Origin of the sequence: Maritimibacter alkaliphilus HTCC2654 (assembly GCF_000152805.1) — a bacterium.
GTDB classification, from domain to species: Bacteria; Pseudomonadota; Alphaproteobacteria; order Rhodobacterales; family Rhodobacteraceae; genus Maritimibacter; species Maritimibacter alkaliphilus.
In genome coordinates, this window is sequence record NZ_CH902578.1 from 3,613,291 (window position 1) to 3,728,633 (window position 115,343).

General features: G+C 63.7%; 100 protein-coding genes and 2 tRNA genes (2 of these 102 only partly in view). 67 read left to right on the top strand and 35 right to left on the bottom strand.

The genetic code is table 11. The annotated features are described in order from the left end of the window. Positions 1-455: the 3' end of a cystathionine gamma-lyase gene (locus RB2654_RS18755; RefSeq protein WP_008334768.1), read on the top strand. The gene continues 652 nt to the left of window position 1, outside the view; 455 of the gene's 1,107 nt are visible here — the last part of the coding sequence; the start codon falls outside the window, past its left edge; its stop codon occupies positions 453-455. A gap of 53 nt (positions 456-508) precedes the next feature. Here the strand turns inward: RB2654_RS18755 and RB2654_RS18760 are convergent, their stop codons facing one another. Beyond that, positions 509-2,221, bottom strand: coding sequence for a serine protease (locus tag RB2654_RS18760; RefSeq protein ID WP_085986940.1), 1,713 nt, complete (start codon positions 2,219-2,221; stop codon positions 509-511). Between the two features lie 189 nt (positions 2,222-2,410). On the opposite strand from RB2654_RS18760, the gene RB2654_RS18765 reads away from it, so the two are divergent. The 10 genes from RB2654_RS18765 (at position 2,411) to glmM (ending at position 14,670) form a co-directional block, all read left to right on the top strand. Further along, positions 2,411-3,349: a glycine--tRNA ligase subunit alpha gene (locus RB2654_RS18765; RefSeq protein WP_008334770.1), complete on the top strand. Its 939-nt coding sequence runs from the start codon at positions 2,411-2,413 to the stop codon at positions 3,347-3,349. Further along, a complete protein-coding gene (locus tag RB2654_RS18770) occupies positions 3,346-3,837 on the top strand; it encodes a DUF6446 family protein (RefSeq protein WP_008334772.1) in 492 nt (163 codons plus the stop codon). Before RB2654_RS18765 ends, RB2654_RS18770 begins: the two co-directional genes overlap by 4 nt. Positions 3,838-3,894: 57 nt before the next feature. Then, positions 3,895-4,770 carry a DUF1206 domain-containing protein gene (locus RB2654_RS18775; protein ID WP_008334774.1) on the top strand — a complete coding sequence of 292 codons (876 nt, stop codon included), beginning with the start codon at positions 3,895-3,897 and terminating at the stop codon, positions 4,768-4,770. A gap of 106 nt (positions 4,771-4,876) precedes the next feature. Next, positions 4,877-7,105 carry a glycine--tRNA ligase subunit beta gene (gene glyS, locus RB2654_RS18780; RefSeq protein WP_008334775.1) on the top strand — a complete coding sequence of 743 codons (2,229 nt, stop codon included), beginning with the start codon at positions 4,877-4,879 and terminating at the stop codon, positions 7,103-7,105. Between the two features lie 84 nt (positions 7,106-7,189). Further along, positions 7,190-9,757, top strand: coding sequence for a pyruvate, phosphate dikinase (gene ppdK / locus RB2654_RS18785; RefSeq protein ID WP_008334776.1), 2,568 nt, complete (start codon positions 7,190-7,192; stop codon positions 9,755-9,757). Positions 9,758-9,935: 178 nt separating this feature from the next. Continuing rightward, entirely contained in the window at positions 9,936-10,583 is a 648-nt protein-coding gene (locus RB2654_RS18790) for a cell wall hydrolase (protein WP_138421534.1), read from the top strand. Between the two features lie 153 nt (positions 10,584-10,736). Continuing rightward, on the top strand, positions 10,737-11,381 hold the full coding sequence (locus RB2654_RS18800; RefSeq protein WP_246146605.1) for a cell wall hydrolase: 645 nt from the start codon (positions 10,737-10,739) through the stop codon (positions 11,379-11,381). Positions 11,382-11,438: 57 nt separating this feature from the next. After that, on the top strand, positions 11,439-12,359 hold the full coding sequence (locus RB2654_RS18805) for a dihydroneopterin aldolase (protein WP_008334780.1): 921 nt from the start codon (positions 11,439-11,441) through the stop codon (positions 12,357-12,359). Then, positions 12,356-13,321, top strand: coding sequence for a dihydropteroate synthase (gene folP, locus RB2654_RS18810; protein ID WP_008334781.1), 966 nt, complete (start codon positions 12,356-12,358; stop codon positions 13,319-13,321). The genes RB2654_RS18805 and folP overlap by 4 nt, the downstream gene beginning before the upstream one ends. A 2-nt stretch (positions 13,322-13,323) precedes the next feature. Next, positions 13,324-14,670, top strand: a complete 1,347-nt coding sequence (gene glmM, locus RB2654_RS18815; protein ID WP_008334783.1) for a phosphoglucosamine mutase — start codon at positions 13,324-13,326, stop codon at positions 14,668-14,670. Here the strand turns inward: glmM and RB2654_RS18820 are convergent. From RB2654_RS18820 to RB2654_RS22610, 3 genes are all read right to left on the bottom strand, one after another. Further along, entirely contained in the window at positions 14,667-15,590 is a 924-nt protein-coding gene (locus tag RB2654_RS18820; protein ID WP_008334785.1) for a DMT family transporter, read from the bottom strand. The genes glmM and RB2654_RS18820 overlap by 4 nt on opposite strands. 95 nt (positions 15,591-15,685) lie before the next feature. After that, complete coding sequence (ilvC, locus tag RB2654_RS18825; RefSeq protein WP_040885859.1) at positions 15,686-16,708, bottom strand: ketol-acid reductoisomerase; 1,023 nt, start codon at positions 16,706-16,708, stop codon at positions 15,686-15,688. Between the two features lie 153 nt (positions 16,709-16,861). Beyond that, positions 16,862-17,998: a Hint domain-containing protein gene (locus RB2654_RS22610; protein WP_008334788.1), complete on the bottom strand. Its 1,137-nt coding sequence runs from the start codon at positions 17,996-17,998 to the stop codon at positions 16,862-16,864. A 187-nt stretch (positions 17,999-18,185) separates the two neighbouring features. Here RB2654_RS22610 and RB2654_RS18835 point away from each other — a divergent pair, with 187 nt between their 5' ends. Beyond that, positions 18,186-18,644, top strand: a complete 459-nt coding sequence (locus tag RB2654_RS18835; protein WP_040885260.1) for an Lrp/AsnC family transcriptional regulator — start codon at positions 18,186-18,188, stop codon at positions 18,642-18,644. Next, positions 18,641-19,096 carry an Lrp/AsnC family transcriptional regulator gene (locus RB2654_RS18840; RefSeq protein WP_008334793.1) on the top strand — a complete coding sequence of 152 codons (456 nt, stop codon included), beginning with the start codon at positions 18,641-18,643 and terminating at the stop codon, positions 19,094-19,096. The genes RB2654_RS18835 and RB2654_RS18840 overlap by 4 nt, the downstream gene beginning before the upstream one ends. Before the next feature lie 7 nt (positions 19,097-19,103). On the opposite strand, the gene RB2654_RS18845 is transcribed toward RB2654_RS18840, so the two are convergent. Then, complete coding sequence (locus tag RB2654_RS18845) at positions 19,104-20,120, bottom strand: DUF2125 domain-containing protein (RefSeq protein ID WP_008334795.1); 1,017 nt, start codon at positions 20,118-20,120, stop codon at positions 19,104-19,106. Between the two features lie 59 nt (positions 20,121-20,179). Here RB2654_RS18845 and RB2654_RS18850 point away from each other — a divergent pair, with 59 nt between their 5' ends. The 3 genes from RB2654_RS18850 (at position 20,180) to RB2654_RS18860 (ending at position 23,815) form a co-directional block, all read left to right on the top strand. Next, entirely contained in the window at positions 20,180-20,713 is a 534-nt protein-coding gene (locus RB2654_RS18850) for a gamma-glutamylcyclotransferase (RefSeq protein WP_008334796.1), read from the top strand. An 81-nt stretch (positions 20,714-20,794) separates the two neighbouring features. Then, positions 20,795-21,961, top strand: a complete 1,167-nt coding sequence (locus RB2654_RS18855; protein WP_008334798.1) for a hypothetical protein — start codon at positions 20,795-20,797, stop codon at positions 21,959-21,961. Then, entirely contained in the window at positions 21,962-23,815 is a 1,854-nt protein-coding gene (locus RB2654_RS18860) for a peptidoglycan -binding protein (protein ID WP_008334800.1), read from the top strand. It abuts the gene before it with no gap. Between the two features lie 3 nt (positions 23,816-23,818). Here RB2654_RS18860 and RB2654_RS18865 read toward each other — a convergent pair whose 3' ends face one another. The 4 genes from RB2654_RS18865 to gloB all read right to left on the bottom strand — a co-directional run bounded on the left by RB2654_RS18865 (position 23,819) and on the right by gloB (position 28,788). Beyond that, positions 23,819-24,799, bottom strand: a complete 981-nt coding sequence (locus RB2654_RS18865) for a M23 family metallopeptidase (RefSeq protein WP_008334802.1) — start codon at positions 24,797-24,799, stop codon at positions 23,819-23,821. Positions 24,800-24,829: 30 nt separating this feature from the next. Further along, positions 24,830-25,423: a 2-hydroxychromene-2-carboxylate isomerase gene (locus tag RB2654_RS18870; protein WP_008334803.1), complete on the bottom strand. Its 594-nt coding sequence runs from the start codon at positions 25,421-25,423 to the stop codon at positions 24,830-24,832. A 119-nt stretch (positions 25,424-25,542) separates the two neighbouring features. Next, complete coding sequence (gene clpA / locus RB2654_RS18875; protein ID WP_040885264.1) at positions 25,543-27,867, bottom strand: ATP-dependent Clp protease ATP-binding subunit ClpA; 2,325 nt, start codon at positions 27,865-27,867, stop codon at positions 25,543-25,545. A gap of 153 nt (positions 27,868-28,020) precedes the next feature. Continuing rightward, on the bottom strand, positions 28,021-28,788 hold the full coding sequence (gloB, locus tag RB2654_RS18880; protein ID WP_008334807.1) for a hydroxyacylglutathione hydrolase: 768 nt from the start codon (positions 28,786-28,788) through the stop codon (positions 28,021-28,023). Between the two features lie 89 nt (positions 28,789-28,877). Here gloB and RB2654_RS18885 point away from each other — a divergent pair, with 89 nt between their 5' ends. The 6 genes from RB2654_RS18885 to RB2654_RS18910 all read left to right on the top strand — a co-directional run bounded on the left by RB2654_RS18885 (position 28,878) and on the right by RB2654_RS18910 (position 34,812). Next, entirely contained in the window at positions 28,878-29,660 is a 783-nt protein-coding gene (locus RB2654_RS18885; RefSeq protein WP_008334808.1) for a class I SAM-dependent methyltransferase, read from the top strand. 231 nt (positions 29,661-29,891) lie between these two features. After that, positions 29,892-30,452, top strand: coding sequence for a F0F1 ATP synthase subunit delta (locus RB2654_RS18890; protein WP_040885861.1), 561 nt, complete (start codon positions 29,892-29,894; stop codon positions 30,450-30,452). Between the two features lie 4 nt (positions 30,453-30,456). Beyond that, positions 30,457-31,998 (top strand): F0F1 ATP synthase subunit alpha, encoded by a 1,542-nt coding sequence (gene atpA, locus RB2654_RS18895; protein WP_008334813.1) that lies wholly within the window; start codon positions 30,457-30,459, stop codon positions 31,996-31,998. Between the two features lie 28 nt (positions 31,999-32,026). Then, positions 32,027-32,905 (top strand): F0F1 ATP synthase subunit gamma, encoded by an 879-nt coding sequence (locus RB2654_RS18900; RefSeq protein WP_008334815.1) that lies wholly within the window; start codon positions 32,027-32,029, stop codon positions 32,903-32,905. A 20-nt stretch (positions 32,906-32,925) separates the two neighbouring features. Beyond that, positions 32,926-34,350 (top strand): F0F1 ATP synthase subunit beta, encoded by a 1,425-nt coding sequence (gene atpD, locus RB2654_RS18905; protein ID WP_008334816.1) that lies wholly within the window; start codon positions 32,926-32,928, stop codon positions 34,348-34,350. Positions 34,351-34,401: 51 nt separating this feature from the next. After that, on the top strand, positions 34,402-34,812 hold the full coding sequence (locus RB2654_RS18910; RefSeq protein WP_008334817.1) for a F0F1 ATP synthase subunit epsilon: 411 nt from the start codon (positions 34,402-34,404) through the stop codon (positions 34,810-34,812). A gap of 81 nt (positions 34,813-34,893) precedes the next feature. Here the strand turns inward: RB2654_RS18910 and RB2654_RS18915 are convergent, their stop codons facing one another. Together RB2654_RS18915 and RB2654_RS18920 are read right to left on the bottom strand one after the other, a co-directional pair. After that, the gene (locus RB2654_RS18915) at positions 34,894-35,442 is read right to left on the bottom strand and encodes a hypothetical protein (protein WP_187432407.1); all 549 of its coding nucleotides are present in this window, start codon (positions 35,440-35,442) and stop codon (positions 34,894-34,896) included. 78 nt (positions 35,443-35,520) lie between these two features. After that, the gene (locus RB2654_RS18920; protein WP_008334819.1) at positions 35,521-36,228 is read right to left on the bottom strand and encodes a DUF1194 domain-containing protein; all 708 of its coding nucleotides are present in this window, start codon (positions 36,226-36,228) and stop codon (positions 35,521-35,523) included. Between the two features lie 126 nt (positions 36,229-36,354). On the opposite strand from RB2654_RS18920, the gene RB2654_RS18925 reads away from it, so the two are divergent. The 3 genes from RB2654_RS18925 (at position 36,355) to RB2654_RS18935 (ending at position 38,425) form a co-directional block, all read left to right on the top strand. Next, entirely contained in the window at positions 36,355-36,723 is a 369-nt protein-coding gene (locus RB2654_RS18925) for a hypothetical protein (protein ID WP_008334821.1), read from the top strand. 67 nt (positions 36,724-36,790) lie between these two features. After that, positions 36,791-38,011, top strand: a complete 1,221-nt coding sequence (locus tag RB2654_RS18930) for a tetracycline resistance MFS efflux pump (RefSeq protein WP_008334823.1) — start codon at positions 36,791-36,793, stop codon at positions 38,009-38,011. A gap of 63 nt (positions 38,012-38,074) precedes the next feature. Then, a complete protein-coding gene (locus RB2654_RS18935) occupies positions 38,075-38,425 on the top strand; it encodes an H-type lectin domain-containing protein (RefSeq protein ID WP_040885266.1) in 351 nt (116 codons plus the stop codon). Between the two features lie 20 nt (positions 38,426-38,445). On the opposite strand, the gene RB2654_RS18940 is transcribed toward RB2654_RS18935, so the two are convergent. Beyond that, on the bottom strand, positions 38,446-39,459 hold the full coding sequence (locus tag RB2654_RS18940) for a ribose-phosphate pyrophosphokinase (RefSeq protein ID WP_008334827.1): 1,014 nt from the start codon (positions 39,457-39,459) through the stop codon (positions 38,446-38,448). A gap of 107 nt (positions 39,460-39,566) precedes the next feature. Between RB2654_RS18940 and RB2654_RS18945 the strand changes: the two genes are divergently transcribed. Together RB2654_RS18945 and RB2654_RS18950 are read left to right on the top strand one after the other, a co-directional pair. Further along, positions 39,567-40,166, top strand: coding sequence for a 2-hydroxychromene-2-carboxylate isomerase (locus tag RB2654_RS18945; RefSeq protein ID WP_008334828.1), 600 nt, complete (start codon positions 39,567-39,569; stop codon positions 40,164-40,166). Next, on the top strand, positions 40,166-40,984 hold the full coding sequence (locus RB2654_RS18950; RefSeq protein WP_008334830.1) for an alpha/beta fold hydrolase: 819 nt from the start codon (positions 40,166-40,168) through the stop codon (positions 40,982-40,984). Before RB2654_RS18945 ends, RB2654_RS18950 begins: the two co-directional genes overlap by 1 nt. Here RB2654_RS18950 and RB2654_RS18955 read toward each other — a convergent pair. After that, positions 40,981-42,030, bottom strand: a complete 1,050-nt coding sequence (locus RB2654_RS18955) for a threonine aldolase family protein (RefSeq protein ID WP_040885269.1) — start codon at positions 42,028-42,030, stop codon at positions 40,981-40,983. The genes RB2654_RS18950 and RB2654_RS18955 overlap by 4 nt on opposite strands. Continuing rightward, a complete protein-coding gene (locus RB2654_RS18960; RefSeq protein WP_008334834.1) occupies positions 42,030-42,482 on the bottom strand; it encodes a YcgN family cysteine cluster protein in 453 nt (150 codons plus the stop codon). The genes RB2654_RS18955 and RB2654_RS18960 overlap by 1 nt, the downstream gene beginning before the upstream one ends. A gap of 142 nt (positions 42,483-42,624) precedes the next feature. Between RB2654_RS18960 and RB2654_RS22615 the strand changes: the two genes are divergently transcribed. Beyond that, positions 42,625-43,821, top strand: coding sequence for an EAL domain-containing protein (locus RB2654_RS22615; RefSeq protein WP_148912621.1), 1,197 nt, complete (start codon positions 42,625-42,627; stop codon positions 43,819-43,821). Between the two features lie 130 nt (positions 43,822-43,951). Here the strand turns inward: RB2654_RS22615 and RB2654_RS18970 are convergent, their stop codons facing one another. After that, positions 43,952-44,629, bottom strand: a complete 678-nt coding sequence (locus RB2654_RS18970) for a sugar transferase (RefSeq protein WP_083783431.1) — start codon at positions 44,627-44,629, stop codon at positions 43,952-43,954. A gap of 254 nt (positions 44,630-44,883) precedes the next feature. Further along, complete coding sequence (hpaR, locus tag RB2654_RS18975; protein ID WP_008334841.1) at positions 44,884-45,357, bottom strand: homoprotocatechuate degradation operon regulator HpaR; 474 nt, start codon at positions 45,355-45,357, stop codon at positions 44,884-44,886. A gap of 122 nt (positions 45,358-45,479) precedes the next feature. On the opposite strand from hpaR, the gene RB2654_RS18980 reads away from it, so the two are divergent. From RB2654_RS18980 to RB2654_RS19010, 7 genes are read left to right on the top strand one after another with little or no spacing between them, the layout of a single operon-like run. After that, the gene (locus RB2654_RS18980) at positions 45,480-45,866 is read left to right on the top strand and encodes a 5-carboxymethyl-2-hydroxymuconate Delta-isomerase (RefSeq protein WP_008334843.1); all 387 of its coding nucleotides are present in this window, start codon (positions 45,480-45,482) and stop codon (positions 45,864-45,866) included. A gap of 11 nt (positions 45,867-45,877) precedes the next feature. Further along, positions 45,878-47,389: a 5-carboxymethyl-2-hydroxymuconate semialdehyde dehydrogenase gene (gene hpaE / locus RB2654_RS18985; RefSeq protein WP_008334844.1), complete on the top strand. Its 1,512-nt coding sequence runs from the start codon at positions 45,878-45,880 to the stop codon at positions 47,387-47,389. A 35-nt stretch (positions 47,390-47,424) separates the two neighbouring features. Beyond that, complete coding sequence (gene hpaD / locus RB2654_RS18990) at positions 47,425-48,279, top strand: 3,4-dihydroxyphenylacetate 2,3-dioxygenase (RefSeq protein WP_008334845.1); 855 nt, start codon at positions 47,425-47,427, stop codon at positions 48,277-48,279. A gap of 9 nt (positions 48,280-48,288) precedes the next feature. Next, a complete protein-coding gene (gene hpaD / locus RB2654_RS18995; RefSeq protein WP_008334847.1) occupies positions 48,289-49,269 on the top strand; it encodes a 3,4-dihydroxyphenylacetate 2,3-dioxygenase in 981 nt (326 codons plus the stop codon). Between the two features lie 10 nt (positions 49,270-49,279). Then, a complete protein-coding gene (locus RB2654_RS19000) occupies positions 49,280-50,137 on the top strand; it encodes a fumarylacetoacetate hydrolase family protein (RefSeq protein ID WP_008334849.1) in 858 nt (285 codons plus the stop codon). Next, a complete protein-coding gene (gene hpaH, locus RB2654_RS19005) occupies positions 50,134-50,937 on the top strand; it encodes a 2-oxo-hept-4-ene-1,7-dioate hydratase (RefSeq protein ID WP_008334850.1) in 804 nt (267 codons plus the stop codon). The genes RB2654_RS19000 and hpaH overlap by 4 nt, the downstream gene beginning before the upstream one ends. 11 nt (positions 50,938-50,948) lie before the next feature. Further along, on the top strand, positions 50,949-51,707 hold the full coding sequence (locus tag RB2654_RS19010) for an aldolase/citrate lyase family protein (protein ID WP_008334851.1): 759 nt from the start codon (positions 50,949-50,951) through the stop codon (positions 51,705-51,707). Position 51,708: 1 nt separating this feature from the next. Here the strand turns inward: RB2654_RS19010 and RB2654_RS19015 are convergent, their stop codons facing one another. Then, the gene (locus tag RB2654_RS19015; protein ID WP_008334852.1) at positions 51,709-52,551 is read right to left on the bottom strand and encodes an SMP-30/gluconolactonase/LRE family protein; all 843 of its coding nucleotides are present in this window, start codon (positions 52,549-52,551) and stop codon (positions 51,709-51,711) included. Positions 52,552-52,655: 104 nt separating this feature from the next. Here RB2654_RS19015 and RB2654_RS19020 point away from each other — a divergent pair, with 104 nt between their 5' ends. After that, the gene (locus tag RB2654_RS19020; protein ID WP_040885271.1) at positions 52,656-53,141 is read left to right on the top strand and encodes an RrF2 family transcriptional regulator; all 486 of its coding nucleotides are present in this window, start codon (positions 52,656-52,658) and stop codon (positions 53,139-53,141) included. A gap of 65 nt (positions 53,142-53,206) precedes the next feature. On the opposite strand, the gene RB2654_RS19025 is transcribed toward RB2654_RS19020, so the two are convergent. After that, positions 53,207-54,352 carry a S1C family serine protease gene (locus tag RB2654_RS19025; RefSeq protein WP_008334856.1) on the bottom strand — a complete coding sequence of 382 codons (1,146 nt, stop codon included), beginning with the start codon at positions 54,350-54,352 and terminating at the stop codon, positions 53,207-53,209. Between the two features lie 206 nt (positions 54,353-54,558). On the opposite strand from RB2654_RS19025, the gene RB2654_RS19030 reads away from it, so the two are divergent. Both RB2654_RS19030 and RB2654_RS19035 read left to right on the top strand, forming a co-directional pair. After that, positions 54,559-55,230 carry a winged helix-turn-helix domain-containing protein gene (locus RB2654_RS19030; RefSeq protein ID WP_008334857.1) on the top strand — a complete coding sequence of 224 codons (672 nt, stop codon included), beginning with the start codon at positions 54,559-54,561 and terminating at the stop codon, positions 55,228-55,230. Next, positions 55,220-56,563 (top strand): sensor histidine kinase, encoded by a 1,344-nt coding sequence (locus RB2654_RS19035; protein WP_148912620.1) that lies wholly within the window; start codon positions 55,220-55,222, stop codon positions 56,561-56,563. The genes RB2654_RS19030 and RB2654_RS19035 overlap by 11 nt, the downstream gene beginning before the upstream one ends. Positions 56,564-56,724: 161 nt before the next feature. On the opposite strand, the gene RB2654_RS19040 is transcribed toward RB2654_RS19035, so the two are convergent. The 3 genes from RB2654_RS19040 to RB2654_RS19050 are packed head-to-tail and all read right to left on the bottom strand — an operon-like array spanning position 56,725 to position 61,517. Next, positions 56,725-59,853, bottom strand: a complete 3,129-nt coding sequence (locus RB2654_RS19040) for an efflux RND transporter permease subunit (RefSeq protein WP_008334862.1) — start codon at positions 59,851-59,853, stop codon at positions 56,725-56,727. Between the two features lie 6 nt (positions 59,854-59,859). Continuing rightward, positions 59,860-61,077, bottom strand: coding sequence for an efflux RND transporter periplasmic adaptor subunit (locus RB2654_RS19045; protein ID WP_008334865.1), 1,218 nt, complete (start codon positions 61,075-61,077; stop codon positions 59,860-59,862). Positions 61,078-61,088: 11 nt separating this feature from the next. After that, the gene (locus tag RB2654_RS19050; protein ID WP_254655616.1) at positions 61,089-61,517 is read right to left on the bottom strand and encodes a GbsR/MarR family transcriptional regulator; all 429 of its coding nucleotides are present in this window, start codon (positions 61,515-61,517) and stop codon (positions 61,089-61,091) included. 280 nt (positions 61,518-61,797) lie between these two features. Here RB2654_RS19050 and ilvD point away from each other — a divergent pair, with 280 nt between their 5' ends. From ilvD to RB2654_RS19065, 3 genes are all read left to right on the top strand, one after another. Further along, positions 61,798-63,639, top strand: coding sequence for a dihydroxy-acid dehydratase (ilvD, locus tag RB2654_RS19055; RefSeq protein WP_008334880.1), 1,842 nt, complete (start codon positions 61,798-61,800; stop codon positions 63,637-63,639). Between the two features lie 200 nt (positions 63,640-63,839). Next, positions 63,840-65,621: an ABC transporter transmembrane domain-containing protein gene (locus tag RB2654_RS19060; protein ID WP_008334881.1), complete on the top strand. Its 1,782-nt coding sequence runs from the start codon at positions 63,840-63,842 to the stop codon at positions 65,619-65,621. A gap of 110 nt (positions 65,622-65,731) precedes the next feature. Then, on the top strand, positions 65,732-67,630 hold the full coding sequence (locus RB2654_RS19065; RefSeq protein WP_008334882.1) for an acyl-CoA synthetase: 1,899 nt from the start codon (positions 65,732-65,734) through the stop codon (positions 67,628-67,630). A 62-nt stretch (positions 67,631-67,692) separates the two neighbouring features. Here RB2654_RS19065 and RB2654_RS19070 read toward each other — a convergent pair whose 3' ends face one another. From RB2654_RS19070 to RB2654_RS19080, 3 genes are all read right to left on the bottom strand, one after another. Next, the gene (locus RB2654_RS19070) at positions 67,693-68,343 is read right to left on the bottom strand and encodes a HupA family protein (protein ID WP_008334883.1); all 651 of its coding nucleotides are present in this window, start codon (positions 68,341-68,343) and stop codon (positions 67,693-67,695) included. A 255-nt stretch (positions 68,344-68,598) separates the two neighbouring features. Continuing rightward, complete coding sequence (locus tag RB2654_RS19075) at positions 68,599-69,186, bottom strand: acyl-homoserine-lactone synthase (protein WP_008334885.1); 588 nt, start codon at positions 69,184-69,186, stop codon at positions 68,599-68,601. Between the two features lie 82 nt (positions 69,187-69,268). After that, positions 69,269-69,880 carry an autoinducer binding domain-containing protein gene (locus tag RB2654_RS19080; RefSeq protein WP_008334892.1) on the bottom strand — a complete coding sequence of 204 codons (612 nt, stop codon included), beginning with the start codon at positions 69,878-69,880 and terminating at the stop codon, positions 69,269-69,271. 271 nt (positions 69,881-70,151) lie between these two features. Here RB2654_RS19080 and RB2654_RS19085 point away from each other — a divergent pair, with 271 nt between their 5' ends. Next, complete coding sequence (locus RB2654_RS19085) at positions 70,152-75,317, top strand: hypothetical protein (RefSeq protein ID WP_008334893.1); 5,166 nt, start codon at positions 70,152-70,154, stop codon at positions 75,315-75,317. A 48-nt stretch (positions 75,318-75,365) separates the two neighbouring features. On the opposite strand, the gene RB2654_RS19090 is transcribed toward RB2654_RS19085, so the two are convergent. Then, positions 75,366-75,440, bottom strand: a tRNA-Thr gene (locus tag RB2654_RS19090). 86 nt (positions 75,441-75,526) lie between these two features. Between RB2654_RS19090 and RB2654_RS23735 the strand changes: the two genes are divergently transcribed. The 15 genes from RB2654_RS23735 to RB2654_RS19160 all read left to right on the top strand — a co-directional run bounded on the left by RB2654_RS23735 (position 75,527) and on the right by RB2654_RS19160 (position 84,605). Further along, positions 75,527-75,676 carry a hypothetical protein gene (locus RB2654_RS23735; RefSeq protein WP_008334894.1) on the top strand — a complete coding sequence of 50 codons (150 nt, stop codon included), beginning with the start codon at positions 75,527-75,529 and terminating at the stop codon, positions 75,674-75,676. 9 nt (positions 75,677-75,685) lie between these two features. After that, the gene (murA, locus tag RB2654_RS19095) at positions 75,686-76,951 is read left to right on the top strand and encodes a UDP-N-acetylglucosamine 1-carboxyvinyltransferase (protein ID WP_008334895.1); all 1,266 of its coding nucleotides are present in this window, start codon (positions 75,686-75,688) and stop codon (positions 76,949-76,951) included. After that, the gene (locus tag RB2654_RS19100; protein ID WP_008334896.1) at positions 76,948-77,427 is read left to right on the top strand and encodes a DUF2948 family protein; all 480 of its coding nucleotides are present in this window, start codon (positions 76,948-76,950) and stop codon (positions 77,425-77,427) included. Before murA ends, RB2654_RS19100 begins: the two co-directional genes overlap by 4 nt. Positions 77,428-77,431: 4 nt before the next feature. After that, complete coding sequence (gene hisD / locus RB2654_RS19105; protein WP_008334897.1) at positions 77,432-78,736, top strand: histidinol dehydrogenase; 1,305 nt, start codon at positions 77,432-77,434, stop codon at positions 78,734-78,736. Positions 78,737-78,808: 72 nt separating this feature from the next. Continuing rightward, a complete protein-coding gene (locus RB2654_RS19110; RefSeq protein WP_040885274.1) occupies positions 78,809-79,285 on the top strand; it encodes a UPF0262 family protein in 477 nt (158 codons plus the stop codon). Between the two features lie 30 nt (positions 79,286-79,315). Next, positions 79,316-79,750, top strand: a complete 435-nt coding sequence (locus RB2654_RS19115) for an arsenate-mycothiol transferase ArsC (RefSeq protein WP_437435904.1) — start codon at positions 79,316-79,318, stop codon at positions 79,748-79,750. Position 79,751: 1 nt separating this feature from the next. Continuing rightward, positions 79,752-80,195, top strand: coding sequence for a nuclear transport factor 2 family protein (locus RB2654_RS22620; protein WP_008334904.1), 444 nt, complete (start codon positions 79,752-79,754; stop codon positions 80,193-80,195). Further along, the gene (locus RB2654_RS19125; protein ID WP_008334905.1) at positions 80,192-80,590 is read left to right on the top strand and encodes a nuclear transport factor 2 family protein; all 399 of its coding nucleotides are present in this window, start codon (positions 80,192-80,194) and stop codon (positions 80,588-80,590) included. The genes RB2654_RS22620 and RB2654_RS19125 overlap by 4 nt, the downstream gene beginning before the upstream one ends. After that, positions 80,590-81,177: a GNAT family N-acetyltransferase gene (locus RB2654_RS19130; protein WP_008334906.1), complete on the top strand. Its 588-nt coding sequence runs from the start codon at positions 80,590-80,592 to the stop codon at positions 81,175-81,177. The genes RB2654_RS19125 and RB2654_RS19130 overlap by 1 nt, the downstream gene beginning before the upstream one ends. A gap of 24 nt (positions 81,178-81,201) precedes the next feature. Continuing rightward, complete coding sequence (locus RB2654_RS19135; protein WP_008334907.1) at positions 81,202-82,080, top strand: carbon-nitrogen hydrolase family protein; 879 nt, start codon at positions 81,202-81,204, stop codon at positions 82,078-82,080. 78 nt (positions 82,081-82,158) lie between these two features. After that, a complete protein-coding gene (infA, locus tag RB2654_RS19140) occupies positions 82,159-82,377 on the top strand; it encodes a translation initiation factor IF-1 (RefSeq protein WP_007205486.1) in 219 nt (72 codons plus the stop codon). Further along, positions 82,361-82,957, top strand: a complete 597-nt coding sequence (locus RB2654_RS19145) for a Maf family protein (protein WP_040885283.1) — start codon at positions 82,361-82,363, stop codon at positions 82,955-82,957. Before infA ends, RB2654_RS19145 begins: the two co-directional genes overlap by 17 nt. Beyond that, positions 82,954-83,979, top strand: a complete 1,026-nt coding sequence (locus RB2654_RS19150; RefSeq protein WP_008334913.1) for a ribonuclease E/G — start codon at positions 82,954-82,956, stop codon at positions 83,977-83,979. Before RB2654_RS19145 ends, RB2654_RS19150 begins: the two co-directional genes overlap by 4 nt. 83 nt (positions 83,980-84,062) lie before the next feature. Next, the gene (locus tag RB2654_RS19155; RefSeq protein WP_008334914.1) at positions 84,063-84,257 is read left to right on the top strand and encodes a DNA gyrase inhibitor YacG; all 195 of its coding nucleotides are present in this window, start codon (positions 84,063-84,065) and stop codon (positions 84,255-84,257) included. A gap of 273 nt (positions 84,258-84,530) precedes the next feature. Then, a tRNA-Phe gene (locus RB2654_RS19160) sits at positions 84,531-84,605 on the top strand. A 115-nt stretch (positions 84,606-84,720) separates the two neighbouring features. Here the strand turns inward: RB2654_RS19160 and RB2654_RS19165 are convergent. Together RB2654_RS19165 and RB2654_RS19170 are read right to left on the bottom strand one after the other, a co-directional pair. Beyond that, positions 84,721-88,764 (bottom strand): hypothetical protein, encoded by a 4,044-nt coding sequence (locus tag RB2654_RS19165; protein WP_148912619.1) that lies wholly within the window; start codon positions 88,762-88,764, stop codon positions 84,721-84,723. Between the two features lie 83 nt (positions 88,765-88,847). After that, complete coding sequence (locus RB2654_RS19170) at positions 88,848-89,048, bottom strand: hypothetical protein (RefSeq protein WP_008334916.1); 201 nt, start codon at positions 89,046-89,048, stop codon at positions 88,848-88,850. Positions 89,049-89,341: 293 nt separating this feature from the next. Here RB2654_RS19170 and RB2654_RS19175 point away from each other — a divergent pair, with 293 nt between their 5' ends. Beyond that, on the top strand, positions 89,342-89,572 hold the full coding sequence (locus RB2654_RS19175) for a hypothetical protein (RefSeq protein WP_008334917.1): 231 nt from the start codon (positions 89,342-89,344) through the stop codon (positions 89,570-89,572). Positions 89,573-89,989: 417 nt separating this feature from the next. Here the strand turns inward: RB2654_RS19175 and RB2654_RS19180 are convergent, their stop codons facing one another. The 5 genes from RB2654_RS19180 to RB2654_RS19195 all read right to left on the bottom strand — a co-directional run bounded on the left by RB2654_RS19180 (position 89,990) and on the right by RB2654_RS19195 (position 94,351). Next, a complete protein-coding gene (locus RB2654_RS19180) occupies positions 89,990-90,973 on the bottom strand; it encodes an AAA family ATPase (protein WP_008334919.1) in 984 nt (327 codons plus the stop codon). Next, positions 90,970-91,929, bottom strand: coding sequence for a DNA-primase RepB domain-containing protein (locus RB2654_RS19185; protein ID WP_008334920.1), 960 nt, complete (start codon positions 91,927-91,929; stop codon positions 90,970-90,972). The genes RB2654_RS19180 and RB2654_RS19185 overlap by 4 nt, the downstream gene beginning before the upstream one ends. A gap of 324 nt (positions 91,930-92,253) precedes the next feature. After that, positions 92,254-92,487 (bottom strand): helix-turn-helix transcriptional regulator, encoded by a 234-nt coding sequence (locus RB2654_RS22995; protein WP_083783433.1) that lies wholly within the window; start codon positions 92,485-92,487, stop codon positions 92,254-92,256. A 105-nt stretch (positions 92,488-92,592) separates the two neighbouring features. Continuing rightward, positions 92,593-93,186 carry a hypothetical protein gene (locus RB2654_RS19190; RefSeq protein ID WP_008334921.1) on the bottom strand — a complete coding sequence of 198 codons (594 nt, stop codon included), beginning with the start codon at positions 93,184-93,186 and terminating at the stop codon, positions 92,593-92,595. Positions 93,187-93,190: 4 nt separating this feature from the next. Next, complete coding sequence (locus tag RB2654_RS19195) at positions 93,191-94,351, bottom strand: tyrosine-type recombinase/integrase (RefSeq protein ID WP_040885285.1); 1,161 nt, start codon at positions 94,349-94,351, stop codon at positions 93,191-93,193. A 294-nt stretch (positions 94,352-94,645) separates the two neighbouring features. On the opposite strand from RB2654_RS19195, the gene RB2654_RS23475 reads away from it, so the two are divergent. The 9 genes from RB2654_RS23475 to metH all read left to right on the top strand — a co-directional run bounded on the left by RB2654_RS23475 (position 94,646) and on the right by metH (position 108,989). Then, entirely contained in the window at positions 94,646-99,028 is a 4,383-nt protein-coding gene (locus RB2654_RS23475; RefSeq protein WP_148912618.1) for a hypothetical protein, read from the top strand. Positions 99,029-99,430: 402 nt separating this feature from the next. Then, complete coding sequence (locus tag RB2654_RS19210) at positions 99,431-99,715, top strand: acyl carrier protein (protein ID WP_040885291.1); 285 nt, start codon at positions 99,431-99,433, stop codon at positions 99,713-99,715. 34 nt (positions 99,716-99,749) lie between these two features. Continuing rightward, positions 99,750-100,859: a beta-ketoacyl synthase N-terminal-like domain-containing protein gene (locus RB2654_RS19215; protein WP_008334926.1), complete on the top strand. Its 1,110-nt coding sequence runs from the start codon at positions 99,750-99,752 to the stop codon at positions 100,857-100,859. After that, a complete protein-coding gene (locus RB2654_RS19220; RefSeq protein WP_008334927.1) occupies positions 100,856-102,112 on the top strand; it encodes a beta-ketoacyl-ACP synthase II in 1,257 nt (418 codons plus the stop codon). The genes RB2654_RS19215 and RB2654_RS19220 overlap by 4 nt, the downstream gene beginning before the upstream one ends. A gap of 70 nt (positions 102,113-102,182) precedes the next feature. Then, positions 102,183-103,265 (top strand): type III polyketide synthase, encoded by a 1,083-nt coding sequence (locus RB2654_RS19225; RefSeq protein ID WP_008334928.1) that lies wholly within the window; start codon positions 102,183-102,185, stop codon positions 103,263-103,265. Beyond that, positions 103,262-103,993, top strand: coding sequence for a methyltransferase domain-containing protein (locus tag RB2654_RS19230; protein WP_008334929.1), 732 nt, complete (start codon positions 103,262-103,264; stop codon positions 103,991-103,993). The genes RB2654_RS19225 and RB2654_RS19230 overlap by 4 nt, the downstream gene beginning before the upstream one ends. A 5-nt stretch (positions 103,994-103,998) precedes the next feature. Further along, the gene (locus RB2654_RS19235; protein ID WP_008334930.1) at positions 103,999-105,081 is read left to right on the top strand and encodes an NAD(P)/FAD-dependent oxidoreductase; all 1,083 of its coding nucleotides are present in this window, start codon (positions 103,999-104,001) and stop codon (positions 105,079-105,081) included. Positions 105,082-105,229: 148 nt separating this feature from the next. Then, entirely contained in the window at positions 105,230-106,279 is a 1,050-nt protein-coding gene (locus RB2654_RS19240) for a homocysteine S-methyltransferase family protein (RefSeq protein WP_008334931.1), read from the top strand. After that, positions 106,272-108,989: a methionine synthase gene (gene metH, locus RB2654_RS19245; RefSeq protein ID WP_008334932.1), complete on the top strand. Its 2,718-nt coding sequence runs from the start codon at positions 106,272-106,274 to the stop codon at positions 108,987-108,989. Before RB2654_RS19240 ends, metH begins: the two co-directional genes overlap by 8 nt. Positions 108,990-109,005: 16 nt before the next feature. On the opposite strand, the gene RB2654_RS19250 is transcribed toward metH, so the two are convergent. The 3 genes from RB2654_RS19250 to RB2654_RS19260 all read right to left on the bottom strand — a co-directional run. Then, the gene (locus RB2654_RS19250; protein ID WP_040885293.1) at positions 109,006-110,499 is read right to left on the bottom strand and encodes a glycosyltransferase family protein; all 1,494 of its coding nucleotides are present in this window, start codon (positions 110,497-110,499) and stop codon (positions 109,006-109,008) included. Positions 110,500-110,601: 102 nt separating this feature from the next. Then, positions 110,602-111,666 carry a capsular polysaccharide export protein, LipB/KpsS family gene (locus RB2654_RS19255; protein ID WP_008334934.1) on the bottom strand — a complete coding sequence of 355 codons (1,065 nt, stop codon included), beginning with the start codon at positions 111,664-111,666 and terminating at the stop codon, positions 110,602-110,604. 8 nt (positions 111,667-111,674) lie between these two features. Then, positions 111,675-115,343: the 3' portion of a capsular polysaccharide export protein, LipB/KpsS family gene (locus tag RB2654_RS19260; protein WP_008334935.1), read on the bottom strand. It continues 99 nt past the right edge of the window; 3,669 of the gene's 3,768 nt are visible here — the last part of the coding sequence; the start codon falls outside the window, past its right edge; its stop codon occupies positions 111,675-111,677.

The window sequence follows — 115,343 nt, forward strand, 5'->3', positions numbered from 1 at the left end:
AGGTGACGCAGTGGCGCAAGCTGTCGGGCGCGATCCCCGGCCCGTTCGAGGCATGGCTTCTGCATCGGTCGCTGGAGACCCTGGAAGTCCGGTTCGACAGGATGTGCGCGAATGCTCAGGTGATCGCCGAACGGCTGGCGGATCATCCGGCGGTCGGGCAGGTTCGGTTTCCGGGCTTTGCAGGCGACCCCGCCCATGCCGTCGCGGCGAAACAGATGACACGGTTCGGGTTTCTGATCGGTCTGACGCTCAAAGACGAGGCGGCGGCGGAAGCGTTTATCAACGGCTGTGCGATGCTCGCGCCGACTACGTCGTTCGGGGGCACCCATTCGACGGCCGAACGGCGCGCGCGTTGGGGGGATGACGTGGCGCCGGGGTTCGTGCGCCTGTCGGTCGGGATCGAACCCGTGGACCCGCTCTGGCAGGCCCTCGACACCGCGCTTTCGGCGCTCTGATACGAAAAACGCGCCCCGGAGGGCGCGTTTTCCTGTTCAAACGGCGGCGCGCCTCACTCCCAGCAGCTGACCAGCACCGACATATCGGCGGCCTTCACCGCAAGCGCGTGGGGCGACAGGGACGAAGCCGGGGTCACGGGTTCCGTGACCACGCCGTTCGCCTCGAGGAATGCGGCCAGCGCCGGGGCCTTGGTGGCGAAGGACACTTCGTCGGGGAACTGGCGGCTCCCGTCGCTGTCGGATTTCAGCATACCCAGCACCATCCCGGCATTGTCCACGATCGGACCGCCCGCATCGCCATCCTGCGCTTCGAGGTCGAGCCGATAGACATTGTCTTCGCCGTCCAGCCCCTTGATGTCCGCCAACTGCCCGAAGGTGAGCGTGGCCGAGGACAGCCGCCCGCCGAACGAATAGCCCGCGACCGCGAGGTCCGACTTGATGCGCGGCTCGCCCGAGGACAGGGAAGCGACCGCAAGCGGGGCAAGCGCCTGTTCCGGCTTCACGATGGCGGCGCCGAGCGCCTCGTCCGTGGCGACGACGCTGGCCGGGTAGCTTTCGTCCAGCGTAATCTGGGAACATCCGGCGACCGCTTCGGTGGTGGTCAGCACGGTGCCGTCGCCCGCCACGTAGAACCCGGTGCGCGCCCGGTCGGCCCGGCGGATCTCCAGACCGGACACAAGGTCCACGCTCTGCATGGCCTCGTCCAGCCCGGCGTTGTCGTCGAGCACGGTCGGCCCGGTGGACGTGAACCCGTCCTTCATCGCCGACAGCGCGATGTTGCGGCGCTTTTCGTCGCCGGTGGGCCAGATCAGCATGTAGCCCTTCACCGCCCCGTCCACGACCTCGGCATAGGTGTAGCTGACGATGTCACGGTTCGATCCGGTGATCTCGAAGCTGTTCTCGCCGCGCGAGCGTTCGCCCTGTGTCGGCACGACTTCGAGCGATTGGAGGATGTCGTAAAGCCCGTAAAGCGTCGACTGTCCGCCGGATTGCGAAATCAGCACGACGCGCACGCCCTGATCGCCCTCGTAATGGGCGAAGGGGGCCTCGTAACGGTCGAAGTCGGCCATGGCCGTCGGCATGATAAGTTCGATGCCCGCGTCCTGATCCATGACCGAGGCGAGCGCGAGGCTGTCGAACACGGCGTTGTAGTCGCCGATCAGCTCGTCGCGCTGTCGGGTCGTCAGAATGCCGGTCGCCTCGTATCCCTTGGCTTCCTGCCAGGCCGCCATCGCGCCGCGCGTACCGGGGCCGAAGGCGCCGTCGATGCCGGAAGTGTAGAAGCCCTCGAACTGAAGGGCGATCTGAAGCGCCTCGCGCGCCTCCCGGTCAAGCTGGGCTTCCGACTGGCGCGCTTCCTGCGGGGTCTCTTCGGGGACGATCGGCTCGGGTTCTGGCTCCGGCTCGGCCACAATCACCGGCGCTTCCGCCTGCGTTTCCGTGACCGCGGGCGTTTCGTCCGCCTCGGTCCGGCTGTTCGCGCCGACGGGCCAGAACTGCTGACCGAAGGCCGCGCCGTCCGACACATAGGCATCACCCGGCACCGCGCCGCTGCGGATCAGATCGACGAGCACGGCGGCAGCCTCGGTCTCGGAATAGGGGCCGAGCGCGGTGGCATACCAACCGGAGGCACCGAGGCGGAAACCCACCACGTCGTCGAGCTCCGAATCATAAAGCCGCGTGGCATTCTGCGCTTCGGTGAGGGTCGTGTTCGCCTCCACCTGAACCCAGAAGGTATCCTGAGCGAAAGCAGACGTGCTTCCCATGAGTCCCGCAAATAGTGTGATCGCCCCGGTGAGCCGCTTCATATGTCCTCTTTGCCCCTTCGGGGCCCCTGCAAATTTCATTCGGATCAGTAACACATGACCCATCCGGCGAGGTCAATATCGGCCCGGTCGATTGACCCTGACCTGTGGCAGTCCTATTGAGACGCGGACATCGCGCGAGGTGACGAAATGGCCGAATTCACGAAACCGAAGAGCTTTCAGGAAATCATCCTGCGGCTTCAGACCTATTGGGCGTCCAAGGGCTGCGCGATCCTGCAACCTTACGACATGGAGGTCGGCGCGGGCACGTTCCACCCGGCCACGACGCTGCGCGCGCTGGGGTCGAACGCATGGGCCGCGGCCTATGTCCAGCCGTCGCGCCGCCCCACCGACGGGCGTTATGGCGAGAACCCGAACCGGCTTCAGCATTACTATCAATATCAGGTGCTTATCAAACCGTCGCCGCCGGATTTGCAGGCGCTTTACCTCGGCTCGCTCGAGGCCATCGGGATCGACATGGCGCTCCATGACATCCGCTTCGTCGAGGACGACTGGGAAAGCCCGACGCTGGGCGCCTGGGGTCTGGGGTGGGAGGTCTGGTGCGACGGCATGGAAGTCAGCCAGTTCACCTATTTCCAGCAGGTCGGCGGGCATGACTGCCGCCCGGTCTCGGGCGAGCTGACCTATGGCCTTGAGCGCCTCGCGATGTACGTGCTTGGCATCGATCACGTTATGGAGATGCCGTTCAACGACCCGCAGTCGCCCATCCCCCTGAGCTACGGCGACGTGTTCCGGCAGACGGAGGAGGAATACTCCCGCCACAACTTCGACGCGGCGGATACCGAAAAACTGCTGCGCCATTTCGAGGATGCGGAACGCGAGTGCCAGTCGATCCTGTCGCACGAAGCCGAAGACCCCAAGACCGGCAAGCGCATCGTCATGGCGCATCCGGCCTATGACCAGTGCATCAAGGCCTCCCACATCTTCAACCTGCTCGACGCGCGCGGCGTGATCTCAGTCACAGAACGTCAGGCCTATATCGGCCGCGTCCGCGCGCTCGCCAAGCTTTGCGCCGACGCCTTCGTGCAGACCGAGGCGGGCGGGTTCAGCGCGGAGAGCGCGGCGTGAGCGGAAAACTTGTTGCGGGGTTCATCGTCGTGGTCACACTCATCTTCGGGATCGTCCTCTACTACACGCAGGTCTATGCCTATTACGACCGGGTGAACGCGGAAGAGGTGAGCTTCACGATGGTCAACATCTCGACCGGTCTGGCCGAGCCGATCATCGCGGATGACATCGAGGCCATCGACGGCACGTCCAGCCCGATCCGGTTCCGCGCCTGTTTTACCGCCGGCATGTCCAGCCCGACGATGCAGGAGACCTACGTGGCCTATCCCGAGCCGACGCCGCTCAACGCGCCCGGCTGGTTCGATTGCTTCGACGCGCAGGAAATCGGCACCGATCTGGAGGACGGTCAGGCGGTGGCGTTTCTCAGCGAAAAGAACATCCACGACGGCGTGGATCGCGTGATCGCGGTCTACCCCGACGGGCGCGCTTTCGCGTGGCATCAGCTCAACGAGAAATTCAACGACGAGGGCAGCGAGCCGATCCAGTGATCGGAACTTAACGCCGGGGCAGGGGATTGGGGTAGCATCCTCAATCGGAGCTGCCCCATGTCCACCACCCTCGATCTCGACCAACCGCCCGGCTGGGTCGTGCCGCTGATGCGGTTCGGTTATGCCGCGCGCGGCGTCACCTATGTCATCCTCGGTGTCCTCACGTTCCTCGCAGCCTGGACGGGCGGCGAAGCCGAAGGCACCTCCTCCGCTCTCGCGAGCCTGCGCGACCAGCCGTGGGGCGTGCCGCTCCTCTGGGTCGTGGCGGCGGGTCTGCTGGGCTATGCCATCTGGCGCTTCGTCGCCGCGTGGTGGGATCTCGAACTTCACGGCACCGGGGCCAAGGGCCTGATCGCGCGTGCTGGTCTGTGCATCACCGGCGCGATCCACGCGGGCCTCGCCGTGTCGGCGGCCCGTCAGGCCATCGGGTCGAGCGGCGGGGAAAGCGACAGCGTGAAAACCCTCGCCTCGTGGGTGCTGCAACAGGAGCCGTGGGGCAAATGGGTGCTCATCGCGATCGGCGCGGCCACGGTCGGGGCCGGGATCTACTACGGCTACAAGGGGTTCAACGAGAAATACAAACGCCACATGCGCCAGTCGCCGCGCTCGCAGGCATTGGACCCGGCGATCAAGTTCGGTCTTGTGGCGCACGGCGTCGTCATCGCGATCATCGGCTTTTTCCTGATCGGCGCGGGCTGGACGGCGGACCCGTCGCAGGCCGGGGGGCTGGGTCAGGCGTTCGAAGCCGTGCGCGCGCAACCCTTCGGGCGCATCCTGCTGGGCGCGCTGGCCATCGGCCTTGTCGGCTTCGCGATCTACTGCTTTGCCGAAGCCCGCTACCGGATCGTGCCGCGCTGCGCGAGCCCGGACACCAAGACGCTCGCCGGCCGCTTCGACACCACGTTCGAACGTGCCATCGCGCGGGTAAGCTGACCCAACGGGACGTCCCGGGGCCCGCTGCCTCTGGACGTCCCATCCCCCCTTCGGTAACACGGCCCGGACCCCGCCTGATGGCGCCAACAGACCGTGGAAGACCGATATGGCCGATCTCCTGATCGAACTCTTTTCCGAGGAAATCCCAGCACGGATGCAAGGCCGCGCTGCCGAGGATCTCAAGAAACTCGTGACCGACGGTCTGGTCGAGGCGGGTCTGACCTATGGCGGGGCGGCGGCTTTTGCCACGCCGCGCCGTCTGTGCCTGACGCTCACCGACCTGCCCGCCATGTCGCCCGACACGCGGGAAGAGCGCAAAGGGCCGCGCACCGACGCGCCCGAAACGGCGCTGGAGGGGTTTTTGCGTTCGACCGGGCTGACCAAGGATCAGCTTGAAGCGCGCGACGAGAAGAAGGGGCAGGCCTGGTACGCCGTGATCGCGAAAAAGGGCCGCCCGGCAGCCGACATCGTGGCCGAGGTTCTGGAAAGGACCATCCGCAACTTCCCGTGGCCCAAGTCGATGCGCTGGGGGGCGGGGAGCCTGAAATGGGTGCGTCCGCTGCATTCGATCCTGTGCATCCTGTCGGACGAGGGCGGGGCCGAGGTCGTGCCGCTCGACATCGACGGGATCGCGGCGGGCGACACCACGCAGGGCCACCGCTTCATGGCGCCGGGGCCGTTCAAGGTGTCGTCCTTCGACGACTATCAGGCCAAGCTGAAAAAGGCCTGCGTCGTGCTCGACCCGGCCGAGCGGGCCGAGACGATCTGGCATGACGCCGAACAGGCCGCCTTTGCCGCCGGGTTCGAGCTTGTCGAGGACAAGGGGCTTCTGTCCGAGGTGGCCGGGCTGGTGGAATGGCCCGTTGTCCTCATGGGGGACATCGGCGCCGACTTCATCGACCTGCCGCCCGAGGTGCTTCAGACCTCGATGAAAGAGCACCAGAAATTCTTTTCGGTGAAGAACCCCAAGACGGGCCGGATCGAGAAATTCGTGACCGTCGCCAACCGCGAGACGGCGGATGATGGCGCGACGATCCTTGCGGGCAACCAAAAGGTGCTGGCCGCGCGTCTGTCGGACGCCAAGTTCTTTTGGGAAAACGACCTGCGCACGGTGGCGCAACACGGCATGACCTCGATGTCCGAAAGCCTGACCAACGTGACCTTCCACCGCGAGTTGGGCAGCCAGTCCGAGCGGATCGACCGGATCGCCGCTTTGGCCCGGCGGATCGCGCCGATGGTGGGCGCGGAACCGGACGAGGCGGTGCTGGCGGCCAAGGTGGCGAAAGCCGACCTCGCATCGGAAATGGTCTACGAATTCCCCGAATTGCAGGGGATCATGGGGCGGTATTACGCGAAACGTGCGGGTCTGTCCGATGCCGTGGCCGATGCCTGCCGCGACCACTATTCGCCCCTCGGCCCGTCCGACGATGTGCCGACCGCCCCCGTTTCGGTCGCTGTGGCGCTGGCCGACAAGTTGGACACGCTCACGGGCTTCTGGGCCATCGACGAAAAGCCCACCGGGTCGAAAGACCCCTATGCGCTGCGGCGCGCGGCCCTTGGCGTGATCCGGCTGGTGCTGGCGAACGACCTGCGCCTGAATCTGGACCCCGTGTTCGACATGCAGCTTCTGCGCCTCAAGGGCGCGCGGGAAGCGGCCCTGCCGAATGATGGCGTCGCTATGATGATCGACGAGATCGCCGACCACGGTGTGTTCGCCGCCGCGCTGGAAACCGTTCTGGATGCGTTCAAGGATCGCGACGGGGCCGAAGCTCTGGCCGGGCTCAAGACGGCCGTGCCGGACCTGTCCGACGACCTTCTGGCTTTCTTCCACGACCGGCTCAAGGTCCACCTGCGCGACGAAGGTATCCGCCACGACGTGATCGACGCCTGCCTGAACATGCCGGGCAACGATGACCTGACGCTGCTGGTCAAACGCGCCCGCGCGCTCGCCGCCTTCCTTGCGACCGAGGACGGGGCGAACCTGACACAGGGCTTCAAACGTGCTAACAACATCCTCACGCAGGCCGAGGAAAAGGACGGGGTGGAGTATTCGTTCGGGGCCGATGTGAAATTCGCGGAAGCGGCCGAGGAAAAGGCGCTGTTCGCCGCGCTCGACTCAGCCGCCGCACCGCTCAAGACGGCGATGGAGGCCGAGGATTTCGCAGGTGCAATGTCGGTCATGGCGGACCTGCGCGCCCCGATCGACGCATTTTTCGAGGCCGTTCAGATCAACACGGAAAACCAGATCGTTCGGCGCAACCGTTTGAATTTGCTGGCACGTATTCGCGATATATGCATGAGTGTTGCAGATTTGACGCGGATCGAGGGTACGTAAAAACCCGTAGGTCATTAGGACGATATTGTAAGTGGACGTGCTAGGACTATGTTGGAGCCATCAGGAGATGCTGCAGTGCAGAATATGGTGCTCAACAAGGGCTTTGTCGAAATCACGCCGACCGCTTCGATCGACGTGAACCGGCATGGCGGCCGTGCCAAATGCCTGCAACGCCTGATCCGCCTTGAAATGCCGGTGCCGACGACCGTCGCGCTGGATTTCGCCACCGTCCACGACATATCGCAGGGCACGCTGCCCGACATCGGCATGATGCTCGCCTCGTTCGGTGACGCACCGCTTCTGTCCGTGCGCCCCTCGTCCGAAGACCCGGATTGGGGCGGACCGTCCGCGATCCTGAACATCGGGATGAACGACGCGACCTACGAGCGGCTGATCGGCACGCATGGAGAGGTTGCAGCGACCGCGCTTTACCTGCGCTTCATCCGTTCCTACGCCATCCACGTCGCCCGTCTCGACCCCGACGAGTTCGAGATCAAGGCACCGATGGACCCGGCCGCGATCAAGCGCGCGCAGGCGATCTACGAAGAAGAAACCGACGAACCGTTTCCGCAGGACACGGCGACGCAGCTGTCCAACGTCCTGCGCTCGATGGCCCGGGCGTGGGAGGGGACGACGGCCCGCCTGTTGCGTGAGGCGCGCGGCGCGCCGGCGGATGCGGGGCTCGGTCTGGTGGTGCAGGCCATGGCCATCGGGTTCGGGCGCAATATGTCCGGCTCCGGCGTGATCCAGTTCGTCAACGGCCAGACTGGCGAGCGGCAGTTGCGCGGGCGCTATCTGTGCCAGAGCCAGGGGCGCGACGCGCTTGGCGACCCGGATGCGCGGGCGATCATGTATCTGGCCCGCGACGACCGGGGGCGGTCGATCGAGGATGAGTTGCCGCAGGTGTTCGAAGACCTCAAGCGGTATGGCGACCTGTGCCGCAACCGCCTGCGCGAAGAAATGCAGATCGAGTTCACGCTGGAAAACGAGCGTCTCTATATCCTCGACGCGGTCCGCGTGCAGCGCACGTCGCGCGCCAACCTGCACATCGCCGTGCAACTCGCACAGGACGCGATCATCTCGGAGAACGAGGCGGTGATGCGCGTGCCCCCGCGTTCGCTGACCGAGCTTCTGCACAGCCAGGTCGACCCGGACGGCCCGCGTGACGCGTTTGCCTCCGGCATCGCGGCCAGTCCCGGTGCCGCCACCGGCAAGGTCGTGTTCTCGTCGCGGGCGGCGCAAGCCAGCGCGGCGCAGGACGAACCATGCATCCTCGTCCGGCGCGAAACCACGCCGGAGGACATTCGCGGGATGCACGCTGCCGAGGCGGTGCTGACCGAACGGGGCGGCATCACCTCGCACGCGGCCGTGATCGCCCGTGGTCTCGGCCTACCTTGCGTCGTGGGCGCATCGAACATGAAGCTCGACGCCAAGAAGCGTGAGATCGTGGCCGCCGATGGCCGGGTGATCCGCGAAGGCGACATCATCACCATCGACGGCTCGGCGGGCGAGGCGCTTATCGGCACCGCCCGGATGCTCGAACCCGAACTGGGCGAGGCGTTTCAGACCCTTCTCGCCTGGGCCGACAATGCGCGCGACATCGGCGTGCGCGCCAATGCCGACACGCCGGCGGATGCCGCCAAGGCGCGGATGTTCGAGGCCGAGGGGATAGGGCTTGCCCGGACCGAACATATGTTCTTCGACCACGACCGTCTGCTCGCCATGCGCGAGATGATCTTCGCCGACACGGCCGAGGATCGGCGCACCGCGCTGGAACGGATCGAGCCAATGCAGCGCGCCGACTTCCGCGAGTTGTTCAAGATCATGTCCGGCCTTCCGGTCACCATCCGGTTGTTCGACCCGCCGCTGCACGAATTCCTGCCGCAGGGCCGCGAGGGTATGCGCGAACTGGCCGATGCATTGGACATTCCGGTGTCCGACGTCACGCGCCGGGTCGAGGCGTTGAGCGAATTCAACCCGATGCTCGGGATGCGGGGCGTGCGCCTTGGCATCACCGTGCCGGAAATCTACGACATGCAGGCCCGCGCGATCTTCGAGGCAACGATCGAGGCCACCGACGAAGGCGGCGCACCCGTGGTGCCGGAAATCATGATCCCGCTGGTCTCGGCAAAGCGCGAAGTGGAACTGGTCAAGGCCCGCGTCGATGCCGTGGCCGCCGCCGTGCGGATCGAGCGGGGGGTGGATTTCACCTATCGTCTCGGCGTCATGGTGGAAACGCCGCGCGCCGCCCTCAGGGCGAGCGAGATTGCCCAGCACGCCGCGTTCCTGTCCTTCGGCACCAACGACCTGACACAGATGACCTATGGCCTGTCGCGCGACGATGCGGGCCGGTTCATGGGCCGCTACGTGCAGCAACAGGTCTATCCCGAAGACCCGTTCCACATGCTCGACGTGGAAGGGGTGGGCGAACTGCTTCAGATGGGGGCCGAGCGTGGCCGGTCGGCCAACCCCGATGTGACGCTCGCGATCTGCGGCGAACATGGCGGCAACCCGGAATCCATCGCGTTCTGTCGCAAGGCCGGGTTCGATTACGTCTCATGCTCGCCCTTCCGGGTGCCCGTCGCGCGACTGGCTGCCGCGCATCTCGCCATCCTCGACCGTGGGGTGGGGCGCGCGCGCGTGACCCGCTGATTTCGCTTGGCAATCCCGAACTTGTCCACACCTTGTGGATAAATAACGCGCATTGCCAATATGTTGCGTGACGAAGCGAATGTTTCCAAAAACTGGACCGACGGCGGAATTTGGCGTATGACCACCCCCGATAATGAGCGGAAACAAACTCCGCCGAATGGGGGAAGGGGGACGTCTGATGTTACGCAATCTGATTTTCGCCATGTGCGCCGCACTGGCCTGTGCACCGACCGCGCGGGCCGAGGCCGTGTTCAACCCGGCCGAAGCCCTGAACGCTCTGGTCGGTCAGGAACGTGCGAGTTTCGAAACCCTCTCGCCCTCCCGCATCGAGGAAATCACGCGCCTTGCGCCGCAGCGGTCGCTGTTTCCGCGCCGCAAGCCCGCCGCACCCGCCGCGCAGCCCGATGAGGTGTGGCTTTCCAAACAGCCCGTCGCGACCGGCGGCGAACAATGGCGTTGCTTCACCGAGGCGCTCTATTTCGAAGCGCGCGGCGAAACGCACAAGGGGCTTTTCGCCGTGGCCGAGGTCATCCTCAATCGTGTCGACAGCGCGGCCTTTCCCAACGACCTGTGTGGGGTCATCTCGCAGGGAACCGGGCGCAAGCACGCCTGTCAGTTCTCGTTCACCTGTGACGGCTATCCCGAAACGATCACCAACCGCGCCGCGTGGGACCGGGTCGGCAAGGTCGCGCGGGTGATGATGGACGGCGCGCCGCGCACGTTGACCAACGGCGCCACCTATTACCACACCATCCGCGTGTCGCCCGGATGGGCCCGGCGGCTCGCGCACACGGCGCAGATCGGCGTGCACAAGTTCTACCGCTAGGCGAAAAAGCCGATCCGTGCGGTGCTCGATCGGCGGAGATATGACGCTTCCGGCCTGATCTTTCCCTCAAAGTGGACTCGAGGCCGCTTCTTTTTTACGGCGTCCCGGATTTGACAACCCGCCGATTCGGCAGGGACAACCTGGGACTGACACATGAGGACTATCATCTGCGCCGCCTTCGCGGTGTTCTGTGCTGCGTCTTCGGCCAACGCCGGGATGGACATGCAATCGCTTTCGCCGCTTATGCAAACCGAACGCACGGGGGGCCTGTCGCGGGTCGCGTTGGAACCCGGCGAGCCTGCCGACCACTCTCTGCTCGCGCCCTCCCGGTCGATCCGCCCCAAGGACCGGCCCAAGGCGCTCAAACAACTCGATGTGATCTTCTCGTCCAAAGGCGGCGCGCCGGAGGAGGAAGACCCCGAGTGGTATTGCCTGACCGAGGCGATCTACTTCGAGGCCCGCGGCGAGTCCTTTCAGGGTCAGGTGGCCGTGGCCGAGGTCATCCTGAATCGTGTCGACAATGATCGCTGGCCGGATACGATCTGTGGCGTGGTCAATCAGGGCACCGGCGAACGCTATCGGTGCCAGTTCTCCTATACCTGCGATGGCCTACCCGACACGGTGACCGATCAGCGGGCGTGGGATCGGGCCGGGCATTATGCGGCGGCGATGATGAAGGACGGGCCGCGCATCCTGACCAATGGCGCGACCTTTTATCACGCGACCTACGTCAACCCCTACTGGGCGCAGGAATTCGCCATCACGGCGAACATCGGGACGCATCGGTTCTACCGCTGAGTTTCGGCTTTCCATTCGGACCCCCTTGGGGCATTTTCCGCCGCCAAGGAGACGTGCATGAGTTCTGAAACCCGTCTTGCCTTCGAGCACCCCGAGGCCCGCTCCGAAGCGCACGGTCAACCGGCCGCGCCGCCGGACCGGATTTCCCTGCGCGATCACGTGGTCGAGGCCGAAATCGGTGCGTTTCAGCAGGAACGTGGCACGACCCAACGCCTGCGCTTCAACATCGTGGTCGAGGTCGCGGCGCCCGAAGGGCCGGTGGCGGACGATGTGGACAAGATCCTGTCCTATGACACGATCACGGAATCCATCGCCTTCGAGCTGGCTGCCGAACGCCTGAACCTGCTGGAAACGCTGGCCGAGCGCGTGGCGGACCGCATCCTTGCGGCCCCACAGGCGCAGCGCACCTTCGTGAGGATCGAGAAACTCGACCGTGGCCCCGGCGCCCTTGGGGTCGAGATCGTCAGGACGCGCGGGCAAAGTGCGCCGGTCGCCATGTCCGGCGCCGAGATGCCGCATCCCGTCGTGGTTCACCTGTCCAATGCGGCCATCGCCGCCCCCGAACTGATCGGCCTGCTCGACACGCTCGAGGCGTGGAAGGCTCCGGCGATCCTGACCGTGGGCTATGCGGACCAGCCCGTGCCGGTTGCCAATCGCGACCTGCCGCAACGGCGGATCGACCTTCTGTCGCTCGAAATCAACGCGTGGCTCCTTGCCGCGCGCGACCGCCGCTGTGTCGTCGTGGGCACGCGCACCGAACTCGACTGGGCGATGAAACACGGCCAGATCTGCGTCTGGGCACCGTCCAAGATCGTGCTGGATGCGGTCGATGGACACGACGCAGACGTGACCGACCCGCTGGCCCTGACCGCGTGGTTCGCACACCAGATGCAGGCCCAGGAAATCCTCTCGGTCGGGGGCGCTTTGCCCGAGACCGACATTCCCGCCCGCGCGCTCGGCATCGGTGAGGCGCCTTGAGCCGTTCGGAGCCCATCGCGCGCCGGGGTTCGCGCCGCGACACCGCGCTTCCCCTCGCCGGGCTTCGGGGGGCTTGGTTCGATGAGGTTCTGGGGCCTGACGATGCCGACGTTCGTGCCCGGCTGTCGGCGCCGCGCCCCGATCTTTGCGGCCTGACGCTCGACCGGCCCCGCGTCATGGGCATTCTGAACGTCACCCCCGACAGCTTCTCGGACGGCGGCGACCATGCCGGGTTCGACGCGGCGGTCAAACGCGGGATCGCGATGGCGGGCGAGGCCGACATCATCGACATCGGCGGAGAATCCACGCGCCCCGGCGCGGAAGAGGTGGCGGTGGACGAAGAGATCCGCCGCACCGTCCCGGTGATCGAAGCCCTGCGCGGGGCGGGGGTGACCACGCCCATCTCGATCGACACGCGCAAGGCGCGGGTGGCCGAGGCCGCGCTGGACGCAGGCGCGAACATCGTCAACGACGTGTCGGCCTTCGAATTCGATCCCGAACTCGCCGATCTGACCGCCGAACACGACGTGCCGGTCTGCCTCATGCATGCCAAGGGCCTGCCCGACACGATGCAGGACAACCCGAGCTACGAGGATGTCGTGGGCGAGGTGATGGATCACCTCGAACGGCGTATCGGCTTTGCGGTGGACCGGGGTGTGAAGCGTGACCGGATCATCACCGATCCCGGCATCGGCTTTGGCAAGACGCTCGAGCACAACCTCGAACTTCTGCGCCACCTGACGCTTCTGCACGACTTCGGCCTGCCGGTGCTGCTGGGCGTGTCGCGTAAGCGGTTCATCGGCACCATCGGCCATGCGCCCGAGGCGAAGGATCGGCTGGGCGGCTCGCTTGCCATCGCGCTTCACGGTGCGGCGCAGGGGATGCATATCATCCGGGTGCATGACACGCGGGAAACGACACAGGCGCTGGCCCTCATGGCCGCGCTGGATGGAGAGGTCTGAGCATGGCGGAAAAACTCTTCGGCACCGACGGGGTGCGGGGGCTGGCCAACAGCCACCCCATGACCGCCGAAATGGCGCTGAAACTCGGCGCTGCGGCGGGGCGGTTCTTTCGCTCGGACGGCAAGAACGACCACCGGGTCGTGATCGGGAAGGACACGCGCCTGTCGGGTTACATGCTGGAAAACGCGCTGACCGCGGGCCTGACCTCGACGGGGATGAACGTGCTCCTCCTCGGCCCGGTGCCGACCCCCGCCGTGGGGCACCTGACCCATTCCATGCGCGCCGATCTGGGCATCATGATCTCGGCCAGCCACAACCATTTCACCGATAACGGGATCAAGTTCTTCGGCCCGGACGGCTTCAAATTGTCAGACGAGGCCGAGGCCGATATCGAACGGATGGTCGACGAAGGGGTGGAACTGGCGCATCCCGAAAACATCGGTCGGGCCCGGCGGATCGACGAAGGGCGGCATCGCTACGTCGAATTCATCAAGACCACTTTCCCGTCGGATCACCGTCTGGACGGGCTGAAGGTGGTGATCGACTGCGCCAACGGGGCCGCCTACCGCGCCGCGCCCGAGGCATTGTGGGAGCTTGGGGCCGAGGTGATCGAGGTCGGGGTGAAGCCGAACGGCACCAACATCAACCTCGAATGCGGCTCGACCGACACCCGCACCGCCGTGAAGGCCGTGCTGGATCATGGCGCGGACGTGGGCATCTGCCTCGACGGGGATGCGGATCGCGTGATGATCATCGACGAAACCGGGCGCGTGGCCGACGGCGATCAGATCATGGCGCTGATGGCGGGGCGCTTTGCGGAAAAAGGTGCGCTGCGGGGCGGGGCTCTGGTCGCGACCGTGATGTCGAACCTCGGACTTGAGCGGTATCTTGGCGGCAAGGGCCTGCGGCTCGAGCGCACCAAGGTCGGCGACCGTTACGTGGTCGAGCGGATGCGCGAAGGCGGCTTCAATCTGGGCGGCGAGCAGTCGGGTCATATCGTGATGACCGACTACGCGACGACGGGCGACGGCCTGCTGGCCGGGCTTCAGTTTCTCGCCGCTATGGTCGAGACGGGGCAGCGCGCCTCGGACCTCACGCAGGTCTTCGACACCGTGCCGCAATTGTTGAAAAACGTGCGGTATCATGCAGGTCAGACGCCGCTGGACGATGAAAATGTTCGCAAAGTGATCGCGGCGAGCGAGCAGGATCTGACCGGCAAGGGCCGCCTGCTGATCCGCAAATCGGGAACCGAGCCCCTGATCCGCGTCATGGCGGAATGCGAGGACGAGACGTTCCTCACACAGGTCGTGGACCGGATCGTGGCCGAAGTCGAACGCGCGACCGCCTAGGCCCGCAGGCGCTGGGCCACGCGCACCAACCCCTCCCACTGGCTGATCGCCATGCCGCTGAGGATCGCGACGAGGGCGAGCAGCATGGTCGGCGGCAGCGCCTCGTTCAACAGCGCCGCCCCGAGCGCGACCGAGACGAGCGGGACGATGTAGTTCACGAGGCTGAGGAACGTCGGGCCAGCCGACCGGATCAGGACCGTGCGCAGAAAGTTCGCCGCCGCCGTCGGGATCAGACCCAGCACCGCCAGCGCAATGAAAGTCGTGCGGTCCGGCATCGGGGGCGGGCCGTCCAGTGCGAAGGCGACCGGCACCGTGCCGACCGCGCCGACGATCATGATCATCGCGGACAGGCCCAGCGGGTCGATCGGCGGCAGACGTCGCATGTAGATCGAGCCGACGCCGTAACACACCGCCGTTCCGAACACCGCAAGACCGCCCCAGAGTGCCATGGGGTCGCTTTGCGCGGTCAGTGTCTCGCCCCCGATCAGGATGACGACCCCGGCGAACCCGATCAGGAACCCGATGGTCGAGCGCAGCCGCATCCGCTCGCCGGGGACCATGAAATGCGCCATCGGCAGCACGATGAAGATCATCGACGCCATGGTGACGCCCGCGAAGGCCGATGTGACGTATTGCTGGCCCCATGGCAGAAGCAGGAACGGAAAGGTCGCGGAGAGAAGGCAGACGAAGATCAGCAGGCCCCAGTCACCGCGGGTCGGTTTGCTTTCGAACAGGCGAAAACCGTTTGCGGCCCAGACCGCGAGCATCAAGATCGCGGCGAAGACCACGCGCGCGGCCGAGACCCAGCCGGGACCGACGCCTCGAAGCGCGATCTCGACGATCAGGAAGGTCGATCCCCAGACGACCGCAAGCGTGGTGAACATGGCCCAGCTGGCCGGTGTGATGCGCGGTGTCGTCATGCGGTCCTCCGAAAGACGAAAAGACCCCGGCGCAGGGCCGGGGTCAATCAATCCATCGCATTGGCAATACGGCGAAATTCGCCGTTGCCGCCGGATCAGTTTTTCTCTTTGTCGACCATCTTGCCGGCCGAAATCCACGGCATCATGCCGCGCAGCTTGGCGCCGGTTTCTTCGATCTGGTGCTCGTCGTTCAGACGACGGGTGCCTTTGAAGAACGGCTGGCCGACGGCGTTTTCCTGCATGAAGTCACGCACGAACTTTCCGGTCTGAATGTCGGTCAGGATCTCTTTCATCGCCTTCTTGGTCTGCTCGTAGGGCAGAACGCGCGGGCCGGAGACATACTCGCCGTATTCGGCGGTGTTCGAGATCGAGTAGTTCATGTTGGCGATGCCGCCTTCGTAGATCAGGTCCACGATCAGCTTCACTTCGTGCAGACACTCGAAATAGGCCATCTCGGGCGCGTAACCGGCTTCGGTCAGCGTCTCGAAGCCCATACGGATCAGCTCGACGAGACCGCCGCAAAGCACGGCCTGTTCGCCGAAGAGGTCGGTTTCGCACTCTTCGCGGAAGTTCGTCTCGATGATGCCCGAGCGGCCGCCACCGATGGCCGAGCAATAGGACAGGCCGATTTCCAGCGCCTTGCCGGTCGCGTCCTGGTGAACCGCGACGAGGCAGGGCACGCCGCCGCCCTTGACGTATTCACCGCGCACGGTGTGGCCCGGACCCTTGGGGGCCATCATGATGACGTCGACGCCCGGCTTCGGCTCGATCAGGCCGAAGTGCACGTTCAAACCGTGAGCAAAGGCAATGGCAGCGCCTTCTTTCAGGTTGTCGTGGACGTATTTCTTGTAGGTCTCGGCCTGAAGTTCGTCGGGCATGGTGAACATGATGACGTCGCACCAGGCGGCGGCTTCGGCGATGCCCATGACCTTGAGCCCTTCGCCTTCGGCTTTCTTGGCGGAGGGCGAGCCTTCGCGCAGGGCGACGACCACGTTCTTGGCGCCGCTGTCGCGCAGGTTCAGCGCATGGGCGTGACCTTGCGAGCCGTAGCCGAGGATCGCGACCTTCTTGTCTTTGATGATGTTCACGTCGCAGTCGCGATCGTAGTAAACGCGCAGGCTCATGGCATGCTCCTTCAGTTATCGTTCGGCGGGCATACTAGAAGCAGATGTGTGTTTGTTCGTGCGAAATCGCGACATTTGAAGTCAAATGTCGATAGATCATTCGCATTTCAGCGATGATGTGAAAGATCAATGCGTCGGAGCTGTGGCTCAGGCAGCGGCGCTCTGGGTGCGACTCGCCGATTGGCCGTTGCGCGCCAGATGCAGCAGCGCCCGCGCTTCCGAGACCGACAGGGCGGGGCGGTTGAGGCGCATTCGGGCCAGTTCCGTCTCGCTGACCAGCCCGCGAAGCTCCGCGCGCGCCTCGTCGCCAAGGGCCTCCAGCGCCATGGTTCCGGTGAACAGGCTCTCGCTGGCCAGTCCTTCCGAGAACACCATTTCATGCCGGGCAAACAGCAGGTGAACGTAATGCGCCGTTCGGGTCGGGGCCAGAACGATGGAGCGGTCGTCGACCAGCGACTTCGCGGGCACCAGCACGTCGGTGTGTCCGTAGTAGAACTCCGCCACGGCGGCGCGGATCAGGATGCGGTGGTTCGGTGACACGCAAAGCGCGCGCCGATTGCCCAACGCCCCGGCTTTCAATCGGACGGGTGCAAGCGGCCCGTCGCCCGGCACGGTGCTGTGCCCGACCCAACGCAAGGGTTGAAGCCCGTGGTCGAGCGTATGGACAAGATCGCCGGGGCGCAGCCGTTCCACCGGCTTCGTGCCCGAGGCGACGTCGATCCGGGTGCCTGCCAGAAAGCAGGGCACGGCGATGTCCAGAATTTCGACCGGATCGACCCCGCCCGATGCGTCGAACGTCGACTCGCCCCGCACATAGGAAAGCGTCGTTCCGGCGGGCGGCGGGCTTCCCAAGAACGCCACGCCGACCACGGTGGTGGTGTAGCCAACGGTGACCGACACGCCGATCATGTTGTAGGCGTTGCCCTGATCGTCAAAAAGCGAGACCTGAAACTCGTTCTCGACAAAGGTCGCGCCCTGCCAGCGGACATCGGTCGCCGAAGGGGTAAAGGTCGTGCCTCCGATGGTGACGGGCTGGGTCAGCAACTGGTCCGTCACGGTGTTGCCGGAATAGGGATTGTCTTCGATGATACCGTCGGAATCCTCGAACGTCACCGCGACCGGGCTGCCCGAGAACGTGAACGCCAGATCGTTCGGGTTTTCCCAACTGAAGGAATTGCCGTGTTGCGCGGAATTCAGAAGGTCTGAATTCCGGGTCGGACTTCCATCGGCGTGCGTGATGGACACGTCCGCCGTCGCATAGACGTAAATCGTCTGCTCTGCCATGCTCTGCCTGCAATGTTCGCGGTCTGCGCCGCTTCTGCTCAACTAACCAGAACGTTAACAGGTTTTCGGGCGCACGGCTAGCATGGAGCGGCTCTCAGTTTCCGCCTTTGGACCGCCATACACGTTGACCTGATTTGCTTAGAATGCGATGGGGTCATGCGCGAAATCTGCGCTTTGCGAGGAATCCATGCGTATCGACGATACGGACCGCCGCCTGCTGCGTCGTCTGCTGGCCGATCCCGAGCTGAGTTCGGGTGCGTTGGCCGATCTTGCCGGCGTCACCCCGGCGACGGCATCCCGGCGGATCGACAAGATGACGCGCGAGGGTGTGATCCGTGGACAGTTCGCCGTGATCGACTGGTCGGCGCTTGGCTATGACGTGCAGGTCTCGCTCCGCTTCACCATCGACAAGACAAATCCGCGCGCCTTCGACGAGTTTCTGGCGGCGGCGCGCGAGGTGCCGGAGGTGACTGAGATCCAGACCTTCCTCGGCAAGGTCGACGTGCGCCTGCACGTCATCGCGCGTGATATGGGCCACTATCAGCAGATCTACCGGGACCGCATCCTGACCCTTCCGCATATTGCCGAGATTGAGGCGCTGATGCAGGTGGCCTCGATCGCCGAACGCGGGGCATTGCCGCTATGACCGAGATCGACGACACCGACCGTGCCTTTCTGCGTGCGCTCAGCGCCGACGCCACCTTGTCGGCGGGCGAGTTGGGGCGGCGGTTCGGGCTGTCGCAACCTGCGGCGTGGCGGCGGGTCAAGCGGCTTTCCGACGCCGGCATTCTGGCCGGGCGCCGCGTCGAGATCGACCACGAGGCGCTGGGGTTCGGCGTGACGGTCTTTCTGGGCGTGAAACTCGCCGCGAAAGGCCGCGTGAGCCTTGAAGATTTCGAGCGTGCGGTGGCCGCGATCCCCGAGGTGCAACTCGTCCATCACGTCCTTGGGCTATACGACTACCGCTTGCGGATCGTGGCCCGCGACCTGTCGGATTTCGAACGTATCCTGCGCCGCCGCATCATGACGCTGCCGGGCGTGGGCGAGGTCGAGGCGAACGTGCTGTTGTCCGAAGAACGCCGTCCGGGTCCGATCTGACGCCAGATCAGGGCAATCGGATCACCGGGGCCGCGCCGATGGGGATCGGCCCGAGAAACGCGCGACCGTTTTCGAACTTGAGGGTGGCATCCAGCGTTTCCGGGTCGCCCGACATCCGCGCCAGCATTTCGCCCGCGCGGGTCAGCGCGCCCACCAGCATGTCCGGGATCGCGCCTGCCGACTGGGCAATGGTGACCATGTCGCGCCAGTTCTCGGCCCTCACGTCCACCTCGCCATCCGCCACGCCATTGGCCCCTACGACCAAAACCCCGGTGGCGTCCAACGTCAGCGCGCCCCAGTCCACGGTGACCCGCGTCAGTTCGATCTCGCGCGGCTGGGGGCGGGCGCGTTCGATGGCGAAGCGGTCCCATGCGTTGTCGAACCGGATGGTCGCACGCAGATGCGCCCGTTCGATCGTGTCCGACACCGCGCCGGAATCGCGAGCCGCCGCGATCAGCGACGGGTCCAGGCGGATGCCCGAGGCGGTGACGTCGACATCGTAGACATGGCCCTGCCGCCCCGGCGTTTCCCGCATCGAAAGCTGCGCGGCGTCGATTTCCGTCGTCCCGCGCTGGGCCGACACGATATCCGCCGCAGCCAGTTCCAGAACGCTTTCGGTGATCGGCAGTTCGACCGAGGGGGTCAGGCTGGCCGAGGCGCGAAACGTCTCTGCGGTGATGCTGATGCGGTCGTCGCGCGTCGCGAACACCTGCTCGCCGGGAAAAACCGCGATCACGCGGGTCGGGGCATAGCTCAGGGACAGCGACTGGAACATCGGCGCCGACCACGCGATGCCCGTCTCGGGATCGGCAAGGTTCAGGTCGGTGATCGTCGTGTCGAAACGGCTGGGAAACCCGGCGGTGTCGAGCGAGGCATAATCGGCCGTCCACCCCTCGGCCCGGCGATCCTCGAACCAGCCTGCCAACACGCGCTCCGTGGCGCGCGAGCCGATGACCCAATAACCGCCCCATCCCACGAAGACGAGCACGATCAGGCTGATGATGATCTGGGGTGCCTTGCGCATGACGACCTCTCTGATACCGTCCCCCCTTCTAGCCAGCGCATGTGACAAGGGGAAGCGGGATGGAGGACGACCTGTGGGTCTTCGGCTACGGATCGCTGTTGTGGAATCAGGGGTTTGTGCATGTGGAGCAGGTGCTTGCGACGCTGTCGGGCTACCACCGTTCGTTCTGTATGCGCTCGATCCACCATCGCGGCACGGATGAGAACCCGGGGCTGGTGCTGGCGCTCGACGCGCAAGAGGGGGCAAGCTGCCGGGGCGTCGCCTACCGTGTCGACCCCGAGCACCACGAACCCACCATGGCCTATCTGCGCGAGCGCGAATTGATCTCGTCGGCTTATCTGGAGCGTGTCCTGCCGCTCGACCTTGCCGACGGGCGGCGGGTTCAGGCGGTCGCCTACATCATCGACCCGGAGCACGTGCAGTATTGCCATCTCGACCTCGACGAACAGGCCCGGATCATCGCGCAGGCAGTCGGGGGCAGGGGGCCGAACACGGAATACCTGTACAACACCGCAGGCCATCTGACCGAAGTGGGGATCGAAGACCCGGACCTGACGTGGCTCGCCCGCGAAGTGCGCCGGATCACGGCCTGACCCCCCATTCGTTCCTTGGCATGACGCCCAGCAAAGACTAACCTTTCCGCAAAACAACACATCCGGAAGGAGCTTGTCCGCATGGACCAGCCGGATCACGGGGCCGAGCCGAAGTTTACCCGCCCGTTGCGTCAGATCCTGACGATGCTCATCGTTCTGGGCCTCGTCGGCGTCGGCGTGTTTTTCGCCCTGCCGCAGGTGCTGCCGGTCTTTCTGGCGAACCTTTACCTGAACGCCTTCATCGGGCTGGTGTTCGTGATCGGTCTGGTCGCCTGTTTCTGGCAGGTGGTTCAGATCGCCAATTCGGTCGGCTGGATCAAACGCTTCGCGTCGGGCGAGCAGGACGGCAAGGGGGCGCCCCGGCTGCTCGCGCCGCTGGCGGCCCTGCTGCGCACGCGGCGCGACCGGATGCAGATCGGCGCCTCGTCGGCGCGCTCGATCCTCGACAGTGTCGCGACCCGGATCGACGAAGAACGCGACATCACGCGCTACATCACCAACCTCTTGATCTTCCTCGGCCTGTTGGGGACGTTCTTCGGCCTCGCCACCACGGTTCCCGCGGTCGTCGAAACCATCCGTTCGCTCGCCCCCGCCGATGGCGAAGCGGGGGTCGAGGTGTTCGACCGGCTCATGACCGGGCTCGAGGCGCAGCTTGGCGGCATGGGCACCGCGTTCTCGTCCTCGCTTCTGGGGCTCGCCGGTTCGCTGGTCGTCGGCCTGCTGGAACTCTTCGCGAGCCATGGTCAGAACCGCTTTTACCGCGAGCTCGAGGAATGGATGTCGTCGATCACCAAGGTCGGGTTCAGCCCCGGTGACGACGGGCAGGGCGAGGCGGGGATGGCCGCATACCTCACCTATATGGCCGAGCAGATCGAAGCCTTGCGTCAGGCCGTCGCCACCGCCGAGGACGGGCGCGCCACCACGGATGCGCGGCTATGGCAACTGGTCGACGGGGTCGATCGGCTTGCCCGCAACATGGGCGAACAGCCCGATCTCGTGCCCTATTTCGAAAGCATCGCGGATGGTCAGGCCCGGATGGTGGACGCGATCGAAACGCAGAGCATGGCTTCGCCCACGCAAACCGCCGAGACCGAGGATGCCGAGGCCCGGATGCGCCTGCGCTCCATCGACGTGCAACTTCTGCGCATCCTCGAAGAGATGTCGGCCGGACGGCAGGAGACGATGGCCGAACTGCGCTCCGACATCAATGCTCTCACCAAGGCGATCCGCGCGTTAGGGGGGCAGTAAATGGCCCTCGCCCGACGCTCTGTCCGCAACGTCTCAGGCACCATCTGGCCGGGGTTCGTCGATGCGATGACGGCGCTTTTGCTGGTGCTCATGTTCGTGCTGACGATCTTCATGGTCGTGCAATACGTGCTGCGCGAGCAGATTTCCGGGCAGGCGACGGAACTGGACGAATTGTCCATGCAGGTCGCGGGGCTGGCCGACGCGCTGGGGCTGGAGCGTCAGCGGACCGCGCAACTGGGCGAAGAGGTGGGAAGCCTGACCGCCACGCTGGGCGACATGCGCACGCAGAGCGCGGCGCAGCAGGCGATGATCTCGGAACTGACGGAAGAGACCGAGGCGCAGGCGGAACGCATCGCCGGATACCAGAGCCAGATCGCCAGCTTCGAGGAACAGGTGGCGAGCCTGTTGTCGCAACGCGATGCCATCATCCTCGAACGCGATACGGCGCAGGCCGACCTCGCCGAGACCGAAGGCGAACTGGACGAAGCGCAGTCGCAGGCGGTTCAACTGCGCGCCAGCATCGACGAACTGGAAGACGCACAGTCGCGCCTGATCTCCGAGAAAGAGGCTTTGCAGATCGCCCTCGCTCAGGCGCGGGACGAGGTCGATGCCGAGGCCGAAGCGGCCCGCCTCGCCGCCGCGCGTCGCGAAGCGGTCGAAGCGTTGTTGGCCGATCTCAGGGCGTCGGCGGCTGAAACCGATGCGGCGCTTGCCACGGCACAGGCGACCATCGACGAGCGCACCGCCGCGCTGGACGAGGCGCAATCCACGATCGAAAGCCAGCAGGCCGACCTCGACGCCGCGCAAGCCGCCGCGCAACAGGCGCGCGAAGAGCTGTCGGACGAGGAAGCCGCCCGTCTGGCCGATGCCGCCGCCCTTCAGGCCCTGCGAGAGCGTCTGGCGAATGCGGATGACGAGATCACCGCGATGACCCTTGCGCTGGAAGAACAGCGCCGGAAGGCCGAGGAAACGCTGACCCTGCTGGCCGCCGCCCGCGCCTCGCAGGACGATCTCGAGGCCGCGCGCGATCAGGCCCTGAGCGAGGCCGACCGTCAGGCCGCCCTGCTGGCCACGGCGCAATCCGCGCTGGAAACCGAAGAGGCGGCGAGCGCCGAGGCGCAACGCCGCGTCGCGCTCCTCAACGAACAGATGGCTGCCTTGCGTGAGCAGTTGGGCAACCTCGAAAACGTGCTGGACGAGGCCGAGGCGCGCGAGGAAGAGGCGCAGGTTCAGGTCGAGGCGCTGGGATCGCGGCTCAATTCCGCGCTCGCGCAGGTCGCCGCCGAACAGCGGGCGCTCGCCGCAAGTCAGGCGGCCCTGGCCGAAGAGGAACGTGCCCGGGCCGAACTGGAACGGGCCGAGGCAGAACGTCTGCGCGCCGAAGCCGCCGATCTGGAAAATTATCGTTCGGAATTCTTCGGCCGTCTGCGTCAGGTTCTGGGCGACCGGGATGGTATCCGGATCGAGGGCGATCGGTTCGTGTTCTCCTCGGAAGTGCTCTTCCCGGTGGGCGGGGCCGACCTGTCCGCCGCCGGGCGCCAGCAGATTGCGCGCGTCGCCGGCACGCTGCGCGATGTCGCCTCGGAAATCCCGCCCGAGATCAACTGGATCCTGCGCGTCGACGGCCACACCGACAGCCAGCCGTTTCGGGGCAACGCGGAATATGCCGACAACTGGGAACTCAGTCAGGCCCGCGCCCTGTCGGTCGTGCGCTATATGCAGGATCAGCTCGGCTTCCCGCCTGACCGGCTTGTCGCGGCGGGCTTTGGCGAATGGCAACCCATTGCCGAGGGCGACAGTGACGAGGCGCTGGCGGCGAACCGGCGCATCGAGTTGAAACTGACCGAGAAATAGGGGCTAGCGACCGACCCAAACTTCGGTCTCGATCCGGTCGAGCACCTCGCCGCCCCGTTCCAGCGTCACCTCGACGGCGTATACCCCGTCAGGCCAGCCAGCCTCCGGCAACCGTTTCCCGGCGGCCCGGAAGTAAAGCACCTGTTTCTTGGCGATCAATGCGCGGGACCGGACCAGTTCGCTGCCGTCAGGCCGTAAGATCGCGATTTCCATGACATCGGCCTGTTGTCCGCCGTAGGCGAAGCCCCAGGCCACCAGCGCGGGGGCCTCCGCCGAAAACTGCTTGCCGCCCACGCCCCCGCGTTTCACGTCCTCATACTCCGGCACCTCGGTTCCGACCCCGACCGAGATCAGGCCGCCGCCGGTATAGGCCGGGCTCGCGGCCCAGAGGTCGTCCTCGTCGCCGTCATCCTCGCCGCAGGCCGTGATCTCGTCGGTGTTGAACGGGTCCACGACGCGCCCGTCCTGACGGATGCTGACGTGAACGTGCGGGTATTGCGTTCGGCCGGAGTAACCGACCTGACCCAGCACGGTTCCCATACCGACGCGCTGGCCGTTCGTCACCGCGACCGACCCCTGCTTCATGTGGCACATCTGGGTCTCCCAGCCGCCGCCGTGGTCGATCAAGACACCATTGCCGCAATCCTTGCCCTCGAGGATTTCCGGCGGCGTGTCGTCGAACCCGGTGTCGGGCATTCCGTCGCGCACGCCCCGCACCACGCCCGGGGCGGGGGCGAGGACATCCACGCCCGCCTCCATCGCGTCGAAAGTGTAAAGCGCGAAATCGGTGCCGCGATGCCCGTCATAGGCCATGGGACCGCAGGTGTAATCGGCGGCACCCGGACCGGGATCGGCATCGGTGTATTGCAGGATGAAACAGTCCTCGCCCAAGGTGCAGTCGATGGGCAGGTTCAGGATCGGGTCGCGGGCAAGGGCTGGCGTGGCGATCAGGACGGCGGAAATGCTCAACTTCAGGGCGTGCATGATGCGAGATTACGCGACCTGCCGGTGTGTTCAAGCGGTTCGCCGCGCCCAGTCGATCGCGTCGTCGAGCCGGTCGTCACCCCAGAAGATTTCATCCCCCACGGCGAAGGTCGGCGAGCCGAATATGCCCAGACGCATGGCGTTCTCGGTCTCCCGTTGCAGCTTGTCCTCGATCCGTGGCCCGCGCGCCTCGCTCAGAACCCGCGCGGGGTCGGCCCCGGCGTGGGTGATGGCGAGCGTGAGGTTTGGTTCCTGTCCTGCGGGTTCGTCCATTTCGAACCAGAGGCGATAGGCCTCGCGCGTATAGGTCTCGCACCATCCTTCCTCCACGCCGAGCGTCGCCACCTGATTGGCGAGCACGAGGCCGGGCAAGGGGTAGGGCGCGGGCAGGCGGGGTGTCAGGCCGAAGCGTTCGGCGCGGCGCGCGATGTCGCGCCACATGTAAGCGGTCTTCACCGGCTTGTCCTTGAACGGGATGTTGTTCTGCAAGGTCATGACATGGCGCACGTTGAACGGGCGCCAGTTGAACGTGGCCCCGGTGCGTTTCGCGACATCGGCAAGACGCATCACCGTCAGGTAGCTGTAGGTCGATCCGATGGAATACCAGAAGTCGATCGGTGCCATGCAAGCCTCCCTCTCATCTTTCGGAAAGGGTACCATCGGCATGCCTGCGAGTCATTTGGCTTGAGGCCAAAGAAAAGGGCCGACCAAAAGGCCGGCCCGATCCGTTGTGGTTCAGGGGCTCAGTCCGCCGTCAGAAGCGGGGGCTTCTTGCGCGAGGTAATGCGCGGCGACCCCGGCTCTTCGATGCGAAGGTCGATCTCGCCGTCCTTGACGCCGACCTGCACCAGTCCGCCTTTTGCGAGCTTGCCGAAGAGCAGTTCCTCCGCGAGCGGCTTCTTGATGTGCTCCTGAATGACGCGGCCCAGCGGGCGGGCGCCCATCTTGTCGTCATACCCCTTGTCGGCCAGCCATTCCGCCGCCGCCGGGGTCAGTTCGATGGACACGTTGCGATCCATGAGCTGCGCTTCGAGTTGCAGCACGAACTTTTCGACGACCTGCGTGATGACGTCCTTGCTGAGGGGCGCGAAGCTGATGACGGCGTCCAGACGGTTGCGGAATTCCGGCGTGAACGTGCGTTCGATGGCCGCCGTATCCTCGCCCTCGCGCCGCGCACGACCGAAGCCGATCGCCTCTTTCGCCTGTTCGGTGGCGCCCGCGTTCGAGGTCATGATGAGCACCACGTTGCGGAAGTTCACCGTGCGACCGTTGTGGTCGGTCAATTGCCCGTGGTCCATCACCTGAAGCAGGATGTTGTAGACGTCCGGGTGCGCCTTTTCCATTTCGTCGAGCAGCAGAACGCAATGCGGGTGCTGATCCACGCCATCGGTCAGAAGCCCGCCCTGATCGAAGCCGACATAGCCCGGAGGCGCGCCGATCAAGCGGCTGACCGCGTGCTTCTCCATATACTCCGACATATCGAAGCGCAGGAGCTCCACGCCAAGCTGGCTGGCAAGCTGGCGCGCCACCTCGGTCTTGCCGACGCCCGTGGGCCCGGCGAACAGGTAGTTGCCGATGGGCTTTTCGGGGTCGCGCAGACCGGCGCGGGACAGTTTGATCGCCGACGACAGTGCCGTGATCGCATCGTCCTGACCGAAGACCACGCGCTTGAGCGAGCCTTCCAGATCGCGCAGCACCTCTTGGTCGTCCTTCGAGACGGACTTCGGGGGGATGCGGGCGATCTTGGCGATGATCGCCTCGATCTCTTTCGTGCCGATGGACTTGCGGCGTTTCGAGGCGGCGACGAGGTGCTGGGCCGCGCCCGCCTCGTCGATCACGTCGATGGCCTTGTCGGGCAGCTTGCGGTCGTTGATGTAACGGTCCGAAAGCTCGACGGCGGTCTTGATCGCGTCGTTTGTGTATTTGATCGCGTGATGCTCCTCGAAGTAGGGCTTGAGGCCCTTGAGGATTTTCACGGTGTCGTCGACCGTCGGCTCGTTCACGTCGATCTTCTGGAACCGGCGGGACAGCGCGCGGTCCTTTTCGAAGTGCTGGCGGAATTCCTTGTAGGTCGTCGAGCCCATGCAGCGCAGCTTGCCGCCCTGAAGCGCGGGCTTCAGCAGGTTCGAGGCATCCATCGCCCCGCCCGAGGTGGCACCGGCACCGATCACGGTGTGGATTTCGTCGATGAACAGCACCGCGTCCGGGTGGTTTTCAAGTTCCGACACGACAGCCTTCAGACGTTCTTCGAAGTCGCCGCGATAGCGCGTGCCCGCAAGCAGCGCACCCATGTCGAGCGAGAAGATGGTGGTTTCCGAAAGCACTTCCGGCGTTTCACCCGCTTCGATCTTCTTGGCGAGGCCCTCGGCGATGGCGGTCTTGCCCACGCCGGGATCGCCCACCAGAAGCGGGTTGTTCTTGCGGCGGCGGCAGAGCACCTGAATGCAACGCTCGACCTCTTGATCGCGGCCGATCAGCGGGTCGATGTCGCCTTTGCGCGCCTTGGCGTTCAGATCGACACAGTATTTCCCGAGCGCGGAATCCTTGGCCTCTTCTTCCGGGGCCTCGTTGGTCGCTTCCTCGAAATCCGGGGTACCGGAAACGGGGCGGGTTTCGCCATAGGACGGGTCTTTGGCCACGCCATGCGCGATGTAGTTCACCGCGTCGTAGCGCGTCATGTCCTGCTCTTGCAGGAAATAGGCCGCGTTGCTTTCGCGTTCCGCGAAGATCGCGACCAGCACGTTGGCCCCGGTCACTTCGGTCCGGCCCGAGGACTGGACGTGGATCGCGGCCCGCTGGATCACGCGCTGGAATGCGGCGGTCGGAACGGCTTCCGACCCTTCGATGTTCGTCTCGAAGGCCGACAATTCCTCGTCGATGTATTTCAGCAGCGTCCCCCGAAGGTCTTCCAGATCCACGCTACAGGCTTTCATCACACGGGCCGCGTCGGGCTCGTCGATGAGTGCCAGGAGCAGGTGTTCCAGCGTGGCCAGCTCATGCTGTCGTTCATTGGCATGAGCGAGTGCGGCATGGATGGCCTGTTCAAGCGTGTTGGAAAAGGATGGCAAGTGGTTCACTCCTCGTTTCCGGGGTCGCTGGACGGAGTGTGGCCCGTCCATTCGACCGTGGCCTCATAGTATTAAGGATCGGTTTTCCCAGCGGTTCTTCAAGTGTTTTCTGGCAGGAAAACGCTCACAGCCGGGTGATCGTTGCACGAAGGCCTAGAAATTATCCTTGGCCCGGCGAATTGCGGCGAAAACCTCGGCATCGCCGTCATGTTCCATATCCACGGCCTTCTTCATCTCCGGCAGCCCGGCGCGAAGGAACGGATTGGTCGCTTTTTCGAGCGACAGCAGCGACGGAACGGTGAATTCGCCGTTCTCGCGCAGTTTCGTCGTCTGTTCGGCGCGGTGGATCAGGTCGGCATTCTGCGGCTCGACCGACAGCGCGAAGCGGGCGTTGGCCGCCGTGTATTCGTGGCCCGAACAGATCAGCGTGTCGTCAGGCAACGCCATCAGGCGCGACAGGGTGCCCCACATCTGTTCCGGCGTGCCCTCGAACAACCGGCCGCAGCCAAGCGCCATCAGGCTGTCGCCGGTGAAGGCGGCTTTCGCGTCGGGCATGTAGAACGCGATGTGGCCGATGGTGTGACCGTCGGCGGCGAACACCTGAACCTCGTGACCTGCGAAACTCAGCACGTCGCCGGGTTCGACCGCCTTGTCGAGCGCGGGCAGGCGCCCCGCATCGTGTTTGCCGCCGACCACCCGGCAGCCGTAAGCCGCGCGCAGATCGTCCACGCCTTCGATGTGGTCGCCGTGATGGTGCGTGATGAACAGATCGGTGAGGGTCCAGCCCCGCGCGTCGAGTTCGGCCTTGATCGGCGCGGTTTCGGGCGCGTCGAACAGCGCCGTCTCGCCCGTCGCCGCGTCATGGACGAGGAAGGCGTAGTTGTCGGAGCGGCAGGGGATGGTGATGAGTTCGAGCGTCATGTCGAGATGAATATGGGGGTCGGGGGGCGCTGGCTCAAGAGGGGATTTGCCCCCTGTTCACGGGGCGAGGATCGTCTAACCTGCGCCATATGCATCTGGACGCACAGGATCTTCGCGCTTTCTACTACCGTTCGGCCCTTGGCCGCGTGGCGCAGAAGAACATCCGTGACGAGGTTTGCCGGCTCTGGTCCGGTTCCGCCAAGGGGCAGACCGTGCTGGGCTATGGCTTCGCCGCGCCGCTGTTGCGCCCGTTTCTGGCCGATGCCCGCCGCGTGATCGCGCTGATGCCCGCGCCGCAGGGGGTCATGGCATGGCCTGCCGGAATGCCCAACGTGTCGGTTCTGTGCGAAGAGGTGCTCTGGCCCATCGACACCGGCGTGGCCGACAAGCTCATCATGCTTCATGGGCTCGAGACCTCGACGAACGCGCCGACGCTCTTGGACGAGGCCTACCGTGTGCTCGGCCCCGGTGGGCGCGCGCTGTTCATCGTGCCGAACCGCGCCGGGCTGTGGTCGCGGTCGGACAACACGCCCTTCGGCTATGGTCGCCCCTATTCGACCGGGCAACTCGAACATCAGCTTCGCGACCACGGGTTCGCGATCGAGCGGCATTCTGCCGCACTCTATCAGCCGCCCACCCATCGCCGCTTCTGGCTCAAGACCGGACCGATGTGGGAAAAGGTCGGGGCAGGGGCCCCGCGCATGGCGGGGGGCGTTCTGCTTGTCGAGGCCTCGAAACAGGTGAAGGCGCAGCACCGGCCGGGGCTGCCGGAGGCGGTAAAGCGCCCACTCAGCGTGCTGGAGGGGCTTGGCGCGCCCGAGCCGGGGCGGCAAGCTGGCCGGACGGCCAAGGGATTCGGTCCCTGTCCGTGAACATCCGGTCCGAAGGCCTGACAATCACAAGCCGGACGCCCTATTTCGCACGCACCCACGCCTACTTTCTATATGTTGGCGCAAAACCCCGTCATGCGTATTGCGGGCTTGGGATTGCTCTGCTAGACCCCCGCTGAATTTCAGATCGCTCGCAAAAATGCGGCATCGAGAGGCCGCCCCTGACTGCGCTCGCAGCCAAAGGATGGGGCTAAAGACATCGGAAGGGTGGACGTGTCCGAACCAGCTTCGATCACTTCTGGGATTGCCCAGCGTTACGCGACGGCCGTTTTTGAACTGGCCAAGGAAGAGAACTCCCTCAAGGCGGTGGAAGGCGACCTCGACCAGCTCGACGGCGCCCTCGCCGACAGCGCCGACTTCGCGCGCCTGATCCACTCGCCGGTCTATGGCCGCGACGCTCAGGCCGCCGCGATCAAGGCGCTTGCCGACAAGATGGGGCTTTCCAAGCAGATGACCGGCGTGCTCGCCGTCATGGCGCAGAAACGCCGCCTGTTCATCCTGCCGCAACTCATCGCCAAGCTTCGCGAGATGATCTCGGAAGACAAAGGCGAAGTCGTGGCCGACGTGACCGCCGCCAAGGCGCTCACCAAAGCCCAGCAGGACAAACTTGCCAAGGCGCTCAAGGCGTCGGTCGGCAAGGACGTGAAAATCAACATGGCCGTGGATGAAAGCCTCATCGGCGGCCTTATCGTGAAAGTCGGGTCCAAGATGATCGATAGCTCGATCGCTTCGCGCCTGAACGCACTCCAGAATTCCATGAAAGAGGTCGGATAAGAGAATGGGTATCCAAGCTTCCGAGATTTCTGCGATCCTCAAGGACCAGATCAAGAACTTTGGCCAGGAGGCCGAGGTGGCCGAAGTCGGTCACGTGCTCTCCGTCGGTGACGGTATCGCCCGTGTCTATGGCCTCGACAACGTGCAGGCCGGTGAAATGGTCGAATTCCCCGGTGGCATCCGGGGCATGGCGCTGAACCTCGAAGCCGACAACGTCGGTGTCGTTATCTTCGGTTCGGACCGTGACATTAAAGAAGGCGACACCGTCAAGCGCACGAACTCGATCGTGGACGTGCCGGTCGGTGACGCGCTGCTCGGCCGCGTGGTCGACGGTCTCGGCAACCCGATCGACGGCAAAGGCCCGATCGAAGCGAAAGAGCGTGCCGTGGCCGACGTGAAGGCCCCGGGCATCATCCCGCGTAAGTCGGTGCACGAGCCGATGGCGACCGGCCTCAAGTCGGTGGACGCGATGATCCCGATTGGCCGTGGCCAGCGTGAGCTTATCATCGGCGACCGTCAGACCGGCAAGACCGCCGTGGCGCTCGACACCATCCTGAACCAGAAGTCGTACAACGACGCCGCCGGCGACGACGAGTCGAAGAAGCTCTACTGCGTCTACGTCGCCGTCGGTCAGAAGCGTTCGACCGTCGCCCAGCTCGTCAAGAAACTGGAAGAGACCGGCGCCATCGAATACTCGATCATCGTCGCCGCGACCGCGTCGGACCCCGCGCCGATGCAGTACCTCGCCCCCTACACCGCGACCGCGATGGGCGAATACTTCCGCGACAACGGCCGTCACGCGCTGATGATCTACGACGATCTGTCGAAACAGGCCGTCGCCTACCGTCAGATGTCGCTGCTTCTGCGTCGTCCGCCGGGGCGTGAAGCCTATCCGGGTGACGTGTTCTACCTTCACTCCCGCCTGCTGGAGCGTTCGGCGAAGCTGAACGAAGACTTCGGTGCAGGTTCGCTGACGGCTCTGCCGATCATCGAAACGCAAGGCGGCGACGTGTCGGCGTTCATTCCGACCAACGTGATCTCGATCACCGACGGCCAGATCTTCCTTGAAACCGAACTGTTCTATCAGGGCATCCGCCCGGCCGTGAACACCGGTCTGTCGGTGTCGCGCGTGGGTTCGTCGGCTCAGACGAAAGCCATGTCCTCGGTCGCGGGTCCGGTGAAACTGTCGCTCGCCCAGTACCGCGAAATGGCCGCGTTCGCCCAGTTCGGCTCCGACCTCGACGCCGCCACCCAGCAGCTGCTGGCCCGTGGTGCCCGTCTGACCGAGCTGATGAAGCAGCCGCAGTATTCGCCGCTGACCAACGCCGAAATCGTCTGCGTGATCTACGCCGGCACCAACGGCTTCCTCGACAAGCTGCCGGTCTCGGCCGTGGCGAAGTTCGAAAGCGGTCTTCTGAACCACCTGCGTTCGAAACATGCTGACCTGCTCAAGGACATCACCGAGAACGACCGCAAGGTGAAAGACGATCTGGCGGACAAGATCAAAGCCGCCATCGAAGAATTCGCAGCGGGCTTCACGGCCTGATCCCGGTTAACTTCCTGAGGAGGCAGTCATGCCAAGTCTTAAGGACCTGAAAAACCGGATCGACACCGTCAAGTCGACGCGGAAGATCACCAAGGCCATGCAGATGGTCGCGGCGGCCAAGCTCCGCCGCGCCCAGGAAGCGGCCGAGGCGTCGCGCCCGTACACGGAACGGTTCAACGCCGTTCTGGGCGGGCTCGCCAAGGCGTCGGCAGGGTCCGACGCCGCGCCGATCCTTCTGCGGGGCACGGGATCCGATCAGGTGCAGCTTCTCGTCGTCATGACCGCCGAGCGCGGTCTGTGCGGCGGCTTCAACTCGTCGATCGTGAAACTGGCCAAGCAAAAGGCGGAAACGCTGAAGGGCGAAGGCAAGACGGTCAAGATCCTGACGGTCGGCAAGAAAGGCCGCGAACAGCTCAAGCGTGATTACGGCGATCTGCTGATCGGTCACGTCGATCTGTCCGAGGTCAAGAACATCGGCTACGCGAACGCGCAGGAGATCGCGAACGATCTGCTCGCACGTTTCGATGCGGGTGACTTCGACGTCGCGACGATCTTCTACAACCGTTTCGAAAACGTGGTGTCGCAGATTCCGACCGCCGTTCAGGTGATCCCGGCCAAGTTCGACACCCCGTCGGAGAGCGACGAGACCGGCTACGTCTACGATTACGAGCCGTCCGAGGAAGAGGTGCTCGCCACGCTGCTGCCCAAGGGCGTGGCAACGGCGATCTTCTCGGCGCTGCTCGAGAACGGCGCGTCCGAACAGGGCGCACGCATGTCGGCGATGGACAACGCCACGCGCAACGCGGGCGAGATGATCGACAAGCTGACGATCGAGTACAACCGCTCGCGTCAGGCCGTTATCACCAACGAGCTGATTGAAATCATTTCGGGCGCCGAGGCGCTCTAAGGGAACCGGAGAAACACAAGATGGCAAATGCAAAAGGCAAAGTGACCCAGGTCATCGGCGCCGTCGTCGACGTGCAGTTCGAGGATCACCTTCCGGCGATCCTTAACGCGCTTGAAACTGATAACAACGGCAACCGTCTCGTCCTCGAAGTGGCGCAGCACCTTGGTGAGAACACCGTGCGCACCATCGCGATGGACGCGACCGAAGGTCTCGTGCGCGGTCACGAAGTGGCCGACACCGGCAAGCCGATCTCGGTTCCGGTGGGCACCGCCACGCTGGGCCGCATCCTGAACGTCACCGGCGACCCGGTGGACGAAAAGGGCCCGATCGAAGCCGACGAATACCGCCCGATCCACGCGGACGCGCCCGACTTCGACGAGCAGGCGACCGAGGCCGAAATCCTCGTCACCGGCATCAAGGTCATCGACCTGCTGGCCCCCTACTCGAAGGGCGGCAAGATCGGCCTCTTCGGCGGCGCCGGCGTGGGCAAGACCGTTCTCATTCAGGAACTCATCAACAACATCGCCAAGGTGCACTCGGGTCTGTCCGTGTTCGCCGGTGTGGGTGAGCGGACCCGTGAAGGGAACGACCTCTACCACGAGATGATCGAATCCGGCGTTCTGACCCCGGACAACCTGCCGGACTCGAAGATCGCTCTGGTCTACGGCCAGATGAACGAGCCGCCGGGTGCCCGTGCCCGTATCGCGCTGACCGGCCTGACGCTGGCCGAGCAGTTCCGCGACGCGACCGGGACCGACGTTCTGTTCTTCGTCGACAACATCTTCCGCTTCACGCAGGCGGGTTCCGAGATGTCGGCGCTTCTGGGTCGTATCCCGTCCGCCGTGGGTTACCAGCCGACGCTGGCCACCGACATGGGCGCAATGCAGGAACGCATCACCTCGACCAAGAACGGCTCGATCACCTCGATCCAGGCCGTGTACGTGCCCGCGGACGACCTTACCGACCCGGCACCGGCCACGACCTTCGCCCACCTCGACGCGACGACCGTGCTTAACCGCGCGATCTCGGAACTCGGCATCTACCCCGCCGTGGACCCGCTCGACTCCACCTCGCGTCTCATGGACCCGCTGGTGATCGGCGACGAACACTACAAGGTTGCCCGTGACGTTCAGGGTATCCTTCAGCGCTACAAGTCGCTGCAGGACATCATTGCCATTCTCGGCATGGACGAACTGTCGGAAGAGGACAAACTCACCGTGGCCCGCGCCCGTAAGATCCAGCGTTTCCTCTCGCAGCCGTTCGACGTTGCGAAAGTGTTCACCGGCTCGGACGGCGTTCAGGTTCCGCTCGAGGACACGATCAAATCGTTCCGCGCGGTTGTGGACGGCGAATACGATCACCTGCCCGAAGGCGCCTTCTACATGGTCGGCGGCATCGACGAGGTGATCGCCAAAGCCGAGAAGATGGCCGCGGACGCTGCGTAATCAGTCCTCCCCCGGCCCGCGCCGGGGGGCGGCTCCTATCAGGAGACATACATGGCTGACATGATGCAATTCGACCTGGTGTCGCCGGAGCGCCGCCTGACCTCGACCGAGGCCAGCGCCGTGCAAATCCCCGGCGCCGATGGCGACTTCACGGCGATGGCGCAACACGCGCCGACCATCGCGACGCTTCGTCCCGGCATCGTCACGGTGCAGGGTGCTGGTGGTGAAGAGAGATACGTCGTGACCGGCGGCTTCGCCGAAGTTACGCCGGACGGCACCACGGTTCTGGCCGAGCGTGCCATGCCCGCGGGCGAAGTGACGCAGGACATCATCGACGACTTCGTCGCCACCGCCGTTGCCGCGCGCGACAACGCGACGCCCGAGATGCTGGACCAACTGTCCAAGCAGGTCGGCGACATCGCCCTCGTCGCGTCCGAGCTGGGCCTGCAAAGCAAAGCATAAGAAGAACCCGAACGACCGGGGGACAGTAAAGGCCCTGCATCTTCGGATGCGGGGCCTTTTCTTTGCGAAACCGTCGCCCGGTTAGTGCGGCTGTCCCATCATCCGCTCATGCACCGCCATCATGCCCCGCTCGGCCATGTCCGAGACTTCGGCGGCATGGGTGTGGAGCGCGGCCACCAGTTCGGGATCGTCCGAGGTCTGCACGACGACGATCCCCGCGTCGGTCACCTCGATCTCGGTCTCCAGCGCCTCGGCCCGTTCGAAGAAGATGTCGAGCGTCGGGCTCTGGATGATGATGCGTGGATCGTCCTTGGCATCGACCCGGCCGATCATCCCGACCACATGGCTGACCAAAACTTCCATCACTTCGGGGTCTGACGACCGCGTGACGCTGCGGATGCCGTTCGGCAGGTTCTCAACCTCCCGCGTGATCGTCTGGAAGTTCCGAAACATGACCGCAAGCTCGGCGCTTTCCTCGGGCGTCGCGTTTTCGCCGAAAAGGCCCGGCATGTTCACTTCGTCATGCCCGGTCCCGTCGGCACCGTGCATGTGGGACATGCCGCCCATATGCCCCTGCTGGGCCAGCGCGGGCGTAGACAGGCAAAGGGCTAGGGCTAGGGCAGTGGACATTCGGAACATGGTGATCTCTCCCAAGACTGGTTGAAAGAGTTATATGCAAGAAAACGAATGCAGGAAATGACGTTTGCGCTACCCGCCCTGCGGACCCGTGGGGAGGCCAACGTAGCTGAACGCCCCCAGTTCGCGCAGCAGCTTCCGGCGCATCGCCTCTTCGTAGTCGTTGTAGCTGTTCGTCGGTTGCACGAAGGCTCCGGGGCCTTGGATCACCGATTGCAGATAGTATCGGACCACGGTCGGATCGCCGTCGGTGATGACCAGACCGTTCACCGTGACCAAGGACATATCGTGGGCGACGTAGGCGCTGGCCGGGGGGAAGCCATCGTTGTTCACACCGTCGCCCGAAACGTCGATGACCTGACGATCGCAGGTTTCCGGCGCGGCCTTCAACAGGTTCAGTGCATGTCCCAGCGCATAGCCGAGCGACGTCGGGAACTCCGCCACCTGCCGTGGCGTGGCCCGCAGCTCCCCCGCGACGGCGGCAAGCGCCGCGCCACCGGCGACGAATGTCCACGGGAGTTGTTCATACTGATGGCGCGCACCGCTCCACTCGAAAATCGACAGCCAGATGCCGCCCTGCGCCTCGACCGCCCCCACGACCTCGGGATCGGTGAGGGCCCGCGCCAGACCTTCCTGCTGCAAGTCGTATTCCCGCGCGTCGACCGAGGCCGACACATCGAGAGCGAGGACCAGCGACAATTTGCAAGCCGCCGCCGGGGCGGCGGCAAGGGCCAGCCCGGCCGTCAGTGCCATGCGGCGCAGGAAAGGTCGCGGTGTCATGGCGCGATAGTAGCACGACCTGCGAAGCGCACCAAAAATTTGCCGATGGGCGTCGTGCGCGGGTCAAGAAATGGCCCATTTCGCATGGCAGGATCTGGCGTGTTAAATGGTTTTCGGAGACTCGCCATGACGGTCAAGGCCCTCACGTTCTTCGCACTTTTCGCGACTCCCCTGCCGGTTCAGGCGCAACCCTATTCGACCTCGATGGCCCAATGCGCGGGGCTTTACGACGCGCTGACCCGCCTGATGACCAGCGTCGACAAGCAGGAATCGCTTGCGGTGGCGGCGTCCAGATACCTCGGTTCCGCGCGCGCTCAGGCGATGCGCGAAGGGCGCAGTGACGCGGAAAAGGCGGTCGAGGCGACGTATTTCTCGACCCGCGACGAATGGATCGCCAAGGGCGCCCGCATCGTCTTTTCGCAGGAGTTCCATGACTGGGCCGCCTATTGCCGGTCCTTCGCGCAGGATCAAGGCATCGACCTTGGGTTGTCCTGAGCGGCAAAGTCGCGGCGGTTCGCGCCAAAATCGTTGATCCGGCCCGGGCATGGCCCTAGCAAAAGCCATGTCGGACGACCGCGCCCTCTGGTTCATCCTCGCCACCATCCTGATCGACGCGATCGGGGTGGGGCTGATCTTTCCGCTCATGCCGGACCTGATGGACCGCGTGGGCGCCGGGGGCGCGTCTAACGGTGCGGTGCTGGGCGGTATCCTGATGGCGGCCTATGCGGCGACGCAGTTCTTGTGCGCGCCGGCCGTGGGGGGATTGTCCGATGCCGTCGGTCGCAAGCCCGTGCTGCTCGTCGCCCTCGCCACGCTGGCCGTCGACTATGTCATCATGGCGCTCGCGACGAGCTTTTGGCTGCTGCTCGCGGGCCGGCTCCTCGCCGGTGTCGCGGGTGCGACCTACATCACGGCGACCGCCTATCTCGCCGACATCTCGACGCCCGAGAAGCGGGCCGCGAATTTCGGGCTGATCGGCGCGACCTTCGGCATCGGCTTCGTCCTTGGCCCCGCACTCGGCGGTCTGCTCGCCGGTATCGACGTGACCGCTCCGTTCTGGGTCGCCGCCGCGCTGTCGGCCGCGAATGTCGCCTTCGGCCTCGCCGTCCTGCCCGAAAGCCTCGCCCCCGCCAAACGCCGGGCCTTCCGCGCCAGCGACCTCAACCCGTTCGGCGCGATCCGCGATGCGTTCCGAATGCCCGCGCTCGCGCTGCCGCTCGCCTGCATGTTCGTCTTCGAATTCGCCAACATGGTCTACCCGACCCTTTGGGCTTTCTGGGGGCGCGAGGCGTTCGGCTGGTCCGCGACCATGATCGGCGGCACGCTTGCGGCCTACGGGGTCGGGGTCGCGCTCACGCAGGGTCTTGTCCTGCCCGCCCTCCTGAAACGGATGAGCGAGCACGGCGTCCTCACCTTCGCGCTGTTGACCGGCACCGTTGCCGCCTTCGCCTTCGGTTTCACGACCGCGCCCTGGCTGGTCGCGGTGATCCTTCCCATCGCCTGCCTCTCCGACATGGCCCCTCCGACGCTGACCGCGATCATGGCCAACGCTACGGACGAGGATCGGCAGGGCGTGCTGCAAGGTGTCATCGCCTCGCTCGGTTCGCTCGCCGCGATCTTCGCGCCGCTTCTGATGACCCCGCTCTTTCGCCATTACACCGGCCCCGACACGCCGTTCCACATGCCGGGTGCCCCGTTCCTGTTCGCGGGCTTCCTGATGCTTCTCATCTTCCCCGTTGTGAACCGGATACGCCTGCGCACGGAAACCGCCTCAGGGGCTTGAACGATTTGCACTTTTCGGGGCACCCTGCGCCCGGGCGGGCGAAAAAAGAAGCAGGTTTCGCACATGTGGCGTATCAGAACCCATCGTATGGGCATCGACAGCGGATCGAAGGTGTTGTTCTCGGACTTCGTGACCGATGGCGCCATGTGGACGGGTGAGGGGGATCGCGAGATCCGGATGCTGATCCCGTTCTCGGAAAAATTCGTGACCGCGCCTGCGGTGATGGTCGGCATGTCGATGTGGGACATCGACGCCGAAACCAACTCCCGCATCGACATTTCGTCGGACAACGTGACGCCCGAGAATTTCGAGATCGTGTTTCATACGTGGGGCGACACCAAAGTCGCCCGCATCCGCGCAGACTGGATCGCCTTCGGCGAAGTCGGTGACGAAGACGACTGGGACGTGCCCTAGGTCGTCTCCGACCTTGAAACTCAGCTATAGAGCGTTTCGTACAGCGGCTGGAGCGTTTCGTGCTCGAACAGCGACGAGACCGACGTGCCGCCCCAGATGTTCAGGATCGCCTGCGCGAAGATCGGGGCCAGCGGCACGATACGGATGTTCGGCGCGGCGGCCACTTCCGGCGTCGCGGCAATCGAGTCGGTCAGAACGAGGCTTTTCAGCTTCGACGCGGTCACCCGTTCGACCGCCGGGCCGGACATGACGCCGTGGGTGATATAGGCATGCACCTCGGCCGCGCCGCTGTCCATCAGCACATCGGCGGCCTTGCACAGCGTTCCGGCGGTGTCGCAGATGTCGTCGACGATGATGCAGCGTTTGCCGGTCACGTCGCCGATCACGTTCATCTCGGCCACTTCACCCGCCTTCTCGCGGCGCTTGTCCACGATGGCCAGCGGCGCCTCGATACGCTTGGCGAGTTCACGGGCACGGGCCACGCCGCCAACGTCGGGCGAGATCACCATGACATCGTCAAGGCAGTCCTTGAAGTGGTGGCGCACATCCAGCGCGAAGACCGGGCTGGCGTAAAGGTTGTCGACGGGAATGTCGAAGAACCCCTGAATCTGCGTCGCGTGCAGGTCCATGGTCAGAACCCGCTCGATCCCGGCCTGCGTTATCATGTTGGCGACCAGCTTGGCGCTGATCGGCGTGCGCGCCTTGGTCCGGCGATCCTGACGGGCATAGCCGAAATACGGAATAACGGCCGTGATCCGGCCCGCCGACGAGCGGCGCAGCGTGTCCGAGATGATGAGCAGTTCCATCAGGTTGTCGTTCGCAGGGCGCGAGGTCGACTGGATGATGAACATATCCTCGCCGCGCACGTTCTCGTGCACCTCGACGAAAACTTCGGCGTCGTTGAACCGTTCGACGCGGGCATCGACCAGCTTGACGGCCGACCCGCGATGGATCGACATCCGCCGCGCGACCGCCTCGGCCAGTTTCAGGTTGGCATTGCCCGAAATGAGCTTGGGTTCGGTGAGTGCTGGCATGGAGGTATCCCCGGCTGTCCATGTAACAGAATCGCGACCGCTCGCGTTGACTTCGCTTAACACCGGGCTAGGTTCATGGCCACAGGCGGCACGGGCGAGGGGGCGATATGCCGAAAATAGACTACTATTTCAGCACGATTTCACCCTACACCTACCTCGCCGGCCCGCGATTTCGCGCGATTTGCGAGGCGCACGGGGCCGAGGTGAACGTCAAACCCTTCGATATCGTCGGGATGTTTCCGCGCACGGGCGGCAAGCCGCTGGCCGAACGGCACCCGTCGCGGCAGGCCTACCGCCTCGTCGATCTGGAGCGACAGGGCAAGAAGGCGGGCCTTCCGATCCACGTCCAGCCCGCGCATTTCCCGACCAATGCCGCGCCAAGTTCCTACGCGATCATCGCGGCGGCACAGGCCGGGGGTGGCGACATCCTGTCGCTGGTGCAAGGCATCCTCGCCGCTTGCTGGGCCGAGGAAAAGAACATCGCCGAAGACGACGTCATCAAGGCCTGCCTTGCCGACGCGGGCTTCGACTCTTCGCTTGCCGACACCGGGCTTTTCACCGGGGCCGAGGTCTATGGCCGCAACCTTGAAGACGCGATCAATGCCGGGGTCTTCGGCGCGCCGTTCTTCATCGTGGACGACACCGAGAAATTCTGGGGACAGGACCGATTGGAGGATCTGGACCTGTTCCTCAAAGGTGACTTGTGATGGAGGGCGGGCCACCGCTCACCACCGTCGCGGGGCATCCGACCCATGTCGTGCGCGTCGGGTCCGGGGTGCGGCGCGCGCTGTTCATCCATTGCTCGCTCGCCCATTCCGGTGCCTGGACCGGGGTCGAGGCCGCGCTTCTGGACAAACTTCAGATGACCGCGTTCGACCGGCCCGGGCATGGCCGCTCGGCTCCGTGGCTGGGGGGCGAGGATGGGGCGGCGCTTCATACCCTCGTCACCAATATGGCGGGAAAGCTGATCGACAAGCGGGCCGATGTCATCGGCCACAGCTACGGCGCGACGGTCGCCCTGCGGCTCGCGATGGAATGGCCCGAGCATGTGCGCAGCCTCGTTATGATCGAACCGGTGTTCTTCGCCGCGATCCGGGGCACGCCGGAGTATGACGCGGCCAAGGGGATGATCGACACCCTGCGCGGCCTGATCGCCAAGGGCGACCGGATGCAGGCGGCGCAGATCTTTCACGACGCGACCAACCCGGATCTTCCGTTCACAAGACTGTCCGACGACCGTCAGAAGCGCCTCGCCTCGCGCATCGACATCGTGGTCGAGGAAAGCCCCGCCACCTTCGACGACACCGCCGGGATGCTCGATCCGGGGCGGCTGGAGAAAATCAAACAGCCCGTTCTGCTTCTGGAAAGTGCGAACCCACCCGTCGGCGTGCGCGCGGTGCACGAAGCCCTCTGCGCCCGTATCCCGCAGACGCAGCGGGTCATTATCGCGGGCGCCGGTCACATGGCGCCACTCACGCACCCCGAAAACGTGGCGGGCGAGATCGCGGCCTTTCTGAAAATCTAGCCGCGCAGAACGGTCAGGAACTTGTCGAGCGCCGCATCGCTCATGGACCAGTCGCAGACGAGCCGCGCGGTCAGCCTGTCGTCCTCCGCCGCCCCGTCGAGGTCGCCGTCCCACATATAGTAATAGGCGCCCGCATCGAAGAGCCGCCGATGGTCCGCCACCCGCATCGTCGGAAACATCATGTTGCCCGACGGCGCATAGGCGAAGGTGATGTCGTTCATCCCCTCCATCGCGTCCTGCAACCGCTGGCGCGATGCATTGGCGGCCCGTGCGAGGTCAAGCCAGCGCCCGCCTTCGAGATAGGGCAGGAACTGCGCCGCGAGATAGCGTTGCTTGGAAAACAGGTGCCCGCCCCGCTTGCGCCGAAGCTCGAATTCCCATGCCTTCTCGGGGTCGAAAAAGACCACGGCCTCGGCTCCCATCAGCCCGTTCTTGGTGCCGCCGAAGCTGACGACATCGACGCCCGCCTTCCACGTCATCTCCGCCGAGCTGCATCCCAGCTCGACCAGCGCATTGGCGAAACGGGCCCCGTCCAGATGCACGGGCAGGTCGTATTCCTTCGCCACGGCGCAAAGGCCGCGCAGATCGTCGAGGGCGTAGATCGTTCCACGCTCGGTGATCTGGGTGATCGACACAGGCCCGCGCTGCGGCCCGTGAACACCGCGCGTTTCCTCGCCCGCGATCACCCGGCGCAGATCCTCCGCCGTCATGCGCCCGTCGGTCGTCGGCACCAGCGTCAGCTTGGCCCCGCCCGTGTAGAATTCAGGCGCATTGCACTCGTCCTCATGGATATGGGCGGTATCCGTGCAGAAAACGGTGTGGAACGGTTGCGCATAGGTGGCGAGCGCAAGAGCGTTGGCCGCCGTCCCCGTCGCGACGAAATAGACGGCGGCTTCGGGGGCCTCGAACACCTCCCGCACGGCCGCGACGGCCCGCGCGGTCACGTCGTCGGCACCATATCCGCCGGTATAGCCTTCGTTGGCTTCCGTCAGGGCCTCGATCACGCTCGGATGCACCGGGCCACCGTTGTCGGACGCGAAAAACATCACAGCTCCTCTTCGATCACGTAGTCTTCCCAGTCCTCTTCCGGGACTTCGAATTCGGGCACGGTCCAGCCGCGCACCGATTGACCGGCTTCGTGCGTGCTGTCCGGGGTGCCGGTCAGCAGCGGGTGCCAGTCGGGCAGGGGCTTGCCTTCGTGCCGCAGGCGATAAGCGCAGGTGCGGGGCATGAAGTAGCCGACCTTGTCCATGTTGTCGGGCCGCAGCACGATGCATTCGGGCACGAACTGCAACCGGATGTCGTATTGCGCGCAGCGGCAGGTGTCGTTGTCCAAAAGGCGACAGGCCACGCTGGTGAACACGACCTCGCCCGTCTCGTCGTCTTCCAGCTTGTTCAGGCAGCACTTGCCGCAGCCATCGCACAGCGCCTCCCACTCTGTCGGGGTGAGGCTGTCGAGCGGCAGGGTCCAGAAGTTCTTGCGCAGGCGAGTCGTCATCCGGCGACAGTCGCGCAGCGGTGCGGGAATGGAAAGGGGCGGAACCGCCTGCGGCGGGCGACCGCCTTGTTAGGGGCGTCGCAAGATTTCGGAAGAACAACTTAAGGTAGAAATTTGCCTTGCGCCCTACCGGGAGTTGAATATGCTTTCTGGCACACAAGGGAGGCGCGAATTGATCCTGAGCCACATGCGAAACGCGCAGGTTGCTGAAGGGGTCCGCGCCCAGATCGACCTGCATCTCGACCGTGTGCGGCGAAGGCTTGGCTTCGACGTGGTTTTCGTGGCCCGCGTGGCCGGTGGCGAACGGCGGATCGAGGCGATGTCGGCGGCTCCGGGGTTCCCAACGGATCACAGGGTCGGAGAGGTGCGTGCGCTGCGCGATTGTCCGGTGGTTCTGGCCGCGGCACTCCGCGACCCGGCGGCCTTCGCGGGCCAGATCTCGGAGGCGGATGCGGGGCCGGACGCGCCAGACGCGGTGGTGGGTGTGGCGCTTCATGCCTCCAACGGCAGCCTCTTCGGCGCGCTCGGGGGGATCGTTTCGGCACCCGTGGACATGGCCGCCATCACAACGGCAGCCGCCGCGATGGCGGTCAGCCTCGACCTGTTGCATGACCACGCCGTCGCCGCGCAACGCGTTCGCGGCTTGCTGCACGAGGTCATTCGCGAGCGGCGGTTCTACCCCGTGTTCCAGCCAGTCATCGATGTCGCGACCGGAGACGTGATCTACCGCGAGGGCCTGACACGGCTCGACACCACCGACGACACGAGCGTGCCGCAACTGCTTGCCGCCGCGCATTCCGTCGGCATGGGTCCGGCGCTGGAGCTTGCCTTCGCGCGCGCCATCATCGACGCGGACGAGGGCTGGGGGGACAATGCCGGGATCGCCGTCAACCTGTCCGAGACGACTTTGCACTCCGCCGAATTCGACAGGTTCCTGACACAGGTCGAACCGGGCCTGACCGTCGAACTGACCGAGTATGAGCCTGTCAGGGACTACCGCGCACTTGCCGGTGTGGTCGCGCGGATGCGGGCAGCGGGCCTCAGCCTCGCCATCGACGATGCGGGGGCCGGCTATACTTCGCTGCGCCATATCCTCGACCTGAAGCCCGACGTGCTCAAGATGGACGCGCAGCTCTCGACGCGGGTCGACACGGACCCCGAAGCGATCGCGCTGTTCCGTGCGCTTCAGACCTACTGCGACGAAACCGGCACGGTTCTGGTGATCGAAGGCGTCGAGCGGCACGAACAACTGGTGGCGTTGCAATCGGTGGGGGTGCGTTATGTGCAGGGATTTCACTTGGGCGAACCCGAGCCGCGCCTTGGCGCCCAGAGGGGCTAGGCAACGCATGTCGGGTGGTCTGAACCTTGGGAAACACAGGGCCGTTCCGAACGGCCGGAGCGCCTTGAAAATAGGCGACCCGACCGCGGAAAAGCTGCGTAATTTTTGGGCTTTAGGTCCGGTTCGGACCTTACATGCCGTGGCGACCGAAGATGGTGCGGAAGGTCATGGCGATGATCCGCAATTCCATCCCGAAGCCCGCGTTGCGGATGTAGTTCAGGTCGCGCAACGTCTTGGCCCGCGTGGCGTCGATGCCGACCGCGTATCCCAGCGTGACCTGAGCCAGACCGCTGATCCCCGGACGCACCGAGTGGCGTTCGGAATAGCGCGGGATTTCAGCCGCGAATTCGCAGGCGTGGTCGAAGGTGTCCGGGCGCGGCCCGATGACGCTCATTTCGCCCATCAGCACATTCAGGGCCTGAGGAAGCTCGTCGGTCCGGGTCTTGCGGAGGATCTTGCCGAGCTTCGTGATCCGGTTGACTTCCAGAGGGTCCTTGGCGCTGCGCGTCGGCGCGGCCGCCTTGGTCATCGTCCTGAATTTCAACACTTTAAACGGCTTGCAGTCCTGGCCCATACGCTCCTGCCGGAAGAACAGGGGGCCAGGGTTCAGGAAAGGATTAACGATGAGCAACAGAAGCGCGACAACCGCGCCGATGCTCAACAGAACAAGACTAAACAAAATGTCGAAAATCCGTTTTGCCGCCCAGAATACGGGCGATCCACCGCGAAACCCTTCGCGCTTTAATTGCGCAGGTCTCGACTCATGAAAAGGCTCAAAACGAAACCCGACGTTCGGATCCGCTGACATGGTTACCCCCAGTGCTCAATCCGCCGCAATCAATCAATTTTTGGGATTTTGGCAGCCCACGTCGTCAATTTACTGCGCTGCGGCAATTTGTATAGGGTCTATTAAGCTATTTCTCCAAAACCGCTTTGGGTCGGCAAGAAATGGCGAGTCGGCGCTTAGAAATTGGGCGTTGGTGGGGGGAATCCGTGCGTAAAATCCAAGCTTATGGTTAACGCTATCGGAATTCGGGTGCAGGATTCGGCGCGCGGAGAGACTCAGTCGGCCGTGTCCGGGCCGGATTCGCCAAGCACTTCGGTCAGGGCGTCGAGTTCGCGCAAGAGCGCCTGCGTGCGTTCCGTTCCGAATTCCGCGTGGATCGCCGCGAACACCGCCGCACTGTCGTCGGCCGCCGATGCGATCAGCGTCGCACCCGCCGGGGTGAGCGAGGCGAGGCTCCGCCGCCGGTCGTCCCGGTCGCGGCGCACGTCGATGTAACCGACTTCACGCAAAGTCTTGAGGATGCGCGTCAAGGACGGGCCGAGGATCGCGGCGCGTTCGGCCAGGGTCGAGACGTCGAGCTCGCCCGACTCCTCCAGCACGCGAAGCACGCGCCATTGCTGCTCCGTCACACCGATCTGCCGCAACATCGGCCTGATCCGGAACATCACCGCTTCCCGTGCGCGCAAGAGCATGATGGGCAGCGACTTCCGCGTCGGGCTGAATGTCTGGCGGTCGGCGTCTTCTGACATCCACAGGGCTCCTAATCCGGTCCGACACACATTAGGCGAGAGTTTCTGCCTGTAAAAGACGATCCCTTGCGCCCATAAAGTTAACGTGTTAAATAAATGCGCAAGAGAGGAGAATCGCACCCATGCCGCACCTGATCGTCGAGTATTCGCCGGGTCTGGAAGACATCGTCGACATGCCCGCCGTTCTGGCGTCGCTGCATGACACGCTCCTGTCGCTCGACCCGTTCCCGACCGCTGGCATCCGCGTGCGCGCCTACCGCGCCGATCACGCCATCGTGGCGGACGGGCATTCCGACAACCACTTCTGCGCGCTGACGATGAACGTCGGCCACGGGCGCGAGACCGAAGTGCTCAAGGCGGCGGGCGACGCCGTGTTCGCCAACGCGCAGGCCGCGTTCGCCGTCCCCCTCGGTCAGCCGCACTTCGCCCTATCCCTCGAAATCCGGGTCATCGACCCCGTCCTCACATGGAAAGACACGCCGATCCACGGCCGTCTCTCCAAGACCTGACAGGAGCCGACATGAGCGTTCTCGACGACAATATCGCCAAGGCACAGGGGTTCATGGCGCGGTTCCGCAAGGACGGCGTGATGAACCATATCGACGGGCAGAACGCCCCCGCCATGTCCGGTGAGACCTTCACCACGATCTCGCCTGTCGATCTGAGCGAGCTTGCCCCGGTCGCCCGTGGCGGCGCCGCCGACATCGATAACGCGGTCGCGGCGGCAAAGGCGGCGTTCCCCGCATGGTCGAAGACTCCGGGGGCCGAGCGGCGCAAGATCCTCATCAAGGTCGCCGAAGCCATCGAGGCGCGGGCCGAGGAAATCGCTTTCACCGAATGCATGGACACCGGGCAGGCGCTCAGGTTCATGTCCAAGGCCGCCATTCGCGGTGCTGCCAACTTCCGGTTCTTCGCCGATCAGGCCCCGACCGCCGAAGACGGGCAGGCGTTGCGCAATCCGACCCAGATGAACGTGACCTCGCGCCGCGCCATCGGCCCGGTCGGTGTCATCACCCCGTGGAACACGCCCTTCATGCTGTCGACGTGGAAGATCGCCCCGGCGCTCGCCGCCGGATGCACGGTCGTCCACAAGCCCGCCGAGTTCTCGCCGATGACCGCCAAGCTTCTGGCCGAGATCGCCGAAGAGGCGGGGTTGCCCAAGGGCGTGCTGAACGTGGTGAACGGGTTCGGTGAGGATGCGGGCAAGCGCCTGACCGAGCACCCCGGCATCAAGGCCATCGCTTTCGTCGGTGAAAGCCGCACTGGGTCGATGATTATGGCGCAGGGTGCGGCGACGCTGAAGCGCGTGCATTTCGAGCTGGGCGGCAAGAACCCGGTCATCATCTTCGACGATGCCGATATCGACCGCGCCGTGGATGCGGCGGTCTTCATGATCTACTCGCTCAACGGCGAACGCTGCACCTCGTCCTCTCGGCTTCTGGTGCAGGACACGATCTATGACGAGGTGACGCGCCGCGTGGCCGAGGCCGCGGGGCGCATCAAGGTGGGCCACCCCCTCGACCCCGACACCGTGGTCGGCCCGGTGATCCACCCGGAGCACGAAGAAAAGGTCATGTCCTACTTCGCCAAGGCGCAGGAAGAGGGCGCGACCATCGCCGTGGGCGGGGCCAAGGTGGGCGAGCAGGGGTGCTACATCGCGCCGACGCTGTTCACGCAGGCCACGAACGACATGGCCATCGCGCAGGAAGAGATTTTCGGCCCGGTCCTGACGGCCATTCCGTTCAAAGACGACGCGGATGCGCTCGAAATCGCGAACGGCGTGCAATACGGCCTCGCGGCCTATCTGTGGACCCGCGACCTCGACCGGGCGATGCGCATGACCGATGCGCTCGACGCGGGTATGATGTGGGTGAATTCGGAAAACATCCGTCACCTGCCATCGCCCTTCGGCGGCACCAAAGCCTCCGGCATCGGGCGGGACGGCGGCGATTGGTCCTTTGACTTCTACATGGAGACGGTGAACGTATCGTTCCCACGCGCGGACCATAAAATCCCGAAACTCGGCGGGTGAGGCGCCATTTCGCATGACCGGAGGAGATATGCGTCATGGGTGAAATCGTTCTGGCGGCCAAGATGACCCACGTTCCGACGATGCAGATGTCGGAGCAGGACGGGCCGATCAAGGGCAAACGTCAGGCCGCGATCGACGGCCACTATGAAATCGCGCGCCGGGCCAAGGCGTTGGGCGCGGAGACTGTGGTGATCTGCGACACGCACTGGCTGGTGAACGCGGGGTTCCATATCAATGCCAACGACAGGTTCGAGGGGCTTCTGACCTCGTCCGAGTTTCCGCAGTTCATCCGCGACATGCCCTATAGCCACGCGGGCAACCCGGCGCTTGGCGATGCCATTGCCGAGGCCGCGTGCGAGATGGGCGTCTACACGCTCGCCCATCATCTCGACAGTCTCGACCTCGAATACGGCTCGCTCGTCCCGCTGTCGTTCATGAGCCGCGAACATGAGATGAAGGTGGTTTCCATCGCGGCCTTCTGCACGGTCCACGACCATGACGAGAGCCGTGTGCTGGGGGAGGCGATCCGCAAGGCGGTCGACGCCTCGGACGACAAGGTTCTGCTCGTCGCCTCCGGCAGCCTCAGCCACAAGATCTGGTCGAACAAGGATTATGCCCCGAACAACGGCACCTTCACGATCAGTTCGGAGTTCAACCGTCAGGTCGATCTCATGGTGCTCGAGATGTGGAAGCGCGGCGATCACGCGACCTTCCTCAAGATGCTCGGCGACTATGCCCTGCACTGCTCGGGCGAGGGCTCGATGCACGACACCGCCATGCTTTATGGTGCCCTCGGCTGGGATGCCTACACGGGCGAATGCGAGGTCGTCACCGACTATTTCCCATCCTCTGGCACAGGCCAGGCCAATGTCATCTTCCCGGTGCAGTAAGGAGCCCAGATGCCCATTCCCGCCCCGAACCTTTACCCGCCGTTCAACATCATCCGGCTGTCCCATGTCGATTTCGGCGTGCGCGATCTGGCGGCGTCCAAGGCGTTCTACGTCGATACGCTCGGCCTTCAGATCACGGACGAGGACGACAGCACCGTCTATCTGCGCGCGATGGAAGAGCGGGGGCATCACTGCATGGTGCTTCACAAATCCACCGAGCCGCACGTCAAGGCGCTGTCGTTCAAGGTCTTCGACGAGAGCGAATTGGACAAGGCGCACGACTGGTTCAAGTCACAGGGGCACGGGGTCGACTGGGTCGAGCGCCCCTATCAGGGTCGCACGCTCGCGACGCACGATCACCTCAGTATGCCCATCGAATTCTACTTCAAGATGGAGCGGTTGCCGCCGATCCACCAGAAATATGCGCTCTACAAGGGTGTGAAGCCGCTGCGCATCGACCACTTCAACTGCTTCGTGCCGAACGTGGACGAGGCGGTGGGCTTTTACAACGAGATCGGCTTTCGGGTGACCGAATACACCGAGGATGAGGAAAGCAAGCGGCTTTGGGCGGCCTGGACCCATCGCAAGGGCGGGGTCCACGACATCGCCTTCACCAACGGGACCGGCCCGCGCCTGCACCACACGGCGTTCTGGGTGCCGACACCTCTCAACATCATCGACCTGCTCGATCTGATGTCCACCACCGGCTATGTATCGAATATCGAACGCGGACCGGGGCGCCACGGCATTTCCAACGCGTTCTTCCTGTACATTCTCGACCCCGACGGGCACCGGATCGAGATTTACTGTTCCGACTATCAGACCGTGGACCCGGACCTCGAAGCGATCCGGTGGGATCTGAAAGACCCGCAGCGTCAAACGCTCTGGGGCGCGCCTGCGCCGAAGTCGTGGTTCGAACATGGCTCGGTCTTCGACGGGCTCGACGTCAGCGAGTCGAACCTCGGCGCATCGCCGATCATCGCACCGTGAGGAGGGCATCATGAGCAATCGCATCGCGGCCTTCCGGGCCGATGGCACCACCCGCTACGGCGTCGTCACCGACGAGGGCCTCATCGACCTGACCGATGTGGCGGGCTACGCGGACCTTCAGGCGGTCGTCGTGGACGGCGCTCTGGAAAAGGTGATCGCGCTGGCCGAGGGGCGCGCGCCCACCTTCGCCTCGGATGAGGTCGAGTTCCTGATCCCCATCGCACGGCCTGAGAAAATCCTCTGCGTCGGCGTGAACTTCCCCGACCGCAACGCCGAATACAAGGACGGTTCGGCTCAGCCCAAGCATATGTCGCTGTTCCCGCGCTTTCCCCGCAGCTTCACGGGCCATGGCCAGCCGCTCATCCGTCCGCCGGAAAACCACACGCTCGACTACGAGGGCGAAGTGGTCGTCGTGATTGGCAAGGGCGGTCGCCGGATCGCGGCAGGGGATGCCTATGACCACATCGCCGCGCTCACCATCGCGAACGAAGGCACGATCCGCGACTGGGTGCGCCATGCGAAATTCAACGTCACGCAAGGCAAGAACTGGGACAACTCCGGCGCCATCGGCCCGTGGCTCGTGCCCTTCACCGATCCGGCGCAACTCGACGATGCCCGCATCGTCACGCGCGTGAACGGCGAGGTGCGGCAGGACGACGTGCTGGCCAACATGATGTTCCCCATCCGTGAAGAGATCGCCTATATCTCGACCTTCACCACGCTCGTGCCCGGCGACGTCATCATCACCGGCACGCCCACCGGCGCGGGCGCACGGTTCGATCCGCCGAAATACCTCGTCCCCGGCGATGTGGTCGAAGTCGAGGTGAACGGCATCGGCACCCTCACCAACACCGTGGCCGACGAATGACCTTGACGGACGCCCAAGTCGAAGAGGCGGCTGCCGACCTTTTGACCGCCGAAGACACCCGGACCCAGATCGGCCTCCTGTCGCTCCGCCACCCCGGCATGACGCTGGACGACGCCTATCGCATTCAGTCGGCCCAGATGGCGCAGAAACTGGCGGGGGGCCGGCGGATCGTCGGGTGGAAAATCGGCCTGACCTCCAAGGTCATGCAGGAGGCGCTGAAGATCGACACGCCGGACAGCGGCGTGCTTTTCGACGACATGATCTTTCCGAACGGCGGGACGGTGCCGGCAGGCCGGTTCATCCAGCCGCGGATCGAGGCCGAGATCGCATTCGTGATGAAAGCGCCTTTGTCGGGTGAGGTCAGCCGCGACGACGTGATTGCGGCGACGGATTACGTCACCCCCTCGCTCGAAATCCTCGACACCCGCATCCTGCGCGCCGATCCCGACACGGGGACGCCCCGGATCATCACCGACACCGTGTCGGACAACGCGGCCAACGCGGGCATCGTGACTGGGAAAGAACAAAACCCGCCCGAGGCCTTCGACCTGCGCTGGACCGGCGCGATCCTCACCAAGAACGACGAAGTGGTCGCGACCGGCCTTGGCGCCGCCGTGCTGAACGACCCGGTGACGGGCATCGTCTGGCTCGCGCGGCGCATGGGGCAATACGGGCAGCGGATCGAGGCGGGGCAGGTGGTCTTGTCCGGCTCGTTCATCGCGCCTATCGAATGTCCATCCGGCACCCGCATCTCCGCCGACTTCGGCGCGTTCGGGTCCGTGGCGATCAACTTCGACTAGGGGAGGGGCCGATGCCCGCACCGACCAACCACTTCAAGGCGCGGCTCAAGTCCGGCGAAACGCAGATCGGCCTCTGGGTCTCGATGGGCGATGCGTCGGTTGCCGAACTCTGTGCGCAAGCGGGGTTCGATTGGCTGGTGATCGATGGCGAACACGGCCCGAACGACCTTCTGTCGATCCGCGATCAGCTGCGCGCGGTCGGCACGACGACCTCCGCCGTGGTGCGCGCCCGCGACGACGACCGCTCGTTCATCAAGCAACTCCTCGACGTCGGTGCGCAAACCATCCTCATCCCGATGATCGAAAGCGGCGCGCAGGCGCGCGAGGCGGTGCGTTCGATGCTCTACCCCCCGCACGGCGTGCGCGGCATCGGGGCGGCCTTGGCGCGTGCGTCCGCCTATAACGCGATCCCCGATTACCTGCACACCGCGAATGACGAGGTCTGCCTGCTGCTTCAGGTCGAGAACCGGGCAGGCGTCGCGGCGCTGGACGATATTCTCGCGGTCGAGGGCGTCGATGGCGTGTTCGTCGGCCCCGCCGATCTGGCCGCCGACATGGGGTTCATCGGCAATCCCGGCGCGCCCGAGGTTCAGGCGGTTGTAGTCGACGTGCTCACCCGTATCCGGGCGGCGGGCAAGGCGGCAGGCATCCTGACCTCGGACCGGGCGCTCGCGCAGAGCTATGCCGACATGGGTGTCGAATTCCTCGCCGTCGGCACGGATGTCGGCACGCTGGTCGGCGGGCTCAAGACCCTGCGCGGTGCGTTCTGACCTACAGAACCACGCGGTATTCCGGCAGACCCGGCACCTCGACCCCCTGTGCGAAAAGCACGCCGTCATCGGGCGACGGGTCGTCCAGACCCATCCGCGCTGTTCCCACGAACAGGGTTTTCAGATCCGGCCCGCCCAGAGCCGGACAGGTCGCGCGCCGCGCCGGAACCTCGACGGCATAATCGAACCGCCCGTCCGGCAGATACCGGGCCACGCGGCCCATGTTCCACTGGGCGTTCCAGATCGCACCTTCGCCGTCCACGATGGAGCCATCGGGCAGGGGGCGTTCGCCGCTCAGATCGATATGCACGCGTGCCGTGCCTGTGGGCCAGCCGTCGGCGTCCAGCGGCAGCGCCATGATCTGCCGGGTGGGCGTGTCGGTGTAGTAGGCCGTGCGTCCGTCCGGCGCGAAGCAGATGGAATTGGATACAGTCACCCCATCCACGATCCTGCGCAACTCGCCACGGTAATAGCGGAAGATCGCGGCCACGCCCGGCTCGAATTTCTTGCCCATCGTGCCGATCCAGAACCCGCCGTGCGGATCGGCGCGCCCGTCGTTCGAGCGGGTCGCGGGGTTGTCGGCATCCAGTTGGACGACTGTGTTCACCTTCGCCGTCTCGACATCGAAGGTGAAAAGCTGTGTCTCGGACGCTACAAACAGCAGATTTCGCGACACCCAGCCCGCCGCCGAGACCGCCTCGTCGAACGACCACTCGCGCGGGCCGTCCGGGCCCCGCGTCAGCAGCTTCCGGCTCAAAATATCGAACCAGTACAATTGTTTGGACAGCGGGTGCCACAGCAGGCCCTCGCCAAGCGCACAGGCCCGAGTATCGAATTGGTACATTTCGCGGCGTTCCTCCCCGCTAGACGAAAAACATTTATCTGATCTATGTCAAATCGCCGTGTGAACCGGGTGGTTACATTACGAAAACGCTAGGGGAGAGCAGAATGCGTCTGACACTGAGAACGAACCTTGCCGCACGGGTCCTCATGTTCTGCGGTGTGAACACGGATCAGACCGTTCGCTCGTCTGAGATCGCCGAGGCGACCAACGCCTCGGGCAATCACCTGAGCCAGGTGATCCACAAGCTTCAGCAATTCGGATATGTCGAAACCCGGCGCGGGCGCGGTGGCGGCCTCATGCTGGCGCGCAAGCCCGAAGCCATTTCGATCGGTGCCCTGTTTCGCGATTTCGAGGCGGAGGTGCCGTTCACCGAGTGCTTCGACGCCGCCAACAACAACTGCCCACTGATCGAGACCTGCCGCCTCAACACCTATATCAAGAAGGCGCTCGACGCGTTCTATTCCGAACTGGATGAGGTCACACTGGCCGATCTGGTCAAGGACAACTGCGGCCTGATCGAGCTTCTCGACCTGAACCCCGCCAACGGGGTGTCCTGCGACCGCAGCCGTCAGGCCTCGGCCGCCGAGTAGATACGAAAAGGCCGCCGGGAGGGGACAGTCCCGACGGCCTCCTCAGAAGCGAAGTACCAGGGAGATCAAGCCGGCTCGTCTTCGCTCCGTTCGCCAAGGGTCACGTTGAACGTCTGTTCCTGCCCTTTGCGCAGCACCTTCAGTTCGACATCCGACCCCGGCATGTCGCCGGCGATGGCACGGGTCAGGTCGCGGGGGCCGTCGATGGCCTTGCCGTTCACCTCGGTGACGATATCGCCCGCTTCCAGCCCGGCCTCTTCGGCGGGCGTGCCCGACATGACGCTTTGCACCATCGTGCCGTTCGCCTCTTCCAGACCGAGCGCGGCGACCACGTCTTCGCTGACCGGCGCGATCTGAACGCCCAGCCAGCCGCGGCTGACTTCGCCGTCGTCCGACAGGTCCGCCACGATCTCTTTGACCATGTCCGCAGGCACGGCGAAGCCGAGGCCGATCGAACCGCCGGTGGGCGAGATGATCGCGGTGTTCATCCCGATCACCTGACCGTTGGGGTTCAGAAGCGGACCGCCCGAGTTGCCCCGGTTGATCGCGGCGTCGGTCTGGATGAAGTTGTCGAACGGACCCGCGCGCAGATCACGACCGATGGCCGAGACGATACCCGTGGTCACGGTGTTGCCGAGGCCGAACGGATTGCCCATCGCGATCACGTTCTCACCGACCTGAAGATCGGCCGAGGTGCCGAATTCAAGCGCGGGCAGGCCGGTCGCATCGACCTTGAGAACGGCGATGTCCGTGGCGGCATCGACGCCGACGACCTCGGCGGTCATCTCGCGCCCGTCCTCGAGCGTCACCTTGACCTCATCCGCGCCTCGCACGACGTGGGCGTTGGTCACGATCTGACCGTCCTCGGACACGATGAACCCGGTGCCCGCGCCGCGCATCTGGCGGTCCGGCATCTGGCCGCGCGGGTCGCCCTCGGGCATCGGCATGCCGAAGCGCTTGGAAAACTCCTCGAACGGCGTGCCTTCGAATGGGTCGCCCTGTGCGGGCTGGGCCGATGCGTTGCGCGAGGTTTCGATGGTCACGACGGCGGGCGCCACCTGTTTGACCAGATCGACATAGCCACCCTCGACCGGGGCGGCGGCGAAAGCGGGTTGGGTGGTGTTGGTGATCGCGGCGACACCGCCACCGGCGAGAAGCGCGCTGACCGCCAGTGCAGGGGCCACGCGGTTCATGATGGTGTTCTTGGGCATGAAGCATCCTCTTTTGACTGCGAGGGGCTTGGTCGCCCCCTTCGGATGACACGAAGATGAACGTGGCGAATTGCAGCGCCACATCGGCAGGATTGCATCTGCGTAATCTTCGTCACGGCGGCGTGAAAAGGGGTGTTTCGACCGGGTGAAACCTGCAAAACAAGGGGCAACCGCCTATGTTGTGGGCGAGTAACCGGTAGCGACCCATGAAAATTCTTGTCGTAGAAGACGACCCGACCACAGCAGATTTCATCGCCCGCGGCTTTTCCGAAGAGGGGCATTCCGTCGACCGGCTGGCCGATGGGCGCTCGGCGCTCGGGCAGGCGATGCAGGGCAGTTACGACGTGCTGGTCGTCGACCGCATGCTGCCGGAACTCGACGGCCTGTCGCTGGTCAAGGCGTTGCGCGCGGCCCGTGTCGCGACGCCCGCGATCTTCCTGACCTCGGTCGGCGGGGTCGAGGATCGGATCGCGGGGCTGGAAGCCGGGGGCGACGACTACCTCGTCAAACCCTTCGCCTTCGGGGAACTCTCCGCGCGCGTCGCCGCGCTGACCCGCCGCCCGCCCTTGCAGGCCGAGGAAACGACGCTGAAGGCGGGCGATCTGGAGATGGACCTCGTGCGGCGCGAGGTGCGCCGCGCCGGGCGGCCCATCGACCTCCTGCCGCGCGAATTCGCGCTGCTCGAACACCTGTTGCGGCGCAAAGGCCGGGTGCAGACCCGGACCATGCTTCTGGAAAACGTGTGGGACATCCATTTCGACCCCGGCACCAACGTGGTCGAAACCCATATCAGCCGCCTGCGGGCCAAGGTGGACAAGCCCTTCGACCACGAGTTGATCCGCACCGTGCGCGGCGCGGGGTATCGCATTGACGACTAGGGCCCGCCGCTCGACCCGGATCATGCGCTCGACGCCGGTGCGTCAGGCGGTGTTGCTGGTGGCGGTCGTGGCTCTGGTCAATCTGGCCTCGCTGGGCGTGGCGTGGCTGACCCAGCGCGCCAACACGCTTCAGGACCTGCGTGCCGATCTGGACCGCGAGATGGCGAGTTTCGAGATTTCGGCAAGCCCGTCGGCCCTGCGCACGCTGGTCGAGGCGCGCGCCCGGGTGACCGACCCGCGCGACACGGTGTTCGTGTTTCTGGGGGACGACCGCCGCAGCACCGGAAATGCGCGTGCCGTGCTGAACGGGGTCGACGTGGGCTTCACCGCTTTGGAGGACACGCGGCCCCTGTCGGACGAAGGCTATATCGACGATGTGCGGCGGCTGTCGGGCGGGGTGCTGATCGTCGCCAAGAGCCTCGAACCGCTGGCGCGTCTGGGCGAGACCTTTCTCGTGCTGCTGCTGGTGTCGACGCTGCCCACGGTTCTGATCGCTCTGGGCACCGGCGCGGTGATCGCCCGCGCCTCGGCCCGCCGCGTGGAGCGGATCGAAGGCGTGCTCGACCGGATCGCCTCCGGCGACCTCGCGGCCCGGTCGCATGAGACCGGCGACGGCGACGACCTGTCGCGCATCGGGGCGCGGGTGAACCGGATGGCGGTGAAGCAGGAGGCCGCGACCGAGGCGCTGAGGCAGGTCACCACCGACATCGCCCATGACCTGCGCACGCCGTTGCAGCGGATCGGCGTCACGCTTCAGGATCTCGAAGACCGTCTGCCGGAGGGCGAGGCGCGCGACCTCGCCCAAGCGGCAGGGGAGGAGGCCGAACGCGCGGTGTCGGTCTTTCGCGCCCTGCTCCAGATCGCGCAGATCGAAGGGGGAAGCGCCAAGGACCGGTTCCGTCCCGTCGATCTGGGCGCGGTGGCGCTGCGGATCGCGGAGCTCTACGAGCCCTCGGCGGAGGACCGCGAGGACCGTTTCACCGTGGACGTGCCCGACACGCCCGTGATGGTGCGCGGCGATGGCGACCTGATCGGTCAGGCGCTCGCCAACCTGATCGAGAACGCCCTTCGTCACACGCCGCCCGGCGGCGAGGTGCGGGTGCGGGTCGGGCCGGACGGCACCCTGAGCGTGGCCGACAGCGGCCCCGGTATCCCCGAGACCGAGCGTGACAAGGTCCTGCGCCGTCTCTACCGTCTCGAACGCTCGCGCACGACGCCGGGCAACGGCCTCGGCCTCGCCCTCGTCGCGGCCATCGCGGAGAGCCACGGCGCGGCACTGGACCTTGGCGACGCCGACCCGGGCCTGATCGTCACGTTGCGCTTTCAGGGGTAGGGTTTCCAAGCGGCGCGCGGGCAAGCCCGCGCACAGGGTTTGCGCCGTCCCGCCTGCGGCGGGTCGTCGCGGTGGGGGGAGGCCAGCCTCCCCCCCCGGATTTGCAGGCAAATCCGTCCCCCTCCGAGGTTTTTCGAAACAGAGAAGGGGGACGGGTGTGGTTACTCCGCCGGGGCGTGGACGTCGTCGGGGGCCTTTGGCGTGAAGCGCGAGGCGAAGCGGCCGATGGCGTCGGTGTAGGTGAGGATCACCGGCACGACGACCAGCGTCAGCAGCGAGGACGAGATCAGGCCGCCGATCACGGCATGGGCCATCGACGCGTTCTGCCCGGTGCCGCCGTGGATGTTGAGCGCCAGCGGCAGCATGCCGAAGATCATCGCGAGCGTCGTCATCACGATGGGCCGGAACCGCGTGCGCCCGGCGATGACCAGCGCATCGTAGAGGTTCAGCCCCTCGTCACGGACATGCTGGTTGGCGTTGTCCACGAGCAGGATCGCGTTCTTGGTGACCAGACCCATCAGCATGATGAACCCGATGATCGACATGACGTTCAGCGTCGAGTCGAATACCAGCAGACCGCCCAGCACGCCGATCAGGGCCAGCGGCAGGGACGACATGATCGCCAGAGGTTGCAGGAACGAGCCGAACTGCGAGGCGAGCACGAGGTAGATGAAGATGATCGCCAGAGCCAGCGCGGCGGCGGCGGCGAACCCCAGATCCTGCATGTCCTCGACTTCGCCCCCGGTGCCCTGACTGTAGCCCAGCGGGTAGTCGAGCGCGGCGGCGGCCTCCTGCACCGCGGCGGTCACGTCGCCGGGGCGCACGCCGCTTTCGAGGTTCGCGGTGACACGGACCGAGCGTTCCCGGTCTTCGCGGTTGATCTCGCCCGGTCCTTCGGACTGGGTGATCGTCGCCACCTGATCGAGCCGGATGACATCCGTCGACCCGGTCGCGCCCGATTGCGCGATGGGCAGCGCGCCCAGATAGGCCGCGTCGTTTCGCGCGCTGTCGGGCAGGCGCACCACCACGTCGAGGCTTTCGCCGCGCGGGCTTGTCCATTCCGACACGGTCTGGCCTTCGAGCATCGAGGACAGGGTGTCGCCGACGGAGGCGAGCGAAACGCCGAGGTCGAAGGCCGCATCGCGGTCGACTTCGATCCCGATGGTGGGCTGGGGATCGTCGAGCGTGGTGTTGATGTCGACCAGCCCCTCGATCCCGGCCATGTCGTCGGCCAGTTCGCGGGCCAGCTTTTCCAGGACGCGCAGATCGGGGCCGAAGATCTTGATCTCGATCGGCGGTTCCACCGGACCCATGCCGCCCGATGCGCCCACCGAGAATTCGGCGCCGGGGATGGCTTTCAGCGCGTCGCGCACGGGGCTCGTCAGATCCTGCGGGGACCGGCTGCGTTGATCCGAGGGCACGAGGATGCCGATGATCGTGGCGTTGTTATCGCCCGACGAGGTGCCGGAGTTCACCGTCGCGTAGGTGCTTTCGATTTCCGGGAACCTGTCGTGCAGGAGCGCGTCGACCTGCGCGATCTTGTCGGCCGTCCGGTCGAGCGAGGTGCCCACCGGCGCCTTGAGGTCGACCTGGATTTCCCCTGTGTCGGACGGCGGAATGAACTCGCCCCCGATCAGGGGGAACAGGGCGAAGGCGCCGACGAAGGCGGCGAAGGCCACGCTCAGCGTCGTCTTGCGGAACTTGAGCGCCTTTTTCAGGAGCTTGCCGTATTGCTCGCCGATCCAGTCGAACAGGCGGTCGAACTGGCCCACGGCGCGGCCCACGATGCCGCGTTTGCGGTTCGGGTCGGCGGCCGGGTCGTACCACACCGACGACATCATCGGGTCAAGCGTGAAGGACACGAAGAGCGAGATCAGGACGGCCACCGACACGGTGATCCCGAACTGGAAGAAGAAGCGCCCGATGATCCCTTCCATGAACGCCACCGGCAGGAACACCGAGACGATGGAAAGCGTGGTGGCAAGCACGGCGAGGCCGATTTCCTTGGTCCCGTCCAGCGCGGCCTGAATGTGGGATTTGCCCATGTGCAGGTGTCGCACGATGTTTTCGCGCACGACGATGGCGTCGTCGATCAGGATGCCGACCGACAGCGACAGCGCCATGAGCGTCATCATGTTGAGCGTGAAGCCCATCGCGTAGATCGCCGTCATCGTCGCGATGATCGAGATCGGCAGGGTCAGGCCGGTGATGACCGTCGAACGCCATGAGTTGAGGAACAGGAACACGATGATCGTGGCGAGGATCGCGCCCTCGACGATCATCGACTGGACCGAGTGGAAGCTTTCGATCACGGGTTCCGAGTTGTCGCGCAGCACCGAGATTTCGATGCCCTCGAACTGAGGGTCTTCGTTCATCTTGTGCACTTCTTCGACGACGCGTTCGGCCACGTCCACGGTGTTCGCGCCCTGCGTCTTGAGCACGTCGATGGCCAGTGCATCCTGCCCGTTCAGCATGGCGAGGCTGTCGCGCTCGGCCAGACCCGTGGTCACGTTCGCCACGTCGCCCAGACGGATCGGCTGACCGCCGCGCCGGGCCACTATGATGTCCTCGAAGGCGCGCAGGGTTTCGATGCGGCCTTCGACCTGAACCGACTGGCTCTGGCCGCCGGAGGTTACGGCGCCTGCGGGCACATCCTGATTTTCCTGTGCGACGGCGTTCGACACCTCGGCGATGCCCACGTTCAGGGCGGTCTGCCGGTCCGGGTCGATCTCGATCAGCACTTCGCGCGGGCGTCCGCCCACCACGTCGGCATTGCCGACACCGCGCAGGTTCGAAATGCGCTTGGCGATGTAATCCTCGGTCACCTGCGTCAGCGTGCCGATGTCGAGCTCGTCCGAGCTGACCCCGATCGACAGGATCGGCAGATCGGACGGGTCGAAGCGCAGGATGCGCGGGTCGTCGGCATTGTCGGGCAGAAGCGGTCCGATCTGGCTCACCCGGTCGCGCACGTCCTGCACGGCGGTGGCGCTGTCCACTTCCAGATCGAACTGGATGATGACCAGCGACGAGCCGGTGAGCGCGGTCGACTGGATGTTGTCGATGCCGGCAAGCGTCGAGACGCTGTCCTCGATCGGCTCGATGATGTCGCTTTCCACCGCTTCCGGCGTCGCGCCGGGGTAGGAGGTGACGACGGCGACGACCGGGAAATCCACGTCCGGGAACTGTTCGACCGGAAGGCGGGAGTAGGAGAACGCGCCCACGACCATGAGCGCGATCATCACCATCGTGGCAAAGACCGGCTGGCCGACGCTGATGCGGGTCAGGAACATCTGGGCTTACTCCGTGATCGCGAATTTCTGACCGGCGCGAAGCTCGGGCAGGGGGGCCGACACGACGGTGTCGCCGGGCTCAAGACCCGAAGCGATTTCGACCTTGGCCCCGTTGTCCCAGTCGCGCGCGACCTCGACCGCGCGCCGTTCCAGCGCCTCGCCGTTCGCGGTCAGGACGAATGTGCCCTGCGCATCCTCGCGGATGGCTTCGACGGGCACCCAGAGCGCATCGGATTTCTCTTCCAGCGTGATGCGGCCCGTGGCGAACATGCCGCCGCGCAGGGCGCCATTGGTGTTTTCGAGCGCGATATAGACCGGAAGCATCCGCGAGCCGGAGATGGCCATGGGATTCAGACGCTCGACCTCGCCGGTGAAGGTCTGGTCTCCGAAGCCCTCGACGCGCAGGGTGACGATCTGGCCTTCGGTGATCTGGTTCGAGATCGACACGGGCGCGGTCGCCTCGACTTCCAGCGAGGTCAAATCGACGATGGTGAACAGCGGCGACCCGGTGGCGACGAACGCGCCCGGATCGACCTGACGCTCGGCGATGACGCCATCGAAGGGCGCGGTCACGCGGGCCTTTTCCAGCGCGGTTTGCGCATTCTGGACCGAGGTTTCCTGAGCGGCGACCTGAGCGCGAAGCTGATCCAGCCCCGACTGCGCGTTCTCGAGCGCCGTGGGCGCGGCAAGGTCACGCTCCACAAGCGTTTGGGTGCGCTCGAAATCGCTTTGGGCCTGCGCGAACTGAACGCGCGTCGCTTCGGCATTGGATTGCGCCTGAGCGAGCTGGTTTTCCAGCGATACGACGTCGAACTGGGCCAGAAGCGCGCCTTCCTTGACCGAGTCGCCTTCGCGCACGGTCACGTCGAGCAACCGGGCCGATACTTCGGCCGACAGATGCACCTGACGCGACGGGGTGAGAGAGCCGGTCACGCGCAGGGTTTCGGATAGATCGCCGGGCGCCACTTCGGTGACTTCGAACGGGGCGAGGCGCACGATCAGTTCGGCGGGGGCTTCCGGCTCGACCGGGGCGGCCTGCTCCGGCGGTTCCGGGATCAGGCCGTTCTGGTCGGCATAGTAATACCCGCCGCCAGCGGTCACGGCGAGAACCAGAAGAACCAGCCACGGCCATTTGCGCCGCTTCGGTTTCTCGCCCTTGGCGATGGCCTCGGCGCGCGCTTTCTCGCGCTTGTTCATCGCCCAGTCGGGCTTGGGGTTATGCATATTCACGTCTCTCACTCCGTGTCTGCCATCTGGCGTTGGGCGCGTTCGGTCCATTCGTCGAGGAAGTCGGCGGAGGTCCGGAAAAATTGTGCGAAGGTTGTGACCCGTGCGCGGGCTTCGGCACGGCTGTCGGGAAAACTGGCGGCGGCATCTTCGATGCTGCGGGCGCGGGTGCGAAAGCGCGCGGCCATGCCGGCGAGCATGTCCTCGGCCGGGTTGGTCACGGCCATATAACTGTCGGCGCGCGACCCACGCGTCGCCACGCGGGTCAGGATGCCCTTGTCGGCAAGCTGGCGGCAATTGGTCGAGGCCGAGGCTTTCGAAATCGAAAGCGCCTCGGTAATCTCGGCCAGCGTTCGCGGCTCGCCTTCGACCAGAAGGTAGCCGAGGACTTGCCCGGCAATGCGCGGCAGGCCGTCTTCCTGGGTCATGAAACCCATCTGTTCGATGAAATGGTCAATCGGGTCACGGTTCATGGGTGGCCATATAGGTCTGTCCGGTTCATCGTTCAATTCAAATTGAACGTATTGAACGCAATAATTCCGCACTGCGGCGAGATTTGGGCGCGCAGGGCAAGAATTCGGGGCGGCAGGGCCGGAGTGTGCACAGACGCGTGCATGGGGCGTGGGGGTGCAATGCGTAGCCGGTCACGCGCCTTTGTCATTGCCCATCCGGCCTTTGGGGCTTAGGTAACGCACGTCCCGCGCGAAGGAGAGAGACATGGCATTTTACCGTTCCCGCCGCTCCACCCATGGCCGCAACATGGCCGGTGCCCGTGGCCTCTGGCGTGCCACCGGCATGACCGACGAGGATTTCGGCAAGCCGATCATCGCCGTGGTGAATAGCTTCACGCAGTTCGTGCCGGGCCACGTCCACCTCAAGGATCTGGGCCAGCTCGTCGCGGGCGAGATCGAAAAGGCGGGCGGTGTCGCCAAGGAATTCAACACCATCGCCGTCGACGACGGCATCGCGATGGGCCACGACGGGATGCTCTATTCGCTGCCGTCGCGTGAAATCATCGCGGATTCGGTCGAATACATGGTGAACGCGCATTGCGCCGACGCGATGGTCTGTATCTCGAACTGCGACAAGATCACCCCCGGCATGATGATGGCCGCGATGCGCCTGAACATCCCGGTGATCTTCGTCTCCGGCGGCCCGATGGAGGCCGGGAAGGTCAAGGTCGGCGATCTGGAAAAGGCGGTCGATCTGGTCGACGCGATGGTCGCCGCCGCCGACGATCAATACACCGACGAGCAGGTTCAGGCCTTCGAGGAAAACGCCTGTCCGACCTGCGGCTCGTGCTCGGGCATGTTCACCGCGAACTCGATGAACTGTCTGGCCGAGGCGCTGGGCCTCGCGCTGCCGGGCAACGGCTCGGTGCTGGCCACCCATGCCGACCGCGAGCGTCTGTTCCGCGAAGCGGGACGCCGGATCGTCGAGATCACAAAGCTGCATTACGAGGTCGAGGACGAGGGCTACCTGCCCCGCGAAATCGCCACGTTCGAGGCGTTCGAGAATGCCATGTCGCTCGACATCGCGATGGGCGGCTCGACCAACACTGTGTTGCACCTTCTGGCCATCGCCTATGAGGGCAAGGTCGACTTTACGATGGACGACATCGACCGGCTGAGCCGCAAGGTGCCGGTCCTGTGCAAGGTCGCGCCCGCCAAGGACGACGTGCATATGGAAGACGTGCACCGCGCGGGCGGCATCATGGGCATTCTGGGCGAAATGCTGCGCGGCGGGCTGATCCACGGCGACGTGCGCACCGTTCATTCGCAGAGCATGGCCGAGGCGATCGCGAAATGGGACGTCATGGTCGCCAACGACCCGGACACCGAGGCGTTCTACCGTGCGGCCCCGGGCGGTGTGCGCACGACGCAGGCGTTTTCGACCGAAAACCGCTACAAGGAACTCGACCGCGACCGCGAAGGTGGCGTGATCCGAACCGTCGAACACGCCTTTTCGCAGGACGGGGGCCTTGCGGTCCTGTTCGGCAACATCGCCGAGAACGGCTGTATCGTAAAAACCGCGGGCGTGGACGACTCGATCCTGAAATTCACCGGCACCGCGCGGGTTTTCGAAAGCCAGGACGCCGCCGTGAACGGCATCCTCAAGGGCGAAGTGACTGCGGGCGAGGTCGTGGTGATCCGCTACGAAGGGCCGCAGGGCGGGCCGGGGATGCAGGAAATGCTGTATCCGACGAGCTACCTGAAATCAAAAGGGCTCGGCAAAGCCTGCGCGCTGCTCACCGACGGTCGGTTCTCGGGTGGCACGAGCGGTTTGTCCATCGGCCACGTCAGCCCCGAAGCCGCCGAGGGCGGTCTGATCGGGCTGGTCGAGACCGGCGACACGATCGAGATCGACATTCCGGGCCGCACCATCAACCTCGCCGTGCCGGACAACGAACTGGCCGCACGGCGCGAAACCAAGGGCGCGCTGCCGTGGAAACCGGCCGAGCACCGGACCCGCGCGGTGTCGACCGCGCTCAAGGCCTATGCGCTGCTGGCGTCCTCGGCCAACCGGGGCGGCGTGCGGATCCTGCCGGGCGAAGAGTAAGCGGAGCGGGCGTGCGCCCGCGCTTTGGGAGCCGTGAAATCCGGTCCCCGGATTGCACGGCGGCGGGGGGCCAGCCCCCCGTGGACCCATTCGCGGGCGAATGTGTCCGGCCCCCCGAGGTTTCCCGGAAACGAAGAAGAGACAGGTTGCCCGGAGGTCGCGAGGGGCTTATCTGACCTGCGGGACGAAGGGGAGCCGACATGGCGGAAAACTCGGAAGACAGGGCCAAGTCGAAACAGGTCGGTGCGCTGCGCGGTCTGTGGCCGTTCATGCTGCCCTATAAGGGTCTGCTGATCGCCGCATTGCTGGCGCTGGTCTTTACCGCCGGAATTTCGCTCGTCATGCCGCTTGCGGTGCGACGGGTCATCGACGGGTTTTCGAGTTCGGCCGACGCGCTTCTGGACAAGTATTTCCTTGCCGCGATGGGTGTCGCGGTGCTGCTCGCCCTTGGCACGGGCCTGCGCTATTTCCTCGTCACCCGGCTGGGCGAACGGGTGGTGGCCGATATCCGCGAGGCGGTGTTCGACCGAGTGATCGGCATGAGCCCGGCGTTTTACGAAAAGATCATGACGGGCGAGGTGTTGAGCCGCATCACCACCGACACGACGCTGATCCTGTCGGTCATCGGGTCGTCAGTCTCGGTCGCGCTGCGCAACGCGCTCATCCTGATCGGCGGCACGATCATGCTCTTGTTCACATCGGCCAAGCTGACCGGCCTCGTGCTGCTCATCGTGCCGGTCGTGATGATCCCGATCATCGTGCTGGGCCGAAGGATGCGGGTTCTGAGCCGCGAGAACCAGGATTGGATCGCCAAATCCTCCGGCAAGGCGTCGGAGGCGCTGCTGTCGGTCCAGACCGTGCAGGCGTTTACCCATGAAGACCCGTCGCGAGAGACATTCCGCGAGGTGACCGAGGAAAGCTTCCGGTCGGCCCAGAAGCGGATCACGACCCGTGCGCTCATGACGATGATCGTCATCACGCTGATTTTCTCGGGTGTCGTCGGCGTGCTTTGGATCGGGGCGCGCGACGTGCGGGCCGACGAAATGTCGATCGGCGCATTGGTGCAGTTCGTGATCTACGCGATCATGACGGCGGGCGCGGTGGGCGCGCTGTCCGAGATTTGGTCGGAGCTTCAGCGCGCCGCCGGGGCGACCGAACGGCTGGTGGAGCTTTTGCGTGCCGAGGATGCGGTGAACGACCCCGAGGCGCCGAAAACGCTGGCCAAGCCGGTGCGCGGGGCGATCCGTTTCGATGACGTGACCTTCCGCTATCCGGCCCGGCCCGAGCATATCGCGCTGGATGGCGTGACGCTCGACGTGCAGCCCGGTGAGACTGTGGCGCTGGTCGGCCCATCGGGGGCGGGCAAATCGACGATCATCCAGCTTCTCCAGCGGTTTTACGATCCGAATGCGGGATCGGTGAGCATCGACGGCATGGACTTGCGTGACCTTGCGCGGGACGATTTCCGGCGTCACGTCGCCCTCGTCCCACAGGACGCGGTGATCTTTGCCGACACGGCGCGCGAGAACATCCGTTTCGGTCGGCTCGATGCCACCGATGCCGAGGTCGAGGCGGCGGCCAAGGCCGCAGCGGCGCATGAGTTCCTGACGAAGCTGCCCGAAGGGTACGACAGCTATGTCGGCGAGCGCGGCGTCATGTTGTCGGGCGGGCAGAAGCAACGCATCGCCATCGCGCGGGCCATTCTGCGCGACGCGCCGATTCTGCTCTTGGACGAGGCGACGAGTGCGCTGGACGCGGAGAGCGAGCGGGCGGTGCAATCGGCGGTCGATACCATGGCGCACGGGCGCACGACCATCATCATCGCGCACCGGCTTTCGACGGTGAAGAAGGCCGACCGCATCGTGGTCTTCGAGGATGGTCGGATCGTGGCCCAGGGCACCCATGACGAACTGGTGGCCGAGGGTGGGCTTTACGCGCGTCTCGCCCGGCTTCAGTTCACCGACGGGATCGCGGCGGAGTAACGCTGCGACGCGCTTTTTGGTTGACCCCCACGTCAATCTTGCGACCTGCCGGGAAAACCCCCATTTTTGATGGAAACATCGCCGGGAATCCGGCTCTCAGGGGAGGAACCATGGGACGCTACGAATTCAGCTCGCTTGCTGCACGCAACGACATCGAGGCCGAAAAGCCGTGGAGCGAGCGGCGCGTGCCAACGACGCTTTACGAGTTGCTCTCGGATACCGTCAGCAAGTTCGCCACGCGCGACGCGCTGTCGTTCCAGATCGAAAGCGGCCCGACCGACAAGAAGGAAACGCTGACCTGGCAGGAGTTGCACGACAAGAGCGTGCAGACCGCGAACCTGTTTCGCTCGCTGGGTGTGGGGCAGGGGGACGTGGTCGCCTATGTCCTGCCGAACTCCAACGAGACCGTGATGACGCTGCTGGGCGGTGCGATCAACGGGATCGTGGCGCCGATCAACCCGCTGCTCGAGCCCGAGCAGATCGCGTCGATCCTGCGCGAAACCGGGGCCAAGGTGGTCGTGACGCTTCAGGGCTTCCCCAAGACCGACGTGGCCCAGAAGGTGCACACCGCGCTGGAAGATGCGCCCGACGTGAAGCACGTGCTCGAAATCGATCTCAACCGTTATCTCACGCCGCCGAAGAAGTGGATCGTGCCGCTGATCCGGCCCAAGGTGCAGCCCAAGCATTCGGCCAAGGTGCAGAACTTCAACAAGGCCATCGCGAGCCAGCCCAAGACGCTGACCTTCGAGGATGAAAAGATCGACCGGGTGGCCGCCTATTTCCACACCGGCGGCACCACCGGGATGCCCAAGGTCGCGCAGCACAAGTATTCCGGCATCATCTACAACGGCTGGCTCGGCGCGAACCTTCTGTTCGACGAGACCGACGTTCTGATCTGCCCCTTGCCGCTGTTCCACGTCTTCGCGGTGCATGTTGTGTTCATGGCCGTCATGACCTCGGGCGCGCATGTGGTGTTCCCGACCCCTGCGGGCTATCGCGGCGACGGGGTGTTCGACAATTTCTGGAAGCTGATCGAACGCTACGGCGTGACCTTTGTCATCACCGTGCCCACCGCGATCTCGGCGCTGATGCAGCGCAAGGTGGATGCGGATGTCTCGACGCTGAAAGTGGCCTTCTCCGGCTCCTCTCCGCTGCCGCGTGAGCTGTTCAACCGGTTCGAAAAGGCCACAGACGTCAAGATCGTCGAGGGCTACGGTCTGACCGAGGCGACCTGCCTTGTCTCCTGCAACCCCACCGACGGGGTGAAGAAGATCGGGTCGGTCGGCATCCCGTTCCCCTACACGGACGTCAAGATCTACGACTGCGGCGCGGACGGCACGATCAACAAGGAATGCGGCGTCGACGAGGTGGGCGAGATCTGCGTGTCGAACCCCGGTGTCTATGTCGGCAAGACCTATACCGAAGAGGCCAAGAACAAGGGTCTCGTCGCGGGGGACAAGTACCTGCGCACGGGCGATCTGGGCCGGATCGACGAAGACGGGTATCTGTGGATCACGGGCCGCGCCAAGGACATCATCATCCGGGGCGGCCACAACATCGATCCGGCTGAGATCGAAGAGGTTCTGGCGGGCCATGATGCGGTCGCCTTCGTCGGTGCTATCGGCCAGCCGGATGCGGTCGCGGGCGAATTGCCTTGCGTCTTCGTCGAACTGGTCGCCGGGGCGAGCGTGACCGAGGACGAGTTGATGGCCTATGCCAAGGAGCGGATCACGGAACGTGCGGCGGTCCCGAAATACATCGAGATCGTCGATGAACTGCCGAAGACCGCCGTGGGCAAGGTGTTCAAACCCGACCTGCGAAAAAGCTCGATCATCCGGGTGTACAACGCAGCCCTTTCGGAGGCCGGCCACAAGGCCGAAGTCGTCGAAGTGGTCGAGGACAAGAAACGCGGTCTCGTGGCCAAGATCGAGGCCAAAGGCGATGTGGATCGCGCGGCCGTCGATAAGACGCTGGGCGAGTTCACCCGGCCGTTCGACTGGATCAACTGATCGGCGACCTGTCTGAGCGAGGAAAAAAGGGGCCGCCCGCTGCGATGCGGGCGGCCCTTTTTTCAGTCGGTCGCCTGCACGGCGCCGTCGAGGGTGGCGGATGCGGTGGCGCCATTCAGCGTCACCACCATGGCGTCGAACGCCCGTGCGGTATCCCCTTGCAGCCGGACCGCTTCCGCATCCGGGCCTTTGAACGTGCCGGTGATCGACCCTTCGGTGCGGATCGTGTCGCCGCTGCTGGTGACCGTGCCGGCGATGTCGGCGACAAGATCGTTGCCGACGAAGAACCCTCCCGTAATGTCGATATCACCCGTCGCGTCGCTGAAAGTGTCCAGCACGGCCTGATACTGGGCCGGGCTGCCGACGCCGGGGTGGTTCAATGTCATCCAGTCCGAGCCGGATGCGTCCCGCTTGCCCTGAATGTCGCTGATCCGCCCGGTCAGGGAACCTGCCGCGAAATCGGCGTCCAGCGTCGTGCGGCCGACTAGCATGTGGTCGGGGTCGTCCGGCCTGCCGACCGTCACGATCGATCCGCCTTCGTAGCTCGCGGTTCCTGTCGTGGGCATGGTCGCCGTATCCGCCAATTGCCCGACCTCGTCGAAGGACTGATAGACCAGTTCGCCCAGCGTCAGGCCGGGGGTCGTGCCCAGACACCCACTGAGCGCCGATGCACCGATGAGTGCCGCAACTGTCTGAATTGCATGATGTTTCATACTGGTCTCCTCGTCTTTAAGTTGTATGGAATCGTCGCATGGGCGGCAAGTGATTCAAATATGACTTAATGCCGCACGAAATGGGACACGGCGGATCATTCCGACGGAACGTGGGTCCGTCGTCGTGGTCTGATTCCGAGTTTTCAGGAAGGTCTTCGCATCCGCAGCGTGTGCGAATGTGGTGGCAAATGGTCCCCGCTCCCCGTGACGCCTTGGCGTCGCGACACCCCCAGTGTCAGGCGGGACCTGTGCCGGTCAGTGCAGCTTGGTCGTCAGGTCGATCGAGACGACCTGGTTGTCGATCCTGTCGATCTCCATCACCCGCCCCGCCGCGACGATGGACAGGCCGCAGCGTCTGGCCCACCGGGGCCAGTTGGCGGGGATCAGGCCCAGCACATGCGCCGCGCCGAGGTCGCGCGCGGTCTTGGTCATCTCGGTGATGAGATGGGCATGAACCAGACGGCGAATGCGCTGCGGCGTGTCGTGCGCCACGAAGACCCGGCTGCTTTCCCAGATGTGCTCGTCCACCGGAGCGGTGTCATACAACAGGTCCTGCGGGATCGAGGCGAGCAGCCCGCGCTGGGCGTCGCGGATCATGTAGGAATAGACCCCGCACCGTGCCGTCGTGGGTGTCAGCCTGATCCCGGCGAGAATCCGGCCAAGCTGGTGGACGGCGACCCAGCGGCTCGCCGGGGTGTCGTACTGGTCGTATTCCATGCCCATCGCTTCGGGCAGATCCCACTTGTTCTGCACGATGAACGACTGCCGTCTAGCGCGAAAAAGGTTCGCCATTAACTCGCCATGGTTGTGCATGTTGGCGAAAGAGAGCGTGGTGGTCTGCATAAGGAGCCTCCTTGTCAGGTGTTGATTGCAGATATCCGCCAGCCCAGGGCAGGCCCCGTTCTCGACGCAGCGATGTGGCCCTTCAGATCAGCCGGTAATCCTTAGCACGCTGAAGGGCTTCTGCCGTGGTTCTGGCGAATAGCTTGCGCCGCGCCGCCGAGAGGCGCGCCTTGAAGGCGCTCTCGGATATGCCGAGCCGTGCGGCCCCGGCGGCGTAGCGATCCCCGGAGGCAATGACCAGAAGCGCCTGTTTCTCGGCCTTCGTCAGGTGGTCTGGGGGTTGGGTTTCGTGGTGCAATCGCAGGACACAGCCCGTGACCGCCGACATCTCTTCTTCGTTGAATTCCCGATCGCCCCGCGCGACGCCTGCGACGGTGCGCGATGTCATCGGCCCGCAGGACACGCAAACGCCGTAGACAAGGCCGAAGCTCGCGGCCTCGGCCATGATCCCGAACGGGTCGGGCAGGTCGATGTCGCTCCACCGCGTCGCGCCGCTGCGCGAGATGCCCCATGCCACCATCGGGTCGCGCAGGGCATAGGCGTTGCGGGTGTAATGATCGGTCCAGGCCGGGTTATAGGTCTGGAACATCATGAGGGGGGCGGCGAACCGAATGTGCAGCGCCAGAAAGTATCCGGCGGGCGCCACGCCCCCCAGTTCGCTCAGCAAATCGTCTATGATCTGATTCCGCCCCATGACTGAAGTTAGAAACGAGTGAGCGGGACGCACAACTCATAATTGATCTTGCTACACAGTTTTGGCGAATTGACCGGGTGTGGACACGCCTAGCGGGAAAAGCATTCCGGCCTTGTGCGAAATGCGAAGATTTGGGCCGGTCTCGGCCCGCGGGTGAGTGAAGACTCCCATCGAATCGGTAGACGCCGTTATGATTGACGTAACGAAAGGACGTCGATCGTGGGATGATCGTAGGACATAGGCGCAGCCCCAAGCGGACGCGGGGCGAGGCATGATCCGGACTGTCGGGAAACTGGTCGTCGTCTTCGCGTTGTGGCTCTTCGTCGTCGCCTTGTCGCCCGCGACCGCGCAAACCGACGCCGGGCTGGCCGGCGCTCCGATCCGCGCCGATACGTTCCGCACCATCGACAAATACGGGACCATCTGCCCCAAGTGCAGAGCCGAACAGACCGCGTTCCATGCCGCCGTCGACCGATACGACGCGCAGCGCGCTGAATACGACCGGCTGGCCGAAGAGGTGCGGCAGGCCGCCGACCGGTTCGTCCGACAACGGGATGAGGTGAAGCGGCTGGAACAGGCGCTGGCCGATGCCGATGCCTTCTGGGACGAGATGCGGGCGGAGGACGCCTATCTGCGTGACGACTACGTCCCGACCGAAGAAGCGGCGCGGCGCGCCATCGCAGCCATCGACCCTTATTACGATGCCAAGGATGCGCTGCCCGGCGTGCGGGCCGAGCTTCAGGCCGCTTTCGACGCGCTGGAGGCCCAACGCCTCGTCACCGTCGAAGCGATGGGCGCGGCATTGGCCGCCGAGCGGGCCATGTTCCGGTGCGAGACCCAGTGCGAGATATCCGAACTTGATCTGGACGAGCGCGATCCGCCACCGCCGCCACCCGAAGACCCGGCCCTGATCGACGCGAGCCAGGTGCCGCAGCCCGAGAATTTCGTGGGCATCGTCGCGGCCTGTGCCGAATGCCTGCCCCTGTCCGAGCGCGTGAACCAGATCCGTTCGCACCGGCGCAGCTTCGCGGTCGACGCCTCGACCACCTATGACAGCATGGTCAACAACCAGCGCACGCTGGAGCGTGTGACACGGGAACTCGCGGCGCTGGATGCGCAGGAGCGCACGCTCTATCGCAACATGGCCGAATGGTTCAAAGGGGCGGAGCCGCCCGAGGGCTCGGACCCCATCGACTTCATCCTCGACGAAGTGGACCAGCGCGAAACGGCCGACATGCTGCGACAGATCGCGGCGCGGCGGGCCCAGTTGCAGGGTGACATGGCAGGGCTGGCCCAGACGATCCAGACCCAGTTTCGCGGTCTTCTGGAGGCGATCGCGAATTACCACGCGCATACGGCGCTGCTCGAAGCGGCGCAAAAGGCGTTGGAGGACTGCGAAAAGAACTGCCCGCCGCCGCCGCCCGACCCGGCGGACGACCCGTTCACCGACCCGAATTACCCGATGCAGGACAATATCGACCCGCTCGTCGCGAAGTGCTGGGAGTGTCAGCCGCTTGCGGATGCGCTGATAAAGTCGCTGGTGGAGCGGCGAAGCGTGGCCGGGGATATTCAGTCGGTGGTCTGGCTCATCAAGTCCCGACGCGCCGAGATCGAACGCAAGGACGCGCGGCTGGATGAGCTTCGGGCCGAAGAGCGCCAGATGGGCGAGGCGCTCAGGATCGGGCTGGACGCGAATGCGGATGTCTCACGCGTGTTGTCCGAGCTTTGGGATATCGAGAACGAACAGACGCAGCTTCTGCAAGACGTGCTCGCCGCCGAACAGGAAATACCACAGTACGAAGCCGACCTCGCGGTGCTCATGGCCCGGCACGAGGCGCTTTCGCGGTTGATCGAGGAACAGCAGGCCGCGCTCGACATCTGCGAATACAACAAGTGTCAGCCTGAGAACGGCGAGCCGCGCATCAGCCTGACACCGCCCCTGACCGACCCGGCCTATCCGATCCCGCAGCCCTTCACCTATGTGGCGACCGACTGCCTGTCCTGTCAGCCCATCGTCGACCAGATCAACGCCAAGCTCTTGGACCGCTACGTGCTGGCGGGGCGCATACAGGCGACGGCGGCGGAACTGACCCGCCTTGGCGAAACCCTGACCGCGAAGCAGGCCGAACTGGAAGCCGCGGGCCGTGAACTTGGCGAACGCGGTATGGAATATCACGGCGCCGAGGGCGACGCGGCACGGGCCGCCGCGCTCGTCGCTCTGGATGCGGTCATCGACCGGGAACGGGCGCTTCAGGACGAGATCACGGGGCTCGAAGACCTGATCCGGGGCAAGCGGCAGGTGCTCGCGCGAATGCAGACGCGTTACAGCGAGATCGAGGGTGAAATCCTGACCCTGTCGAACCGTCTGGCCGATTGCGAACGCAACTGCGCCGACCCGGACGAACCGGAAGAGGATATTTTCCTTGCGGGTCAGGACCCCTTCGTCACGACGGATTGCGAGCCCTGCCTCGTCCTCGCCTCGCGCGTCAACGATGCGGTCGGTTCGCTGATCGGGGCGCAGCGCGACCTCGCGGCGGCGAAAAAGGCCGAGGCCGATCTGGTCGAGCAGGCCAAGGCGCGGCGCGACCGGCTGGCCGAAATCGACGAGGCCCTGAACGGCCTGTCCGAGATTTGGCTCACCACCTACGAGAAGCCGGGGCGCGAGGCGGAGTTCCGCGAAGCCGACGACGCGATGACCGCGCTCGACCGCGAAAAATCGGACCTCGAGACCGAACAGGGGGGCGAGGACGAGGCGGCGCAGGCGGCGCGTGATGCGGTCGATGCGGCGCAAAGGCGCGTGGACGATCTGCATGTCCTCATCACGAACCTCAAGGCCGAACTGGCCGAATGCGAAAAGCAGTGCCAGCCCCCGGACGAAGACATCGCCTTGGACGAGTCGCCCTTCGTGGCGACCGACTGCCCGCCGTGTCAGACCCTTGCCAGTATGCTCAACGACGTGATCGGCAGCCAGATCTCGCTCAAGCGGCAGGTGGCCGAGGGCGAGGCCGAGCTTGAACGGCTCAGGGGGCAGACGGCCACGCTGGAAAGCGCCGTGGGCGACGCGCGTGAGGCGCTCGACGCGATCAACGACGCCCTGATCGACCCGGCCAATGCGGATCAGGCCCGTGATCTTGCCTTCGACAGTCTCGACGCGGAAGGCGATGTCATGGATGCACGCAACGCGGTGCGCGACAACGCCTTCGCCATCGAGGCGCTGGTCCAGAAGATCGCGGGGCTGAAGGCGCAGATCGCGATGTACGAGGCGCAGGAACCGGGGCTTCGCGCGCAACTGGCCGAGTGTGAGCAACAGTGCCAGCCGCCCGAAGAGGGGACCGAGACGGCCTTGCCCGAGACACCGTTCGTCAACACGGATTGCGAAAAGTGCCTTGTCCTCGCCTCGATGGTGAACGACGCGGTCGGGTCGCGCATCGGGGCCGAGCGGCGGCTGGAGGACGCGCGCGCGGCGCGCGCGGCGGAAGCTGCGGCATCGGAGGAGCGTCAGGCCAAGATCGCCGAGCTTCGCGCCAAGCTGCACGACAACCGTCAGGCACGCCTGAACGCGTCCGACATGGAGGAATATGAACCGCTCTTCGACGAGGGCGAGGCGCTGGGCGACGAACTGCTCCCGCTGTTGTTCGAGGAAGAGGATACACCCGGCAAGTTGGAACAGATGGACGCCGACATCGCCGCGCTCGAGGCCGAGATCGCCCGGCTCGTTCAGCAGGAGGCCGACCTCAAGGCGCAATTGGCGGAATGTGAGCGGACCTGCAACGACCCTGACGAAACGGCCATGGGGGATGAAGCGCCCAATCCCTTCGTCACCACCGACTGCGAACGGTGCCTGACGCTGGCCTCGATGGTGAACGACGCCGTCGGCACGCATATCGGGGCCGAGCGCGCGGCGCAGGAAATCCGCGATCGCATGGCCGGGATTCGCGACGAGATCGCCGAGAAAGAAGCCGTGCGCGACGGGGATGGCGATGAAGCGGACAAGCTTTTCATCGACGACGAAATCTCGATCCTCGAAACCGATCTGGAATTCGCCGGTTTCGATCTGGAGAAGGCCGAAGACCGCGTCGCCGATCTGGCGCGGCAGGTCGCGGCGCTGAAGGCGCAACTGGCGGAATGTGAGCAAAATTGCGATCCGGGCGCGACCCCGGAGGAAACCGCCACTGCGCCTGAACCCGATCCGCGGTTCGCGCGCACCGACTGCGAGCCCTGTGCACAGATCGTGGCGACCCTGAACGACGTGATCGGGTCGCGCATCGGGGCAGAAGAACGTCTGGAGCGCGCGCAATCGGAATACGACCGGATCAAGGCCGCCGACGACCGTGTTCAGGCGGCCATCGACGCGGCGGAGGAGGCGTTCACGCAGGCCGCTGTCGAAAAGGCGCGACTTGAAAGGTCGGGTCAGGATGCCTCGGCCCAGCAGGCCGCGGTGGATGCGAACCTAGACCGGGCGGCGGACCTGTCGTTCGAGGCGGATGACCTGTTCATGGCGTTGCAGGAGGCCGAGGATGCGTTGAACGAGGCCAAGGCCGCGCTTGAACGCCTTCAGGCCGACGAAGCCCGTCTGCGCGCGGCACTGGCCGAATGCGAACGTCAATGTGGCGGCAGCGAAACCGCTGGCATGGTGCCCGACGTGCTGCTCGACAAATTGCAGGATGCCGGATGCCGCGCCGGAGGGTCTTGCACCTTTACGCTCGGCGTCACCAACCAGTCGGACGGCCCCTACCGCGGGCCCCTGTTCCTGTCTGAAACCGGGCGTGTCGATGCGGGCGCCAACGGGGCCCTGTTCGACGGCTGGCATTGTTCGCCTGCGGCCGGGGCCAATTCCATCTGCCTGCACGAGGGCGAAATCGGTGCGGGCGAAAAGGTCGGTCTGTCGATCCCGGTGCGCTTGCCCGGCTACGTGGCGCCGGGGTCCGAAAACTGCATCCGGGTCGAATTCGCCGTCGATCCCCGCAAACTTCTGCAACTCATTCAGGTCGGCCTCGCCGCCCGTGGGCTGAACCCCGGTGTCGCCGACGGCCTGATGGGGCCGCGCACCCGCGCCGCGATGGTCGCGCTGGGCGAGGCGTCGGGGCAGGAGGTCGATCCCGGCGATCTGGAGGCGGTCTATCGCCTGATGTTTGGCACGAACCCATCCCCGGCGAGCGCGACGGAACAGTCCGCCTGCATCGAGATGGAGGTCGAGAACCCGCCGCGCACGGCCACACCGCGCCCGCCTGCCCAGAACGTCACCTCGTCGACCCCCGGCCAGTCGACGCCGCAGGGCACACCACAGGGCACGCCGCGACCGCAGGTCCAGATCGGGATCGGGCTGGGCTTCGAACAGCCGCGCGCGCCCACCGAGCAGGAACTCGAGACGGGCGGGGCCCGCCCCGGCGGGCTGTCCATCGGCGGAATCGGTCTGGGCCTGTCCTTCGGAGACTAGGCCATACGGCAACCCGAAGGTTTCCTGAAAATCACGCTGTCGGAGAGATGGTGCCGCAGGGGAGGATTGAACTCCCGACCTCACCCTTACCAAGGGTGCGCTCTACCACTGAGCTACTGCGGCGAACCGTGGCGGGTGATTAGACGCAATTCGCCATTGGTGCAAGCGCAATCTGGACGGTTTTTTCCGGCTGCGTTAAGGAGGGCGGCATGAGCAGGAAACCCGACCTTTCGCCCAAGGAGAAGGCCGCGCAGGAGCGCGAAGATCGCCTCAAGGCCGCGCTCAAGGCGAACATGGCGCGGCGCAAGGCACAGGCCCGCGCGCGCGACGCCGGGTCAGATGAAAACACGGACGAATAGAGGACAGGCATGGACAGCATCGTAGTTACGGGCGGCGGGCCGCTCTCGGGTGAAATCCCGATCGCCGGGGCCAAGAACGCCTGCCTCGCGCTGATGCCCGCGACACTTCTGTCCGAGGACCCGCTGACGCTGACCAATGCGCCGCGGCTGTCGGACATCAAGACGATGACCACGCTCCTGCAATCGCTGGGGGCCGAGGCGACCGGGCTTCAGGATGGTCAGGTGCTGGCGATGTCGTCGCATGACCTGACCTCGTCCCGCGCCGATTACGACATCGTGCGCAAGATGCGGGCCTCGAACCTCGTGCTCGGACCACTCATCGCGCGGTTCGGTCATGCCGAGGTGTCGCTGCCCGGCGGCTGCGCCATCGGGGCGCGGCCCATGGACCTGCACACCTTCGGGCTGGAAAAGCTGGGGGCCGAGATCGACCTGCGTGACGGTTACCTTTTCGCAAAGGCCCCGAACGGGCTGAAGGGCGCCGAGATCCCGCTGAAATTCGCAAGCGTCGGCGCGACCGAGAACATCGTCATGGCGGCCACGCTGGCCAAGGGCACCACGGTTCTGACCAACGCCGCGCGCGAGCCCGAGATCGTGGACCTCGTGAAATGTCTGCGTGCCATGGGGGCGCAGATCGAGGGCGAGGGGACGAGCCGGATCGAAATTCAAGGCGTCGATCGCCTGCACGGCGCGACGCACCAGGTGGTCGCGGACCGGATCGAACTGGGCACCTATATGCTCGCCCCGGCGATTGCGGGTGGCGAGGTGGAATGCCTTGGCGGCAAACTGGACCTCGTCGCGGCATTCGTCGAGAAGCTGGACGAAGCAGGCGTGGCCGTCGAGGAAACCGAACGCGGGCTCAAGGTCAGCCGCAAGAACGGGCGGCTCAAGGCGGTCGATGTGACGACCGAACCGTTCCCCGGTTTCCCGACCGACCTTCAGGCGCAGTTCATGGCGATGCTGTGCACGGCCGACGGCACCAGCGAGTTGAACGAAACGATTTTCGAGAACCGCTTCATGCACGCGCCGGAGCTGACGCGCATGGGGGCCGAGATCGAGGTGCACGGGGGCCGCGCCCGCGTGACGGGCGTGGACAAGCTGCGCGGCGCGCCGGTGATGGCGACCGATCTGCGCGCGAGCGTGTCCTTGATCCTCGCGGGTCTTGCCGCCGAGGGGGAAACGGTGGTGAGCCGCGTCTATCACCTCGACCGGGGCTATGAGCATGTGGTGCGCAAGCTGCGCGGCGTGGGCGCACAGATAGAGCGGGTGAAGGCATGAGCGAAGACGCACGGTTCGAGGACGGGGGCGAAAAACCGCTTCGCCTGATGGCACTGGACGCGGACGATCTTCAGATCGTCTCGGCGCTGACGCAGGACGCTGTCTTTCCCGCCAACGAAATGGCGTGGCGGGTGCGGGCGCGGGAATTCGCGCTGCTTCTCAACCGGTTCCGCTGGGAAGATGCCGAAGCCGCAGCGAAACGCGGGCGGGCGGTCGAACGGGTCCAATCGGTGCTTGTCTTCGGCGATGTTCTGAAAGTGCAATCTCAGGGCGTGGAAAAGGGCGATCCGGATACGGTAATGTCGCTTTTGTCCATCTCGTTCGAGCCGGGCGAGGATGGCACAGGGCGCATCGTCCTGACCCTCGCGGGTGACGGGGCCATCGCGCTCGACGTCGAAACCATCGACGCGAAGCTTCAGGATGTGACCCGTCCCTACGTCGCCCCCAGCCGCAAGACGCCTGACCACCCGGAGTGACCCGATGCCGGTTTTCCTGAACACCTCCGACGCGGATTTCGAGACCGCTTTCACCGCGCTGCTCTCGGCCAAGCGCGAGGATAGCCCGGATGTGGACGACACGGTGGCAGGCATCATCGCCGACGTGCGCGCGCGCGGCGATGCGGCGGTGCTGGACCTCACCTCGAAATTCGACCGTCTCGACCTGACCGCCACGACCATGCGTGTCTCCGAGGACGAGATCGAGGCGGAATGCGCCAAGGTGTCCGAGGCCGAACGGCAGGCGCTGGAAACCGCCGCCGAACGCATCCGCGCCTACCACGCGCGGCAGGTGCCCGAGGATGCGCAGTGGACCGACCCGGAGGGCGCCACGCTGGGCTGGCGCTGGACCGCCGTGTCCGCCGCCGGTCTTTACGTGCCCGGTGGCCTCGCCTCCTATCCGTCGAGCGTTCTGATGAATGCCGTGCCCGCCAAGGTGGCCGGGGTCGGGCGGCTCGTCGTCACGGTGCCGACGCCCGACGGGGTCATCAATCCGCTGGTCATGATGGCCTGCAAGGTCGCGGGCGTGGACGAGGTCTATCGCATCGGCGGGGCGCAGGCGATTGCCGCGCTGGCTTACGGGACCGAGACCATCGCGCCGGTCGACAAGATCACCGGGCCGGGCAACGCCTTCGTCGCCGCCGCCAAACGCCGGGTCTTCGGCAAGGTGGGCATCGACATGATCGCGGGGCCGTCGGAAATTCTCGTGATCGCGGACAAAGACAACGACCCCGACTTCCTCGCCCTCGACCTGATGAGCCAGGCCGAACACGACGAAAGCGCGCAGTCGATCCTCATCACCGACGACGCCGGTTTCGGTCGGGCCGTGGCGGAGGCCGTGGACAAGCGGCTCGAAACGCTCGAACGCCGTGCCATCGCAGGTGCGAGCTGGCGCGACTTCGGCGCGGTCATCACCGTGCGCGACATGGACGAGGCGGCGACACTGAGCGACCGGATCGCGCCTGAGCACCTCGAACTTTGCGTGGCCGACCCCGAGGCGCTGTCGGACAAGATCACCCATGCGGGCGCGATCTTCCTTGGCCAGTACACGCCCGAGGCCATCGGGGATTATGTCGGCGGTCCGAACCACGTTCTGCCGACAGCCCGTTCCGCACGGTTTTCGTCCGGTCTGTCGGTGCTCGATTTCATGAAGCGCACGACCCTGTCCAGAATGACGCCCGCCGCGCTCAAAGCCATCGGGCCGGCGGCCGAGACGCTGGCGAAATCGGAAAGCCTCGAAGCGCATGGGCTGTCGGTGCGCGCGCGGCTCGACCGGCTGAACCAAGGCTAGACTCCCAGTCCCATCGCGATTGTGCGGTCCACCCGGTTCCGCTATCCCTGACCCAAAGACGGGATGGGACGGATGAACCGCATCAGCAAGATCGACATCGACGACACCGGGTTGGCCGCGCCGACCCCGGCAATCGAACAGGAACGCAAGGTCGCGGTGTTCGACCTGTTGGAAGACAACAGCTTCACCCCGCTGGGGCGCGAGGGGCAGACGGTGCCCGAAGGCCCCTATGAACTCGGCCTCGCGATCAAGGAAAAGCGCCTTGTCGTGTCGGTCGCGACCGAGGGCGGGGAAGAGGCGGGTGAGATCCACCTGTCCCTCGGCCCGTTCCGGCAGGTGGTGAAGGATTACTTCCAGATCTGCGAAAGCTATTTCGATGCGGTCAAGAAGCTGCCCCCCGGACAGATCGAAGCCATCGACATGGCGCGGCGCGGCATCCACAACGAAGGTGCGCGGGTGTTGATGGAACGGCTGGAGGGTAAGGCCGAACTCGACATCGATACCGCGCGCCGGCTTTTCACCCTCATCTGCGTCCTGCACTGGGGCTGAGGGACCGTGCCGGCCAGCCTTCCTCAATCCGTGCTTTTCTGCTGCGACCACAACGCGGTCCGCTCCCCGATGGCCGAGGGGATGATGAAGAAATACTACGGAGACCACGTCTATGTGCAGTCCGCCGGGGTGAAGAGCGGACTGGATGTCGACGGGTTTTCCGTCGCCGTCTGCGAAGAGATCGGGGTGCCGTTGTCGAACCACCGGTCGCGGAGTTTCGACGAGATGCAGGAGTGGGGCGACGACCTGTCGTCCTATGACCTCATCATTGCGCTCAGTCCGGCGAGCCAGCGCAAGGTGCTGGACCTGACCCGGTTCCACCATCTCGACGTCGAATACTGGCCGGTCATGGACCCCACGGGATTAGGAACGATGCGGGACGAAAAACTGGTTGCCTACCGGCAGGCACGCGACCAGATTCGGGATCGTATGATTTCGCGGTTCGGCCCGCCGCAGGAAGGTTGAGATGGACCCGCAAGCAGCACGAGACGTTATCGCGAAGGCCTGGCATGCGATCGACGTGGCCGACTGGGACACGCTGCGCGCGCTCGGGCACAAGGACTCCGCGATCCGGTCCGGCGCGACCGAGTGGCACTACGGCCCCGATGGCATCGCGGCGCTGTTCGCCCATTACCGCGAGAACTACGACCTCGACATGCGCGACTATCGCACCATCGTCATGGGCGACAAGGCGGCGGTCGAAACGCGCCTGAAACTGACCTATCGCACGACCAAGGCGGGCTTTCCCGAAGCGCGCGGCCAAAGCACGATCGTGCCGGTCGGTTCGTTCATAACGTTTCGCGACGGGCTGTTCTTCCGCACCCAGATGATCCTGTCGATCGACGATTGGATGCGGGTGTTCACGGCCGATCCCGACCCGGATTTCGCAGGGCAGGAGGGCGCGGGATGACCGAAGACGACATCCTCGCCATCGACGACATCATGTTCACCGCGGTCAACTACCGCGACTGGGAGAACGTGCTGCGATATATCGGCCACGACACGCTGATCCAGATCGGCCCGTTGGGGGAGCTGCGCGGCAAGACCGGGGCCGATGCGGTCATCGCCTATTTCGACAAGCACTACGACTACAGGTTCCTAAGCTGGCAGCACGTCGTCGAAGGCAACGAAAGCTCGACGCTCGCCGTGGCGCGGCTGACCTATCTCGAAACCATCCACGGGCTTCCCGAAGCCACCGGGCAGGTGGCCGAGGTTCCCGTCGCCGTGTTCGGGACATGGGACAACGGGAAACTGACCCGGCTTCGCTTCATCATCTCTTTCGTCGATTTCATGAGCGCGGTCTGATGCCCCTGCGGTTCGCGCCGCTGACCGGGCCGGATCTGATCGCGCGGCTCGACGATGTGGCACGGCTCAGGATTGATGTGTTTCGGGAGTGGCCATACCTCTATGACGGTGATCTGGGGTATGAACGCGGCTACCTCGCAGCCTATCGCGACAGCGCCGAGCCGATTGTCGTCGGGGCCTTCGACGGCGACCTGTTGGTCGGTGCCGCGACGGGGTCGCCCCTGTCGGACCATGCCGAGGAATTCGCGGACGCGTTCCAAGGTCACGACATCGACATCGACGAGGTGTTCTATTGCGCCGAGTCGGTTCTGCGCCCGGCGTATCGGGGGCAGGGGGCCGGGCACGCGTTCTTCGACCTGCGCGAGGCACATGCACGCGCCTTGGGTGCGCGTTACTGCGCGTTCTGCGCAGTGGTGCGACCGGACGATCACCCGGCCCGCCCGGCGGCGTACCGACCGCTCGACGGTTTCTGGCGAAAGCGGGGATACGATAAGTTGGAGGGCGCTTTTGCCCGATATTCGTGGCGTGATGTTGGAAAAGGAGAAGTGGATGAGAAGCCGCTTCAGGTCTGGCTCCGTGAACTCTGAGCCGGGACAGGCGAGGGCGCGGGCATGGTGAGGGTGGCCGCCGCGACCTATCCCGCAGGCGCGCCCGAAAGTTGGTCCGCGTGGGAGGATGCGGTCGAAGGCTGGGTCGCCGATGCGCAGGCCGATCTGCTTGTCTTTCCCGAATACGGCGCGATGGAGCTTGCGCATCTGACGCGGGCCGAAGGACTTTCGGACCAGATGACCGCGGTGTCGGATGCGCTGCCGCGAGCCTGGGACCATTGGGCCCGCCTTGCGGCGAAATACGGCGCCCATATCCTCGCCCCGTCCGGGCCGGTGCGTGAGCCGCAGGGCTTCGTCAACCGCGCGATGTTTTTCGCACCGAACGGCGAACGGCAGGCGCATGACAAGCAGGTCATGACGCCGTGGGAGCGCGACCCGATGGACATGCGGCCGGGGGCCGCGCCGGTGTTGATGGAGACGTCTCTGGGCCGGATCGGCGTCCAGATCTGTTATGACGCCGAATTCCCCTTTGCCACCCGCGCCATGGCCGAAGCCGGGCTCGACATCCTTCTGGTGCCGTCGCAAACCGAAACACCGGCCGGGTTCCACCGCGTGCGCATCGGCGCGCAGGCCCGTGCGCTCGAGGCGCAGTGCTTCGCCGTGCAATCGCCCACCCAAGGCGTGTCGGACTGGTCCAGCGTTCTCGACGAAAACGCAGGCACCGCAGGGGTTTACGCGCCGCCCGACCTTGGCTTTCCCGATGATGGCGTGGTCGCGCAGGGCGTGATGAACCAGCCCGGATGGACCCGCGCGACGCTCGATCTTGCGCATCTGAGGCGTATCCGCGAAGGTGGCGGGGTTCAGGGCCGTGCACATTGGCCGGAACAGTTCGGCGGCGACAGCGTTGCCCTACCGCGCATATCCGTTGTGGATATGCGCTGAATCGCTCTTGATAATTTGGGCGTTTGGGACCATTTAAGGGCACCCGCGACATGGCGGGTGACCAAATACGGAGTGAACATGGCCAAGGAAGAACTGCTCGAATTTCCCGGTGTCGTGAAGGAGCTCCTGCCGAATGCGACGTTTCGGGTCGAGCTGGAGAACGGCCATGAGATCATCGCGCATACGGCAGGCAAGATGCGCAAGAACCGCATCCGCGTCCTCGCAGGCGACAAGGTTCAGGTCGAGATGACCCCCTATGATCTGACGAAGGGTCGGATCAATTACCGCTTCAAGTAAGCCCCGCCTCATCCTCGGGTCCGGATCGCCACGGCGTGCTGAACTGATCGGCACGCTGGGCATCAAAGCGGACGAGGTGCGGCCCCCCGACATCGACGAAACGCCCTTGAAGGGCGAGGAACCGCGCGCCTACTGCCGCCGCGTCACGCGGGCCAAAGCCGAAGCGATGGTCGTGGCCGAGGGCGAGATCGCGCTTTGCGCCGACACCACCGTCGCGCTGGGCCGCCGCATCATGGGCAAGCCGGAAGATGCGGGGGAGGCGGCGCAATTCCTGCACCTGCTGTCCGGGCGTCGTCATACCGTCATCACCTGCGTCGCGGTGCGCACGCCCGCGCGCGTGCTGGAGCGCGAGGTGGTCACGGTCGTCAAGATGAAGCGGCTGTCGAACGAAGAGGTGAACGCCTACCTCGCGTCGGGCGACTGGCAGGGCAAGGCGGGTGCCTATGCCATCCAAGGCCCGGCCGGCGCTTTCGTGCCGTGGATTCAGGGCAGTTATACGGGTGTCATGGGCCTCCCGGTCGCTGAAACCGCCGCGCTTCTCAATGCCGCGGGCTATCCCGTCTATGGAGGCTGGGCATGAAGGGATCGGTGATCGCGCTGGACGAGATCGGCGGGCGCAAGGCCGCCGCGCATGTGGTCGACGGCGTGCTCGAAGATTTTCTGATCGACCCGGCCGAAGACACCGGCCCCGCGCCGGGTGCGATCTATCGTGGCATCTGCGAACGGCCGATGAAGGGGCAGGGGGGCATGTTCCTCGACCTCGGCGGCGCGCGCGGGTTCCTGCGGCAGGCCAAGGGCCTGGCGCCCGGCACGCCGCTGCTCGTGCAGGTCTCCGGCTGGGCCGAAGCGGGCAAGGCGCCCCCGGTCGCCACCAAGGTTCTGTTCAAGTCACGCTATGCCATCGTCACGCCGGATGCGCCCGGTCTCAACCTGTCGCGGCAGGTCCGCGACGAGGATGAGCGCGTTCGCCTGCTCGACATCGCCGACGCGGTGATGGAGGGCTCGCCCCATGGCCTGATCGTGCGCTCGAGCGCCGAAGGGGCCGATGACGGCGCGGTGGCCGAGGACATCGCGGAAATGCGCACGCTGGCCGAGGCGGTGCTTGGCGATGCGCAGGGCAAACAGCCCGAACTGCTGGTCGACGGCCCCGACGCGCATCTGACGGCCTGGCGCGACTGGCCGGAGCCCGACGTTTTCGCCGAGGCGCCCGGCGCGTTCGAAGAACACGGGATCCACGATCTGCTCGACCGGGCGCTCGCCGCCCGTCAGCCCCTGTCCGGCGGCGCCTATGCGTTCATCGAACCGACCCGCGCCCTCGTCGCCGTGGACGTAAACACGGGCGGCGACACGTCGCTTGCCGCCGGGCTCAAGGCCAACATCGCGCTCGCCCGCGACCTGCCGCGCCTGTTGCGGGTGCGCGGTCTTGGCGGCCAGATCACCCTCGACCTCGCCCCGATGCCGAAAAAGGACCGCGCGGCCTTTGAACAGGTCCTGCGCGCGGCCTTCAAACGTGACGGGACCGAGACGGTTCTTGCCGGGTGGACGCCGCTTGGGCACTTCGAGCTGCAACGCAAACGGGATCGCCTGCCGGTCACGATCTGAGGATCGGGTGGCGGGCACCTTGCGACGGTCGCCAGCGTTCTGCATGTTGGATGCCGACCTCGACCCAACCCCGTGGAGACCTGATGTCCTGCCCGATCTGCGCAAAAGACACCGACCCAGCCTACCGCCCGTTCTGTTCCAAACGCTGCGCCGATGTCGATCTGGGGAAGTGGCTGAACGGATCGTACCGCATCCCTTCCGAAGACCCCGAGGATCTGGACGAACTCGTGGACGAGATCGAAAGGGAAATCTCGGACCGCCCGGATCGCCCGCATTGAGCGCGGGTGGAAGCGTGCGGAAGCTTGCGGTGTGACACAGGCCGCGGTCGGGCGGTGGACCCCGTTTCGGCTCGGACGTCAGGGTGCTTGACCCGGCGTAGTGCGAAGACGCCAAACGCGACGAGGAAACCGTGCGAAGAGCGCCCGACCGACGCCGACAGCACATGCAGGATGCCCTGCGCAAAAACCCCGAAAATTTTGCCCCTAACCCTCTGGACACGCCGCCGGACCGCGACTAGAACACGCCGACCTGAACGCAAGACGTTCACCCGTGCCCGGGTAGCTCAGGGGTAGAGCAGTGGATTGAAAATCCTCGTGTCGGTGGTTCGATTCCGCCCCCGGGCACCATTTTTACTCAGCATAAACAGTTATGTAGCGCGGTTAGCCGCTGGTGACCGGACTCTTTGCTGGGGTTGGGTGCCGTATGGGTGTCAATTGACTTCGCACCCAACTAACGCCGAAGCTACCTCGGCAAAGCGGCAAGGATGCCTTCTATTTCGCTTTGGTTTCCAATCCCAAGTGTCGGAAGGACGGCCATCAGAATTTTGACAACCCTATTTTCGTTTGAGGCCTCATCGTCTTTCATCGCATCCAAGATACTGACCTCGTGAAGCGCAGGCCGGCTTAGCAGAAAGCGTTGCCGTTCCCAGATGAATGCCCACCTTTCCATGAGCCAGGGTCTCACTGCTTCAGCTACCAAGCTGTATTTCCCGGTCTGTTGAGCAATTTGAAGAGACTTGAACGCCACCTCGAACACTTGTCGCGGGGAGCCACTCGGTACCTCAGACGTTCCTTGGGTGCAGGCGAGTAATAGGGCAGCAAAGTCTGTGTAGAAATCTTCGACCGGCCCTTCGCTTTGCAGGCGATCAAACAATTGCGGTCGAATAGAGAGGCCGCTCGCACCGTTCAGCTCAGTGAGCACTGCGGCAACAGACTCACAATCACCCTTGAAATGGCTGACTGCGACAAACGTCAGAACAAACTGCTCAGTCAGGTCCCTTAAATCGGTTTGTTGCTCTTTGTTAGGCGTCGGAAAGTTGCCATAAGTCACGTTCTTTATATCCAACCCACCGGTCGAACCGCCGCTAGCTTTTGCAAACGCAAAACACGCTATTGTTTCTCGCAAGGCGGTTACAAAAAGCTTTGCATCAGACCGAGACAGGGCTTTGTGCATCTTGGCCGAACCGAGCAGAAGCTGCCCCTCAAGAACAGGACCATTCGGTAGGAAGCGATCCAAATTTTCAGTAATTCCAGCATCAACAACCAAATGGTTCTCGACTGTCGCCAGCATGTACCATGCCATATCAATGGGGGTGATGTTACGCTCGCCAATCTCGGAATGAGGTTCAGGATTACTTACGCAGCCGGGATAAATTTTGGTCTCTTCGCCGTCTTCAAGAAGACGCTTCTCACCGGTCGCTTCTTGATCAAGCCAGAGTAGAACGTGTCGAACCACTGCATGGCAATGGGCTGTACGCAGTGTTTCATCGGGCTTGAATTGGTTTAGCTCACCCAGAACTGCAACGAAGTCCTGCAAGCAAGTAACCCTATCGCCACCGTGCCAACTTGCGAGCGCAGCGTCAGCCAACAGCCCAACCCTCATGGCAGCCATATCGGGCACATTGGATTTCTCGGCAGCATCGCTACCATAGAGGTAATACCGGCGGGCCAACTCGAAATCGCCTTGCTTTTCGGCGCTGATCGCTGCGTCCCGTCCCAAAAACGCCTTCTCGACCTCGCTCAGGGGTGCGTCGCCTTCTATCAATTCCTTGGAAAGTTCAAGGCTCCCCTTGTGGTCATCTGAACGGTAGAGAACTTTTGCTTTTGCACGTACAAGTTCAGAGTTCGTCTGGCCAAATTTCGAAAGACCATCGTCGAGAACCGCGAGCGCTCCCTCTTTGTCGCTTCCGTACTCGTCTAGAATGATGGCCTGATACTTCCGGCAACAAACAGCAAGGTCAGTTTCGCCCCACCTAGTGGCCAGATCTTCCAACCGTGCAAAGGTCCTACTATGAGCCACTGGATCGATGGTTTCGCGCTCGTGCTCACGCAGCCAGGCACCTGAGACAAGCATGTCCACGTCAAAATCGTCGTGGCTGAAGGGCGCAAGTAGTCTTGCGCGAAACTCGGGTGAAGCGTTGTCAAGAAAACCGAAAACAGCCCCCAAATCTTCGATTTTGCCAAGTTGCCTTGCTTGGTTCATGAACATGAAGCCAATTGCTGTGACACCTTCCTCCTCGATTTTGCGTGTCCCTTCTAAAACATCGGGCGGAAGTAGCTCACCTTCTAGCAGGTTATCCAGTTCACGGACGACCTCGGTGAAGTTCACTCCCAGTCCAGCTTTGGACGTCTGAAGAAGCAGCTTAGAATAGATGAGCAAGTTCATAGACGCGCGCATCTCGACGTGCTCCACGTTCGAGGCTTCGCTGGCGAAACAGCGCAACGCCTCCTGAATCTTTGTAGGCGACTCGTTATCTTGGTTAATGAGGAGAAGTTGAGCGCCTCTGAACATATGGCTGAGCGCCGTGTTCGCTGGGTATGCTGTCTTGTCAGTCCTGAACAGAGTGAACATCGAGAGGTGAGGCGCGAGCATCTCAAGTTCCGAAAAATCAGAACCAATTACGGCAAGACAAAGCCTCAGTAAGACCTCTTCATTTTCGCTCGCCCAAGCAGCTAGGAGAGCCGAGTTCATATCGAGTACATCCAGAGACCGGCTTTTCGTCAATGACTCGGCGATTGCGCTTTGCAGTCGCTTCTTGTCGTCGGCGCTTAGTGTTTTGGCTGCGAAACCCGATAGCAATGGCGAAAGACTGAACCGATTGCCTTCTTGCTGATCCACCCACGAGCCGATCAGCGTCTCTAGGACAATACCCGCATCAGAAATCTCAGGCTCTACTTTTCCAAGATCGACGGCTAGCTCTCTGGAGAAGCCACCTGCCTTAAGTGAAAGGCGCTCAAGCAGCTGACGGCTCGGCTGAGGTAGATCATTCAGCAACCGTTCGCGAGTTCGCTTTTTGACATCCTCAACGGCTGGTGAACCTTGAAGCAAGGCATCCAGAGTTTGAAACTCTGAAGGGTTCCAGCCCGAGGCAGTCATACTCTGTATGAAGGCCATCGCAAGCTGAGGATGCCCACCGCCAGACACCAAGTGGGCATACTTTGCCCAATTGACGTCGGTCACTCCACATTTAGCAAGGATCTCTTGAATATCTTCTTCCGAGAATTCGCCCAAGGTATGCGCAATGCCAACTGGCAGGTTGTTGTGAAATAGGAGTTCGTTGCTTGGTAAGTCAGATGAGTTCACAACTAGAAGTGCGTCTGAGCGCCGCGACGCGAAAATTAGGTAAGACAGTCCGTCGAGCACATCCGGGTCCGTAACCCAAGCGACATCATCAACGATCAAGCCGTTAAGCTCAAGGTCCCTCAAAGAGTCTGCTATTTGGAAAAAGATCTGTGCAACTTGATCACGAGACTTGCCTCTCAAATTAATGCTGGCCCATTCACCTCTATTGCTGCGCGCAAGGATGCGGGATGCGACCGTCTTGCCCATACCGGCAGCACCGGAAATCCAGCAAACTCCAAAGGCTTCTAAACTTTCTTGAAGCTGCCCAAGGATCTCGGTTCTATTTGCAAGCGCCTTTGGTAGAGGGGTTTCCGACACTGGGCTAGGTCGGATAAGCTGTGCGCTTGTGAGGTTGGCCTCTACTGGAACGGAAGCAGACAGGGCTCTGCTCAAAAGTTGATTCTGCACCTCAAATTGGGCCCTATTGAGGGTCACTTGAGTGGCCGACTCTAAGAGTTGCTCTATACCGTTTCGGTCGACGCAGCGCTCATCCCGATTGGGGTTTGTAGAAAGCTTCAGAACAGTTAATATTATGCTGGCTGTGCATGCTTGAGCTTGTGAATGTACGCCACCTCTATCCAACAGAAGCTTCGAAACTCTCGAATTTAACTGCCGCGCCAGAAAACGAGACTCAGTAGCACCGCAATCAAAATGAATTCTTCTCAGGAAATTTTCTCGAAGATCACTGTCGTCAAGACTTTCAACATAGTCCTTTGTCTTCTTAGATAGCTTGGATTTGTTAAGTACGCTGCGAAGCTCGGTCAAATCTCCCGATCTTGCCAAGTTCCGCCAAGCGTCCAGAGTAGGCACATCGCCTACTCGACCCTCAAGTTTCTTTTCTTTTCCAATTGCTGAGGTCGTAAGGTGACGCAGTGTGACTTTCAGGTTTGGATTGCTTTGCTTCAACTCTACAAAGCTATCAATGCTGGCAACGATGTCGTCCGAGTTTATTGTAACGCGCCCCGCGGTTTCCTTCACTTGAACGGCTTGCAGCGCGTCTTTTGCCGCGACGGCGTAGTCCTCGGCCACTTCTAGAAAAAGAAACTCATCATCGTTCAGTTCGGTCCAAGCAAGGGCCGACTGGTAGACCTGATAAACATAACCTCGAAGGGAATCGATGGCTTCTCTAGCCGTATCCCCGATGGGAGTTTGTACCGGAGGCATTTTCTGCTCAACTCAAAGGATTTATGCCCGAGTGTCGCCTCCCATTGGGGCGAGTGCAAGTGCTACGGTTTCGGTTTGCGCAACTAGTTCCTCAACAAGGCCAAGGCCTCCTTATGGCCCGTTGACCCTTTCACCCACTGCCACGGCGTGCGCGGTTTGCGTGCCTTCGCCAGTTCCGGGTTGGCCTTGGCGTCGCTGGCGGCTGCGCGCAGGCGTTCGCGTGCCTCACGCGGGTCGATCTTGAGTTCTTCGCATAGGGTTTTCAGCGTGATGATGTCGGACATGTCGATCTCCTAGGTTTCTGATGCAGATCGATAAGACGAGGTCGAGGGGTCTGTCAGGGACAACCCCAACCAAGCTCCGGCATATGCAGCGATAGGCGCGCGTGGCCGCGTTGTATTGAGCCAGCAGGACGCTTGACCGGCATTCGCGACGTATCCAGCCCGTCGCCATACTGAGTCTGACGCTGGCTTCTGTGCGCCGCGCAGTCGTGTTCTTCACTGGGAAATACCCTGACCAAAGGTGGTGCCCGATCTTATTGCGCTGTTGCGACTGCAATCAGTGAAAGGAGACCGCAATGGTCATTTGTGCAACTTGGAGCTTCAACGGGCAGGAGAAGGTCATCCTTGGCAATTGGCATCGCCTGTGGTGCCTGTTGTTCGGCCCATTCTACTATGCCTTCAAAGGTATGTGGTGGTGGGCGCTCTTGTCGCTGATCACGGCCAACGGCCTATGGGTCGGCTTCCCCCTGTTCAACCGCGCCATCGTGCTGCGCCATTACCATCGCAAGTGCTGGGTTCAAAACTGATGTCTAGGAAGCTCCAGCCAATGAGTAAACCCACCCACCTGGCACCCAATTCAGCGATTGAAGATTGCCAGCATCGCGGGCCACTTGAAAAGATTCACATAATTGGTTCCACGTCGCTCCCAACAGCCTGATCAATAGTCCGCGTGTCGCTCTCGGGCGCTTCCGGGCACACCAAAGGAGCCGAAGACAGCAGGTGACCACAGGAGGATGGGGGGAGGCGTTTTTTAAACGGCGTTCGCTCTTCGGGCAGACAAGGCGTTATGCATACTGCCGAGATTTTCGGCCCCTAGCCGATTTCAAGATCGTCAAGATCGCCAAGGGCGTCATGCATGATCGTGGCGATCTTGGGGGCAAAGTGCACCAAAATCATCGATGGCGATGTTGGCGTTCTTGGCGCACTTCACATCCTAGCTGTGGTCATTCTTCGTCAGGCAAAGATAGGAACCAGCCTTTCCCCTTCTTTTTTGATCTGACGCCTAGAGCGCGCCTTGCGCGTTCCAATGTCTTGGGGGCGATGTCGCGTGCCGCAGCCTCTTTCTCCACCTTGGCTGACGGTTCCGGCCCGCTCTTGAGAAACACGCGCAGAAACTGGGTTGCTTCGTCCAGCGCCGACATTCGCGGAGCGCCTTCGAAAGAGATCAAGTCGTCAATCGTGATGTCTGACGGCCCCAGCCAATTGAGGGATGCCCTGCCGCAATCTTCTCCGACGATTTCATAACTCTGCGTTTGCCCGCGAACGGCAATGTTGTGCTTGATGTGCACAATCAGCTTGGTCGAACTGTCGTTGGGGTGTTCGCACACCAGAAACGCCGATCTCGCCGCGCCGATCACATCCATGGAACCACCCCCCTGATATATGGCCTTGCTGTGCTTGGCCTTCGTCAGGTGCCGAATGATCACCACGGCCGTTTCACCAGCCTCCGCTATGTCCTTTAGGAAAGACAAAAGCTGCCGAATGACGTTTGGCTTGTAGATGTCCTGCCCCGCCGGAATGTAGGCGTACAAGGGGTCGAGGATGAGAAGGTCCGGTGGCTTGCGCTTGACCTCGCGCATGAGCGCCTTGAGACCCTCATCGTCAAGCGAGAGGAAGTCGCCCTGCACCCGGATGCGCGTTGGATCACCTCCCATCGCATCGATGCGCGGCCTAATCGTGTAGGCCGCGTCATCCTCGGCGCTGAGGTATAGCACGCGACCACGCCCGACCTTTTGTCCGTCTGGAAGTTCGCCGCCGATGCTGACCTGAACCGCGAGTTGCATGGCGAGGAAGGATTTGCCCACGCCGGGGTCCCCCTCCATGATGGTGATCATGCTGAACGGGATGAACGGCTCCCAGAGCCAGTCCACCTCCTTTGGGTCAATGGTGTCCAGATCGATGAAGAGTTCTTTTTTCTTAGAAGTCATTCGGCGTCCTCCACCTTCGCGATGATCGTGAAAATCTCGCGCTCTAGGCGCTTCACGTTGTCGCCGTGCTTCTCACGAAAATATGGACTGGTCCAAATGACGCTGGCAATTTCGTCCAGCGATGCACCGGCCTCGAAGAGGCCAGTCACCATCGCGAAAACTCGACCAGACCGATCAGAAGCACGAACTGAGTTGTGCCTGATCAACGAGCTTGCCGACGCATCCAGTTTTCGACGGTATCGTCTCCAAACACCCATTCTGTCATGGGCATACGGGTTTAGCGCGCGCTCCTCGACTTTGGCTATTTTCTTGATTTTTTGACCACGAAGAAGTCTTGGCCGCGCCTCTATCGGCGTGAGGTCGCATTTCAAAAGCGGAATGAATGGCTTGGCATATTTGGGCTTGTGGTTGAAAGAACCGGGCAACCTAAGAAGTTTGTTGGCCGCACTACCGCCGCTGTCTCCCCCGTGCCGCTTCGTGAGGGCCATCGAAAACGCTGCGGCCTCATCTGGTGTGTGGGGGTTATCCCAGAACCATAGGGCCTGCGTGTGCCCCGGCGATGTCTGCCAAACGACTGAGGGCGCTGGCCTGAATGATAAGGGATCAGCAGCATCAACGTCACACCACCCCCACCAACACGTTTGAGACACGCTGCTGAGTAGCCGGTTTTCCTCGGTGAAGGTGTTGGGACCAAAAAATTGATCCCACTTGTGCCGGTCGTATTTTCGCAAGATGCCGATAACGCTCATGTCATCGGCGAGTTGAACGAACTCTTGAACCATTCTGGACGACCCCTTCTTGCGAAAGCAAAGAGAGCCAAAGGTCTCAGTGTGATCCTGTACCTGTGGTCCCCAGATCGCGAAAAGGAACTCATCCTGATCCTTGATGGTCGAGCGGTCCGGCCACCCGTCTTGCCATAGCGTGGGCGTCACATAGTCATCTATGGGAGTTGTCATATTCTTCTCTTTCGTTGCGCGCAGATCTATGGGGCGCGCAAAATGCGCGTTAGGTTCGTCTGCGTTGTGTTCGGGGGTGGAGGGGCGACTACCGCCCCACCGTCGCTGGTGTCAGCTTCTGCAAATGAGGATGGGAGGATGCACGCCTGTAGTGAGCAAATACCACCTGTCGACTGCGTCAGCGTCCCATGTTGACGGGCCGATCCGAGGGGGGAATATGCCTTTAGCCTCAAGGCGCTTCAGGTGCTCTGGGCTATTCTTGATGCCCAAAACTCTCAGGCAACGTGGGCAATACGTTCGCGTGTAGGTAGGTTCCATCTGGGCTTACCTCGCATCCGCATAAGTCCACGAGGCGCGTTCAGCCTTGCGAGCTTCAATCCAAGACAAAACCTCTTCGCGATCCCAGCATACGCAAGCACCCGAAAGGCGAATGCGCACGGGAAAACGGCCAGCTTGTTCAAGTCGGATCAGTGTGGAATTCGACTGCCAAATTCCTAGTTCTTTCAGATCATCTCTCGACAAGAGGATCTTGTTGGTGCTTGTGACGGACTCTGCCATTGGTGGCTCCTTCTCAGTTGGGGGAAGGAGAATGCGCATTCTCTAGGTGACGTCTGCGAATGACATAGCAGCGGCGCAGGTCCCGAAATAGATAGCGAAAACCAGTTAGGTCATCGGTTTATTTTTGGCGCGTCCCGAGCGGAAAATATCGTGCTTCCCGGTCTGCCTGACGGCAGCAAGGCGCGCGCGCTTTATGCCAGCGCCTGAGACGTTCTGAAACTTTTCTCTGGCCACCTTTTCGGTTTCGTTGACACTCAGCCGCGCTTGTTCAGTCTTGGAAATCAAATCGACGAACCACTCATGGCATTTTTGCTCAGCGGCAGATGTGAAACTTGGCTGAGAGTCATCCAGATCAAGCAAGCAGCTTTGGAGTTGTTTAACGTGGACTCTGCATAGCACAGGCTCGTTGACGCCAGCATGGAACATGGTGTCTTCATGCAGACGGATCGAAAAGTATTCGTGATCGACATCGACGGGCTGAAGTTGGCCAGACACCTCGTGGTCAGACGTGTGCCAATGCGCGGCGACATCGCCAGACCTGAGAATGTTGCGTAAGCGTGTGAGCACGACCTTGTGATTTGGGGCATCCTTCTCAAAAACGCTTTTGTGCCAAGCGTCTCCCAGCGAAGCCTTTCCCACGATTTCAAAAGCTTCACGGAGGCCGACGAATGGGCTCTTGTCGAAATCGTTTACTGGCAAGTCGTCACCCTCTCAAAATTTCGTCGATATGCGCTGCCCACTGTGCCAGCGCCTCACGCTTCTCGTTGAAATACGTGTAGCGATTGTAGGTTGCGCCGACGCCTGAGACGACTCCTGATTTGTGGTTGGTCACGGCGTCGATCACATGGGGCATCACGCCAAGCTTCGCCATGCCTGTCGAGGCCGTGCGACGGAAGTCGTGGAAGCGCCAGTCAGGCGTTCCCTCTGGCAGAGCGGTATCGACGCGTTCCTTCAGGCGTCCGAACCCAGATATCGCAGAACGCCCAGTCGTCGTGAACACGAAGTCGCTGTCGAGGAACCTGTGCAGCCCACGGAGGATGTCCACGGCCTGAACGGGCAACGGTACTATGTGTAGGCGAGCGTTTTTCACACGGTTGGCTGGGAGTTCCCAGATACCCTCATCGAGGTTGAGTTCGGACCACCGCATCCCCGCGACTTCGCTCCGGCGCTGCCCGGAGATCAGTAGGAGCTTGAGGAAGGGGCCGAATGGGTAGTCCTCGGCATCGCTGTGCTGCCATATCGCGCGAATTTCAGCATCGCTCAGTACGCGATCACGCTGAACCTCACGCGTAGGCGGCCTGAGGAGAGCCACAGGCGATGTTTCGATGTCACCACGCATAACGCACCAGTTCATTAGCTTTTTGATCGCTGAGAGCGCCCGGTTTGCCCGCGTCGGCGTACCGTTGGCGATGATGCCGTCTAGCACCTTGCTAACATCCTGCCGTCTGATCTGGTCGATAGGCCGATCTTTCAATCCATCGAACTTATGCAGAACGCTTTCGGTGCGCTTCCAGTCCTTGGTATTGGGCTTGGCGTGAAGCTCGATGAACTTGGGGATCATCTCACCCAATGTGTCAGCCGATGCCTCGGGAACCTCGGGGGTCTTCTCGAATTCGCCCAACTCGACATCACGGGCGATTTCCATGGCACGGCGTCTGGCATCGGCAAGGGAGACCACAGGGTAAGGGCCGATTTTGATGCGTCTGCGTGAGCCGTTCGGACGGACCAACGTGTAGAACACCTTGGCACCTGTGGTCGACACACGCACATGCAGGCCATTTACCTTCTGGTCGCGCACTTCGTACCGTTTGGTGGTCGCCGGAGGCATGGCGTCGAGTGATTTGGTTGTCAGCATCTGTTTCATGCAGATATCGTAAGACACCCAGAATCCGCGTGTCAGGGTATGGTTTGGGGCAGGTTGAGCGAAATCCTACAAGCTGGAACGTTTTGGGTTTGTTGCGTTGCACAGCAAGAGGAAGAAAAATGTTTCAAAAGAGCCAAGCGCGAAGTTGCGCTATTTCTTGAAGGTTGGCGCAATCAGTGTGAGAAAAAGAAGGCAGCCCCTCTCTCGGTTGTGCCCTTTTCTGTGTCTCTACCTTGATCTGGTTCAGCGTCATATGAGGCAGCGTGTGACCTATTGGTAGATCGAGAAAAACTAATGCCTAAGACAAAAAAAGCCCCAGAAAGCTTGCCGAAGTGGAGAGAAGCAACTGACTTGTTGTTGGAGCGGTTGGTTGACCTAGACGCCGCTGGAGCAGATGGATTTGAAGGACTGATGCGCGACATGCTGGTAGAGCTTACCGGCCTACCATTCAGTCTTGCAAAATCCGGGCACCAAGGCGGATCAGATGTCAGGTCAGAGCCTTCGAATTTCTTCAATATTGGTTTGGAAGCGAAACGGTACAAGAAGGAAACTTCGCTCCCTGTGGATCAGTTGAAAGCGAAAATCGTTGAAGCGGCTCACTCAGGCCAGCCAATCGACCTCTGGATACTCGCTGCGTCCCGCCCAATTTTTGTGACCGACAAAGAAGCGTTGAGCCAGTTGGCTGATGATGAAGGAATTAAAGTAGTTGTCCTTGATTGGGATGATGTAGGGACCAATCCTCCCGTGTTCGCAATGGCTTTAGCCTCGACCCCCAAATCTGTCGAAGCACATTTGGGAAAAGATGCCGCGCTAACCAAAGCCTTTTCTGACTTAAAAGGCTTGCCTGAATTCGATACGTTAGTAGCCCAATTTCGTGGCGATCTTTGTGCGGCAGATGCCGGTTATGCATCAGCGTCGCGAGCGGTCAAGAAATGGCTTTTGGATTCGCAAGAATCGAACCGTACTGCGTTGGCTAGGCTGAAAGGCCACCATGATTTGCTAAGTTCGTCCACAAGACTGGTGGAGCGTTCAGAACTGCATTCCTCGATCAATGGCTGGTGGACGAGCGATGATCCCTCGCTTGTTCTACTAGGTGATGAAGGAACAGGGAAAAGTTGGGCTGCTTTGTCATGGTGGCAAAAGATTGCTCAAGGCGAAAGCACTCCGTTGACGATTTATCTACCTGCCAAGGACGTGGTGGGAAGCGACCCAATCGAGAGTATCGCGGTCTACTTAGCTAAAGTAACGGGTTTAAGGGATGCCGCCTTTTGGAGGCGGCGGCTTGCCCTATGGGATAGGACCGCAAAGCCGCTTCCAATATTGCTCATTTTAGATGGTCTGAACCAGAACTGGGGCAAGCGGGACTGGTCTGAGTTCATTCAGCCGATGTTAGATGACAGCTTTCGTGGCCGTTTTCGAGTGCTGATGACGTGTTGGCCCGATTGGTGGGCATCCATTGGCGCACTCAAGAACCTAAGACCAGAAGTGAAATCACAAAAAGTCGTTAATTTCACCGACCCAGAGCTAAACCAAATCCTAGAGCTGCACAGCCTTGCCAGAAGCGATTTCAGTGCTGAGCTGATCAACCTAATGAGGGTGCCCCGGCTGTTCACTCTTGCTCTGAAGCATAGAGCGGAGCTTACAAAAAGCGGCGATATCACCGCCGAACGACTTGCGTATGAAGATTGGAAACACCGTTTGAGCCTCGGGTCGGCCCGCATTGATTGGTCTGACGAAGAGTTTCGAAGCTTCATAGCGGAACTAGGGAGCGAGTTCGGGGCAAACTTTGAAACGACCTCTTTGTCGACCAAAGAACTGGTCGATCGACTTGGTCGGGAGAGCGGTGCTGAAGCTGCCGATCTGAGGGCGACCATCCAAGACCTGGTGGCGGGTCGTTGGTTGGAGCCTTCAGGCACTCCTCATCGGTATCGCGTAAACAAGGAAATGGCTCCGTTTGTCCTCGGCATAGCGCTCGCGTCTCAACTCAGAGCTGTGGATGGGTTTGAAAACGCGAATGCTCATCTAGCAGAATTCGTTGATCCTTATCGTGGTCAAAGCCTTGGGGCTGCAGTTATTCGCGCGGCAGCAACGGCAGCTTTGCTTGACCCAAGTGTTGGAGCTGATGCGCGAAAAGCGCTTCTCCTTCGATGGCTTCACGAGCAGAACTTCGGGCTAAGCGACTTTAACGCTTGGTGGAGACTCATCGGCACTGACACTGAATTATTTTGCTCTTTGGTCGAAGATCAATGGCTCCACCCTGACAGGCGAGGGAGTGTTTCTGAGGACGAGGTGTTTATTAAAGGGTTTGCGAACGCTTACGAATTCCAAGCTGTGGCCCCTAGCATTCAAAATGCGATCACGAAGTGGCTAGGTTGGGTTTGGCCCGACCCAGATGAAGGACAGTTCATCGGCCGCATCGACCCAAATTCGGCTCGCTCCAAGGGAAACAGGGCCAAGGTTTTACAGGGCATTGAGCACTGGGCAGGTCAGACTGACAAGTCAGATTGGCCCCAAGTAACCTACTTTGCAGAGGGGAATGTGAGTTGGCTGAGCCATCGTGTCTTTGGCATCTTGTCTTTTATCCCTCGGGCACCTCTTGTCAGGGCTTTTGAGGCTTGGGCCATTAGTCGCTCCATTCTCGGCAGGCAGCGTCACTTTGAGGAATTGGCTTGGGTTCTGCGCTTGAACCCCCAAGATGAAGTCGAAGCGCGAAGTATGCTCTTGGATGTAGTTGATCGCCTTCTGGCCCGGTCAAACGAAGGCACAGATAGGGCGGCAGTATGGTTGCTGGAAGCCTTGGGGGATCGAGGCTGCTTGGAGCGTGCAGCGAGAATCGAGGGTCGTCTTTCGGGTGTAGACCATCCAGCGGCGATCAGTCTCCAAGCAGAAAACAGTATCTCACCATTGGACCCTACCTCGGCTCCTGATGCACCACGTGAAGGCGTCCCCAAGGGAAATGAGCTGTGGCAATTCTCCAAATCTCACAGTTCCGCAGATCACAAGTTTGAACGTGCAGAACCTATCTTGTGTCGGGTAGACCCTAAGAGAATTCGTGAAACCTTCGTAGATGCGGTCAAGAGCGCCGAGACGAGAACAGACGAACAACTGAGTGGATTGGTAGCACGTGTTCGCAAGGTCGTCATCCTGCTCAGCAAGGAAGAAAGACTGGAGCTGGCGGGCGTTCTTAGAAATCGAGCAGAAAATACGACTGAGGCCTCAGCTATATCTTCGGAATGTAAACGTGCCGCTGGGATACTAGAGATGTGGGGCGAAACCGCGCTGCAGCAGTTCGCGCACTTGAAATCGGTTGGTTTCGAACCGGAAACACTGGAGGGCATACTAGAAGCACTGACGCCGATGCTGCCCGACGAGGCTTCGGACATCAGAGCCCTACTGCCAGAGGCTGGCGGTGAAGGAGCCAAACATGTCGTCTGTTGTTACTTGACTGAAGCTGATGCCGAGGTGGCGGCACGCGACTGGTCAGCGTTGTCCGAGTTAGTCACAAATTCAAACGAGAACATCCAAAACCGCGCGCTTCGGGTGGCTGCGCAAGGAAAATCGGAACAAGCATTAAAGCGCTTTGCTGATAGTGGTTGGACGGTAGCAGGTGAGCAGTCACGTGAAAACCGTGCTTATGGGTCGCTGGCTCTCAGTAGTGCCGCTGACGTGCTAAATGATCCATCCCTGTTGGATCGCGCCGATCCTGAGATTTGGGGGTGGAGGCTAAAACACGCCGAAGGAAAGGAGCTAAGTGCCAACAAGTTTCACGCATACCTACGCGAACAGGTGCTGGATATAGATAGAAAGGGGTCGCGAACTTACCCAAGCCACGCTTGGACTCACAAAGCAGCTGTGAAACTGTTAGTCGAGATGCAAGAGAAAAAGCTCTTGGATTGGTTTACACCATGGCTTGACGAACACGAAAAACTTCCCAGTTTCGCCGTGTTCGAGCCCTTTCCATTCAACGACCTTGCATGGGCACTCATTGAAGCAGGTCTCCCAGAAGGTGAGCGCCTTTGGAAGAAGCTTGTAGAAGCAGAACGTCACGGTATCCATAAACGCTCCGATTTGGATTTCATGCCACTGTATTCACCATCGCACACCGACTTTGGCGAGTATGAGGATGCGATGGTAGAGGGGCTGATCTCGGACGGGAAAATTCGAGACTTCGCATGGCATGCGCTGAAGGCGAAGCGCTCACGATGGCTCGCCGAGTTTATAGAGGCCGATGTAAAATCAGAGTCTGCCTTTAGGCAGGCTCGTGGTTGGAAACTCCTTGGATGCACGGACAACGAGCCTGTTTTCTCCGAGCTTTGGAGGAAATTGAAGGAGCATCGCCCTCAGCTTGGCTGGCTCAAAGACGTCGCAGACACGGCAGAAGAGGAATTCAATCGAAACTGTTGGGCGAGGCATTGGTACGATACGCACATCGCTTCAAGTGATGTGCTTGGCTCGTACACGAGTTTTCAGCTGATGCGTCTTTGCATTGATGGTCGAGCACGGTTTTGGATAAAGCGATCAAAAATGGAATCTGCGCCATTGAAGAAAATTGCTTCTCCTTACTGGCAACTGAACCATGAATATTTGAACCAAATTCTCAAACAGCGAAACAAAGACGAGAAGGATAAGCTGTTCGGTCTTCCTACTATGCGCCAAACTCAAGCGCCGTGGTTCTAACGACCAAATCGTACTACACCCGGCTTGGGTGCCACATGGGGGCATAAATGCGTGAGCTTGAATGCCGCGCGCCGAGAAGGACCGGAACAGGTTGGAATGTTGAAGTGTTTGATCGCTAAATGTTTTTGCGACGGAATGTGATGAAGCGCTGCAGTCTGCTCAGAGACTGAGGAAAATTGAAAATCCTCGTGTCGGTGGTTAGATTCCGCCCCCGGGCACCACTTCACCAGAACGCCCCACACCTGAACCAGCCCCCGCCGCCGCTCTGGCCGTCACAGGCGGACCTCCGACGAAACCCGTTGGCCACAAGCGCCGCGCGTCGCCCGTCATTCGGCCTGAACGATTGACAAGCCCGCCGGCTTCCCCTTCCGTGGAGGGGGGACGCAAATCGGGGGGAGCGCTGTGACGACGACATTTGACAGGGTGGCCGGGATCATCGCCGAGTGGTCAGATGTCGAGAGAGATGAAATCCGGGAGGACAGCCACCTCGTCGAGGATCTCAAGCTCGACTCGGTCGATCTTTTCGACGTCGTCTTCGCACTGGAGCGGGAATTCGACATCGAACTTCCCATCGAGAACTTCGGGGAAGAACGCGACGGGCAGGAGGCTATACAGGCGCCAGAACTGCTCATGAACGCCTTCTGCGCACGGATCGACAGGCTGGTCGCCCAGAAAGCCGAAGCCTAGTGGTGCATCACGGATCAACGACCGGGCGCGTGCGGTGACGGGGCGCGCGACCGACGTCGTGATTTCGGGTGTCGGTGTGATTTCGGCCTGTGGTGCGACGGGCGCGGCGCATCTTGCGGCCCTCGACGGCACGCGTCCAAAGCCCGACAGGGCGGCCTTCAACCCGTATTCCGTTTACCGCGCCGCGCCCTTCGACGTCGCAGAGGCGATCCCGAGCAAGAGCGACCGTCGGCAGATGGAACCGTGGCAGCATCTTGGGGTGGCGGCCGCACGACAGGCGCTGGGCGATGCCGGTCTGCTGGGCACGGCGGCGCTCGACAGCCTTTACCTGAACGTCTGTGCCAGCGGCGGTGCGCGCGAAGTCGAGGTGGATTTCGAGGTCCTCGCCGATCTGCGTGCCTCGCCCGATCCCGACGCGGATCTCGTGGCGGCGCAGGCGCGAAAACTGCGGCCCTCTTTTCTGCTGGGTCAGTTGTCCAACATGCTTGCCGGAAACCTCGCGATCATTCTCGGGGTCGGGGGTGGCGCGCGGACGTTCATGGGGGACGACATGGCCGGGGTCGATGCGATGGCGGATGCGATTGCGCGGGTCGCTCATGGCCAAAGCGACAGGATCATGGTCGGCGGCGTTCTGGATGCCGAACGTCCCGACCTGATGCTCGCACAGGCTCTGGGCGACAGACTTGCGTCGGATGCGGTGCCCTCGGTTCTCGACCCAGCGCGTCGGGGCGTGGTGCCGGGCAGCGTGGCGGCCTTCGTCGTATTGGAGCGCGCGAAGGCCGCGCAGGATCGCGGGGCAGGGCCGCTTGCCGGGGTGTCGCCTGTCAGCGTGGCGGCGGAAGGCCCGGCGCTCGAAGGCATCCTCGGTCAGGTGGCGTCCGGCCCGTCCTTCGACGCGATCTACACCAGCGTGTCCGGTGCGCAGCCCGTGACCGCCGATGCGGTGACGGGCCTTAGGTCGGCCCATCCGGGCACGCCGGTGATCGCCACCGCTGATCTCGTCGGACATGCGGTCGAAGCCGCGTTTCCTTTCGCGGTCGCGCTTTCGGCGCTTTCGGTGCGGTCCGGTCGCGCAGGGCGCGTTCTGGCGACCACCGCCTGCGAGAGCGGGGCGGCGGCCCTTGTGGTCGAGGCGATGGCATGAGCGGGACCGGGTCCGTCTCCGTCACCGGGATCGGCATCGTGACCGCGCTCGGTCAGGGCGCTGCGGCGAACTGGGCGGCGATGCGCGCGGGGCAATCGGGGGCGGCGCCAGTGCAGCGTTTCCCGACCGAAGGCCTTGCCACGCGGTTCGCTGCAACGGTCGATGCGTTCTGTGACCCCGCGCTCAGGCCGACCGAACGCACCGCCGAACTGGCCCTCATGGCCGCGAACGAGGCGCTGGCGCAGGCCGGGCAGGAGCCGGGGGCGGCGTTTCCCGGCAAGCTCATCGTGGGCATCCCGCCGATCCAGATGGAATGGTCCGACCGGATCGCGCTGGACCGGGCGACCGGGGGCCGGGCCACTGGCTATGGCGACCTGATCCGCATGGCCGGCGCGGCCAAAAACAACGGTCTTTTCGATGTCCTGCGGTTCGACGGCACGACCCGGCGGCTGGCGGCCCGCGTGAAGCCTGTCGGGCGGCCCGTGACCATCACCACGGCGTGCTCGTCCGGCGCGACGGCGATCCAGATTGGGGTCGAAGCGATCCGGCGGGGCGAGGTCGACCGGGTGCTCGCGGTCGGGGCCGATGCCTCGGTCAGCCCGGAAATGCTTCTGCGCTTCGGCCTGCTGTCGGCGTTGTCACGCCGCAACGACAGCCCCGAAACCGCGTCGCGCCCTTTCGACAAGACACGGGACGGGTTCGTGCCGGGCGAGGGGGCCGGGGCGCTCGTCCTCGAACGGGCCGAGGCCGCCCATGCCCGTGGGGCGAACGTCTTGGGGTATGTGCGCGGCGTGGGCGAACGGCTCGACGCCTATCACCGCATCCGTCAGCGCCCGGACGCAGGCCCGGTGGGGGCGGCGATGGCCGCTGCGATCGCCGATGCGGGCCTTGCGCCGCAGGACATCGGATACGTCAACGCGCACGGCACATCGACGGGCGAAAACGACCGGGTCGAAAGTGTCGGCATAGGGCAGGTCTTCGGTCCGCGCGCCCCGGACCTTCCGGTGTCGTCGCTCAAATCCATGACCGGACACATGCTCAGCGCGGCGGCGGCGGTCGAGGCGGCGGTGTCGCTGCTGATGATCGCCGAGCAGACGCTGCTTCCGACCATCAACCATGAAACGCCCGACCCGGAGATCCCGCTCGACGTCGTGCCGAACGTGGCGCGACCCGCCGATGTCACGCATGTTCTAAGCAATTCCTTCGGCTTCGGCGGGCAGAACGTCTGCCTGGTGCTTTCGGCCGAGCCGTGAGGCGGTCCGATACAATTGCCCGCACGCGCCGCGTGACGTGCTAGACAGAACAAAACCGATCAGGAGCGACATGCCTGCATATCTGAACGCAATCGGAACGGCGGTGCCGGCCCATGATGTCCATGCGCCGTATCTCGAAATCGCACCCTATTTCCTGACCTCCGAGACGGATCGCAAGAGCTTCGCCAAGATGGCGCGGCGTGCAGGCATCACCCATCGCTATTCGACGCTGGAGCCTGCGGACCCGTCGCGATGGACGGACCGCTACGATGCCGAGGGGTTCTACCGACCCGGCGCGTTCCCTTCGACGGGCGCGCGCATGAAGCGGTATTCGCACGAAGCCCCGGCGCTTGTCGACGGCGCCATCGCCGATCTGGCGGGGCAGGCCGGTCCCGACTGGGCCGAGGGGCTGACGCATCTGGTCATCTGCACCTGCACCGGGTTCTCGGCGCCGGGGATCGATCACCACATGGTCAACGCGCATGGCGTGCCCTCGACGGTCGAGCGCACGCTGATCGGCTTCATGGGTTGCAACGCCGCGATCAACGGCTACAAGACCGCGCGCCACATCGTGACGGCGGACCCGACCGCCAAGGTTCTTGTCCTCAACGTCGAGCTTTGCGGGCTGCACTTTCAGGAAAACGCCCCGCTTCAGACCGCGCTCATGTTCATGCTCTTCGCCGACGGGGCCGCCGCCGCGCTGGTCAGCGCCGAACCCACGGGGTTCGAACTCGAAGCGTTCCGCTCCGACATGCTGCCCGACAGCGAAGGCCACATCACGTGGGACATCGGCGACAACGGGTTCGATATGTGGCTGTCCGGCCGGGTGCCGCGCACGATTTTCAAGAACCTGCCGGGTCACTTCGAAACGCTCGCGGCGGACGCGGGCGGGCGCGACATCGACCTGTGGGCGATCCATCCCGGCGGGCGCACGATCATCGACGCGGTCGAGGCGGCGCTGGACCTGTCCGCCGAAGACGTCGCCTATTCGCGCGGCGTGCTGAACGACTTCGGCAATATGTCCTCGGCGACGCTTCCTTTCGTTCTCAGCCGGATGCTGGCCGAGCCGCGCTCGGGCCGCACAGGGGTCGCCATCGGTTTTGGCCCCGGCGTCAGCGTCGAAAGCATGGTGTTCTCGGAGGCCGAGGGATGAAGGACGCTGGCTTCGTGCTGCCCGGACGCATCCACGAAGAAGAGTTGATGGATACCGAGGCGGTGCCGCAGGCGGACCTTGCCCGCTGCCTGCGTGACCTGTCCCGCGTCAATGCCCTGAGTATGGGCTATCGTCCGACGCTGCACTGGCTGGACCGCGCCGTGGACGGGCGGGATCGCGTCACCATCGTCGACATCGGCTGCGGGTATGGCGACATGCTTCGGCAGGTCGAACGCTGGGCCGCGCGGCGCGGAGTCGAGGTCGATCTGCTGGGCATCGACCTGAACCCGACGACCATCCGGATCGCCGCCGAGGCCACGCCCGACACGTCGAATATCCGGTGGGAGGTGATGAACCTTTTCGACATGCCAAAGGACCGGCGCCCGGACATCGTCATCAGCTCTCTCTTCGCGCACCATCTAGGCGATGCCGAACTTCTCGATTTCGTGCGCTGGCTGGATCGGAACTGCCGGGTCGGCTGGTTCATCAACGATCTGCACCGCCACTGGATTTCCGCCTGGGGTCTGACGCTGATCTTCGCGGTCTGGCCTGTTCACCGCTTCGTGCGCAACGACGGCCCGGTTTCGGTGCGTCGTGCGTTCGTGCGTGACGATCTCAACCGCGTGGCCGAGGCTGCGGGGCTGCCATCCGACGGTCTCACGCTCCGCTGGTGGTTCCCGTTCCGGTTCGGCTTCGGCCGCCTGACGGGAGGGGCCGGGCCATCGTAGAGTTCGTGGTGATCGGCGGCGGTCTTGCCGGTGCGGCGACCGCGACCCACCTCGCACGTGCAGGCCGCGAGGTCATCCTGCTGGAACGCGACCGAACGCCCGCCCACAAGGTCTGCGGCGAGTTTCTGGGGCAGTTGGCCTGCGGCGAGCTGGAACGCTTCGGCGTCGATCTCGCCGCGCTCGGGGCCGTGCCAATCGCACGAACACGGCTTTTTGCGGGTCGGGCCAAGGCCGAGGCACCGTTGCCTTTTCGGGCGGCGGGCTTGTCGCGCGCAACGCTCGACCCCCATCTGCGCACCCTTGCCGCCGGGGTGGGGGTGGACCTTCGCACCGGCGTTCGCGCCACGGGTGTCACCCCGGGGGCGGTCGAGGTTGAAGGCGGCGCATCCATCGCCGCCGACCATGTGATCGTCGCCACCGGCAAGCATGAGGTGCGCGGCGTCCTGCGCCGAACCGTGGCCAAGGCGAAGGATTCCAAGATTGGGATCAAGGAGCATCTGCGGCTGACCGGCGAGCAATGCGATGCCCTCGGTCCAGCGGTCGAACTCCACTTCATCCCCGGCGGTTATGCCGGGCTGATGCCCGTCGGGGCCGGGGCCGCGAACCTGAGCATCGCCATGGAAACCGGGGTCTGGCGCGAACACGGGCTGACCCCTGCGAGCTATCTCGATTGGCTCCGGTCCGTGTCGCCGTCCCTTTCGCTGCGGCTCGACGGGGCCACACGCCTTTTCGAGCGGCCCCTGATGGTCAGCGGCGTGCCCTACGGTTTTCGCCTGTGGGGGGCCAAACCGGACCTGCCGGGGATCTGGCGCGTGGGCGATCAGGCGATGGTGACGCCATCGCTGACGGGCGAGGGCATGTCGCTTGCCCTCGGAACCGCCAAATGCCTTGCCGATTGCCTGCTGAACGGCGCCTCGACCAGCGACTATCGCGCGGAGCTGAAACGGAGGTTCGGCAGGCAGATCGCGGTGGCCCGCGCCTTCGATGTCGTCCTCCAACGCGAGTCGCTGCATCCGCCGATCGTGGGCGGGCTGGCGCAGTGGCCTGCGTTACTAAGTGCCGGGGCGAAGTGGTCGCGTGGCGGCTGACAAACCCGCTTTCATGGGCGCGTGCTTCTTCAAGAGCACCCACCACGCCGCCAAGGATTATGAGCCAGTCTCATAATTCTGTGTAGATTTATGAATTTGAATGCTTGTGGCCGGTCGCGTACACCGCCCACAAGAAAGCAGGACACCTATGCGCGCATTCAACATTCCGCCCACGGACACCGAGGCGGCCCTGAAACGGGCGGCCCGCGAACGTATTCTCATTCTCGACGGTGCGATGGGCACGCAGATACAATCGCTCGGCCTCGATGAAGACGCCTTTCTGGGGCATGGCGGGCATAGCTGCGCCTATCACTCGGACCATCCGCAGAAGGGCAACAACGACCTTCTGATCCTGACCCAACCGGACGAGATCGAACGGATTCACTACGATTTCGCCATGGCCGGTGCGGATATCGTCGAGACGAACACGTTTTCGTCCACGACCATCGCGCAGGCTGATTACGCGATGGAAGAGGCGGTTCACGACCTGAACGCCCAAGGTGCGCGGATCGCACGCCGTGCGATGGATCGTGCGACCGCCGAGGACGGCAAGCCGCGCTGGGTGGCGGGGGCGGTGGGGCCGACGAACCGCACCGCGTCGATCAGCCCGGACGTGAATGACCCCGGCTACCGCGCCGTGACCTTCGACGATCTGCGCCGCGCCTATGGCCAGCAGATCCGGGGGCTGATCGCGGGCGGGGCCGACCTGATCCTGATCGAAACCATCTTCGATACGCTCAACGCCAAGGCGGCGATCTTCGCCTGTTTCGAAGCCTTTGCCGAGCATGGCAAGCGCCTGCCCGTGATGATCTCGGGCACGATCACCGACGCTTCGGGGCGCACCCTGTCGGGCCAGACGCCCACCGCCTTCTGGCATTCCGTGCGCCACGCGCGGCCCTTCACCGTGGGCCTCAACTGCGCCCTCGGCGCCAACGCGATGCGCCCGCACCTCAAGGAATTGTCCGACGTGGCCGACGCGCTCATCTGTGCCTATCCCAACGCCGGGCTGCCCAATGCCTTCGGCGAGTATGACGAAGGGCCGGACGACACCGCGCCGCAGGTCGAGCAATTCGCCCGCGAAGGTCTGGTGAACGTCGTCGGTGGCTGTTGCGGCACCACCCCGGACCACATCCGCGCCATTGCCGAGGCCGTCGCCAAGTACGAACCGCGCAAATTGCCGAGTTACACAGATGCCTGAACCGCTTCTCCGCCTCTCCGGTCTCGAACCCTTCGTCCTGACGAAAGACATTCCTTTCGTGAACGTGGGCGAGCGCACGAACGTCACGGGGTCGGCCAAGTTCCGCAAGCTCATCACCAACCGTGATTACGCGACCGCCCTCGACGTCGCGCGCGATCAGGTCGAGAACGGCGCGCAGATCATCGACGTGAACATGGACGAGGGGCTGATCGACTCGAAACAGGCGATGATCGAGTTTCTGAACCTGATCGCCGCCGAGCCCGACATCGCCCGCGTGCCGATCATGATCGACAGTTCCAAGTGGGAGGTGATCGAGGCCGGGCTGCAATGCGTGCAGGGCAAGCCGGTGGTGAATTCCATCTCGCTCAAAGAGGGCGAGGAGGCGTTCATCGAACAGGCGAGCCTGTGTCTGGCCTATGGGGCCGCCGTGGTCGTCATGGCCTTCGACGAGGACGGGCAGGCCGACACCTTCGCGCGCAAGACCGAGATTTGCGCGCGCGCCTACAAGGTGCTGACCGAAACGGTGGGCTTCCCGCCCGAAGACATCATCTTCGACCCCAACATCTTCGCCGTGGCGACGGGGATCGAAGAGCACGACAACTATGGCGTCGATTTCATCGAAGCCGCGCGCTGGATCAGGCAGAACCTGCCGCATTGCCACGTGTCGGGCGGCGTCTCGAACCTTTCGTTCAGCTTCCGCGGGAACGAGCCGGTGCGCGAAGCGATGCATGCCGTGTTCCTCTACCACGCGATCCACGCGGGGATGGACATGGGTATCGTCAACGCGGGTCAGCTTGCCGTTTACGACCAGATCGACCCCGACCTGCGCGAGGCCTGCGAGGACGTGGTCCTGAACCGCACACCCGCGAACGGCGGCAGCCCGACCGAGAACCTGCTGGATCTCGCCGAACGCTTCAAGGGCGCGGGGCGAGAAGAGAAAAAGCGCGACCTCAAATGGCGCGAGTGGCCGGTGGAAAAGCGGCTGGAACATGCGCTCGTCAACGGCATCACCGAATTCGTGGACGAAGACACCGAGGCCGCGCGCCTTGCCGCAGACAAGCCGCTCGACGTGATCGAAGGGCCGCTCATGGCGGGGATGAACGTCGTCGGCGACCTGTTCGGCGCAGGCAAGATGTTCCTGCCGCAGGTGGTGAAATCCGCCCGCGTCATGAAACAGGCGGTCGCGGTGCTGCTTCCCTATATGGAAGCCGAGAAAGAGGGCGGGCGCGACACGGCGGGCACCATTCTCATGGCCACCGTCAAGGGCGACGTGCATGACATCGGCAAGAACATCGTCGGCGTCGTTCTGGCCTGCAACAACTACGAAATCATCGACTTGGGCGTGATGGTCCCGCCGCAGAAAATTCTCGAGGTCGCGCGCGAGCGAAAAGTCGACATCATCGGCCTGTCCGGCCTTATCACCCCGTCGCTCGACGAGATGGTTCATCTGGCCTCCGAGCTGGAGCGCGAGGGCTTCGATCTGCCGCTTCTCATCGGCGGGGCCACGACCTCCAAGGTTCATACGGCGGTGAAGATTTCGCCCCGCTATGCCCGCAGTCAGGCTATTTACGTCACCGACGCCAGCCGCGCGGTCGGCGTCGTCTCGTCGCTTCTGAGCAAGACGCAGAAACAGCCCTATATCGACGACATCCGCAGCGAATATGCCGAGGTCGCGGAGCGCCACGAGCGCAGCGAACGGGCCAAAGAACGCCTTCCGCTGGCCAAGGCGCGGGCGAATGCGAAGAAGATCGACTGGACGGACTACAAGGTCGAAACCCCTTCGTTCTTCGGGCCCAAAGTGATCGAAAACTGGGATCTGGCCGAGATCGCGCGCTATATCGACTGGACTCCGTTCTTCCGCACCTGGGAGCTCAAGGGCGTCTACCCCCGCATCCTCGAAGACGAGAAATACGGCGAAGCGGCGCGCGGCCTCTTCGCCGACGCGCAGGCGATGCTGCAACGGATCATCGGCGAGGACTGGTTCGCGCCGCGTGCCGTTGTCGGGTTCTGGCCCGCGAACGCGGTGGGCGACGACATCCGGCTCTTCCAGGACGAGGGGCGCAAAGACCCGCTCGCCACGCTCCATACGCTTCGTCAGCAGCATTCCAAGCGCAAGGACAGCCCGAATGTGGCGCTGTCGGATTTCGTCGCGCCTGAGGGCACGCCCGATTACGTGGGCGGTTTCGTCGTGACCGCCGGGCCGGAGGAGATCGAGATCGCGGAACGGTTCGAACAGGTGGGCGACGACTATGGTTCGATCATGGTCAAGGCGCTGGCCGACCGCTACGCCGAAGCCATGGCCGAGATGCTACATGAACGTGTGCGCAAGGATCATTGGGGCTACGGTCGTGACGAAGGGTTCGCCCCCGAAGAGCTGATCGCCGAACCCTACCGCGGCATTCGTCCCGCGCCGGGGTATCCGGCCCAGCCGGATCACACGGAAAAGCGCACCCTGTTCGCGCTGCTCGACGCCGAAGCCACCACCGGGGTCACGCTGACCGAAAGCATGGCGATGTGGCCGGGTTCGTCGGTGTCCGGCCTCTATATCGGCCACCCCGAAGCCTATTATTTCGGCGTGTCGAACATCGAACGCGATCAGGCGGCGGACTATGCCGAGCGCAAGGGCATGACCCTTGAGGACGTCGAACGTTGGCTTGCCCCGATCCTCAACTACAACCCGAACGAGGCGTCCAGCATCGCGGCGGAGTGACCCGCACCAATGCGGTTCAGCGTGACACGAGGCCGAGCGCCACGGGGTGCACGGCCATGATACCGGACCCGCCCTGGTCCAGAACCCAGAACCCGCCATCGCGCAGGGCCTTGCGCACAGCGCGCCGGCTGCGTTGCGGGATCTTGCGGCCTTCGACCTGAATGTATTTCGGGGTCGGCATGTCACCCGCGTCGATCGCCGCGAGGCACGCCTCGACCGCTTCGGGATCGCGCCCGGCTGTCGCCAGCGCCACGACCTGCGGATCGTTGATCCCCGCCAGTGTCATAAGCTCGGGCCAGACCCGCGCCGGGCGGCGGGTGCGCACCCATTCGGGCCTGCGGCTTGGAAACAGGCGTTGTAGCAGCCCCTCGATTCCGGTGGCAGGGTCGATCACCTCACCTAATGGCACATCGTCCGCGCGGCGCACGACCTCCAGATCGCCGTTCTCGACCGCAAAGGCCGCCTCGACGATGCGGGCGGACGGGCTTGTGATCCCGGTCTCCAGCCGCTCGATCCAGCTTTGATCGGTGACGCAGATCGCGGCTTCCGCGTTCGCCCGGTTGATGAAGTCGAGGATCGGCGCGACCGGATTGCCGATCTGAAGCACCTTCAACCCGGCGTCCTCGGACAGGATGTCGAACACCTCGTTGCGCAGGTTCCGGCACTCGCGCGCCCGGTCCCACATATGGCTGGCGCGCAACGCGGCGGCCAGTCGGGCGTCCGACAGGCTGCGGGCGACCTGCGGCATCGCGGCGACCGTGGGCATCTTGGTGAATTGCACCGCGATATCGTCCTCGTCGCGCAGGAAGGTGGCGAAACGGTCGTCCGACAGCTTGCGGATCAGGTCGTCGGTGCGCTCCCGGTCCATTTCGTTCACGGCGTGGGAGTGGATGACCTTCACCCCCATGTTCGCCCCTTTGGACTGGTTCGAAAACTCCGCCCGGAAATTGTATTCCGGCGGCAGGACGAGGAACCGGACCCGCGACCGGTAGAGCAGGCGGTTGAACGACGGTTGGTCCTGTCGCGTCACCTCCGACGTGTCGCGGTAGGCGTCTTCCCAGGCCGCGACGAAGGCGGCGGTGTCGGGGTCGGTCAGGTTCAGGCCGAGAACACCGCCGTTCAACCCGGTGAAGCATTCCGGCAAGGACGCATCCCAGGCCCCGACGGGCGAGCGCCGGATGGGCGCGTGGCTTGCGGCAAGGCCGAAGTCGTCGAGCGCGGCAAAGATCGAACCGACGTCGCCCGCGAAGATCGTGTCGGTGTCGATATAGATCACCTTGTCGTATGGCGCCGTCGCGATGGCTCTGATCTTGCCGATCCGGGTGTGGTCGTCCGGGGCGACATCAAGCTGTCGGACGGCGTCGAAGCCATCGACCTCCACATCCGCAAGCGTGGTGGCGAGGGTCACGTGGACCTCCGGCATGACGCGTCGGAGCGAGGCGACCGACCGCTCGGCCTGCGCGATATAGCGCGGCGCGTCCGCGTAATAGAGTATGCCTTCAGATGCCACGACCCGTCCCCCGTTGCCCTTTTTCAGGATGGCAGAACGGGCGGGGGGATCAATCCTTCGGCCCGCCGCGCCCGCCGCACGGGAGCCTGCGACCGGCACGCCTTATTGCGGATGCAAAATTTCCTCGCGTCGTGCCCGCTCGATCTGCGCGAAGTGTTCGAAGACCTGAAGCTGATCTTCGTTGAACCCGTGGGAATCGATGTCGAGCGCGTTCAGCGCCTCGGCGATCCTGCCGCGCAGGGCGAGCGTGTCGGCGGCGTGAACGCAATGGAGTTTCAGAAACCACGTCAGAAAGCGGTCGCGGAAATCCGGGTCGAGCCGTTCGGCATCGGCCAGTGCTTCGCCCAGCTCGCCCAGCCGGTTGAACGACCGCGTCGCGATCTCGAAATCCGACTTGCCGAAGGTCACGACCGGCTTGCCGTGGATCAGCGCCTCGAACAGCACGCCCGAATTGCAGCCGACGACCGCCTTCGACTGCCCGATCAACTGGTGCACCGACGCGGTCGAAAGCCTCAGGTTCGCGAAATCGCGGTTCAGGTCTTCGAGCCGTTCCTCCACCGCCTGCGATTTGCACAGCGGGTGACGCTTGACGACGACCGCGGCGCCGGTGTCCGCCGCGACCTTTGCAAGCTGGGCGGCCACGTCGAGCTGATCGAGATAGGCGAATTGCGCAACCGGGTCTTCGACCGTCTGAAGCGGCAGGAAGTAGAACTCGCGCGGCAGCTTCGCATCGCGCTCGGCCGGCTGTTCGTATTTCGACACGTTTCGGTCCAGCGCTTCCTGCCGGATGTCCGAGACGAACTTTCGCGCCTGACGTCTGGGGATCTTGCGCACCTCGTCCGCGACCGCATCCGGATTTCGCGCGAGCGTCGAGAACCCGGAGAACCCGCGCGGGTCGGCCGTGTAATAGGGCGGCCAATAGGATTCCTTCAGCCGCAGCACGTTCCCCTCGGCGCCCTGCGAATGAAAGCTGATGACAAGCTGCCCCCGTTTCGTCGCACGCGGCGCGGCATCGGCGGCATAGGGCAGGCGGATCGGGCGAACCGTGACGCACAGGTCGGCAAGCGCCACGAGGATCGAGGCATAAAGACGCTGGTGCCGCAGGCAATCCAGCGGGTTATCGAACCACGCCGCCGGAACTTCGAGCACGACATCCGCGTCTTTCATGCCCAGCCCTACCGGATTTCGCCGCGCGGAAAGACGATCCGCGACAGGATGCGGCCCGGCTTCGACGGGCTGGCGCGCATGAAGGCGATGGGATCACGTTCGAGCGCCGGGATCATCCCGGTGTTCCCGGTCAGTTTGAGCGCGGTCCGGATGATCGGCACCCAGACCTTGAAACCGCCAAGCGCGGGCGTGTTCGGATAGAGCAGCCCAATGCGGAAGGGCGTGTATTGCGCCCAGTTCTCGCGCGCGAAATCGGCAGGTTCGCGGCGGAAGGCCGGAAGGACTTCGGGCATCGCGCGTTTGACGTAAAGGGTCTCGAAGATCGGGGTGAGAAGCCAGAGCCGCCAGCCGAAATGGCCGTAGTTCACCACGCGCGGCCCGGTCGCCCGTTGGGTCAGGCGATCCGGCACACCGGCGTCGACCACGTCCTCCGGCTTGGCTGTGTCATAGGCGGCCGCGACAAGGGCGAACTCCCCGGCATGCAGCGCATCGTCCTGTGCGGGCGGGCGCTGGGCCTCGCCGTCGAACAGCACCCCGTCCTCCCGCCCGAAATAGGTCCGGGCGATGGCCGCGTTCGTGTCGCGGGCGTTGCGCATAAGGGTCTCGGCAAGCTCCTCGGTCAGGAACCACGGGCGCCCCATCTGCAACCCGCGATCCGCGCGGAATTTCTGAAACCCGGTCGTCACCGTTTCGATGAAGGTGAAATAGGCATCGCGATTGCGGAACTCCCGCGCGTTGTACATGCGCACAAGCTCGACATGGGCGGTCGACAGGCGCGCGGAGTTGGCCTGAAGCGCATCCGGCTGCGGCAGGTCGAGCAGCACGGGAAGGTCGGTCACCTTGGCGAAATCCGTAAGCAGATCGCCGCCCTCGAACGCCCGTTTGTCGAACAGGCGCACCTTGACCTTGTTCCTGCCGATCACCTCGGCCCAGCGTTCGATGTTCGCGGCATAGTCCAGCCGCGCGATCGTCTCGGGCGTGGTCAGCCATTCGGCAAAGCTTCCATCGACGCGGCCGACCGCGCCGCCCGCCACGAACTCGGCATATTGCGCATTGGCCCATTCGTCCTGCCGCCGCAGATAGACGACCATTTCGACGTCGTAATCCGCGAAATAGTTGGCGATCTGGTAAGCGTTCTCCTGAAGAAAGAACGCCTCGCTCGACAGCGCGATGGTATGAATGCGCTCGCCCATGAGCGCGAGGCCATGTTCGATATGGGCGCGCAGGCCGGGTTCGTTGCGCACCGCGTTGCGGGTGAATTCCGAATGTCCCGCCTGTTTGTGGGGCCGGACCCTTTGCCAGAACAGGCCGACTTCGGGATACCAGACGCCATCGCGCATCAGGGCGGGGCGGTTCGTCTCCATCAGGTGCTGGAGGAAGGTCGAGCCGGTCTTGGTCGCCCCGATGTGCACCACGATCCGGGGGCGCTTGCCCGGTTTCGGCGCGCGCCCGGCGTGTGTCTTGACGAGCCCGTTGCGGGCATAGTGGTTCAGCGCGGCCTGAAGGTCACTGTCGTCGGGCGTCTCGGGCGCGTGTCGATAGACCTTGTAAAGCTCATCCTGCGGGATCGGGCGCATGTTCACCGCCGCGTCGAGCAGGTCGGGTCGGCCCGCGCGCAGCGCCGCGATGGCAAGCTGGAACGCCCCCGCGCGGTTGTGCTGCACCCGCCGCTCGGTCGAGGTCGCGTCATAGTCGCCCGCCCGGAAATCGTATGATTGAAGCGTCCCGCGCACCCGGTCCAGAAAGGTCTGGAACGCCTCGCCGCCCATTTCCTGATAATAGGCATAGGGTTCGGTCAGGATCATATGGTCGATATACTGCGACATATGAAAGGCGAGGTGCGGGCGCAGGGGCGATGTCCGGTCGCGCGCGCCGTGATCGCCGAGCGCCTGAAGCGTCGTCTCGAAATTCATGAACATCCGGTCGAAGTCCTTCGGCCCCCGCTTGCGGCGTGCAGTCGAAGCAGGCCGGATGCGATAGGTCGTGGTCGGACAGGTCGTCAGGCTCAGAACACGGGCGTTGGTCAGCGCCCGGACCAGAAACGCCCGCTCCTCCCACTGGGTCGTGACGAACCGCCCCTCGATCTCGTTCAGCCAGTCGCGGCGATAAAGCCACGTCCAGAAATGCCGGTTGCGTAGAATGCGCGGCGTCTCGGCATAGGTGGTGCGGTCGATCTTCTGGTCGAAATTGGCTTCCGACGCGTCGGGACGGTCGTAGATGTATTCACCGTTCTTGGCGAACACCGCCTCGGCCGCTTTCTTGCCCCGCACCATGTCGGAGCCGTTCGCTTCGGCCACGGCGACCAGCGTTTCCAGCGCCTCGGGGTTCGGCATCCAGTCGTCGCCGTCGATGAACCAGATGAAGTCGCCCTTGGCCTGATCGATGGCGATGTTGCGCGCAAAGCCTTGGCCCACGTTTTCGTCGAGCACGATGGGCTTGATCCGGGGATCGGCCTTGGCCAGACGGTCGATGATCGCCTGCGCGTTGTCCGGGGTCACGTCGTTCACCGGCAGGATCTCGATCTCGCGCAGCGTCTGGGCCTGCACCGAAGCGATGCAATCCTCGATATAGGCTTCGACCCCGTGCACGGGGATGATGACCGAGACCTTGGGGGGCGTGTCGAGTTCCGCCTGCGTCGGGGGCAGCGGGAACGGTCGGTGCGTTTCGATATAGTCCAGCGCATCCTCGACCTGCGAGGGCACCGCGCACCCCGGCACGTGGTAGATCGTGTACCAGATGTAGAAGGCGTGGAAGATGTCCTCGAGCGTCCGGGCGCGATGGCGATGCGGGATCGCCTGCCGATCGTCGGTCAGACCCCAGCCGCCGTAGAAGGGCGCGCCGAAGGTCACGACCTTTTTGCCCGCGAACAGCGCCTCAAGCCCCATCTGGCTCGTGCCGACATAGACCGTGTCGACCATGTCGAAGATCGTGTAGGGGTTCACCGGATCGCGCAGGACGACGATCCGCCCGGTCGTTTCCAGATGCGTGTAGTAGCCTGACCGTTTGCCCTTTTCCCAGCTCGAATCCGGGTGCGTCTTGACGATCACCTGCGCATCCGGGTTCTCGGTCAGGGCGGCGATCAGCATCCGCTCGAAATCGCTCTCGGTCAGCTTGCCGTAAACGGTGGACGCATCTGCAAACGCCTGATCGCAGACCAGAACGGCGCGGTCGTAGCCCTCGGGCAGCGTCGGCGCCTCCATCGGTTGGGCGTTGTATTTCGAGATGCGGCGCTCGACGAGCCGGTCGATCAGGCCCCGCGCCCGCGCCCGTTCCGCGTCGCTCAGTTCGCGGTCGCTGTTCAGGCGATGGATCAGGCGGTTGGGATAATCCGCCATGAAGTAATAGGCGATATCGTCGTAGACATAGCCGAGGCAGGCGAATGAGGCGTTGCCTTCTTTGAAGGAATGCGCCCAGCTGTGCGAGGTCGCGACGAAGCCCGCCTCGAAAAAGATAGGGTCCGTGCCTTCGGGCATCGCGTCCAACGCGCGCACGCCGCCTTTGTGGGAATGTTCCGGGTCGCGGTAAATCGACCCGGAAATCAGGAAATCCCGGCTCTTGGCGAACGCGCTGTCATCGACGCCGACCGCCGCCGGGAAAAGCTGGCGCAGGTTCGCGCCGAAAAACCGCGTCAGGTTGTCGTTGATATAGCCCACGCCGATCTTGTGCGTGCGCCGGGC

Coding starts and splice junctions, on each gene's coding strand:
- RB2654_RS18900 (WP_008334815.1), top strand. CDS start 32,027: ATGCCAAGTCTTAAGGACCTGAAAAACCGGATCGACACCGTCAAGTCG.
- RB2654_RS18910 (WP_008334817.1), top strand. CDS start 34,402: ATGGCTGACATGATGCAATTCGACCTGGTGTCGCCGGAGCGCCGCCTG.
- RB2654_RS18915 (WP_187432407.1), bottom strand. CDS start 35,442: ATGTCCACTGCCCTAGCCCTAGCCCTTTGCCTGTCTACGCCCGCGCTG.
- hpaD (WP_008334847.1), top strand. CDS start 48,289: ATGCCCATTCCCGCCCCGAACCTTTACCCGCCGTTCAACATCATCCGG.
- RB2654_RS18790 (WP_138421534.1), top strand. CDS start 9,936: ATGTTACGCAATCTGATTTTCGCCATGTGCGCCGCACTGGCCTGTGCA.
- RB2654_RS22620 (WP_008334904.1), top strand. CDS start 79,752: ATGGACCCGCAAGCAGCACGAGACGTTATCGCGAAGGCCTGGCATGCG.
- RB2654_RS19255 (WP_008334934.1), bottom strand. CDS start 111,666: ATGAAAGACGCGGATGTCGTGCTCGAAGTTCCGGCGGCGTGGTTCGAT.
- hisD (WP_008334897.1), top strand. CDS start 77,432: ATGCCGGTTTTCCTGAACACCTCCGACGCGGATTTCGAGACCGCTTTC.
- RB2654_RS18855 (WP_008334798.1), top strand. CDS start 20,795: ATGGACCAGCCGGATCACGGGGCCGAGCCGAAGTTTACCCGCCCGTTG.
- RB2654_RS19130 (WP_008334906.1), top strand. CDS start 80,590: ATGCCCCTGCGGTTCGCGCCGCTGACCGGGCCGGATCTGATCGCGCGG.
- RB2654_RS18945 (WP_008334828.1), top strand. CDS start 39,567: ATGCCGAAAATAGACTACTATTTCAGCACGATTTCACCCTACACCTAC.
- RB2654_RS19110 (WP_040885274.1), top strand. CDS start 78,809: ATGAACCGCATCAGCAAGATCGACATCGACGACACCGGGTTGGCCGCG.
- murA (WP_008334895.1), top strand. CDS start 75,686: ATGGACAGCATCGTAGTTACGGGCGGCGGGCCGCTCTCGGGTGAAATC.
- RB2654_RS18980 (WP_008334843.1), top strand. CDS start 45,480: ATGCCGCACCTGATCGTCGAGTATTCGCCGGGTCTGGAAGACATCGTC.
- RB2654_RS18845 (WP_008334795.1), bottom strand. CDS start 20,120: ATGCGCAAGGCACCCCAGATCATCATCAGCCTGATCGTGCTCGTCTTC.
- RB2654_RS22995 (WP_083783433.1), bottom strand. CDS start 92,487: ATGGCAGAGTCCGTCACAAGCACCAACAAGATCCTCTTGTCGAGAGAT.
- glmM (WP_008334783.1), top strand. CDS start 13,324: ATGGCGGAAAAACTCTTCGGCACCGACGGGGTGCGGGGGCTGGCCAAC.
- RB2654_RS19220 (WP_008334927.1), top strand. CDS start 100,856: ATGAGCGGGACCGGGTCCGTCTCCGTCACCGGGATCGGCATCGTGACC.
- RB2654_RS23735 (WP_008334894.1), top strand. CDS start 75,527: ATGAGCAGGAAACCCGACCTTTCGCCCAAGGAGAAGGCCGCGCAGGAG.
- RB2654_RS19150 (WP_008334913.1), top strand. CDS start 82,954: ATGAAGGGATCGGTGATCGCGCTGGACGAGATCGGCGGGCGCAAGGCC.
- RB2654_RS19195 (WP_040885285.1), bottom strand. CDS start 94,351: ATGAAACAGATGCTGACAACCAAATCACTCGACGCCATGCCTCCGGCG.
- RB2654_RS19185 (WP_008334920.1), bottom strand. CDS start 91,929: ATGACAACTCCCATAGATGACTATGTGACGCCCACGCTATGGCAAGAC.
- infA (WP_007205486.1), top strand. CDS start 82,159: ATGGCCAAGGAAGAACTGCTCGAATTTCCCGGTGTCGTGAAGGAGCTC.
- RB2654_RS22615 (WP_148912621.1), top strand. CDS start 42,625: ATGCTTTCTGGCACACAAGGGAGGCGCGAATTGATCCTGAGCCACATG.
- RB2654_RS18765 (WP_008334770.1), top strand. CDS start 2,411: ATGGCCGAATTCACGAAACCGAAGAGCTTTCAGGAAATCATCCTGCGG.
- RB2654_RS18925 (WP_008334821.1), top strand. CDS start 36,355: ATGACGGTCAAGGCCCTCACGTTCTTCGCACTTTTCGCGACTCCCCTG.
- RB2654_RS19070 (WP_008334883.1), bottom strand. CDS start 68,343: ATGAAACATCATGCAATTCAGACAGTTGCGGCACTCATCGGTGCATCG.
- RB2654_RS18920 (WP_008334819.1), bottom strand. CDS start 36,228: ATGACACCGCGACCTTTCCTGCGCCGCATGGCACTGACGGCCGGGCTG.
- RB2654_RS19015 (WP_008334852.1), bottom strand. CDS start 52,551: ATGTACCAATTCGATACTCGGGCCTGTGCGCTTGGCGAGGGCCTGCTG.
- RB2654_RS19170 (WP_008334916.1), bottom strand. CDS start 89,048: ATGTCCGACATCATCACGCTGAAAACCCTATGCGAAGAACTCAAGATC.
- RB2654_RS19100 (WP_008334896.1), top strand. CDS start 76,948: ATGAGCGAAGACGCACGGTTCGAGGACGGGGGCGAAAAACCGCTTCGC.
- RB2654_RS18950 (WP_008334830.1), top strand. CDS start 40,166: ATGGAGGGCGGGCCACCGCTCACCACCGTCGCGGGGCATCCGACCCAT.
- RB2654_RS22610 (WP_008334788.1), bottom strand. CDS start 17,998: ATGGCAGAGCAGACGATTTACGTCTATGCGACGGCGGACGTGTCCATC.
- RB2654_RS18835 (WP_040885260.1), top strand. CDS start 18,186: ATGCGTATCGACGATACGGACCGCCGCCTGCTGCGTCGTCTGCTGGCC.
- atpD (WP_008334816.1), top strand. CDS start 32,926: ATGGCAAATGCAAAAGGCAAAGTGACCCAGGTCATCGGCGCCGTCGTC.
- RB2654_RS19065 (WP_008334882.1), top strand. CDS start 65,732: ATGGGACGCTACGAATTCAGCTCGCTTGCTGCACGCAACGACATCGAG.
- RB2654_RS19225 (WP_008334928.1), top strand. CDS start 102,183: ATGCCTGCATATCTGAACGCAATCGGAACGGCGGTGCCGGCCCATGAT.
- RB2654_RS19025 (WP_008334856.1), bottom strand. CDS start 54,352: ATGCCCAAGAACACCATCATGAACCGCGTGGCCCCTGCACTGGCGGTC.
- RB2654_RS18955 (WP_040885269.1), bottom strand. CDS start 42,030: ATGTTTTTCGCGTCCGACAACGGTGGCCCGGTGCATCCGAGCGTGATC.
- hpaD (WP_008334845.1), top strand. CDS start 47,425: ATGGGTGAAATCGTTCTGGCGGCCAAGATGACCCACGTTCCGACGATG.
- RB2654_RS18820 (WP_008334785.1), bottom strand. CDS start 15,590: ATGACGACACCGCGCATCACACCGGCCAGCTGGGCCATGTTCACCACG.
- RB2654_RS19155 (WP_008334914.1), top strand. CDS start 84,063: ATGTCCTGCCCGATCTGCGCAAAAGACACCGACCCAGCCTACCGCCCG.
- RB2654_RS18935 (WP_040885266.1), top strand. CDS start 38,075: ATGTGGCGTATCAGAACCCATCGTATGGGCATCGACAGCGGATCGAAG.
- RB2654_RS18865 (WP_008334802.1), bottom strand. CDS start 24,799: ATGCACGCCCTGAAGTTGAGCATTTCCGCCGTCCTGATCGCCACGCCA.
- RB2654_RS19010 (WP_008334851.1), top strand. CDS start 50,949: ATGCCCGCACCGACCAACCACTTCAAGGCGCGGCTCAAGTCCGGCGAA.
- atpA (WP_008334813.1), top strand. CDS start 30,457: ATGGGTATCCAAGCTTCCGAGATTTCTGCGATCCTCAAGGACCAGATC.
- RB2654_RS18870 (WP_008334803.1), bottom strand. CDS start 25,423: ATGGCACCGATCGACTTCTGGTATTCCATCGGATCGACCTACAGCTAC.
- RB2654_RS18860 (WP_008334800.1), top strand. CDS start 21,962: ATGGCCCTCGCCCGACGCTCTGTCCGCAACGTCTCAGGCACCATCTGG.
- RB2654_RS19075 (WP_008334885.1), bottom strand. CDS start 69,186: ATGCAGACCACCACGCTCTCTTTCGCCAACATGCACAACCATGGCGAG.
- glyS (WP_008334775.1), top strand. CDS start 4,877: ATGGCCGATCTCCTGATCGAACTCTTTTCCGAGGAAATCCCAGCACGG.
- ppdK (WP_008334776.1), top strand. CDS start 7,190: ATGGTGCTCAACAAGGGCTTTGTCGAAATCACGCCGACCGCTTCGATC.
- RB2654_RS18840 (WP_008334793.1), top strand. CDS start 18,641: ATGACCGAGATCGACGACACCGACCGTGCCTTTCTGCGTGCGCTCAGC.
- RB2654_RS19175 (WP_008334917.1), top strand. CDS start 89,342: ATGGTCATTTGTGCAACTTGGAGCTTCAACGGGCAGGAGAAGGTCATC.
- RB2654_RS18805 (WP_008334780.1), top strand. CDS start 11,439: ATGAGTTCTGAAACCCGTCTTGCCTTCGAGCACCCCGAGGCCCGCTCC.
- metH (WP_008334932.1), top strand. CDS start 106,272: ATGCCTGAACCGCTTCTCCGCCTCTCCGGTCTCGAACCCTTCGTCCTG.
- hpaH (WP_008334850.1), top strand. CDS start 50,134: ATGACCTTGACGGACGCCCAAGTCGAAGAGGCGGCTGCCGACCTTTTG.
- RB2654_RS18885 (WP_008334808.1), top strand. CDS start 28,878: ATGCATCTGGACGCACAGGATCTTCGCGCTTTCTACTACCGTTCGGCC.
- RB2654_RS19080 (WP_008334892.1), bottom strand. CDS start 69,880: ATGGGGCGGAATCAGATCATAGACGATTTGCTGAGCGAACTGGGGGGC.
- RB2654_RS19000 (WP_008334849.1), top strand. CDS start 49,280: ATGAGCAATCGCATCGCGGCCTTCCGGGCCGATGGCACCACCCGCTAC.
- RB2654_RS18760 (WP_085986940.1), bottom strand. CDS start 2,221: ATGGGAAGCACGTCTGCTTTCGCTCAGGATACCTTCTGGGTTCAGGTG.
- gloB (WP_008334807.1), bottom strand. CDS start 28,788: ATGACGCTCGAACTCATCACCATCCCCTGCCGCTCCGACAACTACGCC.
- RB2654_RS23475 (WP_148912618.1), top strand. CDS start 94,646: ATGCCTAAGACAAAAAAAGCCCCAGAAAGCTTGCCGAAGTGGAGAGAA.
- RB2654_RS19085 (WP_008334893.1), top strand. CDS start 70,152: ATGATCCGGACTGTCGGGAAACTGGTCGTCGTCTTCGCGTTGTGGCTC.
- RB2654_RS19050 (WP_254655616.1), bottom strand. CDS start 61,517: ATGGGTTTCATGACCCAGGAAGACGGCCTGCCGCGCATTGCCGGGCAA.
- RB2654_RS18970 (WP_083783431.1), bottom strand. CDS start 44,629: ATGTCAGCGGATCCGAACGTCGGGTTTCGTTTTGAGCCTTTTCATGAG.
- RB2654_RS18940 (WP_008334827.1), bottom strand. CDS start 39,459: ATGCCAGCACTCACCGAACCCAAGCTCATTTCGGGCAATGCCAACCTG.
- RB2654_RS19240 (WP_008334931.1), top strand. CDS start 105,230: ATGCGCGCATTCAACATTCCGCCCACGGACACCGAGGCGGCCCTGAAA.
- RB2654_RS19030 (WP_008334857.1), top strand. CDS start 54,559: ATGAAAATTCTTGTCGTAGAAGACGACCCGACCACAGCAGATTTCATC.
- RB2654_RS19040 (WP_008334862.1), bottom strand. CDS start 59,853: ATGTTCCTGACCCGCATCAGCGTCGGCCAGCCGGTCTTTGCCACGATG.
- RB2654_RS19180 (WP_008334919.1), bottom strand. CDS start 90,973: ATGACTTCTAAGAAAAAAGAACTCTTCATCGATCTGGACACCATTGAC.
- RB2654_RS19230 (WP_008334929.1), top strand. CDS start 103,262: ATGAAGGACGCTGGCTTCGTGCTGCCCGGACGCATCCACGAAGAAGAG.
- RB2654_RS19165 (WP_148912619.1), bottom strand. CDS start 88,764: ATGCCTCCGGTACAAACTCCCATCGGGGATACGGCTAGAGAAGCCATC.
- RB2654_RS19060 (WP_008334881.1), top strand. CDS start 63,840: ATGGCGGAAAACTCGGAAGACAGGGCCAAGTCGAAACAGGTCGGTGCG.
- hpaR (WP_008334841.1), bottom strand. CDS start 45,357: ATGTCAGAAGACGCCGACCGCCAGACATTCAGCCCGACGCGGAAGTCG.
- RB2654_RS19020 (WP_040885271.1), top strand. CDS start 52,656: ATGCGTCTGACACTGAGAACGAACCTTGCCGCACGGGTCCTCATGTTC.
- RB2654_RS18850 (WP_008334796.1), top strand. CDS start 20,180: ATGGAGGACGACCTGTGGGTCTTCGGCTACGGATCGCTGTTGTGGAAT.
- RB2654_RS18930 (WP_008334823.1), top strand. CDS start 36,791: ATGTCGGACGACCGCGCCCTCTGGTTCATCCTCGCCACCATCCTGATC.
- RB2654_RS18960 (WP_008334834.1), bottom strand. CDS start 42,482: ATGACGACTCGCCTGCGCAAGAACTTCTGGACCCTGCCGCTCGACAGC.
- RB2654_RS18800 (WP_246146605.1), top strand. CDS start 10,737: ATGAGGACTATCATCTGCGCCGCCTTCGCGGTGTTCTGTGCTGCGTCT.
- ilvD (WP_008334880.1), top strand. CDS start 61,798: ATGGCATTTTACCGTTCCCGCCGCTCCACCCATGGCCGCAACATGGCC.
- RB2654_RS19045 (WP_008334865.1), bottom strand. CDS start 61,077: ATGCATAACCCCAAGCCCGACTGGGCGATGAACAAGCGCGAGAAAGCG.
- RB2654_RS18775 (WP_008334774.1), top strand. CDS start 3,895: ATGTCCACCACCCTCGATCTCGACCAACCGCCCGGCTGGGTCGTGCCG.
- hpaE (WP_008334844.1), top strand. CDS start 45,878: ATGAGCGTTCTCGACGACAATATCGCCAAGGCACAGGGGTTCATGGCG.
- RB2654_RS19125 (WP_008334905.1), top strand. CDS start 80,192: ATGACCGAAGACGACATCCTCGCCATCGACGACATCATGTTCACCGCG.
- RB2654_RS19135 (WP_008334907.1), top strand. CDS start 81,202: ATGGTGAGGGTGGCCGCCGCGACCTATCCCGCAGGCGCGCCCGAAAGT.